At 34.1% G+C, this 115,343-nt stretch carries 116 protein-coding genes, 3 pseudogenes and 3 riboswitches; of the genes and pseudogenes, 83 read left to right on the top strand and 36 right to left on the bottom strand.

What is annotated here, in order from left to right:
• Positions 1-202 precede the first annotated feature (202 nt).
• The 4 genes from BHX94_RS06000 (at position 203) to BHX94_RS05985 (ending at position 5,022) form a co-directional block, all read left to right on the top strand.
• Complete coding sequence (locus BHX94_RS06000) at positions 203-2,203, top strand: catalase (RefSeq protein ID WP_111745311.1); 2,001 nt, start codon at positions 203-205, stop codon at positions 2,201-2,203.
• Positions 2,204-2,378: 175 nt separating this feature from the next.
• Positions 2,379-3,407 carry a LytR/AlgR family response regulator transcription factor gene (locus tag BHX94_RS05995; protein WP_242446662.1) on the top strand — a complete coding sequence of 343 codons (1,029 nt, stop codon included), beginning with the start codon at positions 2,379-2,381 and terminating at the stop codon, positions 3,405-3,407.
• A gap of 81 nt (positions 3,408-3,488) precedes the next feature.
• On the top strand, positions 3,489-4,328 hold the full coding sequence (locus BHX94_RS05990; protein ID WP_111745310.1) for an ABC transporter ATP-binding protein: 840 nt from the start codon (positions 3,489-3,491) through the stop codon (positions 4,326-4,328).
• Between the two features lies 1 nt (position 4,329).
• A complete protein-coding gene (locus BHX94_RS05985; protein ID WP_096077640.1) occupies positions 4,330-5,022 on the top strand; it encodes an ABC transporter permease subunit in 693 nt (230 codons plus the stop codon).
• A gap of 24 nt (positions 5,023-5,046) precedes the next feature.
• On the opposite strand, the gene BHX94_RS05980 is transcribed toward BHX94_RS05985, so the two are convergent.
• From BHX94_RS05980 to BHX94_RS05970, 3 genes are read right to left on the bottom strand one after another with little or no spacing between them, the layout of a single operon-like run.
• A complete protein-coding gene (locus BHX94_RS05980) occupies positions 5,047-5,799 on the bottom strand; it encodes a sulfite exporter TauE/SafE family protein (protein WP_242446661.1) in 753 nt (250 codons plus the stop codon).
• Positions 5,799-6,095 (bottom strand): rhodanese-like domain-containing protein, encoded by a 297-nt coding sequence (locus BHX94_RS05975; RefSeq protein ID WP_111745308.1) that lies wholly within the window; start codon positions 6,093-6,095, stop codon positions 5,799-5,801. Before BHX94_RS05975 ends, BHX94_RS05980 begins: the two co-directional genes overlap by 1 nt.
• A gap of 5 nt (positions 6,096-6,100) precedes the next feature.
• Complete coding sequence (locus BHX94_RS05970; RefSeq protein ID WP_096077637.1) at positions 6,101-6,361, bottom strand: metal-sensitive transcriptional regulator; 261 nt, start codon at positions 6,359-6,361, stop codon at positions 6,101-6,103.
• A gap of 152 nt (positions 6,362-6,513) precedes the next feature.
• On the opposite strand from BHX94_RS05970, the gene BHX94_RS05965 reads away from it, so the two are divergent.
• The 3 genes from BHX94_RS05965 to BHX94_RS12820 all read left to right on the top strand — a co-directional run bounded on the left by BHX94_RS05965 (position 6,514) and on the right by BHX94_RS12820 (position 10,608).
• Complete coding sequence (locus BHX94_RS05965; RefSeq protein ID WP_111745307.1) at positions 6,514-9,000, top strand: FAD-dependent oxidoreductase; 2,487 nt, start codon at positions 6,514-6,516, stop codon at positions 8,998-9,000.
• A gap of 20 nt (positions 9,001-9,020) precedes the next feature.
• Positions 9,021-10,352: an MBL fold metallo-hydrolase gene (locus BHX94_RS05960; protein WP_111745306.1), complete on the top strand. Its 1,332-nt coding sequence runs from the start codon at positions 9,021-9,023 to the stop codon at positions 10,350-10,352.
• Between the two features lie 82 nt (positions 10,353-10,434).
• Positions 10,435-10,608 carry a hypothetical protein gene (locus BHX94_RS12820; RefSeq protein WP_170120774.1) on the top strand — a complete coding sequence of 58 codons (174 nt, stop codon included), beginning with the start codon at positions 10,435-10,437 and terminating at the stop codon, positions 10,606-10,608.
• Between the two features lie 13 nt (positions 10,609-10,621).
• On the opposite strand, the gene BHX94_RS05955 is transcribed toward BHX94_RS12820, so the two are convergent.
• The gene (locus BHX94_RS05955) at positions 10,622-10,993 is read right to left on the bottom strand and encodes a YbgA family protein (RefSeq protein WP_111745305.1); all 372 of its coding nucleotides are present in this window, start codon (positions 10,991-10,993) and stop codon (positions 10,622-10,624) included.
• Positions 10,983-11,876 carry a TIGR01777 family oxidoreductase gene (locus BHX94_RS05950; RefSeq protein WP_111745304.1) on the bottom strand — a complete coding sequence of 298 codons (894 nt, stop codon included), beginning with the start codon at positions 11,874-11,876 and terminating at the stop codon, positions 10,983-10,985. Before BHX94_RS05950 ends, BHX94_RS05955 begins: the two co-directional genes overlap by 11 nt.
• Positions 11,877-12,104: 228 nt before the next feature.
• On the opposite strand from BHX94_RS05950, the gene BHX94_RS05945 reads away from it, so the two are divergent.
• From BHX94_RS05945 to BHX94_RS05935, 3 genes are all read left to right on the top strand, one after another.
• The gene (locus BHX94_RS05945) at positions 12,105-13,679 is read left to right on the top strand and encodes an alanine/glycine:cation symporter family protein (RefSeq protein WP_111745303.1); all 1,575 of its coding nucleotides are present in this window, start codon (positions 12,105-12,107) and stop codon (positions 13,677-13,679) included.
• 301 nt (positions 13,680-13,980) lie between these two features.
• Entirely contained in the window at positions 13,981-14,601 is a 621-nt protein-coding gene (locus tag BHX94_RS05940) for an ABC transporter permease subunit (RefSeq protein ID WP_146606905.1), read from the top strand.
• On the top strand, positions 14,598-15,503 hold the full coding sequence (locus tag BHX94_RS05935) for an ABC transporter permease subunit (RefSeq protein WP_111745301.1): 906 nt from the start codon (positions 14,598-14,600) through the stop codon (positions 15,501-15,503). The genes BHX94_RS05940 and BHX94_RS05935 overlap by 4 nt, the downstream gene beginning before the upstream one ends.
• Before the next feature lie 12 nt (positions 15,504-15,515).
• Here the strand turns inward: BHX94_RS05935 and BHX94_RS05930 are convergent, their stop codons facing one another.
• A complete protein-coding gene (locus tag BHX94_RS05930; protein WP_111745300.1) occupies positions 15,516-16,238 on the bottom strand; it encodes an alpha/beta hydrolase in 723 nt (240 codons plus the stop codon).
• A 73-nt stretch (positions 16,239-16,311) separates the two neighbouring features.
• On the opposite strand from BHX94_RS05930, the gene BHX94_RS05925 reads away from it, so the two are divergent.
• From BHX94_RS05925 to BHX94_RS05915, 3 genes are all read left to right on the top strand, one after another.
• Positions 16,312-16,944: an MFS transporter gene (locus BHX94_RS05925; protein WP_111745299.1), complete on the top strand. Its 633-nt coding sequence runs from the start codon at positions 16,312-16,314 to the stop codon at positions 16,942-16,944.
• Between the two features lie 104 nt (positions 16,945-17,048).
• Positions 17,049-17,360: a DUF485 domain-containing protein gene (locus tag BHX94_RS05920; protein ID WP_096077627.1), complete on the top strand. Its 312-nt coding sequence runs from the start codon at positions 17,049-17,051 to the stop codon at positions 17,358-17,360.
• Positions 17,357-18,904 carry a solute symporter family protein gene (locus BHX94_RS05915; protein ID WP_111745298.1) on the top strand — a complete coding sequence of 516 codons (1,548 nt, stop codon included), beginning with the start codon at positions 17,357-17,359 and terminating at the stop codon, positions 18,902-18,904. Before BHX94_RS05920 ends, BHX94_RS05915 begins: the two co-directional genes overlap by 4 nt.
• Before the next feature lie 72 nt (positions 18,905-18,976).
• Here the strand turns inward: BHX94_RS05915 and BHX94_RS05910 are convergent, their stop codons facing one another.
• On the bottom strand, positions 18,977-19,648 hold the full coding sequence (locus BHX94_RS05910; protein WP_111745297.1) for an ABC transporter ATP-binding protein: 672 nt from the start codon (positions 19,646-19,648) through the stop codon (positions 18,977-18,979).
• A gap of 1 nt (position 19,649) precedes the next feature.
• On the bottom strand, positions 19,650-20,675 hold the full coding sequence (locus BHX94_RS05905) for an ABC transporter permease (protein ID WP_111745296.1): 1,026 nt from the start codon (positions 20,673-20,675) through the stop codon (positions 19,650-19,652).
• Between the two features lie 81 nt (positions 20,676-20,756).
• Between BHX94_RS05905 and BHX94_RS05900 the strand changes: the two genes are divergently transcribed.
• Positions 20,757-21,428 carry a response regulator transcription factor gene (locus BHX94_RS05900; protein WP_111745295.1) on the top strand — a complete coding sequence of 224 codons (672 nt, stop codon included), beginning with the start codon at positions 20,757-20,759 and terminating at the stop codon, positions 21,426-21,428.
• A complete protein-coding gene (locus tag BHX94_RS05895; protein ID WP_111745294.1) occupies positions 21,421-22,773 on the top strand; it encodes a HAMP domain-containing sensor histidine kinase in 1,353 nt (450 codons plus the stop codon). Before BHX94_RS05900 ends, BHX94_RS05895 begins: the two co-directional genes overlap by 8 nt.
• A gap of 178 nt (positions 22,774-22,951) precedes the next feature.
• Here BHX94_RS05895 and BHX94_RS05890 read toward each other — a convergent pair whose 3' ends face one another.
• The 4 genes from BHX94_RS05890 to BHX94_RS05875 all read right to left on the bottom strand — a co-directional run bounded on the left by BHX94_RS05890 (position 22,952) and on the right by BHX94_RS05875 (position 28,921).
• Complete coding sequence (locus BHX94_RS05890) at positions 22,952-25,606, bottom strand: HAD-IC family P-type ATPase (RefSeq protein ID WP_111745359.1); 2,655 nt, start codon at positions 25,604-25,606, stop codon at positions 22,952-22,954.
• Positions 25,607-25,732: 126 nt separating this feature from the next.
• Positions 25,733-26,518, bottom strand: a complete 786-nt coding sequence (locus tag BHX94_RS05885; RefSeq protein WP_111745293.1) for a homoserine O-acetyltransferase/O-succinyltransferase family protein — start codon at positions 26,516-26,518, stop codon at positions 25,733-25,735.
• Positions 26,519-27,796 (bottom strand): O-acetylhomoserine aminocarboxypropyltransferase/cysteine synthase family protein, encoded by a 1,278-nt coding sequence (locus BHX94_RS05880; protein ID WP_111745292.1) that lies wholly within the window; start codon positions 27,794-27,796, stop codon positions 26,519-26,521. It abuts the gene before it with no gap.
• Between the two features lie 91 nt (positions 27,797-27,887).
• Positions 27,888-27,983: riboswitch (SAM riboswitch) on the bottom strand.
• 77 nt (positions 27,984-28,060) lie between these two features.
• Positions 28,061-28,921 (bottom strand): PPK2 family polyphosphate kinase, encoded by an 861-nt coding sequence (locus BHX94_RS05875; RefSeq protein WP_111745291.1) that lies wholly within the window; start codon positions 28,919-28,921, stop codon positions 28,061-28,063.
• 124 nt (positions 28,922-29,045) lie between these two features.
• On the opposite strand from BHX94_RS05875, the gene BHX94_RS05870 reads away from it, so the two are divergent.
• On the top strand, positions 29,046-29,264 hold the full coding sequence (locus BHX94_RS05870; RefSeq protein ID WP_111745290.1) for a hypothetical protein: 219 nt from the start codon (positions 29,046-29,048) through the stop codon (positions 29,262-29,264).
• The gene (locus tag BHX94_RS05865; RefSeq protein WP_170120773.1) at positions 29,222-29,530 is read left to right on the top strand and encodes a GNAT family N-acetyltransferase; all 309 of its coding nucleotides are present in this window, start codon (positions 29,222-29,224) and stop codon (positions 29,528-29,530) included. Before BHX94_RS05870 ends, BHX94_RS05865 begins: the two co-directional genes overlap by 43 nt.
• A gap of 23 nt (positions 29,531-29,553) precedes the next feature.
• Here the strand turns inward: BHX94_RS05865 and BHX94_RS05860 are convergent, their stop codons facing one another.
• Both BHX94_RS05860 and BHX94_RS05855 read right to left on the bottom strand, forming a co-directional pair.
• A complete protein-coding gene (locus BHX94_RS05860; protein ID WP_111745288.1) occupies positions 29,554-30,384 on the bottom strand; it encodes a formate/nitrite transporter family protein in 831 nt (276 codons plus the stop codon).
• Between the two features lie 125 nt (positions 30,385-30,509).
• A complete protein-coding gene (locus BHX94_RS05855; RefSeq protein WP_111745287.1) occupies positions 30,510-31,031 on the bottom strand; it encodes a GNAT family N-acetyltransferase in 522 nt (173 codons plus the stop codon).
• A 155-nt stretch (positions 31,032-31,186) separates the two neighbouring features.
• Positions 31,187-31,294, top strand: a riboswitch (TPP riboswitch).
• A gap of 70 nt (positions 31,295-31,364) precedes the next feature.
• Here BHX94_RS05855 and BHX94_RS05850 point away from each other — a divergent pair.
• The 31 genes and pseudogenes from BHX94_RS05850 to BHX94_RS05705 all read left to right on the top strand — a co-directional run bounded on the left by BHX94_RS05850 (position 31,365) and on the right by BHX94_RS05705 (position 61,460).
• A complete protein-coding gene (locus BHX94_RS05850) occupies positions 31,365-31,949 on the top strand; it encodes an ECF transporter S component (protein ID WP_111745286.1) in 585 nt (194 codons plus the stop codon).
• 3 nt (positions 31,950-31,952) lie between these two features.
• The gene (locus BHX94_RS05845; RefSeq protein ID WP_111745358.1) at positions 31,953-33,365 is read left to right on the top strand and encodes an ABC transporter ATP-binding protein; all 1,413 of its coding nucleotides are present in this window, start codon (positions 31,953-31,955) and stop codon (positions 33,363-33,365) included.
• Positions 33,349-34,140, top strand: coding sequence for an energy-coupling factor transporter transmembrane component T family protein (locus BHX94_RS05840; RefSeq protein ID WP_111745285.1), 792 nt, complete (start codon positions 33,349-33,351; stop codon positions 34,138-34,140). The genes BHX94_RS05845 and BHX94_RS05840 overlap by 17 nt, the downstream gene beginning before the upstream one ends.
• A 288-nt stretch (positions 34,141-34,428) precedes the next feature.
• Entirely contained in the window at positions 34,429-35,763 is a 1,335-nt protein-coding gene (locus tag BHX94_RS05835; protein ID WP_111745284.1) for a sodium-dependent transporter, read from the top strand.
• Positions 35,764-35,999: 236 nt separating this feature from the next.
• Positions 36,000-36,569, top strand: a complete 570-nt coding sequence (gene ahpC / locus BHX94_RS05830) for an alkyl hydroperoxide reductase subunit C (protein WP_111745283.1) — start codon at positions 36,000-36,002, stop codon at positions 36,567-36,569.
• 170 nt (positions 36,570-36,739) lie between these two features.
• Positions 36,740-38,263 (top strand): alkyl hydroperoxide reductase subunit F, encoded by a 1,524-nt coding sequence (ahpF, locus tag BHX94_RS05825; RefSeq protein ID WP_111745282.1) that lies wholly within the window; start codon positions 36,740-36,742, stop codon positions 38,261-38,263.
• Between the two features lie 97 nt (positions 38,264-38,360).
• Positions 38,361-39,137 (top strand): molybdate ABC transporter substrate-binding protein, encoded by a 777-nt coding sequence (modA, locus tag BHX94_RS05820; RefSeq protein WP_111745281.1) that lies wholly within the window; start codon positions 38,361-38,363, stop codon positions 39,135-39,137.
• 37 nt (positions 39,138-39,174) lie between these two features.
• Positions 39,175-39,453, top strand: a complete 279-nt coding sequence (locus BHX94_RS05815; RefSeq protein ID WP_170120772.1) for a YdeI/OmpD-associated family protein — start codon at positions 39,175-39,177, stop codon at positions 39,451-39,453.
• A 173-nt stretch (positions 39,454-39,626) separates the two neighbouring features.
• Entirely contained in the window at positions 39,627-40,844 is a 1,218-nt protein-coding gene (locus tag BHX94_RS05810) for a carboxylate--amine ligase (RefSeq protein ID WP_170120771.1), read from the top strand.
• A 451-nt stretch (positions 40,845-41,295) separates the two neighbouring features.
• Complete coding sequence (locus BHX94_RS05805) at positions 41,296-42,606, top strand: MFS transporter (protein ID WP_111745278.1); 1,311 nt, start codon at positions 41,296-41,298, stop codon at positions 42,604-42,606.
• A 189-nt stretch (positions 42,607-42,795) separates the two neighbouring features.
• Positions 42,796-44,277, top strand: coding sequence for a Rossmann-fold NAD(P)-binding domain-containing protein (locus BHX94_RS05800; protein WP_111745277.1), 1,482 nt, complete (start codon positions 42,796-42,798; stop codon positions 44,275-44,277).
• 80 nt (positions 44,278-44,357) lie between these two features.
• Positions 44,358-45,485, top strand: a complete 1,128-nt coding sequence (locus BHX94_RS05795; RefSeq protein WP_111745357.1) for an ABC transporter permease — start codon at positions 44,358-44,360, stop codon at positions 45,483-45,485.
• Positions 45,482-46,411, top strand: a complete 930-nt coding sequence (locus BHX94_RS05790) for an ABC transporter permease (protein WP_111745276.1) — start codon at positions 45,482-45,484, stop codon at positions 46,409-46,411. The genes BHX94_RS05795 and BHX94_RS05790 overlap by 4 nt, the downstream gene beginning before the upstream one ends.
• Positions 46,408-47,072, top strand: a pseudogene (locus BHX94_RS05785) (ABC transporter ATP-binding protein). The gene BHX94_RS05790 and the pseudogene BHX94_RS05785 overlap by 4 nt, the downstream one beginning before the upstream one ends.
• Positions 47,073-47,096: 24 nt before the next feature.
• Positions 47,097-47,468 (top strand): iron chaperone, encoded by a 372-nt coding sequence (locus BHX94_RS05780; protein ID WP_111745275.1) that lies wholly within the window; start codon positions 47,097-47,099, stop codon positions 47,466-47,468.
• A 146-nt stretch (positions 47,469-47,614) separates the two neighbouring features.
• Complete coding sequence (locus BHX94_RS05775) at positions 47,615-48,250, top strand: FMN-dependent NADH-azoreductase (RefSeq protein ID WP_111745274.1); 636 nt, start codon at positions 47,615-47,617, stop codon at positions 48,248-48,250.
• 315 nt (positions 48,251-48,565) lie between these two features.
• On the top strand, positions 48,566-50,329 hold the full coding sequence (locus BHX94_RS05770; RefSeq protein ID WP_111745273.1) for an acyltransferase family protein: 1,764 nt from the start codon (positions 48,566-48,568) through the stop codon (positions 50,327-50,329).
• Between the two features lie 78 nt (positions 50,330-50,407).
• Positions 50,408-52,159 (top strand): sensor histidine kinase, encoded by a 1,752-nt coding sequence (locus tag BHX94_RS05765; protein ID WP_111745272.1) that lies wholly within the window; start codon positions 50,408-50,410, stop codon positions 52,157-52,159.
• On the top strand, positions 52,160-52,879 hold the full coding sequence (locus tag BHX94_RS05760) for a LytTR family transcriptional regulator DNA-binding domain-containing protein (RefSeq protein ID WP_111745271.1): 720 nt from the start codon (positions 52,160-52,162) through the stop codon (positions 52,877-52,879).
• 118 nt (positions 52,880-52,997) lie between these two features.
• Positions 52,998-53,429 carry an antiholin-like murein hydrolase modulator LrgA gene (gene lrgA / locus BHX94_RS05755; RefSeq protein ID WP_111745270.1) on the top strand — a complete coding sequence of 144 codons (432 nt, stop codon included), beginning with the start codon at positions 52,998-53,000 and terminating at the stop codon, positions 53,427-53,429.
• A gap of 8 nt (positions 53,430-53,437) precedes the next feature.
• Positions 53,438-54,145: an antiholin-like protein LrgB gene (lrgB, locus tag BHX94_RS05750; protein WP_096078130.1), complete on the top strand. Its 708-nt coding sequence runs from the start codon at positions 53,438-53,440 to the stop codon at positions 54,143-54,145.
• 211 nt (positions 54,146-54,356) lie between these two features.
• Complete coding sequence (locus tag BHX94_RS05745) at positions 54,357-54,887, top strand: tyrosine-type recombinase/integrase (RefSeq protein WP_111745269.1); 531 nt, start codon at positions 54,357-54,359, stop codon at positions 54,885-54,887.
• An 18-nt stretch (positions 54,888-54,905) separates the two neighbouring features.
• Positions 54,906-55,154 (top strand): annotated as a pseudogene (locus BHX94_RS13255) (hypothetical protein); the annotation flags it as partial.
• Positions 55,155-55,184: 30 nt separating this feature from the next.
• Entirely contained in the window at positions 55,185-57,197 is a 2,013-nt protein-coding gene (gene mbhE / locus BHX94_RS05740) for a hydrogen gas-evolving membrane-bound hydrogenase subunit E (protein WP_242446660.1), read from the top strand.
• Positions 57,184-57,609 (top strand): monovalent cation/H+ antiporter subunit B, encoded by a 426-nt coding sequence (locus BHX94_RS05735; RefSeq protein ID WP_096077591.1) that lies wholly within the window; start codon positions 57,184-57,186, stop codon positions 57,607-57,609. The genes mbhE and BHX94_RS05735 overlap by 14 nt, the downstream gene beginning before the upstream one ends.
• Positions 57,606-57,932 (top strand): NADH-quinone oxidoreductase subunit K, encoded by a 327-nt coding sequence (locus BHX94_RS05730; RefSeq protein WP_111745267.1) that lies wholly within the window; start codon positions 57,606-57,608, stop codon positions 57,930-57,932. The genes BHX94_RS05735 and BHX94_RS05730 overlap by 4 nt, the downstream gene beginning before the upstream one ends.
• Positions 57,925-59,391: a proton-conducting transporter transmembrane domain-containing protein gene (locus BHX94_RS05725; protein ID WP_111745266.1), complete on the top strand. Its 1,467-nt coding sequence runs from the start codon at positions 57,925-57,927 to the stop codon at positions 59,389-59,391. The genes BHX94_RS05730 and BHX94_RS05725 overlap by 8 nt, the downstream gene beginning before the upstream one ends.
• 1 nt (position 59,392) lies before the next feature.
• The gene (locus BHX94_RS05720; protein ID WP_331463395.1) at positions 59,393-59,881 is read left to right on the top strand and encodes a Na+/H+ antiporter subunit E; all 489 of its coding nucleotides are present in this window, start codon (positions 59,393-59,395) and stop codon (positions 59,879-59,881) included.
• Positions 59,878-60,156, top strand: a complete 279-nt coding sequence (locus BHX94_RS05715) for a Na(+)/H(+) antiporter subunit F1 (RefSeq protein ID WP_096077587.1) — start codon at positions 59,878-59,880, stop codon at positions 60,154-60,156. Before BHX94_RS05720 ends, BHX94_RS05715 begins: the two co-directional genes overlap by 4 nt.
• A gap of 43 nt (positions 60,157-60,199) precedes the next feature.
• On the top strand, positions 60,200-60,535 hold the full coding sequence (gene mnhG / locus BHX94_RS05710) for a monovalent cation/H(+) antiporter subunit G (protein ID WP_232508252.1): 336 nt from the start codon (positions 60,200-60,202) through the stop codon (positions 60,533-60,535).
• Between the two features lie 13 nt (positions 60,536-60,548).
• Positions 60,549-61,460: an alpha/beta hydrolase gene (locus BHX94_RS05705; protein WP_170120770.1), complete on the top strand. Its 912-nt coding sequence runs from the start codon at positions 60,549-60,551 to the stop codon at positions 61,458-61,460.
• A 24-nt stretch (positions 61,461-61,484) separates the two neighbouring features.
• On the opposite strand, the gene BHX94_RS05700 is transcribed toward BHX94_RS05705, so the two are convergent.
• The 7 genes from BHX94_RS05700 to BHX94_RS05670 all read right to left on the bottom strand — a co-directional run bounded on the left by BHX94_RS05700 (position 61,485) and on the right by BHX94_RS05670 (position 68,787).
• Complete coding sequence (locus BHX94_RS05700) at positions 61,485-62,318, bottom strand: YitT family protein (protein ID WP_096077584.1); 834 nt, start codon at positions 62,316-62,318, stop codon at positions 61,485-61,487.
• Between the two features lie 64 nt (positions 62,319-62,382).
• Positions 62,383-65,064, bottom strand: coding sequence for a YhgE/Pip domain-containing protein (locus BHX94_RS05695; RefSeq protein WP_111745264.1), 2,682 nt, complete (start codon positions 65,062-65,064; stop codon positions 62,383-62,385).
• A 129-nt stretch (positions 65,065-65,193) separates the two neighbouring features.
• Positions 65,194-66,183, bottom strand: a complete 990-nt coding sequence (locus tag BHX94_RS05690) for a HesA/MoeB/ThiF family protein (protein ID WP_111745263.1) — start codon at positions 66,181-66,183, stop codon at positions 65,194-65,196.
• Positions 66,180-66,947: a thiazole synthase gene (locus tag BHX94_RS05685; RefSeq protein ID WP_111745262.1), complete on the bottom strand. Its 768-nt coding sequence runs from the start codon at positions 66,945-66,947 to the stop codon at positions 66,180-66,182. Before BHX94_RS05685 ends, BHX94_RS05690 begins: the two co-directional genes overlap by 4 nt.
• A 1-nt stretch (position 66,948) precedes the next feature.
• Positions 66,949-67,146, bottom strand: a complete 198-nt coding sequence (thiS, locus tag BHX94_RS05680; RefSeq protein WP_096077580.1) for a sulfur carrier protein ThiS — start codon at positions 67,144-67,146, stop codon at positions 66,949-66,951.
• Positions 67,130-68,242 (bottom strand): NAD(P)/FAD-dependent oxidoreductase, encoded by a 1,113-nt coding sequence (locus BHX94_RS05675; protein ID WP_170120769.1) that lies wholly within the window; start codon positions 68,240-68,242, stop codon positions 67,130-67,132. The genes thiS and BHX94_RS05675 overlap by 17 nt, the downstream gene beginning before the upstream one ends.
• Positions 68,215-68,787, bottom strand: coding sequence for a thiamine phosphate synthase (locus BHX94_RS05670; protein ID WP_146606903.1), 573 nt, complete (start codon positions 68,785-68,787; stop codon positions 68,215-68,217). Before BHX94_RS05670 ends, BHX94_RS05675 begins: the two co-directional genes overlap by 28 nt.
• Before the next feature lie 83 nt (positions 68,788-68,870).
• Positions 68,871-68,973, bottom strand: a riboswitch (TPP riboswitch).
• A 94-nt stretch (positions 68,974-69,067) separates the two neighbouring features.
• Here BHX94_RS05670 and BHX94_RS05665 point away from each other — a divergent pair.
• Positions 69,068-69,511: a hypothetical protein gene (locus BHX94_RS05665; RefSeq protein ID WP_111745259.1), complete on the top strand. Its 444-nt coding sequence runs from the start codon at positions 69,068-69,070 to the stop codon at positions 69,509-69,511.
• Positions 69,512-69,577: 66 nt separating this feature from the next.
• Here BHX94_RS05665 and BHX94_RS05660 read toward each other — a convergent pair whose 3' ends face one another.
• The 3 genes from BHX94_RS05660 to BHX94_RS05650 all read right to left on the bottom strand — a co-directional run bounded on the left by BHX94_RS05660 (position 69,578) and on the right by BHX94_RS05650 (position 71,788).
• Positions 69,578-70,003: a hypothetical protein gene (locus tag BHX94_RS05660; protein ID WP_111745258.1), complete on the bottom strand. Its 426-nt coding sequence runs from the start codon at positions 70,001-70,003 to the stop codon at positions 69,578-69,580.
• 78 nt (positions 70,004-70,081) lie between these two features.
• Positions 70,082-70,864 carry a TerC family protein gene (locus BHX94_RS05655; RefSeq protein WP_111745257.1) on the bottom strand — a complete coding sequence of 261 codons (783 nt, stop codon included), beginning with the start codon at positions 70,862-70,864 and terminating at the stop codon, positions 70,082-70,084.
• A gap of 315 nt (positions 70,865-71,179) precedes the next feature.
• Positions 71,180-71,788, bottom strand: coding sequence for a DedA family protein (locus tag BHX94_RS05650; RefSeq protein WP_111745256.1), 609 nt, complete (start codon positions 71,786-71,788; stop codon positions 71,180-71,182).
• Positions 71,789-71,966: 178 nt separating this feature from the next.
• Here BHX94_RS05650 and BHX94_RS05645 point away from each other — a divergent pair, with 178 nt between their 5' ends.
• Positions 71,967-72,320 (top strand): PH domain-containing protein, encoded by a 354-nt coding sequence (locus tag BHX94_RS05645; RefSeq protein ID WP_111745255.1) that lies wholly within the window; start codon positions 71,967-71,969, stop codon positions 72,318-72,320.
• Positions 72,321-72,402: 82 nt separating this feature from the next.
• Here BHX94_RS05645 and deoD read toward each other — a convergent pair whose 3' ends face one another.
• Positions 72,403-73,119: a purine-nucleoside phosphorylase gene (deoD, locus tag BHX94_RS05640; RefSeq protein ID WP_096077572.1), complete on the bottom strand. Its 717-nt coding sequence runs from the start codon at positions 73,117-73,119 to the stop codon at positions 72,403-72,405.
• 261 nt (positions 73,120-73,380) lie between these two features.
• Here deoD and BHX94_RS12680 point away from each other — a divergent pair, with 261 nt between their 5' ends.
• Together BHX94_RS12680 and BHX94_RS05635 are read left to right on the top strand one after the other, a co-directional pair.
• Positions 73,381-73,785, top strand: coding sequence for a PTS sugar transporter subunit IIC (locus BHX94_RS12680; protein WP_146606902.1), 405 nt, complete (start codon positions 73,381-73,383; stop codon positions 73,783-73,785).
• 15 nt (positions 73,786-73,800) lie between these two features.
• Positions 73,801-74,793: pseudogene (locus BHX94_RS05635) on the top strand (D-2-hydroxyacid dehydrogenase).
• Positions 74,794-74,894: 101 nt separating this feature from the next.
• Here the strand turns inward: BHX94_RS05635 and modB are convergent.
• The gene (gene modB / locus BHX94_RS05630; protein ID WP_111745254.1) at positions 74,895-75,566 is read right to left on the bottom strand and encodes a molybdate ABC transporter permease subunit; all 672 of its coding nucleotides are present in this window, start codon (positions 75,564-75,566) and stop codon (positions 74,895-74,897) included.
• Between the two features lie 289 nt (positions 75,567-75,855).
• Between modB and BHX94_RS05625 the strand changes: the two genes are divergently transcribed.
• From BHX94_RS05625 to BHX94_RS05600, 6 genes are all read left to right on the top strand, one after another.
• On the top strand, positions 75,856-76,455 hold the full coding sequence (locus tag BHX94_RS05625; RefSeq protein ID WP_157742228.1) for a C39 family peptidase: 600 nt from the start codon (positions 75,856-75,858) through the stop codon (positions 76,453-76,455).
• A 10-nt stretch (positions 76,456-76,465) separates the two neighbouring features.
• Complete coding sequence (locus tag BHX94_RS05620) at positions 76,466-77,608, top strand: acyl-CoA dehydrogenase family protein (protein WP_111745253.1); 1,143 nt, start codon at positions 76,466-76,468, stop codon at positions 77,606-77,608.
• A gap of 133 nt (positions 77,609-77,741) precedes the next feature.
• Complete coding sequence (locus BHX94_RS05615) at positions 77,742-78,671, top strand: ABC transporter substrate-binding protein (protein WP_096077568.1); 930 nt, start codon at positions 77,742-77,744, stop codon at positions 78,669-78,671.
• Between the two features lie 118 nt (positions 78,672-78,789).
• A complete protein-coding gene (locus BHX94_RS05610) occupies positions 78,790-79,341 on the top strand; it encodes a biotin transporter BioY (RefSeq protein ID WP_096077567.1) in 552 nt (183 codons plus the stop codon).
• Between the two features lie 130 nt (positions 79,342-79,471).
• Complete coding sequence (locus tag BHX94_RS05605; RefSeq protein WP_111745252.1) at positions 79,472-79,813, top strand: hypothetical protein; 342 nt, start codon at positions 79,472-79,474, stop codon at positions 79,811-79,813.
• Positions 79,788-80,075, top strand: a complete 288-nt coding sequence (locus tag BHX94_RS05600; RefSeq protein WP_111745251.1) for a hypothetical protein — start codon at positions 79,788-79,790, stop codon at positions 80,073-80,075. The genes BHX94_RS05605 and BHX94_RS05600 overlap by 26 nt, the downstream gene beginning before the upstream one ends.
• A gap of 38 nt (positions 80,076-80,113) precedes the next feature.
• Here the strand turns inward: BHX94_RS05600 and fdhD are convergent, their stop codons facing one another.
• Entirely contained in the window at positions 80,114-80,905 is a 792-nt protein-coding gene (gene fdhD, locus BHX94_RS05595; RefSeq protein WP_096077564.1) for a formate dehydrogenase accessory sulfurtransferase FdhD, read from the bottom strand.
• 189 nt (positions 80,906-81,094) lie between these two features.
• Here fdhD and BHX94_RS05590 point away from each other — a divergent pair, with 189 nt between their 5' ends.
• The 11 genes from BHX94_RS05590 to BHX94_RS05540 all read left to right on the top strand — a co-directional run bounded on the left by BHX94_RS05590 (position 81,095) and on the right by BHX94_RS05540 (position 93,097).
• Complete coding sequence (locus BHX94_RS05590; RefSeq protein ID WP_379875678.1) at positions 81,095-84,769, top strand: nitrate reductase subunit alpha; 3,675 nt, start codon at positions 81,095-81,097, stop codon at positions 84,767-84,769.
• Positions 84,759-86,309 (top strand): nitrate reductase subunit beta, encoded by a 1,551-nt coding sequence (narH, locus tag BHX94_RS05585; RefSeq protein WP_111745250.1) that lies wholly within the window; start codon positions 84,759-84,761, stop codon positions 86,307-86,309. Before BHX94_RS05590 ends, narH begins: the two co-directional genes overlap by 11 nt.
• On the top strand, positions 86,302-86,880 hold the full coding sequence (narJ, locus tag BHX94_RS05580; protein ID WP_111745249.1) for a nitrate reductase molybdenum cofactor assembly chaperone: 579 nt from the start codon (positions 86,302-86,304) through the stop codon (positions 86,878-86,880). The genes narH and narJ overlap by 8 nt, the downstream gene beginning before the upstream one ends.
• A complete protein-coding gene (gene narI, locus BHX94_RS05575; protein WP_111745248.1) occupies positions 86,873-87,547 on the top strand; it encodes a respiratory nitrate reductase subunit gamma in 675 nt (224 codons plus the stop codon). Before narJ ends, narI begins: the two co-directional genes overlap by 8 nt.
• A gap of 17 nt (positions 87,548-87,564) precedes the next feature.
• On the top strand, positions 87,565-88,032 hold the full coding sequence (locus tag BHX94_RS05570) for a GAF domain-containing protein (protein WP_111745247.1): 468 nt from the start codon (positions 87,565-87,567) through the stop codon (positions 88,030-88,032).
• Between the two features lies 1 nt (position 88,033).
• Entirely contained in the window at positions 88,034-89,062 is a 1,029-nt protein-coding gene (locus tag BHX94_RS05565; protein WP_111745246.1) for a sensor histidine kinase, read from the top strand.
• 10 nt (positions 89,063-89,072) lie between these two features.
• Complete coding sequence (nreC, locus tag BHX94_RS05560) at positions 89,073-89,723, top strand: nitrate respiration regulation response regulator NreC (RefSeq protein WP_086037889.1); 651 nt, start codon at positions 89,073-89,075, stop codon at positions 89,721-89,723.
• Positions 89,724-89,734: 11 nt separating this feature from the next.
• A complete protein-coding gene (locus tag BHX94_RS05555) occupies positions 89,735-90,241 on the top strand; it encodes a hemerythrin domain-containing protein (protein WP_111745245.1) in 507 nt (168 codons plus the stop codon).
• Positions 90,242-90,408: 167 nt separating this feature from the next.
• The gene (locus tag BHX94_RS05550) at positions 90,409-91,566 is read left to right on the top strand and encodes a nitrate/nitrite transporter (protein ID WP_111745244.1); all 1,158 of its coding nucleotides are present in this window, start codon (positions 90,409-90,411) and stop codon (positions 91,564-91,566) included.
• An 18-nt stretch (positions 91,567-91,584) separates the two neighbouring features.
• Positions 91,585-92,580: a ThiF family adenylyltransferase gene (locus BHX94_RS05545; protein WP_111745243.1), complete on the top strand. Its 996-nt coding sequence runs from the start codon at positions 91,585-91,587 to the stop codon at positions 92,578-92,580.
• Between the two features lie 10 nt (positions 92,581-92,590).
• Complete coding sequence (locus tag BHX94_RS05540; RefSeq protein ID WP_111745242.1) at positions 92,591-93,097, top strand: MogA/MoaB family molybdenum cofactor biosynthesis protein; 507 nt, start codon at positions 92,591-92,593, stop codon at positions 93,095-93,097.
• Here BHX94_RS05540 and moaC read toward each other — a convergent pair whose 3' ends face one another.
• Positions 93,098-93,574, bottom strand: a complete 477-nt coding sequence (gene moaC / locus BHX94_RS05535; protein WP_096077557.1) for a cyclic pyranopterin monophosphate synthase MoaC — start codon at positions 93,572-93,574, stop codon at positions 93,098-93,100.
• 65 nt (positions 93,575-93,639) lie between these two features.
• Between moaC and BHX94_RS05530 the strand changes: the two genes are divergently transcribed.
• The 7 genes from BHX94_RS05530 to desA all read left to right on the top strand — a co-directional run bounded on the left by BHX94_RS05530 (position 93,640) and on the right by desA (position 98,912).
• Positions 93,640-94,887, top strand: a complete 1,248-nt coding sequence (locus tag BHX94_RS05530; RefSeq protein ID WP_111745241.1) for a molybdopterin molybdotransferase MoeA — start codon at positions 93,640-93,642, stop codon at positions 94,885-94,887.
• A complete protein-coding gene (gene mobB, locus BHX94_RS05525; RefSeq protein WP_111745240.1) occupies positions 94,881-95,384 on the top strand; it encodes a molybdopterin-guanine dinucleotide biosynthesis protein B in 504 nt (167 codons plus the stop codon). The genes BHX94_RS05530 and mobB overlap by 7 nt, the downstream gene beginning before the upstream one ends.
• Positions 95,371-95,811 carry a molybdenum cofactor biosynthesis protein MoaE gene (locus BHX94_RS05520; protein ID WP_096077554.1) on the top strand — a complete coding sequence of 147 codons (441 nt, stop codon included), beginning with the start codon at positions 95,371-95,373 and terminating at the stop codon, positions 95,809-95,811. The genes mobB and BHX94_RS05520 overlap by 14 nt, the downstream gene beginning before the upstream one ends.
• Positions 95,812-95,816: 5 nt before the next feature.
• On the top strand, positions 95,817-96,050 hold the full coding sequence (locus BHX94_RS05515) for a MoaD/ThiS family protein (protein WP_096077553.1): 234 nt from the start codon (positions 95,817-95,819) through the stop codon (positions 96,048-96,050).
• Complete coding sequence (mobA, locus tag BHX94_RS05510) at positions 96,051-96,683, top strand: molybdenum cofactor guanylyltransferase (protein ID WP_111745239.1); 633 nt, start codon at positions 96,051-96,053, stop codon at positions 96,681-96,683.
• The gene (gene moaA / locus BHX94_RS05505; RefSeq protein ID WP_111745356.1) at positions 96,661-97,674 is read left to right on the top strand and encodes a GTP 3',8-cyclase MoaA; all 1,014 of its coding nucleotides are present in this window, start codon (positions 96,661-96,663) and stop codon (positions 97,672-97,674) included. The genes mobA and moaA overlap by 23 nt, the downstream gene beginning before the upstream one ends.
• 224 nt (positions 97,675-97,898) lie before the next feature.
• Positions 97,899-98,912: a Delta(5) desaturase DesA gene (desA, locus tag BHX94_RS05500; protein WP_111745238.1), complete on the top strand. Its 1,014-nt coding sequence runs from the start codon at positions 97,899-97,901 to the stop codon at positions 98,910-98,912.
• Between the two features lie 58 nt (positions 98,913-98,970).
• On the opposite strand, the gene BHX94_RS05495 is transcribed toward desA, so the two are convergent.
• The 4 genes from BHX94_RS05495 to BHX94_RS05480 all read right to left on the bottom strand — a co-directional run bounded on the left by BHX94_RS05495 (position 98,971) and on the right by BHX94_RS05480 (position 103,253).
• A complete protein-coding gene (locus BHX94_RS05495; RefSeq protein ID WP_111745237.1) occupies positions 98,971-100,005 on the bottom strand; it encodes an SDR family oxidoreductase in 1,035 nt (344 codons plus the stop codon).
• Between the two features lie 78 nt (positions 100,006-100,083).
• Positions 100,084-101,256 carry an MFS transporter gene (locus tag BHX94_RS05490; RefSeq protein WP_232508194.1) on the bottom strand — a complete coding sequence of 391 codons (1,173 nt, stop codon included), beginning with the start codon at positions 101,254-101,256 and terminating at the stop codon, positions 100,084-100,086.
• A gap of 16 nt (positions 101,257-101,272) precedes the next feature.
• Positions 101,273-101,698, bottom strand: a complete 426-nt coding sequence (locus tag BHX94_RS05485) for a MarR family winged helix-turn-helix transcriptional regulator (RefSeq protein ID WP_111745236.1) — start codon at positions 101,696-101,698, stop codon at positions 101,273-101,275.
• Between the two features lie 103 nt (positions 101,699-101,801).
• Entirely contained in the window at positions 101,802-103,253 is a 1,452-nt protein-coding gene (locus BHX94_RS05480; protein WP_111745235.1) for an NAD-dependent succinate-semialdehyde dehydrogenase, read from the bottom strand.
• A 119-nt stretch (positions 103,254-103,372) separates the two neighbouring features.
• Between BHX94_RS05480 and BHX94_RS05475 the strand changes: the two genes are divergently transcribed.
• The gene (locus BHX94_RS05475) at positions 103,373-104,569 is read left to right on the top strand and encodes a putative multidrug effflux MFS transporter TcaB (protein WP_111745234.1); all 1,197 of its coding nucleotides are present in this window, start codon (positions 103,373-103,375) and stop codon (positions 104,567-104,569) included.
• A gap of 213 nt (positions 104,570-104,782) precedes the next feature.
• The gene (locus BHX94_RS05470) at positions 104,783-105,040 is read left to right on the top strand and encodes a hypothetical protein (RefSeq protein WP_146606900.1); all 258 of its coding nucleotides are present in this window, start codon (positions 104,783-104,785) and stop codon (positions 105,038-105,040) included.
• A gap of 110 nt (positions 105,041-105,150) precedes the next feature.
• Here the strand turns inward: BHX94_RS05470 and BHX94_RS05465 are convergent, their stop codons facing one another.
• Together BHX94_RS05465 and BHX94_RS05460 are read right to left on the bottom strand one after the other, a co-directional pair.
• Positions 105,151-105,855 (bottom strand): M50 family metallopeptidase, encoded by a 705-nt coding sequence (locus BHX94_RS05465; protein WP_170120768.1) that lies wholly within the window; start codon positions 105,853-105,855, stop codon positions 105,151-105,153.
• A gap of 68 nt (positions 105,856-105,923) precedes the next feature.
• Positions 105,924-107,201, bottom strand: coding sequence for a DUF1958 domain-containing protein (locus tag BHX94_RS05460; RefSeq protein WP_111745231.1), 1,278 nt, complete (start codon positions 107,199-107,201; stop codon positions 105,924-105,926).
• 300 nt (positions 107,202-107,501) lie between these two features.
• Here BHX94_RS05460 and BHX94_RS05455 point away from each other — a divergent pair, with 300 nt between their 5' ends.
• Positions 107,502-108,707: a NupC/NupG family nucleoside CNT transporter gene (locus BHX94_RS05455; RefSeq protein WP_111745230.1), complete on the top strand. Its 1,206-nt coding sequence runs from the start codon at positions 107,502-107,504 to the stop codon at positions 108,705-108,707.
• Between the two features lie 260 nt (positions 108,708-108,967).
• On the opposite strand, the gene BHX94_RS05450 is transcribed toward BHX94_RS05455, so the two are convergent.
• Positions 108,968-109,507 carry a hypothetical protein gene (locus BHX94_RS05450; protein ID WP_111745229.1) on the bottom strand — a complete coding sequence of 180 codons (540 nt, stop codon included), beginning with the start codon at positions 109,505-109,507 and terminating at the stop codon, positions 108,968-108,970.
• Positions 109,508-109,847: 340 nt separating this feature from the next.
• On the opposite strand from BHX94_RS05450, the gene BHX94_RS05445 reads away from it, so the two are divergent.
• From BHX94_RS05445 to BHX94_RS05430, 4 genes are all read left to right on the top strand, one after another.
• Complete coding sequence (locus tag BHX94_RS05445) at positions 109,848-111,443, top strand: L-lactate permease (protein ID WP_111745228.1); 1,596 nt, start codon at positions 109,848-109,850, stop codon at positions 111,441-111,443.
• A gap of 46 nt (positions 111,444-111,489) precedes the next feature.
• The gene (locus BHX94_RS05440) at positions 111,490-112,428 is read left to right on the top strand and encodes an L-lactate dehydrogenase (protein ID WP_111745227.1); all 939 of its coding nucleotides are present in this window, start codon (positions 111,490-111,492) and stop codon (positions 112,426-112,428) included.
• Between the two features lie 136 nt (positions 112,429-112,564).
• On the top strand, positions 112,565-113,416 hold the full coding sequence (locus tag BHX94_RS05435) for a YitT family protein (RefSeq protein ID WP_111745226.1): 852 nt from the start codon (positions 112,565-112,567) through the stop codon (positions 113,414-113,416).
• 12 nt (positions 113,417-113,428) lie between these two features.
• A complete protein-coding gene (locus BHX94_RS05430; RefSeq protein ID WP_199798141.1) occupies positions 113,429-114,166 on the top strand; it encodes a glucosamine-6-phosphate deaminase in 738 nt (245 codons plus the stop codon).
• Positions 114,167-114,180: 14 nt separating this feature from the next.
• Here BHX94_RS05430 and BHX94_RS05425 read toward each other — a convergent pair whose 3' ends face one another.
• Complete coding sequence (locus BHX94_RS05425; RefSeq protein WP_111745224.1) at positions 114,181-115,218, bottom strand: NAD(P)/FAD-dependent oxidoreductase; 1,038 nt, start codon at positions 115,216-115,218, stop codon at positions 114,181-114,183.
• Positions 115,219-115,343: the final 125 nt, after the last annotated feature.

The raw sequence follows: 115,343 nt of genomic DNA, 5'->3' as shown, positions 1-115,343 counted from the left end.
ATGGACGGTTTTTTATATAAAAATATTAAAAAATTAAATAAAAAAATATAAAGAGATTTTGAAAATGAGATAGGAATTGTATTCTACAATTAAAATGCAATTTTTTATTTTTTTATTTATATATATAAAGTGTACAATGTTTCTGTTTATTTGAAATGGGAATAAGTAATTTGTATGTAAATATAATATAGGAGGCACTACAATGACTAATGAAAAAGATAAGCAGTTGGAAGCATTTCGTAGAGACCATTCTGAAGATACACCGTTAACGACAAACCAAGGTTTAAAAATGGCTGAGGATGAATTTTCTCTTAAAGCTGGAGAACGTGGACCAACCTTATTAGAAGACTTTCATTTCAGAGAAAAAATGACGCATTTTGACCACGAAAGAATTCCTGAAAGAATTGTGCATGCACGTGGTTATGGAGCACATGGAGAATTTGAATTATATGAAGATTTAAGTGAATATACAAAAGCGAAGTTTTTAACAGATACAACTAAAAAGACACCTGTATTTGTACGTTTCTCTACTGTACAAGGTTCAAAAGGATCAAATGATACAGTACGTGATGCACGTGGATTTGCGACTAAATTCTATACTGAAGAAGGTAATTATGATTTAGTAGGTAACAATATTCCTGTATTCTTTATTCAAGATGCAATTAAATTCCCGGACTTAGTACACGCAATAAAACCAGAACCACATAATGAAATTCCTCAAGGTGGTACTGCTCACGACACGTTCTGGGATTTCTTTGCACAAAACCCTGAGTCAACTCATATGACGATGTGGACCATGAGTGATCGTGGATTACCAAAGAGCTTCCGCACAATGGAAGGATTTGGAGTGCATACGTTCCGTTTAATCAACAAAGAAGGAAAGTCACACTTTGTGAAATTTCACTGGAAACCATTACTCGGCACGCATTCACTCGTTTGGGATGAAGCGCAGATCATCGCGGGTAAGAATTCAGATTATAATCGTGAAGACTTATATGAAGCTATCGATAAAGGTGATTATCCTGAGTGGGAACTAGGACTTCAAATTTTACCTGAAGAAGATGAATTTAAATTTGATTTCGATATACTAGACCCAACGAAATTATGGCCAGAAGAAGAAGTGCCAGTAAAACGCGTTGGTAAAATGACTTTAAATCGCAATGTAGATAATGTCTTTGCAGAAACAGAGCAAGTTGCATTCCATCCTGGACATCTTGTACCGGGAATTGACTTTAGTAACGATCCATTATTACAAGGGCGATTATTCTCATATACTGACACGCAATTATCACGTTTAGGTGGACCGAATTTCCATCAGTTACCGATTAACAGACCAGTATGTCCGTTTGCTAACAACCAACGTGATGGTATGCATCAAATGTTTGTGCATAAGGGACAAACTGCTTACCATAACAATGCGATCAATAATAACAATCCACATACAACACCAGTTGAAGAAGGTGGATTTGAATCATATCATGAGAAGATAGATGCGCATAAAGTACGTGCAAGAAGTGATAGTTTTAAAGAACATTATGCACAAGCAAAATTATACTATAATAGCTTAACGCAACCGGAAAAAGAACATCTAAGAGATGGATTTGCTTTTGAATTAGGTAAGTGTAAGCATGACTTTGTAAAAGAAAATGCGGTTGCCAATATTAATAAAGTAGATAAAGACTTAGCGACTCAAATTGCTGAAAAAATTGGTGTTGATGCACCTACTGCAGATGAAGAAGTTAAGTCAGATAAAAAATCTCCAGCATTAAGCATGGAAAATACAGTTAAAAAATTAGATACATTATCTGTTGCAGTATTAGTAACTGAACAATCAGATGAAGCTAAAATCAAAAAACTATTAACAACACTTGCTGACAATAAAGTTAATTATAAATTAGTGAGCGAGAAAGCATTTAAATTAGGTGAATTGAAAGTGTCTGAAACATTTGATACAGTACATTCTACGTTATTCGACGGTCTGATTGTATTGGATGTTAAAACACCGTTATTACCGCAAGTGAAAGATTTCATTGAAGCAGCTAACCGTCACTTTAAAACAATCGGTTATGATGCATCTGTTGCTAAAGCGATGGAAGAGACTGCTGTTGATGTAGCACAACCAGGAATTGTTGAATTGAGCGATGATGCAAATAAATATTTAGTTGCGCTTGTAGTACAAAGACATTGGGATAGAAAACTATAATAAATATTTGAAAATGAAAGAAAAAATAAAAATGATTAATTAAGTTACTTTTAAAGCCTGTGAATTCACAGGCTTTTTTTGATGTTTGATAATTCAATATGTACATCACGATTAATGTATAATAGATTTATAGTATCTATATATTTCCTATGACATACTACTATTGGGAGGATGTATGACTGACTTAATTAATCATTTACAAACATTAGATTTCAAGAATCATGCATCTATTGTTTCAAATATGAATCAACAAAAAGAAATTATAGCTTATTTTAATCAACGAGATGTATGGATAGAAACTTTCAATACACCTTTTCATGAACGTTTAACAGTGAAAGAACAATTAAAATTTTATATGAGATGGTTCGGTGCAACCTATAATATAGATGATATTTTACGACAGTTTATGTTACTTGAATACAGCAATGTTAAAGTAAAGAAATTAGAATATGATGAATTTGTGTTACTGAAAGTAGCTTTGGCATATGTACAGGATAATAAATTTATCATTTTTAAAGATATATTACATAATTTAAAAGTGGAGACAGTTGATACAATCCTAAATGTACTCTCACAATTTAATGCTGAACGTAAAATTCTACATATTCTTTCATATTTAGACCATGGATTATTATTATCAAATGAAATTTATCAGGTGAAAAGATCTCAATTAAAACGTTTAGAAGTATATGAAGACAGAGAAGAATCGAACGAAGCAGATGATTCAGTTGAAAAAGAACAATCTGATCAATCATTTAATAATAGCGATGTGCTAGATAGTGTGATAAATAAGCACAATCAAAAAAATATTTCCCAAGAAATAAATTCGAATTTCTCCCGTAGTAACGTATTTAGAATAACCGTCAAGTCAGAAGATAAAACGCTATTTATTAATCCTGAAGATGTCGATTATATTGAAGGAGCAGAAGGAAAAGTAAATATTCATTTCAATGGCGAATCATTTAAAGCGGATTACACTTTAAATGAACTTGAAGAAAAATTGAAAGTATATGGTTTCTATAGATGTCATCGTTCTTATATTATCAATCTGCAGAAAGTAATAGAGATGATTACTTGGTCGAAGAATTCATATTCGATTAAAATAGATGGGTTGGAAAATACATTTGTACCTTTATCACGTAACAAAGTGAAAGAAATTCAAGGATATTTTAATAGTCATACGGTACAGTTCGCGGAAAATTAAGTACATTTGACGTACATTTTATAGTGAGGAATCATAGTCTCTAATACAATTTGGGTAACAAATTGATTGGAGGCTATTTTTATGACACTTATACAAATGAATGACGTAGTAAAGATGTACTACAGTAAAAAAGCAGTAAATCATTTATCTTTAAATATTAATGAAGGTGAGATATTTGGTCTTCTTGGACCGAGTGGCTCAGGAAAGACAACGACGATTAAGATGCTAACAGGAGAAACATCTATTACAGAAGGTAGCATTCAAGTATTTAAATATAAAGATAAAGCACTTCAAACAGCAGAGTTTAGAGAACAGATTGGGATACTTTCAGATAATAGTGCGCTTTATGAAAGGTTATCAGTATTTGATAATTTAAAAATGTTTGCAGGACTTTATAAGCAGCCTGTAAATAGAATTGATGAAGTACTTTCATTTGTACAATTAGAAAATGAGAAGAAAACAGTGGTTAAAAAGTTATCGAAAGGGATGCGTCAAAGAATACTGCTTGCAAAGGCTCTAATCCATCAACCTAAACTATTATTCCTGGATGAACCAACTTCAGCCTTAGACCCAAATACGACAAGACATATTCATAAAGGTTTATTAAAATTAAAAGAAAGTGGAACAACTATATTCTTAACAACGCATGATATGGATGAAGCGGAAAGTTTATGTGATCGCATTGCGTTAATTAATAACGGAAAACTTATTGCACTGGATACACCAGATAATTTGAGATATCAACATTCAGATCAGACAATTACCGTGGAAATGAATAATTTAGAGAAGAAAAGAGTGCATAAAGAAGATGTAATGCAAATTACAGATTTACTCAATACGAAACAAGTGAAACGTATTTATACAAACGAACCGACATTAGGCGAAGTATTTATTAAAGTGACTGGAAAGGAGCTTGTTTAAGATGAAAATGAACAGAGTAATGGCAATTGCAGAGAAAGATTTCAAAGAATTTATGAGAAATATGATGTTACTAACGATGCCGATATTGCCAATTGTAATGTCTTTAATATTTAGTAAAACTCCTTTACAAGGAGAGGGGGGGAAAAGTCTGGCAATATTAATGATTGCAATTTGTTTAGGGGCAGTCTTGACTGGAACAATGATGACAATGATAGCTGAAGAAAAAGAGAAGAATACCTTAAGGGGACTTGTTAATTCCCCTGCATCGATGTTGGATATTCTTATAGGCAAAAGTTTAGTAGTGAGTTTCTTTACTATAATTACGATTTTTATAAGCCTAATAATTATAGATGTCAGTGTACTTACAAATGGAAAAATGATTATAGGATTTATTCTATTATTCTTATTTTTCCTATTTATAGGAATTGCTATAGGTTTAGCAGTTAAGAATGTATCTGAAACTAGTGTATATTATTTACCAGTACTATTTTTATTTGCAATGGCACCAACCTTCTCTAATATGGGGTTTGATAAAGATAATTTCTTTGTGAAACTCAATAGTTATAGTCCTACAGCGCAATATGACTTATTAGCTCAAAATAATGATATAAAACATATTATTATTATTGGGATTTGGACACTTATTTCGTTTATTATCACAGCATTTTTGTTCAAGAAAAACTCAATCGATTAAAAAAGAGAGCCATTCGGCTCTCTTTTATATTATATCCATAATCATCTTAATCGCTGCGATGATTATTAAAGCAGTCAGTATATATCTTAATACTGTTTGGTTTGTTTGTTTAGATACTTTCGTGCCAAGTGGAGCAAATATTAAACTGGCGATAATTAACGGTAATGCATGTTCAATATCGACACTGCCTGTTATGAATTTCGTGAAGAATGTGCCGATTGATGATACGAAAGCAACGATGATACTATTAGCAACAACAACTCTAAAGGGTACTTTAAAGAATGTAAGCAGGATCGGAACGATTAAGAATGCTCCTCCAGCACCTACAATTCCTGATAATATTCCTATTAATGCAGCTACAATAAATAATGCTATTTTATTATACTTTGCATTCGTGTCATTTGGGTTCACTTTAATAAACATAAGGATGACCGCCACAATAGCGAGAAATGTATACACGATATTGATGATACTTTCATCAAATACCGATGCGACATATGCGCCTGTAATACTTCCTGAAAGAATACCGATACTCATCGGTATTATAATAGAAGAATTAAGGTTTTCGTTTTTTCTTTGGCTAATACTACCACTTAATGTACTAAAGAATACCTGAGCGGCAGTGAGACCTGCTGCTGCCGTTGGTGTCATATCGATATTAAATACTGGTGGAATAAATAGTAGCATCGGATACATAATAATTGCACCACCAATACCAATAAGCCCTGAAAGGAATGCACCGAGTGCTCCAATAATAGCAAATAATATAAATGCCACTATAAAGCTTCCCAATCTAGCATGCCACCATCTACATTAGTCGTTTTTATTCCTAAACCACTTAAATACTGAGAAGCTTGCCCACTTCGGTTACCTGATCTGCAAATGATGTGATAGTGTTCACCTTTATTGAACTGATCAGTATTTTCTGCTAATACTGATAGGGGTATATTAACTGCTTCTTGAATATGATGCTCTTCATATTCATAAACTTCTCTCACATCGATGAGATTGATTTTTTTCTGGTCTAATAGTGATTTTAATGTTTCGACATTAATTGTTTGATAGTTTGTCATTTTAATTACCTACTTTTTATTAACAGATCAACAGCTTGTTTTACAAGTTCATCTGTATCTTCATTATTTTTAACGCTTTCTTTAACGCATTCAGTTAAATTCTCGCTAACAATCACTCCAATTAAGCGTTCAATCCCGCTACGAGATGCGCTAAGCTGCATCACGACGTCTCTGCAATCTTTTCCTTCTTCCATCATTTTAATAACACCATTTAATTGGCCTTGTATACGCTTAAGTCTGTTCATGGCACTTTTATCGTATTCCATAGTTATAACCTCTTTCTGTTTTGTAATGTCTATTACTATATACCTAATGGGGTATTTTTGTCAATTGTAAATATAGGGGGTGGGGTATTTGACATGTTGGTATATATAGTTTAATATACCCCTATAGGTATTTAACTAAGGAGGAAAAATTAATGAACAGAAAAATAGTGATCGTTGGTGGAGTGGCAGGTGGTGCTTCAGCAGCAGCACGTTTAAGAAGACTAAATGAACAGGACGATATTACTTTAATCGAAAGAGGTAGCTACGTTTCTTTTGCTAATTGTGGATTACCATATCACATTGGCGATGAAATAAAAGATAGAAGTAAATTATTGATTCAGACACCAGAACTTATGGAAAGCAGAATGAATATCAATGTTATGACAGATACAAATGTTGTAGCAATTAACAGAGAAAACAAAATAATTACGATTGAGAGGGATGGACAACCAAGTGAAATGGCATATGATGTCTTAATACTTTCAACGGGTGCAAAACCTATCCAAGTACCAATTGAAGGTGCGGATCTTGAGCATGTCTTTTCATTAAGAAATATTCCGGATATGGATAAAATTATTGCACATATTAAAGAAAATAATGTGAAGTCAGCAGCAGTCATCGGTGGAGGGTTCATTGGTTTAGAGATGGCTGAGAACTTGAAAGCAATCGATTTAGATGTTGCCTTATTTGAGTTAGGTGAACAAGTGATGCCGGGTATTGATATGGATATGGCAGTTGAGCTTCATAACCACATGATCAGTAAAGGTGTAGATTTAAGATTGAAGCAATCGATAGAGAAGATAGATGAGCACACTGTTGTATCAAGTAATGGTGATGTTGTGAATGCTGATATGATCATTATGGCCATTGGGGTAATACCGGAATCTACATTAGCAGAGGAAGCAGGATTAGATTTAGGTGTGAAGAAAGCAATTAAGACAAATGACGTATTCCAAACCTCGGATGAATCAATCTATGCCATTGGTGATGTTGCAGAAGTAACGCATGCGATTAGTGAACAAGATGCTCACATTCCACTTGCATGGATTGCTAATCGACAAGGCAGATTGCTTGCTGATCATTTAAATGGAAAAACAATCGAGAAATTCAATCCGATTGGTACAGCGATTGCTAAAGTGTTCGACCTGAATGTTGCGAGTACAGGTTTAAATGAGAAGGTTTTAAAAACTTTAGGAAAACAATATCATGTTATTCATGTGTCTGGTCAATCTAATGCAAGTTATTATCCTGGTGCAACGCCGATGACAATCAAAGTAATATTTTCTCCAGAAGGAGAGATTTACGGAGCACAGATCGTTGGACGAAAAGGTATAGATAAACGTATTGATCTAATTGCCAGTGCGATTACATTTGGCCAGAAAGTTACAGATTTACAACGTATTGAAATTGCATATGCTCCACCATTCTCGTCTGCAAAAGATCCGGTGAATATGGCTGGATATATTGCACAAAATGTATTAGAAGATAACATGAAATTGATGCAGGTGAGTGAAATTGAGGATACTGAACATCAGATTATCGATGTAAGAGAACCTATTGAATATGAAATGGGACATATTAAAGATGCTAAAAATATACCGTTAGGTGAGTTAAGAACGCGTTTATCAGAAATTGATAAGCAAATGCCGGTTGTTATTTATTGTCAGGTTGGACAACGTGGATATAATGCAGCCCGTATTTTAAAAAATGAAGGATTCGATGTTATTAATTTAGATGGTGGTTACAAATTATATAAACAGAATTACTTATCGCAACCACAAAATACATCAAACTCATCTCAAATTAAAGATGAGGCGAATATAAATAAAAATAATGAAGAAAATATAAACTTTACAGAACAAAATGAAAAGGTGAATCAAATGACATTAAGAGAAGATAGAAGATTTGTAGAAGCAAGTGGATTGCAATGTCCAGGTCCAATATTAAAAGTAAAAGAAAATTTAGATGGTATGCAGGATGGTGAACAACTAGAAATCCACGTTACAGACTTCGGTTTCTGTCAAGATATCGAATCATGGGCTAAAGTGACAGGCAATACAGTTGTGAAGAATGAGACAGAAGGAAGTAAAGTGGTTGCCGTTATTCAAAAAGGTCAGAGTCTACCAGTGAATGTGATGGACGATAGTAATGGTCACCAATTAGTTGAAACTAAGACTGGTGCTACAATGGTTGTGTTTAGCGGAGACTTAGATAAGGCTTTAGCGTCATTTATTATAGCAACTGGTGCTGCCTCTATGGGTAAAGAAGTGACGATGTTCTTTACTTTCTGGGGTCTTAATGTAATCAAACGTCCAGGAATAAAAGTAGATAAACAAGGTTTAGATAAAATGTTTAGTCAAATGATGCCGAAACATGCAGGAAAATTACCTATTTCTAAAATGAACATGGGTGGTATGGGGTCTAGAATGATTAAACATGTTATGAATAAGAAGAAAGTAGATTCGTTAGAAGTGATGATTGAAAAAGCGCAAAGTATGGGCATCAAGATGGTAGCCTGCACAATGAGTATGGATATTATGGCTGTTTCACGTGAAGAGTTAATTGAAGGTGTTGAATATGGTGGTGTAGCAACATACTTAGGTGATACTGAAAAAGCAAACTTAAACTTATTTATTTAATTGATAATGGAGGTAAAACAATGTATTTTAAATCGTTTTTTAATCAGCAATTAGCACAAATGTCTTATTTAGTAGGTTGTCAAAAGACAGGAGAAGCAATCATCATCGATCCGCTGAGAGATCTTACACCTTATATTGAAGCTGCAGAGCAAGAAGGGCTGACGATTAATAAAGTAACTGAAACGCATATTCATGCAGACTTTGCTTCCGGGTTAAGAGAAGCGAATGAAACGTTAAATGCTAAAGCATTTGTCTCTGCATTAGGTGGAGATGACTGGTCATATCAGCATATTAATGGAGATTATCAATTACTAAAAGAAGACGATATTATTAATGTCGGCAATGTAAAACTTAAAGTGATCCATACACCAGGACATACGCCTGAAAGTATTAGTTTTCTGTTGTTTGATAATGCAACAGAAGTACCGATGGGACTCTTTACTGGAGACTTTATCTTCGTAGGAGATGTCGGTCGTCCGGATTTATTAGAAGAAGCAGCTGGTATAAAAGATACTACTGAAATCGGTGCAAAAGCAATGTTTGAATCACTTAAAAAGATGGATGAATTACCAGATTATATTCAAATATGGCCGGGACATGGTGCAGGCAGTGCGTGCGGTAAATCACTTGGTTCAGTTCCGGTAACAACTTTAGGGTATGAACGTGAAAAGAGTTGGGCATTTCAAATTAAAGATGAAGCAACTTTCATTAAAACATTAACAAGTGAACAACCAGAACCACCATATTATTTCAAAGAAATGAAACATATGAATCGCGATGGTGTAGCATTAACGGATAATGCAGTAGTACCACCACTACAAAATTTATTTAACGGTGTAAAGATCATGGATTTAAGGGCGAAAGAAATTTACCTAAATAACTTAAGTGACGGCATTAATGTGCCTTATAACAGTAAATTTTTAGGGTTTGTAGGATGGTATCTGGACTACGAAACACCGATTCAGTTAATCGGTTCGTTCGAAGAAGTTCAGAACGCAGCAAATGACTTAAAATTAATAGGATTTGATAATGTGATTGGTTACATTAAAAATGCGTCTAGTGAATCAATGAATCAAATTGAACCACAAGATTTCAAATCAATCGATCATTCACAAATTAATATTTTGGATGTACGCAACAATCAGGAATGGCAAGAATCACATTTTGATAATGCAAAACATGTGCATTTTGGTAAATTAGAAAAAGAGGAAATACCATTTAAAAAAGATGAAAGAATTTATGTTCATTGTCAATCAGGTGTCAGAAGTGCGATAGCAGTGAGTGTGTTACATCAATTAGGATATAACGATATTATAAATATTAAAGGTGGATATAGTGCTGTTAAACAGTAAAATAAATTATCTTTATAATATTGACTTTAATTGTATTGTAGTTGAAAATATGAACTAATTCATACAATTAAAGAGGGATATTATGCACAAAGATTTTGTGACAGATGAAGAAATTTATGCGATGGGTGTGCCTTTTGAGTTATTATCTGCCTGGATGACAAATGGTTTAATTCAGGTTGCGTACCAGGCAAATCATGTTCGCTACTTCTGGACAAAGGATGTAAATTTATTAAAACAGCAATTTAATATAAAATAAAACAGCGGCATCTTTAAAATAAGATGCTGCTGTTTTTTAAATATTGTACATCATATTTTTCAGCAAGTTGCTTTAGTAAAATATGAAGTTCTGATTCGTTGCTATCAAAGTTTTGAATAAATGTTTGATATTGTGATTTTTCATCTTCAGTAGCAATTTTTTTAAAATATCCCCACATATGCTGATAGCTATTTAACTTCGAGCCTCGCGTTGGTGTCATGCGATATGTTTCATAAATAATCTGTTCTAATATGTGTATATCATCCAGTTGTTCACGCATCAGTTGACGAATAGAGTTATATTGATTCTGGTTATAGTACATCACTTTATACTTTTCTTTTCGCCACAGATTTTCAACTGCTTTCTTTCCTTCTTTATTCACCATACAACTGCGCCAGAGCTAACTGTACGTTAGGATATTTAAATGTATATCCAGCTTGCAATAGATGATGAGGTAATACGCTTTGTCCTTTTGTAACCATTACGGATTGCTCTCCTAGTACGATGTCCATTACTTTGTTGGGTACTTTCGTCCAGTGTGGTCGGTGTATAACACGCGCGATTACTGTTCCGAGCTGTTGTTGTGTTACAGGTTGAGGAGAAGTCATATTAAATATACCTGTTAATTGTTTGTCAAAAATATAAAGCATACTTTCTGCAAGATCCTCGATATGGATCCAGCTGTATGGCTGCTGTCCATCACCAATATTACCACCTGCAAAGAATTGATAAGGCTTTATCATCAAAGGTAATGCCCCACCTTGGTTAGAAAAAACTATCCCAAATCTGCAGATTGCTGTTTCTACCCCTAAAGATTCAATTTTTCGAGCTGTTTGTTCCCATAGATAAACAGTCTTTGATAAGAAATCAAATGGTAAGAATGTATTTGTTTCGTCATAAGTTAATGATTTAGCAGCTGGATAGTAACCTACCGCACTTGCTGATATAAAGAAAGGTTTCTTGTTGAGAGATTCAAATAACGGAATAAGCTTTTCAGTACTTTCAATACGACTTTTGATGATCGTTTCTTTATGTTCTTTCGTCCATCTCTTATTTAAAGATGCCCCAGCCAGATTAACTACTAAATCTAATTGTGGTACTGCCTTATACCAATCATCTTTTTTCCAGCTGATATAGCTGATGCCATTCGAGCTTTGTTTATCGCTTCTCGTTGTAATATAAATATGCGCATGTTTATATTTTTGCTGAATAGTGTTTATAAGAGCTGAACCTACTAGTCCTGTACCGCCTGTAATTAAAATGTTCATATGCAACCTCCATCAGTATTGGTATTTTATACTATTATATCGATTATCGCTTATTTATTCATTGGAAATGATTATTTATTAATCATTGAACCCCTAAATCGCAATGTTTTAGAATGAATATTTAATTAAATATTCAGAATAATAAATAAATACTATTGCAACATGTAATATGTGACTATATAATATAGAAGTAAGTATTTCTCGTTAATACATTAAAGGGGTGTAGTTATGGAAGGTATTGTGAGTTTTCTAAATGATATTGTGTGGAGTAAACCGTTAGTGTATGGGTTGTTAATTACAGGGATTTCATTTTCATTAATGATGAAGTTCTTTCAAGTCAGGCATTTAAAAGAGATGATCCGACTGATGTTTCAAGGGGAGAAGTCACCTACAGGAATTTCTAGTTTCCAGGCAATTGCTTTATCGCTTGCTGGACGTGTAGGGACGGGTAATATAGTCGGTGTTTCAACAGCAATTTATATCGGTGGCCCGGGAGCTGTATTCTGGATGTGGATGACTGCGTTTTTGGGTGCGAGTTCAGCATTCATCGAATCTACACTAGCTCAAATTTATAAGAGAGAGATTAACGGTGAGTATCGTGGGGGCCCCGCATATTATATTGAAGCAGGAATGAAAGGCAGATTTGCGAAAGGTTATGCAATATTATTCGCAGTACTGGCAATAGTATCAACAGCATTATTATTACCTGGTATTCAATCTAACGCCATTGCAAGTTCTATGAAGAATGCTTTTGGATTCGAAGGATGGATTATCGGTATAGCGCTTGTAGTGATTTTAGCATTGATTATTTTTGGAGGCGTTCGCTGGATTGCATCTGTAGCGACTGCAGTAGTCCCTTTTATGGCAATCTTATATATTTTATTAGCGGTTGTTATTATTGTTCTTAATATTGATAAAGTTCCTGGTTTATTTGCATTAATATTCAAGTCAGCATTCAATATGGAATCAGCGTTTGGTGGGATACTTGGTGCAATGATTGAAATCGGTGTTAAACGTGGACTTTATTCTAATGAAGCTGGTCAAGGTACAGGGCCTCATCCGGCAGCAGCAGCAGAAGTATCACACCCTGCTAAACAAGGTTTAGTTCAAGCTTTCTCGGTATATGTTGATACGTTGTTTGTATGTACTGCAACAGCATTAATTATTTTATTATCAGGTACATTCAATACAACGGACGGCTCGATGAAGGGTGATATGCCGAACTTAATTAACGATGGCGGTGTATATGCACTAAATGCTGATGGAGAGAAGGACTACTCTGGAACAGCAATGTATGTTCAAGCGGGTATTGATAAAGCATTCCATGGAAGTGGTTATCAATTTGACCCGGCATATTCGGGTATTGGTTCATATTTCGTTGCCATTGCACTGTTCTTCTTTGCATTTACTACCATATTAGCATATGCATATATAGCAGAAACCAATGTATCTTATTTGACGAAAAATGGTAGTGTATCTTTAAATAAGTTTTTAATTAACGTCACACGTTTAATTATTGTTGGTGCAACATTCTACGGTGCAATAAAAACAGCAGACGTTGCGTGGGCAATGGGGGATCTTGGTGTAGGATTAATGGCGTGGTGTAACATTATCGCAATCTGGATTCTACATAAACCAGCATTACGTGCATTGAAAGACTTTGAAAAACAAAAGAAAGAAAAAGGATCAGGTCGCTATGCAGTGTATCATCCAGACCCAAAAGAATTACCGAACGCGACATTCTGGTTAGAAGATTATCCGGAACGTTTAAGAAAAGAACACTTTGATGAAAAAGCACATTAAACATAAAGACAGCCATCGCTGTCTTTTTTGTGCTTAATATTCAGAGAGGAGTGACACGATATTGAATAAATTATTTGTAAATGGAATTAAAATAATATTAGTATTGCTTAATTTTTTTCTATTGAGTTCCTTTATTTTACTTTTTAATCAGAATTTTAAATTTGATTTATCTCATTTTTTTGATGCTTTTCCACAGTTTCTTGAACAATTGATACATATTGATAAAGTTACATTTAAGACACCCGGCAGTTACATAGAAAATCCATTTTTATCCTTTATTATTAGACCATGGCGAAATTCGATGCTTATTTTATTTTTGAGTATAATGCTCGGAAGTATCTTAAGTATATTTTGTGTTGTCATTGCCAAAAGGTTTAAGGTGATTGATTACATAATGAAACATATCGTAAAAATTTTGGGTTATTTACCGGATATTTTTTATATTCCTTGTGTCATTGTCTTTATTATCTTTTTCTATCAGCAAACAGGTATATTGATAATGGAAGTAGCAAGTTATGGGGAACAAGAAGCTATTGTTTTTCCTTCGATCATGCTATCTGTAATTCCTTTTGTACAGCTTTATAAAATTTTGGATCAGGTAATTACCGAGGAACTTGACAAAGATTATGTGATACTCGCACGCGCAAAAGGACTTAATGATTTTGAAATCCTGTTAAGACATGTGCTGTCTAATGTATGGATAACATTTTACATCAATTTTAAGCAAGTTGTCTGGATGACACTCTCCAGTCTATTAATTATGGAAGTGATATTAGGTTATTTTGGAGCAACACAATTTTTATATTACTATCATGCTCCAATTATGTTAATGACGATATTAGTACTGATGTTTGTTCCGATATATCTCGTTTTATTTGTCATTCAGAAACTCGTTGAATTTAGAACTGGGGTGAAGTTATGAGGAAATTATTAAAGATTTGGCTGGCATTAATTATCCTCATCTTACCTTTTATTACAAGTGTCCTTTACTTTGATATTTTTCAGAACAAAGTAAAAGTATATAAATTTAACGTGATGACAAGTGAAATAAAAAATCCAGTGCCACCAGGCGTTGTGAATTGGTTCGGTACAGACCGTTTTGGTGCTTCAATATTTATGGAAAGCTGGCACGGTTATCGCATCACGTTTATCTTTGTCATTGGGATAGTACTTATTTCTTTTATCATTGCCGTTATTCTTGGAAGTTATCTCGCTTTTCGTAAAGGAACGGTAGATATTGTTACAGATGGATTTTTAAATGCTTATTACTTTATACCACAGGCAATCGTTACATATATGTTGTTATTTCCAGTGCTGACAGCTGTAAAAGGTAAGTTCAGCTACGATATGACGTTTAGAATAGGTTACATGTTAATCGTGATTGCGCTAGTGATGGTACCAACGACGATGGTGGTCGTTAGAGATCAGGTAAGGCAAGTATTAAATACAGAATATATGGATGCGGCAACAGTAATCGGTGCCAGCAAGACACAAAAATTAATCCGTCATGTCTATCCTAATATAAAGAATAGATTATTGATTATCTTTGTACGTATGTTATATCAAGTATTAATGGTACTTAGCCATATTTCATTTTTCCGTATTTTCTTTGGGGGAACGAAGACATGTGATGGTTTTGAAGCATGTTTAGGTAACGATTTTACACTCATTATGCCGGAGCTTACGACGTTATTAGGGTTCCATATGACAGAATTATATTCTTCGTGGTGGACATTTATGGTGCCTTGTACATTTGTGGTATTAATATTAATTGCAATACAAATGTTGACCGATGCACTTGAAACAGAATATAAATCTATGTAAAAAAGCGGGATATTAGTTATCCTGCTTTAAAAAATGCAATATATCTGTATAAATTCTTTCTTTATCTTTACTTACTGTCATTAAATGACCAGCATTGCGATAATGATTAATAAATTTTTTGGACTGAATACTATCATAAATGAATTGAGCACTATCATGATAGCTCATATCATCTCGATCACCATAAAGTATGATAGTTGGACTATTAATTTTACTTAAGTTGTTGATTATATTTTCAATATAATCAACAAACTTACTGGCACCTGTGTAATTATCGATAAGCTGATAATTTGATTCTGGGAATGGTTCAGAAGAGATGACCTTATGCATTCTCGGTGCAAATTGTTTTAAACGGTATTTAATTCCTTCTGTATCTTTTTTCATTGGTACACTCATCACGATAAGTTGATTAACATCGTATTTTTCTGCGAGCTTAAGTGAAAATAAACCACCTAAAGAGACACCGACTAATGAAATCGTGTTATATTGATCTTTTAATTTTAAATAGCTTTCTTCAACAGTTTTCCACCAGTCATCGATATCGTATTTCACAAAATCCTGGATAGGCAATCCGTGCCCTGGATACGACGGAATGAGGACTGTGTAACCTTGTTCATGAAGATAGTGACCCAGTTGTTTAACATCTCTAACTGTTCCTGTAAATGTATGGAGAAGAAGTATTGCGTGTTCATTTCCTTCTAAATATATTGGATCTGGATTTTTTACTTTTATCATTGGAGTACCTCCGTTGTAATCAGTATAATAAATGTAATATTCATTATACTATGAGTTGTTAAGGGAAGGAAAAATGACGTTTAAAGAAGTGATGGCAGAACTTGAATCTCTAGGTAAAGAAGCCACGTCATTTTTTAATCAGTGGGCCGCTTTGAAAGATCATCGAATACTATTTACACATATGCAGTCATTCTTATTTTTTGTGGGTCAAAGTAATTTGTATATGTATTTAACGCCTTACTTTAATCAATTAGGTTTACAAGCATCGATGGTGAGTTTTCTATATTTACTGTACGGTATAAGTGGTATAGCTGGAAGTGGTTTAGGAAGTATATTTTTAGAGAAACTAGGGGTTAAAAAGACATTAACGATGCTAATGACAGTTTATTTCTTTGTGCTGCTTGTTTTTATTGTGACACAGTATAATGTATGGACATTAAGTATCAATGTCATGTTGTTAGGCCTAACTGGATGGTCGATGAATGTACCGACACAAATGCGCTTAATTCAAATTTCAGATATAAATGCAGGATTCAATCAAACATTTAGTACGTCATCTACCCAATTTGGAATGGCATTAGGAGCAGCAATTGGCGGTCTTATTATTGCCTGGCAATTACCATATAATGCATTAATGATTGTAGGGGGTATATTTATTGTTTTGGCACTATTATCAATTAAATATTCGTATAAAGCCGTTGATTAATATATCAACGGTTATTTTATTTTAAAAATTGACAATATTCTGACAAATCAATAAAATGAAACTTGGGAGGAATTTTTCATACTACATAAAGAGGAGATGATTTCATGAATCAACAGGATTATAACAAAATTGCAGCATCGAAAGATTTCAATGATCTAGTTGCGACGAGAAAAAAGTTTATTTTTCCTATTACTTTGTTCTTTATCGTTGCTACATTGCTCTTTCCGATTCTGACAGGTTATACGACAATTTTGAATAATATTGCTTTCTGGAATATTTCATGGGCATGGATTTATGCATTATTATTATTTGTGATGGTCTGGACATTAGTCACAATTTATATGAGTAAAGCGAAGCAGTTCGATGCCGCAAGTGAGCGAATCATTAATGAGTACAAAAGGGGGTCTCGCTCATGAATATGACAGTCATTATCATGTTTTTATTTTTTGTAAGTTTAACGCTACTTATTACATATTTTGCTTCAAAAAGAACGAATTCTGCCGAAGATTTTTATACTGCTGGTGGAGGTTTAACGGGTTGGCAAAATGGTTTAGCGATTGCAGGAGATTATTTATCGGCAGCATCATTTCTAGGTATTGCTGGAGCTATCGCACTTTGGGGATTCGATGGCTTCTTCTATAGTATTGGATATTTAACAGCGTATTTAATTGTATTATACATCGTTGCTGAACCATTAAGAAATTTAGGGAAATATACTTTAGCAGATATGATCGCAGCACGTTTTGAATTAAAGAAAGTGCGTGCAATGGCTGCAGTTTCATCAATCACGATTGTAATATTCTATATGTTAGCACAACTTGTTGGAGCAGGTGCATTAATTCAACTGTTATTTAATATTCCATATACTTGGGCTGTTATTATAGTCGGTATTATGATGACGGTTTATGTATTGTTTGGTGGGATGACGGCAACAAGTTGGGTTCAGATGGTCAAAGCAATTCTTCTAATGGTTGGAACGCTCATCATTTCTTTTCTAGTATTAAAACACTTTAACTTCAGCATTGCTGAAATGTTTGGTCAGATGAAAAATATTAAATCAGCTGACTTTAAAGGAGAATATATTAATCCAGGTTCGCAAGGTAAATCACCCCTTGATAATATTTCACTGATTATTGCCCTGTTATTTGGAACGGCAGGTTTACCCCATATTTTAATGCGTTTCTTTACGGTAAGTGACGCTAAAACAGCAAGAAGTTCTGTAATGTGGGCTACCTGGATTATCGGTATATTTTATATCTTAACCATATTCTTAGGTTTTGGTGCTGCTAGTCTTTTATCTCGAGAAGAAATTTTAAAAGCGAATCCTGCTGGAAATATGGCTGCACCGTTACTGGCAGATAAACTTGGCGGAGATTTACTCATGTCATTTGTATGCGCAGTAGCATTTGCAACGATTTTAGCGGTTGTTGCAGGTCTTGTGTTATCGGGTGCTTCTGCATTTGCACATGATATTTATGGTGAGATTATTAAGAAGGGTAACATTAGTGAGAAAGAACAAATGAGTGCAGCAAAGATTGCCTCATTAGCAGTTGCTATTCTTTCAATTATATTAGCGCTATTTGCACAAAATATGAACGTTGCTTTCTTAGTATCTTTGGCATTCTGTGTAGCAGCGAGTGCAAACTTACCGGTAATCGTTTATACGATATTCTGGAAGAGATTTAATACGCAAGGTGCTATAGCAGGAATCGTTGTAGGGCTTTTGACATCTATTATATTAGTGATTTTAAGTCCGAATGTTATGAATCCGGCAGGAACAGGTTTTATTAATATGGACCCTATTTTCCCGCTTGCAAATCCAGCGATTATTTCTGTACCAGCAGGGTTCATCGCTGCATTTCTAGGTACATTTTTAGGTAAGGCAGATACAGAAGAGAAATTTAAGGAAGTTCAAGTTAAGTCAGTGACTGGTATCGCAACTTCAGAAGTTACACATTAAAGAAAAATAAGAAATTCTCCCATAAAAATAAACCAAAGACGTTAATATGTCTTTGGTTTATTTTGTGTATACTTATCTTTCTTTTACCATCTTTCCACCTTCTAAACGATAAAGATGATCAGCATATTTAAAAATACGATCATCGTGAGTGATGATGATACAAGCACTTTGTTGTGCTTTTACACGTTCACGAATCGCTTCAATGACTTGTGTTGCACGCTCAAAATCAAGACTTGCTGTAGGTTCGTCAGCAAGAATTAATGAAGGTTCATTCATAAAGGCACGTGCAATGGCAACACGTTGTTTTTCTCCACCTGATAAATTTTTTGGATATTGTTTTGTACGATGTCCAAGTCCGAAAGTATTGAGTAATTCATCAGCACGTTTACTCGCTTTTTTCTTCTCCATTTTATTTTCAAGCGCTACATGCATAAGTTGTTCTTTCACTTTTAAGAATGGTACAAGATGTGAGGCTTGAAAGATAAAGCCTATTTCACTTAAACGAAGTTGTGTAAGCTCATGCTGTTTCAATGTAGTTATTGATCGATTATCAATTAGTACATCACCACTTGTTGGTTTAAGTAACGCACCAATAATCGTGAGTAGTGTACTTTTCCCGGAACCAGATGGCCCATATAGACAAACGACTTCACCTGGTGCGACTTCAAAATTTATATCTTTTAATACTGTAACTTCAGTATCACCCTGTTTAAATGATTTTGAAAGATGTTTCACGTGAATCATATTATTCTCCTCCTATTGCTTCTATTGGATCAATCTTAAGCACCTTGACGATAGATAACATTACACCAATAAACGATACAAATAAGAACAGTCCAGCTAGAATCATAATAAGATTATTATTTAGATAAAATGGCATGCCTGGCGGCATAAAGTTATTGATAGCGGTAATAATAATGATAGCTAATGACACACTAAAAATTACTATAATAAATACTTCCTGAATCAGTTTAAATATAAGTTTTTTATGACTTGTTCCAATCGCTTTTAAAATGCCGTATTCAGTTGTCTTCTGAATCGTAATGATATAGAAGAATACCGTGATGACGATAGCTGAGATTAAAAATAAGAAAAATACCATTAAGTTTAAAGGCATTTGCTCAGCTTCATAACTTGGGATAGCTTTCATCGCATCTTCAGGTGTTATGATTTTAGAATGTTTTAAGTTTTGTTTTAAATCTTTAATTGAAACATTGTCTAATACATGCTGATTAATGATTGCTGTGTTGATTGCTTCATGAGGTACAACTTTGTTATAAGTTGCTTGATTAACAAGACCAACAGGCATGTGCGAATACATTTGAAATTTTTCAAAGTCTGAAATACGTAAATTTTCTTCGCTATCTACAATATTTAGTTTATCTTTTAAGTCATATGATTTGTTAAGATGAACATCTAAAGCGACATCGCCATCTTTTGGCAATGCATGTAATTTAGAAATGGTAGTCAGTAAAAACTTATCGTTGTTTTGAATTTTAATCGGTTGCATCTGAACTAAAGGAATATTAAAATCTTTTAAAACTTTTACATCTTCTTTATCAAGTGGTGCGTTGAGCAAATTGTTATCTGCATCTTCTGATACGACAAAATACTTACCATCCATATGTTCTATAAATGAAATATTATCTTTTCCTAAACCTTGTGCTAAACTTGAAACAAATAATACCAGGAATGCTAATAGAAATATGATTGCAGCAATCAATACATATTTCATTTTGTAATACTTAATTTCTTTAAGTGCTAAATTCATAATGATCACCCTTCTCGTTTTGTTGATAGTGTTATCATAAACAATCAATATGAACAGAATATGAACAAAGGAGTATATTGGATGAAAAATAAAATTTTAATTGTAGATGATGAACAAAGTATAAGAAATCAAGTAGTGGAAGGATTTATAAAACATCATTATGAAGTATTTAGTGCGGAAAGTGGAGAGGTTGCTCTTAAAGTACTGGAAAATGAGAAGATAGATTTGTGTGTAGTTGATATTATGATGCCGGGGATGAACGGGTTTGAATTGTGTGAAACCATAAAAGAAAGTTATCAACTACCGGTTATTATGCTTACAGCACGTGATGCATTGGGTGATAAACGCATCGCTTTTGAAACGGGTAGCGATGACTATGTTACAAAGCCTTTTGAGTTTGACGAATTACTTTTTAGAGCGAATGCAATCTTAAAACGTTATAACTTAGATATCACATCGATAAAAATAGGTAATGTGGAACTTGATCAGGATACATATGAACTTCATATTCATCAGGACACACTTTATTTGCCGCGAAAAGAATTTGAACTTCTGTATTATTTAGTTAAACACCAACCTAATATCGCTACTCGAGAGCAATTAATTGAAGCAATTTGGGGACTGGATTTTGAGGGAGATGAACGTACCGTGGATGTTCATATTAAACGCATACGGAAGCGATTAGAAAATTATGATACGCAAATGGAAATCGTAACAGTACGTGGTTTAGGGTATAAGGTGCATCATGTTTAAACATTTATCAACAAGGTTTATTGTTACAACGCTCCATGTCATGCTCATTAGTGCAGTAATTGCTTTTGTTATTGCTAATATGTATTATCACGTCACATTGAAAGAACAAAATGATGCAAGGGTAACGCAAGTACTATTATCTCAAAAAAAATATATTGAAAAACACCCTCAAATAAAACCACAAGAATTCTTTACCCAACTTGGAAATTTGAATTTTCAAGTACTGGCGATTAATAACAACGATTCAAAACAGAATTATGGCACAAAGTTCAGGATAGATAACCTTAGATTAGATGAAATTAAAATGGAACGAGACGGCGTTTATCACGGTATTAAAAATCGACCATTCAATCTATTCATCACTGGATTTTTTGATAATGAATCAAGCAATACAGTAGGAACGAAAATGCGCATCAATCATCAGCAATATACAGTATTTATAAGACCCGATGTTGGCGAAAGTATGAATGAATTCCGCTCATTTTTAGCAGTATTGCTTGTATTAACTATTCTTATATCGATGTTACTTGTCTTTATTTCATCAAAATATATTGTGCACCCGGTAATCGAACTAAAAAAAGCCGCGCAACGCATTGGTGAACAAAGTGGTTACCAAACAACGGTTGATCGTAAAGATGAATTAGGTGTTCTTGCTGAAGAAATGAATGAGATGAGTAAGAAGATTAAGCAACATGAAGAAATCAATCAGCGATTTGTGGCAAATGTAAGTCATGAAATACAATCTCCGATTACTAACTTAATCGGGCAAATAAATAAATTCAAAGATACAGAAGATTTGAGTTTACTTAATCAGATTGAACATCAATCATTACGTTTAAGTGGTCTGACGAAGCAGTTATTACTTTTAGCCTCAATTGAGCAGAATAAAATATCATTAACGAAACAAAACTTTAATTTTAAAATGCTTATTCAGGAAGTTATTCGAGATAATATGTATACAATTAATCAGAAAGATATATTTTTGAGTACCACGTTAGAAGATGTATATGTCCTGGGAAATAGAGATCTATGCTATCAAATGATTACTAATTTATTATCGAATGCGATTAAATATAGTCCGAATGACAGTGAAATTCATATTGAACTGAAAGAAGAACAGGATAATAAACTATTCATTATTGAAGATCATGGCTATGGGATGACTGATGAGACGAGAAAAATGATTTTTGAGCGTTTCTATAAGTCGAATGTGAACGAAGATAATATCACATCAAATGGATTAGGAATGGCAATCGTAAAAGTGATTTTAGATGTACATGACTTTACTATCGATATCGATAGTGAGATAGATAAAGGAACAACGATAATAATTGAATTACTTTAATAAATAAGCGGGTGCGACATGAGTCTTAGCCCTCTTCTGTTTAACAGCTTAAACGGCGGAACAGAAGTTGCCCCTACGACAAAAACCGAACAAAAAACTATAAATCAAAGAACGATTTATTAGTTTTGTTCGGTTTTTGCTTGTGGCAGAACACTTCTGTCCCAGCCTCTCATCATAGTTATGCTTCATATTTAAATATGTTTCTTGTGACCCATTTCTCGATTTCAATCAGGATAAAAACAGCAGTTCCGATACCTATGGGAATCATCCATTGTGAAAATGTCAGTGGGGCAGTTTTTAATATCGTATTAAAGAATGGCACATACGTAATGAGTAATTGTAGTGTGATGAGTAAACCAGTTACGATAAATGCGACTTTGTTCTTAAAGAAATCTTGATTGATTGCAAATTGATTTAAGTGTCGGCAATTAAATAGATGGAAGATTAATGCAAATACTAGTGATTGCAATGTGATTGTATTCAGTACAGTTTTATGTAAATTTAGATGGCTCAAGTACATATTTGCAAGAAGTATTCCACCAGCTACAATGACTGATACGAGTAGTATTCTAAATAAGAAATAATTACTTAGTAGCGGTGTAGATTTATGCCTTGGCTTTCTGTTCATTGCACCAGGTTCTAGTGGTTCAAATGCAAGCGCAAAAGATATGGTAATCGCTGTTACCATGTTCACCCAAAGTACTTGGACAGGAGTAAGTGGTATGGAAATACCAAATAGAATCGCTGTTAAAATGAGTAATCCTTGAGAACCGTTTGTCGGTAAAATGAATAGTATTGTTTTCTTCAGATTATCATAGACACGACGTCCTTCACGTACTGCATCTACAATTGTTTCAAAATTATCATCAACCAGTATCATACGCGCAGCATCTTTAGACACTTCAGTTCCTTTAATGCCCATTGCAACACCGATATCGGCGCGTTTTAATGCTGGTGCGTCGTTAACACCATCACCGGTCATCGATGTTATTTCGTCATGTTTTTGCAATGCTTTTACGAGTTGTAATTTATTCTCCGGACTTGTTCTTGCAAACACATCGTATTCAATCGCTGATTGGTATAGTGTTTCTTCATCCATATTATCTAGTTCGCGACCTTCGATAGCCTTTGTACCATCACCGATTCCGAGTTGTTTCCCAATCGCCATTGCAGTTTCTTTATGGTCACCTGTAATCATTTTTACTGCAATTCCAGCTTTTTGACATTCATTTACCGCTTTTATTGAAGATTCACGTGGTGGATCTATAATCCCTACTAACCCAAGTAAAGTGATGCCACTTTGTAAATCGTCATGTGAAAGTGTAGTTGTATCATTAGGCACATCTTTATATCCTGCAGCAATTAATCGTTTACCTTCTTTAGCGATTACACTTAATTTATCTTCCCATACTTGTCTATCATCAGCATTGGTAAATACACGATCGAATATTCTGTCAGGTGCTCCTTTAATATAAATACGTTTCTTGCCCTGATCTTCGACGAGATATGCCATATATTTATATAGTGAATCAAAAGGGATTTTACCGATTGCCTGTAAGTTTGGAATTTCTAAATCAGTTTTTTGGGCGAGTGTCATTAAGCAGCCTTCAGTAGGCTCACCGGTAATTTGAAAATGACCATTTTCATCTTGTGAGAGACGTGCTTCATTGACTGTTTTGACGCATGTTAGGAACTGGTATAATTCTTGTTCTGTTTCGGGTGTTTCAGTTAGCTCGGGTATAATTTCTCCGATTGGCTCATAACCTGTGCCCGTAACTTTATAACGATTATGCATTAAATCAATTGAAGTCACAGTCATTTCGTTTTTTGTAAGCGTACCAGTTTTATCGGTACAAATAACTGAAACTGAACCTAAAGTTTCCACTGAAGGCAAGTTCTTTACGATTGCATTATTCTTTGCCATCGACTGTACGCCAAGTGCTAAAATAATTGAAATAACAGCAGGTAATCCTTCAGGTATAGCACCAACTGCAAGCGCGATAACAGATAAGATTAGTTCGTCTGCTGGATAATTGTGATAAAACAAACCAAATAAATAAATTGCGATAGAAATTACAACAATACCAATACTCACTGATTTACCGAATTGACCCGTTTGTTGCATCAATGGGGTCGTCATCTGTTCTGTGTCAGTCATTGCCTGATTAATTTTACCAAGTTCAGTGTCTTTTCCGATTGCAACAACTACACCTATCCCAGAACCTGAAGTAATAGATGAGCTTGAATAAGCCATATTTTTTCTATCACCGAGTGCAGCATCTTCTGAGATTTTACATGTATTTTTTTGGACTGGGACAGATTCGCCGGTTAAAGCAGACTCTTCAATCTTTAGATTATTCGCTTCGATTAAACGTAAGTCTGCAGGTATCTTCTCACCGGATGATAAAATAACGATATCTCCGATTGTCAATTGTTCGCCGGGAATAGTTTGACTACGGCCATCACGAATTACTACAGCCTCACTCGTCATCATTTTACGAATGCTTTCTAAAGCTTTTTCAGCACGAGATTCCTGTACATAACCAATGATTGCATTAATAACTGCAACAAGAATGATAACCGACATATCGAGAAAGTGTCCTAAAAATCCTGTAATAGCTGCAGCAATTAGTAATACATATATTAAAATATCGTTAAAGTGGCCGAAAAACTTAATGATTTTAGGTTTTTCTCGCTTTGCTGGAAGTGCATTAAGACCATAAGTTAACCGGTTTGCTTCAACTTGTTCATGGGACAAACCGCTTTTTATAGAGGTGTGAAATGCAAGGATCGTGTCATCGATCGTGAGTTGATACCATTTTTCATTTTTCATAATGAACATTCCTTTGCGCATAGTATTACTCTTATCGTAACGCAAATAATTAAGTAATTCTAACGAAAGGAATGTATTTAATAGGAATTAACACAATGATTAAATTTTTGTGAATTTTTAATATTATTACTTGCTTTTATCAGTAACCATAGTTACAAAGGCATTGAAAAATGAATCAGCAAAAGGCTTCCAACGTCGCATTACCAAATTACTAGAATTATCATGAGCATAGTAATTTTCAGGTAATGAAATTGTTAGCCCTTTTTTGCAATCACGAATATATTCCGTATGAAGCGTATTAGGTGCATACTCTAAATGACCATTTATATAAATGTCTTTATTATCTTTTGAAATTAATAAATCTGCACCAAATTCAGGATGAGTGCTGATTATGGTTAAGTCAGTCTTATCTTTAATATCCTGTATCCCAAAATTAGTATAACGAGATTGGGGTATATAATAGCTTTGAAAATTTTTTGTTAAAGGATGATCTGCTAGAACATCATAAGAATAAACGCCAAACAATTTATCATTACCTTTAAAAGTGAATTTCTCAATATTGTAATAGTGATGTAGTGCAAATTGTGTTGCCCAGCAAATAAATAAACGCGTTTGTTGTTGTGCTTTAGACCAATCTATGATGCTTTTAAGTTCATCATAATAATACACAGATGCAAAAGGGAGATGCTCTACAGGTGCTCCTGTTACGATTAACGCATCATAATCGTGTTGTTTAGCTTGGTCGAAATTTATATAATGTTGCATAGCATAATTTCTCTTTTCAGTATTTGCTCGATGTGTCTTTAAATATAAAAAATCAATCATAGCTGTTTTAAAATGATGTTTAAATTGCAGTTCCGTCTCGAATTTATTTGGCATTAAATTAATGATAAGGATACGAGGAATATTCAATTAAATCACACTTAATCCTTGTTCCAGGTCTGCGATGATATCATCAATATGTTCAATACCAATAGAAATTCGAATCGTTTCTGGACTTACACCTGCTGCGAGCTGTTCAGCTTCTGTAAGTTGTGCATGTGTAGTAGAAGCGGGATGAATGATAAGTGATTTTGCATCTCCAACATTTGCAAGTAAAGAGAAGAGCTCAAGTGATTCGATAAACTTCTTACCAGCTTCACGTCCACCCTTAACTCCGAACGTAAAGATAGAACCTGCACCTTTAGGTAAATATTTTTCTTGTAATGTTTTGTGTGGACTCTCTGGTGTATCTGCATATTTAATCCACGCGACTTTATCGTGATTTGAAAGAAACGCGATTACTTTTTTTGTATTTTCCACGTGACGCTCTACACGAAGCGAAAGTGTTTCTAATCCTTGAGTTAATAGAAATGAATTGAACGGTGAAATTGCTGCACCAGTATCTCTGAGTAGTGTTGTACGTATTTTAAAAGCATAGGCTGCTTCACCAAAAGCTTCGGTAAAAACGAGATTATGATAGCTAGGATCAGGTTCTGATAAGTTTTTAAACATACCGTTATTCCAGTCAAAATTGCCACTGTCAATAATGACCCCACCAATTGAAGTACCATGTCCTCCTATAAATTTAGTTGCGGAATGTACGACAATATCTGCGCCAAACTCAATTGGACGACACAGATAAGGAGAAGCAAAAGTATTATCGACGATTAAAGGAATACCATGATTATGTGCAATGTTTGCAAGTGCTTCAATATCTTCAACATTTCCTTCGGGATTACCGATAGTTTCTACAAAAATAGCTTTCGTATTTTCTTTTAATGCTTCTTTTACATGTTCTAAATTTGTCGTATCCACGAGTGTTGCTTCAATACCGAATTTCTTGAATGTGTGTTCAAATAAAGTGTGTGTTCCGCCATATAAGCTTGTAGTTGCTACAATGTGGTCACCGCTGTTCGCAATAGTTTGTATTGCATAAGTAATGGCAGCCATTCCTGAAGCCACTGCGACACCGGCTACGCCACCTTCAAGTTCAGCAACACGTGTCTCGAAAGCAGCTGTTGTAGGATTTGTAAGTCTTGAATATATGTTACCTAATTCCTTTAAACCGAAGAGATTTGCAGCATGTTCCGTATCATTGAATGTAAATGATGTTGTTTGATAAATAGGGAGTGCACGTGCGTTCGTTTCCTTGTCGATGACTTGTCCTGCGTGAACTTGCAAAGTTTCAAATCTGTACTGTTTTGTCATTATAAATTCCTCCTGGCATTAAATTGTATTCCACACTAAATTTAATAAGAGGAGCAAAAAAATGAGCCTACCTCAAAGAAGTAGACTCATAAGCTCATCTTTCAGGTTACACCTGCTGGAATTAGCACCTAATTGAATAGGTTGCTGGGCTTCATAGGGCCAGTCCCTCCACCACTCTGGATAAGTAATATTTAGTTGTAAGAATTAAACATAATTCTAAAACGATTATTCTGAATTGTCAAATATTTATTTTAAAATTATTTGCTAGTTATTTTTTAATTTATTGATATATTCCTCTAGTTTCTCTTGATCTTCTTGTGAAATTTCAGGAAACTCAGGTTTCAATCGCTCAATAGTATCTATCATAACTTCTGTAACGATACGTCTTGTATGCCATTCATCATCTGCAGGTAAAATGAACCACGGACTATGTTCAGTAGATGTAGCTTCTAACATTTCAGAGAATATTTTTTGGTAGTCATCCCAATACTCACGCTCTTTTACGTCATTGAATGAAAATTCCCAGTTCTTATCTTTATTAGTCATTCGCTCAAGTAAACGATCACGTTGCTCATCTTTTGACATGTTGAAGAAGAATTTAATCACTTCAAATCCATTTTCAGTTAAATAACGTTCATAATCATTGATTTGACGATATCGTGTTTTCCAAATTGATTCATCTACTTCATTATTTGGTGTTTCGTGTGTCGCAACAGAATCATGTATTCTTGGCGCAAGTACATCTTCATAGTATGAACGATTAAAAATTCCAATTTGCCCACGCTCAGGTAACCCTTCATGATAACGCCATAAATAGTCGTGTTTAAGCTCTGTGTCATTCGGCTTACCGAAAGAAGTAGTCTTTAATCCTTGTGCACTTAGGTTAGAGAAGATATAACTGATAACTTCATCTTTTCCGGCAGCATCTAGCGCCTGCAATACAACGATGATACCATTTTTTTCAGCAGCATGTAATTTTAGATGGAGTTTTTCAAGTTTTTCTGTTAAAACAGGTACGATATCCGCTTTTATCTTATCATTATTTTGTTTTTCATTTTCTGTTGATTTATAATTATTAAAATCAAATTTAGTATTAGGTATTACTTTATATTGGTTAATGTCCATAGAAACCCTCCATATACTTTTTGAATGTATTCCCTAGCAGCTATAGAAGTAAACAGTATTTATATCTATTTGTTATAATTTAATAATAATCCTTATGAAATAAGATGACTTTAGAGAGGAATTTATGAAACTTATTCGATCTACCCATTACCACGAAGATTTACTTGAACAATTTGAGTTAACTGAAGAACAACTAAAGTTTGTGAAAAGTCCTGAAATAAATATCAATGTGGCAAAAGAAGATACTAATCGCACACCAATTTTTGGACTAAATGAAGAGGGAATACCTGTTGTATTTTTGTGTTACATGAACATAGCGAATTTGAAAGCAAATTTGAAGTAGATAACAGTATATATTTAAGATCTTTTTCGACTGACAACAGACATTTAAGACAAGGTTATGCAAAACAAGCATTATTTGCTTTACCGGAATTTATTATGAGTAATTTTCCGCATATTAAATATATAACGTTACTTGTGGATGTCCCTAATATCGTTGCACATGACATGTATTTAAAACTTGGATTTGTACAAGGTAATCAGGTAGAGGGGGAAAGATACCCAGCTTACTGCAAGGTGAAAAAATGTGAAAAAATGCGTGAAGTGTAAACTTCACGCAAATAAAAAGTTATTTAGTTTCTGATGACATCGTCTCTTCTGCCGTTTAAGTATGCATAAACTAATCCTATAAATAAACCACCACCGATGTAGTTACCGATATATGCATAAAATAAGTTTTTCAGAACGTCAATCCAAGATAATGCATCGATATTGTAGAACATCATTCCGGCAAACAATCCTGCATTGTAAACAACGTGTTCGTAAGCCATAAATACAAAGATAACTACTCCGATACCGATGAAGAATACTTTAGCTAATACTTCCTTACATTGTAAAGAAATATAAATACCGATATTGATAAAGAAGTTAGCGAATATCCCTTTAATTAAAATTGCATGCCAACTTGATTCAATTGTTTTTGCATCTACTGTTTTAGTTAATGCTGCTACCATTTCAGGTGTCATAACTTTAGTGCCTGTCATCATTCCAAATAAGATAAATCCACCAATAATATTTCCCAGGAAACATAACGTAAATATTTTTATGATTTTACCCATTGTGATTGTTTTGAAATAATAACCCGCTGTAAAGAACATAAAGTTACTTGTTAATAATTCAGAATTAGTAAGTACGATCATTACGAGTGCGATACTGAATGCAATTGCACCTACTAAATTGATAAGACCTGCATTTTCAGTTGCAGCAAATTGTGTCTTTGCTGCAAGTTGAAGCACTGCCATAATAGCTAGTAAAAAACCTGACATAATCGCTTTTAACATATAGCGCCCAGGTGTCTTATCTGCCATTACCTCTTTCATTGCTACTTGGTTTAATACATTTTCAATGTTTCCTTTCGAAGCATAAGTATCTTCGATAGTTTTAGCTGGAATTTCAATAGCCATTTTAGTGCCTCCTCATGTGTTTTTATCACAGTAAATTTAAAAAAATATATAAAAATATGAATACACAACTATATTATATCCGTTATATAAAAAAGTGTATAGATTCATTTGTGAAAGAAATAACATTATCTAAGTATAAGCTCCATGATAAAATCTGTTTGTGCTTCATCACCCATTTGAAAGACATGAGAATCTATATGTTTAAATCCCATTCTATTGTAAAATGCAAGGGCATTTTGATTATGCTCCCACACGCCTAACCAAACTTTTTTTAAATGATAATACTTAGCACGTTCAATTGCTTTGTTGTAAAGATGTTTACCGATGCCTTGTTTTTGGTAGCGATTATCAACATAGATGCGTTCAATTTCAAGTGTATCTTCTCCCATAGCTTCAGTTTGTGCATCATTTATATTGATTTTTAAATAACCTGCAACGTCATTATCTGAGTAAGCGAAATAGAATTCTGAATTGGGATTGTTCAATTGGGCTTTCATCTTTTCTTCGGTGAAAGAAGTTTCGAGGTAATGATCGATGATGTAGTCTTTATTATCAGGTCTAAAAGTATCATCAAATGTTTTTTTACTGATGAAAATTAAGGGTTGCAAATCTTGTTCGGATAAGCGGTTAATTGTAATTTTTGGCATTGAAAACACTCGCCTTCTTTTTGTCTATTTACACTTATTATGAACTGAAATACGATGATAAGCAATTTGTAATTTATGTATGGTGAATTGTCAAAAAAAAAATTTCGAGTTGACAAAATTTAGTTTCGCGAGTACTGTAAAAATAACAAATTAAATAAGCGCACTAGGGGTGTTTTATAAAAAAACTGAGATAAGGCTGTAGCCTTAGACCCTTTGAACCTGATCTAGATGATACTAGCGTAGGGAAGTGTATAGTCACAGTATTAGTGTGGCTATTTTTCCTTACGCAGTCTTCTCTATAGAAGGGTGCGTATTTTTTATGGAGGAATGAAAATGAACAGAAATAATCAGGGTTTGAAGTTGTCAGATATATTGGTGACAGTATTAGTATCAGTATTATTTGCGGTGGTATACAATTTTGTCTGGTTACCTTATGAGGCAATGAAACCATTAGGGCTACATTTTGAACAGTTGATATATGGTGTTTGGTTTATGGCTGCAGTTGTGGCGTATTTAATTGTTCCGAAAGCAGGAATTGCATTACTGGCAGAGTTTGCAGCGGGTGCAGGAGAGACAATTGTAATGGGGAAATTCGACATTCCGACGTTTGTATTTGCATTTTTACAAGGGTTGGCTTGTGAGTTTGTATTCATGTTATTTAAATATCAATCACGCAGCATGATGGTGTGTATATTAGCGGGTGTTGCTGCTGCAATTATAAGTCTGCCGATTGAATATTTCTATGGATATATGTCTGAAGTAGCGGGATGGAACGTACTGCTTTATATAATTATGCGTTTGATTAGTGGAGCACTGGTAACCGGGGTATTATCGTATTTAATTGTAAAAGCATTAGATCAGACAGGTGTAACGAAGCTGTTTAGAACGTCAACTCAATCAGATTACGATAGTTTATAGATGATGTTATCTGTTAGAAATTTAAGATTGAAATATCCCGGGGAAAAAGAAAAGATATTTGACAGTATCGATATTACGATAGCAGATAAAGAAAAAGTATTATTGCTAGGACCTTCAGGTTCTGGGAAGAGCACATTACTGAACGTACTAAGTGGTATCGTCCCTGAGTTGATAGATTTACCGATGAAATATGATGTATTAGAACGTGATATGAATGCTAGTGTTATATTTCAGGATCCAGATAGTCAATTTTGTATGCCTAAAGTATATGAAGAACTAGCTTTTATTCTGGAAAATCAAAATGTTGATAAATCACAAATGAATCACTTGATTAATGATGTTTTGATTAAAGTTGGTCTGGATGTTGGACCTTCACAACAAATCAATCAACTCAGTGGTGGTATGAAACAGAAACTAGCAATTGCAGGGTCATTGTTGCAGAATGCTGATACGTGGTTTCTAGATGAACCTACAGCGATGCTCGATAGCGATGCGACAAAGCATTTATGGGAATTGATGATTGATTTATGGCAGGATAAGACAGTACTTATCGTAGAACATAAGGTTGAGCATATATGGCAATATGTTGATCGGATTTTATTGATGGATGCGAATGGTAAATTGGTTACGCAAGGTACCCCACAATTTATTCTTAATAACCATGAAGACTTATTAAACAAGTATGGTGTATGGCATCCAAATGCGTATCAATTTGCACCGAAATCGTTGCATTATGATTATCCATCTCACAAGTTTGAGCTCAAGCTTGAAGATGTTACTGTAAAGCGAAAAGAAAAAAAGTTATATCAAATTGATGGACTTGTCGTGAATAGTCATGAATGGATTGCGATTACCGGAAAGAATGGAACAGGAAAAACAACATTATTAGAATCTTTGATGCAACTTATTCCTTATGATGGTTTAATACAATATAATGGAAAACCATTGCGTAAGGTGAAAGATGCAGCACGTAACATGTATCTTGTTTACCAAAATCCTGAGCTGCAATTTATCCAGGGTAGTGTATATGATGAAATATTCTTTAATTTTCAATTTTTAGATAAAACTCAGGCAGGAGAAAAAACAACGCATTTATTAAAGCAATTAAATCTGTACCATCTAAAAGATCGTCATCCTTTTGAACTTTCTATGGGACAAAAGAGAAGATTGAGTGTTGCGACGGCATTAAGTACAAAAGCTGATATTGTGTTACTAGATGAACCGACATTTGGTCTCGATAGTCATAATACGTTCGAACTTATTGAGTTATTTAAAGCACGTGTGCAATCCGGTCAGACGATTATTATGGTGACGCATGATGACGAAATCATAAAGCGATACCCTTCTACCGTGTTACGCATTCAGGGTGGCATACTTTCTGAAGTGAGGAGGGGTGATAATGTACGAACAGTTTAAGATTTATCATACATTTATGGATCATGTGAATGTGATTACTAAGTTGATATTAGGAGTCTTACTATTTGTGCTTGTCATATTTATTCATAATTTTGACTGGATGCTCTATCTAGCTATTATTATGTTTATCTTTATGATTGGATTTAGTGGTGTGCGTTTGAAACTTATTATAGCTTTTGTAAGTGTGATGATGTTATTTAGTTTCACTTCATCATTATTTATGATTTTCTATGGTGACGGAAGTACTACGCTTTTTAAATGGGGCATTGTGCATATTACAGAAGAAAGTTTATATAGAGGAATACATTTATCGCTTAGAACGATTACAGTCAGTTTCTTTGGTTTAAGTATTGCCTTTACAAGTGAAATTGTAAAAGTATTCTATAGTTTAATGCAGCATTTGAAGGTAAAGCCTAAATACGCCTATGCATTTATGGCAGCCATCCGTATGGTGCCGATGATGTTTGAGTCTTTCTTCCAATTACGCAATGCATTGAAAATGCGTTATCATGTTATAAATTCGAGCCAATATAGAGGGTTGAATCGAATAAAGCATTTGATTATACCACTATTAAGTCAAAATATTAGACGTGCACATCGTTTGTCTGTCGCAATGGAGAAAAAAGGATTCCATAATGGAACTAGAACGTACTATTATCATGTTCCATTTAGCTATCGGGATATTTTATTGATAGTTGTCTTTTTAATAATGGTTGTAACTGCTTATTTATTGGCGATGTATTTTCCTATAACGCATATAACGGATGTACGTTAAATAGATTTGTTTGACGCATAATCAATATACTGATAGAATAATCAGTAATCTTAAACAAGCGAGGTAATTAGAATGAAGACTTTTGTACAGAACAGTACAAAATTAAATATGTGGTGGCAGCTGTCATAACTTATATTTATGCCCGTCATAGATATAAGTATCTATGACGGCTTCATTCGCGTTACTTGAGGCCGGTTGCGTATGCATAAGGTCTCTTTTTTTGAGGTCGATGCATATGCATTGGCCTCTTTTTTTGTTTAAAAAATTATATGAAATGAGGGATTACACATGGAAAAAAGATCTGTTTGGGGATCGAAGATTGGATTTATTTTAGCAAGTGCAGGTTCGGCAATAGGACTTGGTGCGATGTGGAAATTCCCGTATGTCATGGCTGATAATGGTGGTGCAGCGTTTTTAGTACTGTTTATGATATTTACATTATTTATAGGTATGCCTTTATTGTTAGCAGAATTCGTAATAGGTAAACACGGAAAGACATATAGCACAGAAGTGTTCAGAAAAATTACAGGTAATAAATATTATAATTTAATAGGTCATCTAGGTAATGTCGGTGTTTTCTTCTTACTTAGTTTTTACAGTGTGATTGGTGGATGGATTTTACTTTATATGATGAGGACTGTTTATGTAATAGTTACAAATCAACACACGAAGAATTACGAGGGATTATTTGGTCAACTGATTAGTAACCCGATATATGCAATACTTGGCGCTGCATTATTTATTTTTCTCACTGCGATAATTGTTTCCCGTGGCATTCAGGATGGGATTGAAAAAGCTTCAAAAATAATGATGCCTATGTTGTTTATTGCATTTATTGTAATTATCATTCGTTCTTTAACGCTTCCAAATGCAATGGATGGCGTTGTATATTTTCTGAAACCTGATTTTAATTCACTGAATGCTGAAGGAGTACTTTTTGCTTTAGGTCAATCATTCTTTTCGCTTTCAGTAGGATTTGGTGGCATGTTAACATATGCATCCTATTTAGATAAGAAGACAGACATTGTTCAATCTGCCTTTTCTGTTGTCGGTTTAAATATACTGGTTACGATACTTGCAGGACTTGCAATATTTCCTGCAACTGCTTCATTAGGCATCGATAATGCACAAGGTCCTGGTTTATTGTTTATCGTTTTACCGTATGTATTCGATCAGTTACCGTTTGGAAGTATCTTTTATCTTATATTTTTATCGCTATTCTTTTTTGCAACTATTACATCGTCTATTTCATTAATTGAAATTAATGTTTCGAACGCAATTAAGCACGAACAAAAGAAACGAAAAAAATATGTATATTTCATCGCATTACTATTATTTATTTTATGTGTACCTTCTGCATTATCGAACGGTACTTTAAGTCAAATGAAATTTTTAGCAGGAACATTCTTTGATAATATGGATTACTTAGTTTCGAACATTATGTTACCGATTGGAGCATTATGTTATGCGTTATTTGCGGGTTACAAACTAGATACTGCAATTGCTAAGCATGAATTAATGGATGGTAAATATCGAGGTTTATTTAAAATTTGGGCTTTCTTGTTGCGCTATATTATTCCGCTTGTTATCCTGGCTGTATTTGTTACTTTGATTATCAAGTAAATGAGAATGAGGCACTGTAATTGATATTGTAAAAAGTAATTTTTCACAAATGAATTTTAGTAATTATTTTTATTTTAGAAAAAATAAAAATACGACAAATAATTTTCATAATTTTAAAGATTGAGTTGGTTGACTTAATACGTTCGTCATGTAATAATAAGTTTTGTAGAGATTAGAATAATTCTAATCTAGAGATTGTTTGAAATTACTTAATAAATTCTCAGGAGGAATTACACATGTCATTAATTAACAAAGAAATCTTACCATTCACAGCTAATGCTTATGATCCAAAATCAGATGCATTTGTTGAAGTATCAAATGAATCAATGAAAGGTAGCTGGAATATCCTATGCTTCTACCCAGCAGATTTCACTTTCGTTTGTCCAACTGAATTAGAAGATTTACAAGATCAATATGAAACGTTACAAGGTTTAGGAGTTAACGTATATTCTGTATCATGTGATACTCACTTTACACATAAAGCATGGCACGATCATTCAGAAGCAATCAGCAAAATTCAATATACAATGATTGGTGATCCATCACACGTTATTGCTAACAACTTTGATGTATTAGATGAAGAAGCAGGCCTTGCACAACGTGCGACATTCTTAATCGACCCAGATGGTGTTGTTCAAACAATGGAAATCAACAATGATGGAATCGGTCGTGATGCTTCAGTATTAGTAGACAAAGTTAAAGCTGCTCAATATGTAGCTAGCCATGACGGCGAAGTTTGTCCTGCAAAATGGAAAGAAAGCGGAGAAACTTTAACACCTGGTTTAGACTTAGTTGGTAAAATCTAATAAGATTTTGGCGGATACTTATCAGTCCGAATTATATATTTAATAAATTGTAATTTATAAAGTAATTAGTTAACAATTAAATATTAAAATGCTGCCACAACGTAAGTTTTTGCGTTGTGGTATCTATTGCAATAAAATATAGAAATTTATCCTTTAGAGGAGGAATTATAATGTTAAACGATACATTAAAGCAACAATTAGCTCAATATTTAGAGTTAATGGAAGGCGACGTTGTAATTACAGCGAGTGCTGGAGATGACAAAACAAGCCAAGATATGATGGACTTACTCACTCAAATAAAAGAGATGTCTTCACGTATCACTTTGAAAGAAGCACCTTTGAAACGCACACCAAGTTTCACACTAGCACGTCCTGAAGAAGAAGCACGTATTACATTTGCTGGTGTGCCACTTGGACATGAGTTCACTTCTCTTGTCTTAGCTTTATTACAAGTAAGTGGCCGTGCACCTAAAGCAGATCAATCTGTAATTGATCAAATTAAAAAGTTAGAAGGACCATTTAACTTTGAAACATTCATCAGCTTAACTTGTACGAAATGTCCAGATGTTGTACAAGCTTTAAATATGATGGCGGTATTAAATCCAAATATTACACATACGATGATTGATGGTGCAGCATTTAGAGAAGAATCTAAAGATATTATGGCTGTTCCTACAATGTTCTTAGACGGTGAAGAATTTGGTAGTGGTAAAGCTACTATTGAAGAGATTATCGGTAAACTTGGTGGTGGAACAGATGCTTCCGAATTTGATGCGAAAGAAACATTTGATGTATTAGTAATCGGTGGAGGACCTGCAAGTGGTAGTGCAGCAATATATGCAGCACGTAAAGGTTTACGTACAGGTATCGTTGCAGAACGTATCGGTGGTCAAGTAAATGATACTGCTGGTATTGAGAACTTTATTACAGTAAAAGAAACAACAGGTCCAGAATTTTCTCAAAACTTAAAAGAACATATTAATAGTTATGACATTGATGTTATGAATGCTGTTCGTGTTGAAAAGTTAGAAAAAATTGATGATTTAGTACATGTTACTTTAGAGAACGGTGGTAAATTAACATCTAAAACATTAATCATCGGAACAGGTGCAAAATGGCGTAACATGAATGTACCAGGAGAAGCTGAATATCAAACAAAAGGTGTAGCATATTGTCCGCACTGTGATGGTCCTTTATTTGAAGGTAAAAACGTTGCAGTTGTAGGCGGCGGTAACTCTGGTGTTGAAGCAGCAATAGATTTAGCAGGTATTGTTAAACATGTAACGTTATTAGAATTTGGTGAGGAATTACGCGCAGATAAAGTATTACAAGATCGTTTAGCGTCATTAAATAATGCTGAAATAATTAAATCAGCTGCAACAAAAGAATTAACTGGGGATACGACGTTAAAAGCATTGACATATGTTGATCGCAATACAAATGAAGAACATACACTTGATCTTGAAGGTGTATTTGTTCAAATTGGTTTAGTGCCGAGCACTGAATTTGTTGGAGACTTAGTTGCTAGAAATAACCGTGGTGAAATCATCGTTGATAAAAATGGTGCTACAAATGTACCAGGTATTTTTGCTGCAGGTGACTGTACAGATCAAACTTATAAACAAATCATTATTTCTATGGGATCTGGTGCAACAGCAGCATTAAGTGCTTTTGATTATTTAATCAGGAATTAATTAAATACTGATTTAAGTTAAAAGGCATATTACGTTTTTACGTAGTATGTCTTTTTTTATATGGTAAAATATACATAATAATACTAGGAGGCTAATAATGAAAAAACCATTGTTAATATTTCTTACGTGTATATTATTGAGTGGCTGTGGAAATCAAGGAAAAGAAAGCATAAAAAGTGATGAAAAAATAATCATCACTGTATCAGCTGCAGCAAGTTTAAAAAATACATTAAATGATATCGAAAAATTATATGAAGCTGAACATAAGCATATTGATATTAAATTTAATTATGGTGCGTCCGGTGCATTAGCGCAACAAATTATGTCAGGTGCTCCAGTTGATATATTCTTTTCGGCTGCACAGGATAAAGTAGATGATTTAGTAAAAAATAAAGCGGTGGATAAAGAAGATACAAAGTCTTTACTTAAAAATCATCTTGTACTTATTTCAGAAGATAAATTAACATCTCTTGATAATTTACAAGAAGAAAAAATAAAAAAAATTGCTCTTGGCAATCCGGAATTAGTACCTGCAGGCGAATATGGTAAACAAGCCTTAGAAAACAAAAAACTATATCAAAAAGTCAAATCAAAATTAGTATTAACGAAGGACGTACGTCAAGTGTTGACCTATGTAGAAACCGGTAATACTGAAGCAGGTATCATATACACATCAGACCTCAAATCAACAAATAAAATAAAGTATACACTCAAAATTCAAGATGATTTACATGAACCGATTACATATCCAATTGCTAAAATTAAAGACACTAAATATAAAAAGGAAACTGAGGAACTTTATCAGTATTTACAGAATGATCAAAGTAAAAAAGTGTATCAAAAATATGGTTTTGATATTAATGGAAAGGGATAATGCTGCTTCTTTTTTAAAAATAAAGAACAATAATATAATGAAAATTCGTTTTTATATTAAAGAAGCAATTCGAATTGAGAAATCAGGCGTAAAACCTCCTAAAAAAGAACATGGACCGCTAGAAATCCCTTTAGAATTAGAAGAAGCATTTAAAGAGAACGAACGTTTAAGAGAAGCGTTTTATAAATTAACACCTGGTCGTCAACGTGCGTACGCCATTGAAATTAGTAAAGCAAAACGCAGTGAGACGAAAAGGAATCGTATAGAAAAATATACTGAGAAAATTTATCAGGGAAAAGGTTTATTAGAACGATAATAAATCAGAATATCATGTGCTTTAAAAATTTAATGTTATAATATGTTAAAGAAAATATTTGTATATTAACATTCCTTGGTGAATGTATACTTGCATTAATTACCATACAAAAATATAATGAACTAAGCAGCTTGGAAAGTCTAGATTAAACTACTATATAAAGGATAATGAACATGGCTAAATTTAACTTTATCCCAATAATTTTGGGTGCAAACATACATGCGTATGCTGCAGCAGCAAGTTTTCATAAAGATTATAAGAAAAAGTCAGTTGTCGTGGCAGCTGACTATTTATCATTCACAAAATTTTCTAGTCTTATTAGCGATTACTATATCGATAAAATGATTTATGATGACAAAGTTTTCATAGAAACATTTGAGCGCATTGCAAAGAAATATCGTAAGAAAAATCGTAAACTATTGCTTGTCGCAACGACAGATGAATATGTTAAGGTGCTAATTAAACATGAAGCAAAATTGAGAGAAGATTTTACATTTAATTTTCCGACACAAGATTTATTTAACCAATTATATTATAAGAAACATTTCTATGAGACGGTTGCTTCATACGGTATTGATATTCCTACGACATACCACTTTAATTTAGCTACCATCGAAACATTTAAGGAACCTATCCGATTCCCGGCAATTATTAAAGTTGATGATGGCACAACGTACTTTAATTTAAAGTTTAAAGGGAAACAGAAAATTTATGTCCTTGATGATTACGCTGGAATTAATGAGACGATTGAACTACTTCATAATAATGGATATCGTGAGGATATTATTATTCAGGAATTTATTGAAGGAAGCGATCAGGACTTGTGGGACATCGTTTATTACGGTGATTCAAATGGAAAAGCGCAAGTGATTACACTAGCACAAGTATTGTTACAAGAACCCGCGATGACAGCTATCGGCAATTATACAGCACTCATTTCAAGATATGATAAAGATTTGATGGATAAAGTGATCAAGATGATGGAAAGTATGCATTATACCGGATTTGCTAACTTTGATTTAAAATATGATCATCGAGATGGAAAATACAAGTTTTTCGAGGTTAATTTACGTGCCGGCCGTTCAAGTTCTTACGTCAAAGAAACAGGCTATTCAATTGCGAGATGTTATGTAGAAGATTTAATTTTAAATCAATCTCATCCGGTGAAATATTTGGACACAACTCATTTATTTACTGTAGTACCTAAAGATATTATATTAAAATACGTAAAACAAAAATCATTACGTAAAGAAATCAAACAACTCATTTACAAACATCAATATTATAATCCACTATTTTATGCAAAAGATCGTTCAGTAAAACGTAAAGCTTATCTTTTGATGAGAAATGCTAAGTATTATCTTAAGTATAAAAATAGTGAGTGGTATTAAGAACAGAAATAATCACTTTATAGTGGTTATTTTTTTTGTCGTTTATTTTTTTATCTTATTATCTGTTTATATTATACCTATATCTTAATACCTTTATATGAACTCAAGTGATTGTTATGGACATTATAAAGATATATTCCATGTTAATTGGTTTTACAGTAATATCGTAGCTGGAATAAAGCAGTTAAACTTTCAGAAGAATTTAGAAACTTTGAAAACTGTGCTAAATATTTTGAACGAGGTAGTAATACACCCCTGATTGATTTAAAACCATTGGAGAGATATCATCAAATTCATTATGCATTAATGGACTTACAGGATTTTAAAGTTAAGTGAAGGGATTAATATATAGCTTCAGCTCTTTTCTTTACAGTAATTAAACAGAAAATTTATAGCTTTTGTGTCAAACAATCGCTAAACTATGAGTAATACTAATCATAAGGAGCAAATGATGAAGAAAGATATTAAATTGTTATTATCATTACCTATTTTTAGCTGGGCACTCTATGATTTCAGTAATACAATTTTTAGTGCAAATATCGTGACATTGTTTTTCCCTCAATTTGTAACAGAGCAATTTGGTGTTGATCCAGTAACTGAGCAGGTATCATCCACCTGGATAGCTTATTCAGCGAGTGTTGCAGCATTGCTCCTCATTGTTTTAAGTCCCATATATGGCGTGTATATCGATAGAACACAAAAGAAAAAGAAATGGGTTATCATTTTTACTTTAGCTGTGTTCATCTGTACATTCCTGATGGGCTATATCTATGAAGCAGATATTAAACAGCAGATGTTCGGCATACCGGTTTCATTCCTGATTATCATCATTTTATTTACGATTGCGAAATTTATGTATAACTCGAGTCTCATATTTTATGATGCAATGATGAGTAGTTTAGCACCGAAAGAAGACCATTCCGTGTTATCCGGATTTGGTGTTGCGTTAGGTTATATGGGGACATTATTTGGTGTGCTCACGATAATGACTTTAATAGGTACTGAAGATGCAGGAAAGACGTTTATTCCAACCGCTATTTTATTTTTAGTATTTAGCATACCGATTTTTATCTTTGGTAAAGATGGAAATAAAAAGACGATGAAACAACATGTGTCTCAATCAAGCTTAACATCAGGATATAAAGAAGTATTGGAGACTTTTAAGTTAGCTAAGAATGAACCTGCGATTTACGTATTTTTAATCGTTTATTTCTTTTTAAATGATGCTTTGGCGACTGCGATAAGTATGATGCAACCCTATGCCACTACTGTAGTCGGGTTTACATCAAGTGAATTTATCAAAATCTTTATGATAGCAACTATTTTTAGTGTACTTGGTGCATTTGTATTTGGTTACATCGCTAAAAAAATCGGTTCTTTAAAGACATTGCATTATGTCGCACTTGTGCTAATGATTGCGCTTATTATTGCCAGCATTCCTTTACCTAAATCGGCGTTTTATATTTGTGCAATTCTATTCGGAATTGCGATGGGATCAATCTGGGTTATTTCAAGAACGCTCATTATTGAATTATCTCCTGAAGCACATGAAGGACAATTCTTTGGCTTGTTCTCTATGAGCGGTAAATTATCAGCAGTATTTGGACCTTTCGTTTATGGGACAATAACGTTGCTTTTAAAAGATTATGGGCCATTAGCAAGTCGTATTGCAATTTTATCTTTATTTGTAATGGCACTTGGTGCGTATCTATTACATTTCAAAGTAATTCGTTTAAGTCATAATAAAAATCAAAGCATATAAAATAATATTTAATCTTTCGCTGTAACTTGTTAATTAAAAATAATTTTTACATTATTTCATTACTAAGTAAACTAATTTTCATAAATAATATTATTTATGGTTAATTTTGAGAAAAGTATTTCGTAACGATTTTTATTTTGATATGATGAAGTTGAGTGAGATATTAAATACAAAAGTGGAGGATATGATATGAAAAAGTCAAAAGGGTTGCTCCTAGGAATCATAGCGGCACTTGTATTATTAATCGGTGGTGGGGGCGCAGCGGCTTATTATTTTTTAACGAACACACCGAAAAATGCGTATTTTTTAAGTGAAAAAGAATCGATGGAGTCTCTACAAGATTATTTCAATAATCGATTTGAAAATGAAACAAAATTCCAGGAAAAAATGCAGGATGATAATTATGCAGTAAATATGAAGTTAGGTGCAGATATTCCGGAAACATTTATTTCTCAAATGGGAATTTCAAAATCAGTGATTGATTCATCAAATATCGTATTTGATGTTGCACATAACAGTAAAGATAAATTATCAAATTTAAGCATTATACCTACGATTGCAGATAATAAATTAGGTGAGTTTGCGTGGCAGGCAGATCGCAAAAATCAATATTTTTCTGCACCGGTATTAAATGATGTATTAAGCATTCCGAATGATAAAATTAAAGATACATTTGAAAAATTAACTGGAGATCCAACTTCAGTAGAAGGTATGACCAATGATTCATTAAACTTGAATAACCTTTTAGGCGGCGCACAACTTTCTCAAGAAGATATGAATAAAATTATCGAACGTTACAGCAAAACATTCGCTGATAATGTTGAAGATGATCAGTTTAAAAAAGATAAAGAAAAAGTAAAAATCTTTGATGAAGAGAAAAATTTAAAGAAATTAACAATGACATTACAACCAAAAGATACAAAGAAAATCATCGTTGCAATGTTAGAACAAGCGAAAGATGATAAAGAATTAAAAGATTTATTTACAAAACAAGCACAAGGTGTAGACTACGATAAAGCGTTAGAAAAAGCACTAAAAGAAGTGAAGGATCAAAAAGAATCTGAGTTCCCAAAAGTTATCTCAACAATCTTTGTTGATGGTAAACAAATTATGAAACGTAATGTTGTAATGACAAGTAAAGAAGAAGAAGTTAAATTAGATGCATTAACTAAAGTCGATGATAATTTAAAAATAGAAGTAAAAGGTTCTGCTAAAGATGCCCCGGATGCATTTGTGTTAACAGGGGATTCAACTAAAAAAGATGAAAATTATAAAGATGATTATAAAATTGTCATTAATCAAGATGGTACAAGAGAAATATCATTTGTAAATAATTCTAAAACAGATGGCGATAAACGTACTGACAAAGGAACGATTGATTTATCTCAATTAGCTGGACAGGATTTAAAATTAAATTATACAAATGATTTAGTAACAGATATCGGCAATAATGAACAAAAGCAAAAAGCTGAGTTATCGGTAAATGTTCAAAATGAACCAGTTAAGTTGATGATTGATGCTGTAACAAAATTAAAGCAAGATATAAAAGTGAAGTCTGATGGTGCTAAAGATTTAAGCACAATGTCTGATAGCGATCTTCAAAAAATACAAGATGATATTAGTGAGAACTTTAATAAAATTTTTGAAGACGTTTCTAAAGATTTAAATTAAAAAAACTTAAGTATAAATATTAAAAATTAGGAGTGATAAATGTGAAACTACAACTGTTCAGCATTTATCACTCTTTTTTTATGAAAAAGTGGTACTTACTGGTCTATATATTAGTATTGCTATTTGTATTGTTTGCGACACTTATAGGATTATCTGTGATGAAAAGTCAGGAAGATGATAAGTTTTCGATTGGATTAGTAGATGAAGATCAATCTAGAGAAACGAAATTGATACTAGATGCAATTGGCGATGGAAAGAGTATGGGTAATGATATTGAATTGAAACAGTTTGATGCAGTTACGGCTAATTATGAATTAAAGCAACATCATCTAGATGGTTATTTTGTGTTCGATCAAGGAATGACTGATGCATTTTATAAGCAAGGTGCATTACCTATCTCTGTGTACACGTATGATAAAACATCGCTTGAGAGTATTATCATCTATCAATTAACGAATTCTGTATATAGTCGGTTAATGCTGTCTATTGGTGGGGCTGGAGCGTATAAAGCCTTATATCCTGAATCAAATGATGATGCAATGCTAATGATGATGACAGATATGCTATTTACGGGTTTGAATCGAAACGGAGCATTTGATGAACAAGCGATTAAACTTTACGATAACTATCAGTATTATACTGTTTCAGTTTATTTTATCAGTATTTATGTATTATTTTTATCACTGTTTAATATTTTGAAGATGAATCAGGCACATGCATTGAAGGAACGTTTATCACTGTTTCATTTTTCGTTTGAAAAACTAACATTGACGCGCGGTTTAATAAGTGTATGGTATACATTTATATTTTCTATTATAGTGTTATATCTTTTATTGAAATATTTAGATGTATCTTTTGAAAGTTATAACCTAATGCCACTTTTAATTATTTTATTATTATATCTCATAATGATTTTTGTGGTGATGATGCTTATTGAACTCGTTAATAATGAAACGATTCAATTGATTCTTAAAGTAATGATAACAGGTCTTATCATTCTACTTTCCGGAGCAACGATACCTTCGATTTACTTTAAAGATGTATTGGGTGGTATCTTGTATCATCAGCCTTTTAGTCATATCTTTAATAAAGTGCTGGAATTAATATTAAATAACTATTTTATTAAGACACCTGGTTTGTTCTACGTTATTTGTTTTGTATTACTGATTCTATTGATGATACAGCTGATATGGAGGTATAGACGATGAAATCTATCTTATACCTCGTGGTGCAAAAACAATGGAAATCATACGTATTATTATCATTGCTGATTGCTGGTATGTTACTCACTTGTTTTATAATGCAACAAAAAATGAATGCAGTGTTTAGAATGCCGATAGCTGTGCAGGATTTAGATCATTCTCAATCATCAGAATCGTTGATTGCAATGCTTAAAAATAATCATGATATGACAGTTAAAATAATTGGTGATGAAGAAAGTTTTATAGAAGATCGTGTAAAAGCTAAAGAAGCCGTGATAAGTTTATCAATTCCTGAAGGTTTCAATGAGCAAGTAAAGCAACGATCTTTACGAGATACGATTCAGCTTTATTATCGTGACGACTTTATTGGAGCTATTGCCCAGGAAATAGTAAGTAAAACATTATTTGAAGCTCAGATTCCTTATATTGTGAAATATCATATTGATAAAGAGAGGCAAGTAAATATTGAAGAAGTTAAGAAGATGTATTATCAGAAAACACCAGAAAGTCGTATGAAACAAATTGCCGTTTCAAAATCACAAGACAGGTCAATTTCTCTAAGTACAATATTCGCGCTTATTTTATTTGTATCATCTGTACAAGTGATATTACACCATCGTCTAAAACAGAATGCCGCACTTGAACGCATGTATATGTTTAATAAGACAAAGTTGTTCTTACATATCATATATATCACAATTCACACAGTGATTATTATGTTATCGATTATAATTGCAGCAGCGATTATGAATCAAATGATGAGTGTCATGTTTTATTGTGTATGCTTGTTATTCACACTTATTTTTGAATGCGTAATAAGTTTATTGCTCTTTAAAATCAATACTACGAGTCACCGTCTATTTATGACCATCACTTTCACATTGGTGCTCGTAACCATCTATATGTTGCAGGCGATAGGAGGGAACATATGATAGAAGTTAAAAACTTAACTAAGCGTTATGGAAAAAAAGAAATTTTTAATCAGTTGAATACAACTTTTGAAGAGCGGGCTGTTACAATCCTGTTAGGTGAGAATGGTGCTGGAAAATCTACCTTGTTACGCATGATTGCTAAGCTAGAAACTCAAGATACAGGAGAAATTATTTATTTCGGTAAGGACTTGAGTCATAAAACTTTAAAGAACCATTTAGGCTATATTCCTCAGGACATCGCTTTATTTGAACATTTATCGGTACATGATAATATAAAGTTTTTTAAAGGGCTGTATACTTCTTCTATCGATGATAATCTACTAAATATTTATAAAGATGCTTTAAATCTTCGCGAAGATAAGGCGAAGTTCAGTCACTTTCCGGGGGAACGAAGCGTAAAGTTAATATGTTGATCGGCTTACTTGGAAACCCGGATATAATTATTTTGGATGAACCTACTGTTGGTATTGATTTGAAATCGAGATATGACATTCATCGACTTATTAATCAGCTGAAACAAAGTAAACTTATCATTTTAACAACGCATCACTTAGATGAAGTTGAAGCGATTGGAGATCATATAAAATTAATTGGCAAAGATCCATTTTACAAACAAGTTCTGACTGATAAAGGCTGGACATTTGAAGACATGCTACAATAAAAAATAATGATAATGGAGGCATTTATGCATAAATTTGAACCATTCTATAATAAATTAACAAACATTAATCATCTTGGTAAGATTCAGGATTTATTTGAATGGATTGAGACAAATTTTCCGGAATTAGAACGTGAGTATAAATGGAATACACCGATGTATTCAGACCACGGTACTTTTATACTGGGTGTCAGTACAGCGAAAGCACATATTTCAATAGCACCGGAAAATCAAACGATGGCGTACTTTAAAGATAAGATAGCAGAAGCTGGATACGCTCAAACTGCTGGCCTATTTAAAGTGGAGTGGGACCAGAAAATTGATTATGAATTATTGAAAGAAATGATTGAATACAATATAGAAGATAAAAAGGAAGTTACAACTTTCTGGAGAAAATAATAAATTTGAAACCGGGGAATATTACCCCGGATTTTTTTATAGCTTAAAAATTAACATTTTAGTTGACTATTTTGCAAATTATAATATAATAAATATACCAGGTATAAAAATTAAACTAAAAAAACACAAAAGAAGAGTTATTACACATGACTAAAGTATTATATATTACAGGACATCCTAATGATGAAACAGTTTCTTTCTCGATGGCTACCGGGAAAGCATTTATTGAAAATTATAAAGCGGCTCATCCAGATCACGAAGTTAAACACATCGATTTATATGAGACGTTTATCCCATTAATTGATAAAGAAGTATTCGCTGGTTGGGGTAAATTACAATCAGGAGAAGCTTTCGAAACATTAACTGAAACTGAGCAACAAAAAGTAACACGCTTAAACGAATTAAGTGATGAGTTTGCTGCTGCAGATAAATATGTATTCGTCACTCCGATGTGGAATTTATCATTCCCTGCAATCGTTAAAGCTTATATTGATGCAGTTGCCGTAGCAGGAAAAGCATTCAAATATACTGCTGAAGGTCCAGTTGGTTTACTTACAGATAAGAAAGCAGTTATCGTTCAAGCACGTGGTGGGTACTATTCAGAAGGTCCAGCAGCAAACTTCGAAATGGGTAACCGTTACTTACAAACAATTTTAGGATTCTTCGGTATTCCAAGTGTTGAAGAGATTATCATTGAAGGTCATAACGCACAACCAGAACAAGCAGAATCAATCAAAGCTGCAGCAATTGAAAAAGCTGAAAGTTTAGCAAAAACTTTCTAATATAGATTAAATTTTAATAATAATGATTAAATTACAGCCACCGATTCCTTTGAATCGGTGGTTTTAATTTATTCATTATTATTATTTACTATCAGTTATAATGATATGAAATTCTAAATCGTAATTAATATCGTAAATAAAATAGATTGAAATTTTTATATTTTAATGTAAACATGCTACAGTGAAAGTTGAAAACATGACAAATTTAAACATATTACAACATAATTTGGGTTGTAAATTTATAGAAATAATTGTATTATTAATAAAGTATTTCATTTATGTTACGTTTATGTTAAAAAGGTGGTCCGTTTTACAATGAATAAACAATACTTTCCTGGTTTAGACGGCATGCGTGCAATTGCAGTAATTGCGATTATAATATTTCATCTTAATCCGAAATGGTTGCCAGGAGGATTTTTAGGTGTAGATACTTTTTTCATTATCTCTGGATATTTAATTACCACATTGCTTATTAAAGAATACGAAGCTGATCAATCCATCAACTTAGTTCATTTCTGGTATAAACGTATTAAACGTCTATTGCCTCCAGTTCTATTTATGATGTTTATCGTCATACAGTATATTATCTTCTTTGATCGAGCATTGTTATTTCAAGTGAAAAAAGATATGTATGCTGCGTTATTATATGTTTCAAATTGGTGGTATATTTTTGATGGTCTGGATTATTTTCAGAGCCTTGAACCTCGCCCGTTGAAACATTTGTGGTCTCTTGCTATCGAAGAACAATTTTATCTATTTTTCCCCTTTGTTTTATTGATGTTATTTAAAATATTTAAGAAAAAACCTAATATATTTGTTGTGTTTTTGATTGTGTCATTGATTTCGATGGCAATAATGTGGATGCTCTACGATCCGTCAAAGAGCATTTCCCGTATTTATTTTGGTACAGATACACGCCTTCAGACATTATTGTTAGGTGCAATGCTGGCACTGATATGGCCTGCATATAAATTGAAGAAAAATCCACCTAAAGTAATCGTTTGGGTTATCGAAATTATAGGATTAGTTGGCGCAATCTTTTTAGTGCGATCATTTTTTCAGTTTACCGAGCATAGTGCATCAGTATTTCAGGGAGGCTTATACATACTAGGAATATTCACTTTGTTATTTATAATGTCTAGTGTTCATCCTGATACATTGATGTCGAAATTTTTAAGCTTACCAGTGCTAACGTGGATTGGTCGATATTCATATAGTTTATATTTATGGCACTATCCTATCATTGTTTTGATGCAATCTCATTTTATACAGGGACAAATTCCATGGTATGTTCATGTTATTTCTATCATTCTTACAGTAATTATGGCAGTATTGAGTTATCAATTGATTGAACAACCATTTAGAAAAAAAGGATTAAAGACTTTTATAGATGTGAAATCATTTAAAGCATTTATAACAATACTATTAAGTCTATATTTACTAGTTTCAACACCTTATTTAATTAAAACGGTGAAAGCAGAGTCACCAAATAATGAAAAGATTGTCATAACTCAAACAAAATCAATCGCACCAGCTATAAAACGCATATCACCTTTACAAATAGATAATGTGTCAGAACCATCTACTGAAATCACGCAAGTTTATCCATACGCCCCTCTTTTAATAGGAGATTCGGTGCTCGTAGATATTGATTATCAGATTAGAAAAGTATTTCCTAATGCTACAATTGATGGAGAAGTTGGACGAAATATTTATAAAGCTATTCCTGTGGCAGATAAATATACAGATTTTAATAGAAGAGATGCCATTGTTGTGCTTTATTTAGGTACGAATGGAGATTTTGAAGACATTCAGATGAATACAATACTGAAGAAATTTAATAAAGCACAAGTATTTTTAGTGACTGCCCGTGTCCCGAAAGATTATGAAGCACATGTCAATGAAGAGATGTATCGTTTTTCACAAAAATATAAAAATGTACACATTATAGATTGGTATAAAGTTTCACAAGGCCATTCGGAATACTTTGCCCCAGATGGGATTCATCTTGAGTACCCAGGTATAAAAGCGATGGTTAAAGTGGTTACAGATGAAATTATTAAGGTTGTCGAAAAATAGATATATGAAAAGGATAGGGGGAACCTATCCTTTTTGTTTTGATTATGGTTATAATGTTGATGAATAAGGAGGGCGCTCATGTTAGGACTATTTATTTTATTACTTGAACGTGTTGGGTTAATTATACTTGTAGCTTATATATTAATGAACATACCACATTTTAAAAAGGTGATGAGCGAACGCGAAAAATTATCGTCACAAATACAGTTAATTATCATTTTTGGTTTATTTGCTGTTGTCTCTAACTTTACAGGTGTTGAGATACGAGATAATCATGTTGTATCCAGCCAAATATTCAGAACGATTTCAGATGATGCCGCGATTGCTAATACACGCGTATTAACGATTAGTGTTGCAGGGCTTGTAGGTGGTCCAATCGTAGGTCTTACTGTTGGTATTGTATCTGGAATTTCCAGGTATTTAATAGGAGGCATAGATGCATATACATACGTTTATTCTTCGATTATTATCGGTTTTGTCTCTGGATATTTTGGGCATAGAGCGAGAAAGCACAATCAATATCCTACAATTATTCAGGGAATGATTATTGGAATTGTTATGGAACTCATTCAAATGATCTGTATTATCAGTTTTGCTTCAAATTTTGATAATGCTTTGAATTTAGTATCAATTATTATTTTACCGATGACACTCATTAACAGTTTGGGTACCGCAATATTTTTATCTATTATTATTTCAACGTTACAACAGGAACAGCATATGAAAGCTGTACAGACGCATGAAGTTTTAAATTTAGCCAATCAGACATTACCTTATTTCAGATTAGGATTAAATGAATCGAGTGCAACTGAAGCGGCTCAAATTATTAAAGATCTGATGAAAGTGTCTGCCGTTTCAATAACAAATAAAACGGATATATTAGCGCATGTCGGAGCAGCAAGCGATCATCACGTTCCGAAAAAGAAAATTATTACAGACCTTTCAAAAGAGGTCATACGCTCAGGTGAGATAAAAGAAGCACATACAACAGAAGAAATTGGTTGTACGCATCCAGGTTGTCCGTTAGAAGGTGCCATTGTTATTCCCTTATATGTTAATGAAGAAGTAGTTGGTACTTTAAAGCTATATTTTACAGATAGTAAAAAGCTCACATACGTTGAACGCCGTTTAGCGGAAGGTTTAGCGGATATCTTCTCTAGTCAGATTGAACTTGGTGAAATTGAAATGCAAAGTAAGTTGTTAAAAGATGCTGAAATTAAATCTTTACAGGCACAAGTTAATCCACACTTCTTCTTTAATGCGATGAATACAATTTCAGCCCTTATACGCGTAGACAGTGAAAAAGCACGTGAATTATTATTGAATTTGAGTAATTTCTTCAGATCTAATTTACAAGGTGCAAGACAAAATACCATTACGATAGAAAAAGAAATTCAACAAGTAGAAGCTTATCTATCGCTTGAGCAAGCAAGATTTCCAAATCGCTTCAATATTCATTTTGAGATAGCAGAAGATTGTGTCAATGCACAAGTACCGCCATTTATCATTCAGATTCTAGTAGAGAATGCGATCAAGCATGCTTTCCATAATCGTAAAACTGGTAATAATATTGATGTCGTTGTTAGAAAAGATATCGATGAAATTGAAATCTCTGTAACAGATAATGGAAACGGCATTCTAAAAGAGAAGCGTGATAAAATAGGAATTATTGAAGTAAATTCTACATCTGGTACCGGCAGTGCATTAGAAAATTTAAATAAACGATTAGTGGGACTATATAATAGTGATGCGAAATTGAAATTTATCACTGGAGAGCATGGAACGAAATTTTATACGCATATCCCTTATGAAAGAGAGGAGTTATTATAAGTGAAAATATTAGTCGTCGATGATGAACCGTTAGCGCGCAATGAATTGATGTATCTCATTAATAAGATAGATGACAGTCACGATATAGAAGAAGCGGATTCGGTTGAAGAAACGTTAACAGCCTTACTTGCAGATACTTATGACTTATTATTTCTAGATATAAATCTCATCAATGAAAGTGGACTTGATTTAGCACAGAAGATTAATAGAATGAAAACTCCGCCATTGATCGTATTTGCAACTGCCCATGATACATTTGCAGTGAAAGCCTTTGAATTAAATGCACTAGATTATGTATTAAAGCCTTTTGAAATGAAAAGAATAGAAGCAGCGCTTGAAAAAGCACAAAGTAGAGTGCAAAAAGGGCATACAGAAGAAACGAAACAGTCCACGGCGACTATTTCTATTCAGATAGACGATAAAATATATGTAATTAATACGCATGATATTATTGCATTATATGTTGAAGAAGGTAAATTACATATCATCACATTAACAAATGAATATATAATTAATGAACCGCTCAGTGCTTTTGAGAAAAAAATGCCAGAAGATATATTTATGCGTATACATCGTTCAAGTATTATTAATAAAAACCACATAAAATCAGCAGAGCTATGGTTCAATAACACGTATCAGGTGAAACTGACAAAAGATGTGAAGCTACAAGTATCCAGATCATATATTAAGCAGTTTAAACATGAGATAGGGCTAAAATAATTTTAGCCCTATCTTTTTGCATTTCAACTATCAATTTTTGCATTTCGCCATGAAAACGTTTTATTCAGCATTTTTCGTTGTATGATGAACTCAAGATAAATATCGGGAGGTCATAACAATGACAAACAATAAAACGTATAACTTTTTTCATCAAGCCATCGTGATATCAGTAATATTACTTATCTCTAAGATTATCGAATCATTTATACCGATACCGATGCCTGCATCAGTAATTGGACTCGTATTATTATTTATTTGTTTAAGCACAGGAATTGTTAAATTAGGACAAGTAGAACGTGTAGGTACAGCATTAACGGATAACATCGGATTATTATTCGTTCCTGCAGGTATATCGGTTGTGAAATCACTTGGTCTTATCAGTGAACACCCATTTTTAATTATCGGATTAATCTTCATTTCAACATTATTATTATTATTATGTACAGGATTCTTCTCACAAATGATTGTTATGACAACTGAACGTAAAGAGAAATCGTCTGTAAAAAATGAAACAGAAGTAAAAAATTATCGTAAAGCTGAGGTGCGTTAATCATGACAATGTTAGATCACTTAGGAGTTAACACAGTATACTTTGGGATATTACTTACAATCGTACCATTTGTTATCGGACAAATCTTATTTAAAAAATCAAACGGATTCTTCTTATTCGCACCATTGTTTGTAGGCATGGTTTTTGGTATTGCATTTCTCGCGATTACCGGTATTGATTTTGATACGTACAACAAAGGTGGGAGCATTATTAGCTTCTTTTTAGAACCAGCTACAATTTGTTTTGCCATTCCGTTATACAAAAAACGTGATGTATTACAAAAATATTGGTTACACATTATTGGAGGCATTGCATTAGGGACAACAGGTGCTATCTTTGGTATATATGGAGTAGCGAAGTTATTCGGATTTGGTAAAGAAATTATTGCTTCTATGTTACCTCAGGCAGCAACAACTGCAATCGCCTTACCAGTTTCAGATGGTATCGGTGGTATTCCGGAATTAACATCACTCGCTGTAATCTTAAATGCTGTTATCATCTATGCGTTAGGTAATAAGATGCTTCGTTTCTTCAGAATCAGTAATCCAATTGCAAGAGGACTTGCTTTAGGAACGAGTGGTCATGCATTAGGCGTATCTGCAGCTACAGAATTAGGAGAAACAGAAACTTCAATGGCAAGTATCGCTCTAGTAATTGTAGGTGTAATTGTTGTCGTAATCATCCCCGTGCTTACACCTATATTACTCGGTGCTTAATATAGTTAAAAGTAATTGACGAAATGAAACAGAGCTAGAATTGACGAATTAGCGTATAAGAAACCAGGCGAACTATAAAAGTACATTACTTTTATAGTTCGCCTGGTTTTATTATGGAATGTATTTATGAAAAATTTTAAATTTTATAAGCAACACTTTTGAATGTTACAAAAATATTTGATATGATGTTTATGTAACATAGGAGGAGGGTATGATAAAATCACAACCTATTAAATCAGTCGATGACATTCAATCGATTAAGTCATATTTTTTAAAAGAGCGAACAAGGGATTATTTATTATTTTTACTTGGTATAAATGTTCCATTGAAGCTTCAGGACATTCTATCTTTAAAAGTTGAAGATTTAATGAAATACAACAGCAATTATATATTTAAAATTCAAGGCTATACGATTTATTTAAATCCAGAAGATAGTACAATATTAGACACTTACATAAAAGAAAAGTCATCTGGTGACTATATCTTCGAATCGATTAAAACAAAATCCCCGATGACAAGACAGCAATTTCATCGAATTCTCACTGCAGCAGCAGATGCAATTGGGTGTGAATATTCAATTGGTCCTCAAGCTTTGAAGAAAACTTTTGCTTACCATGCTTACCTTCAAGGCGTACATATTTATGATTTAATGCATTTACTGGGACATCAGACAAAGGCGGAAACGTATCGTTTTATTGATGTCTTGCCACCTGATAATAAACGTATAGAAATAAAAATCTGAAATTAAAGGATGTGAACGATGTTATTTAATATATTGATTTTAGGTCTTGTCACAATTTTTTGTATTCAACTGTTTCAAAAATTCATTCCAAAAACTATGATCGGTATCATTTCAATATTGTTCCCGATTATCTCTCTTATTATCATTTTATTGACACCACGACAAACCACAAATTCAATTCCCTGGATACCCGAAGCGGGAATATATTTCTCGTTAAAGCTTGATGCTTTATCTCTATTTTTCTTTTTTATTATTTCATCAATTAGTATTTTAGTGATTTTTTATAGTTTATTTTATATGAAGAAATATGAAAGACACGGTTACTTTTATTCAAGTTTAACGTTATTCATTATCGCGATGTACGGTATCGTACTAGCTAATAATACAATTATTCTTTATTTATTCTGGGAGCTAACAAGTGTAGCCTCTTTTCTGTTAATTGCTTTTCATTACAATAAAGCACCATCATATCAAGGTGCCCTGAAATCATTTGTAATTACGATTCTTGGCGGAAGTATTATGTTGATTGGTTTATTACTATTAAACAATATTGCCGGTACCGCACAAATTGATCAAATATTATCCGGTAATTTCAGCAAAGATACTACATTTATTATTAGTATAGTCCTCATTATGATAGGAGCATTTAGTAAATCAGCTCAGTTTCCTTTTCATATATGGTTGCCGGATGCAATGGAGGCACCTACCCCTGTAAGTGCATTACTGCACTCAGCTACGATGGTTAAGGCTGGAATCTATTTATTGATTAAATTATTACCCCTATACATAGACAATGAATTTCTCGCTTACGTATTACTTATTGTAGGTATTATTACGATGGTAATGGGCAGCGTTGTAGCAATTTCTAAGCATGATATGAAAGCATTGCTTGCTTATTCTACAATTAGTCAGTTAGGCATGATGGTTATATTAATCGGTATCATCGCTTTTCCACAGAGTGACTTCCATATTAGAGATTATGCTTATAATGGATTACTTTTGCTTATTTTGAGTCACGCATGTTATAAAGCAACCCTTTTTATGGGAACAGGTATTGTAGATTTAGCTACAGGTACAAGGAATATGAATACGCTCGTTGGTTTAAGACATAATCTTCCCGTAACTTTCATTACTATGCTTATTTCAGCTCTAGCAATGGCCGGATTACCGTTTTTAAGTGGTTTTATTTCTAAAGAGATGTTGATTACTGCATTGTATGAAATGAGAAATGAACATGTAATACTATACATTATTTTAATATTATCAGTCATTGGCAGTATCGGAACATTTATATACTGTTTTGTGTTAATCATTCGACCATTTATGGGAGAACGTACTGTTGAGACTAAAGTGTTATCTCCATTAATTGATATAAGTGGTATCTTACTTATGATCGTTACGCTTATTCTATTCTTTATTCCAAATCAAGTTCAGGAGCTGTTTATCAGTCCGATTGTTTCAGAGCAAGTCAATTTAAATTTAAAGCATGTTTCAGCGTGGCATGGATTTACACCGCCCCTAATGCTGACTTTATTGATATTTTTAAGTGGCTTTGCAGTACTTAAAACTGGTTTATATCAGCATCTATATGCAGCATTTGATCATTTATCACTTAACAAGGCATATCACTTTATTGGAAGGACGAAAGAATATATTGCTTCTCAATCATTATCGATACTGATGACTGGGACATTAAATGTTTATGCAATATATCTTTATATATTTATTGCTGCATTAATATTACCTAACTTAATTGCTAATATTGATTTCGGCTGGTCAATTAAGTACGAAATAACTGCTTTTACTGTCATAGTTGGTGTCATGATGATTATTAGTGCATTAGGGCTTCTGTTCGTTAAAAGTAGGATGACAGCAGTAGTAATGATTGGTTTAGTGGGTTATGGCATTAGTATTTTGTTTATGCAGCTGAAGGCACCTGACCTTGCTTTAACGCAACTTGTTATAGAAACGATTACGACAGTTTTATTTTTAGCTTGTTTTTACCATTTACCTAACCTGGAGAAAGAAGCGCCGAATATACTGTATAAACTATTGAGACATGGCATATCATTTGCAATTGCTGCAATTGTATTCTTAGTGATGGTTCAAAGTAATCAGACAGAAACATTCGCAACGATTTCTACTTACTATAACAATAGTTATAAACTTGCTGGTGCAAAAAACGTAGTCAATGCGATATTGGGAGACTTCAGAGCTTTCGATACGATGCTGGAAGGTATCGTTATTATGATTGCTGGTTTTGGGATTTATACGATATTGAAGAAAGGAGCTACTCATGAAGGAAAATGATTTATTATTAGAAAGTATTTCAAAAATTGTAATTATTATTATTTTAACTTTTGGATTTTATATTTTCTTTAATGGTCATAATGCACCAGGTGGTGGATTTATTGGTGGACTAGTTTTTAGTTCAGCATTCATCCTGATGTTTCTGACATTTGATGCTAAGAGAATACGTAAGTTATTACCTTTTGAATTTCATAAATTAATTTCTATTGGAATTATCATTTCATTAACAGTTATGGTTGTACCTATATTGTTTGGACATGCATTTTTAAATCATGAAGATATATATATTCACGTACCTGTGCTGAACGAATTGCATTTGTCGAGCGTTACATTATTTGAGTTTGGCATTCTTCTTACAGTTGTGGGCGTCGTGATGACTATTCTTCTATCGATTAGTGGTGATGTAAAATGACGATACTAACAATCATTACTGCAATACTAGTATATGTAGGCGTAAATTTAGTTTTGTCTAAAAATTTAATTCGCGTTGTACTTGGTACGAGTGTTTTAAGTCATGCAGCAAATTTATATTTAATTTCAATGTCTTATCCGGGAAATGACTTACCTTTTATTGATGACCATACTCCTGATGTTGATGCTTTACCACAAGCACTCATATTAACTGCCATTGTAATAAGTTTTGCTACAACCGCACTGCTATTAGTTTTAGTATATAGAAACTATCAAATGAATAAAGATAATCAAGTTGATAGTTTAGGAGGTACAGATGAGTAATTTATTGATTGTACCTGTATTAATTCCTATATTATTAGGTGTATTTACGTATTTAAAGGATAAAAGAATATATACGATTGCTATTGCTATTTTATTTATAAGTTTGATTACTACTATTGTCTTAGCTTATTCTTCTATAGAAAAACCTATTATTTTAAGTTTAGGTGGTTATAGTGCACCATACGGAATCCAACTTTACGGGGATCTGATGAGTTTGTTGTTCGTTATTGTGAGCATCGTTGTAGTGATTGTTGTGCTATATTTCCAATATATTAACCAACTCAAAGACTTAACAGTACCTTTTATTTTATTTATTCTGGCTGGTGTAAACGGGTCTTTCTTAACTGCCGACATCTTTAATCTATTTGTAATGTTTGAAGTTATGTTACTGTCATCGTTTATATTAATTGTTGTCGGTAAGAAAAAATATCAGTTTAAGGCGAGTATTACGTACGTTGTATTAAATTTGATTGGTTCATGGGTATTTCTGATTGGTATTGGAATTTTGTATCGTGTATATGGTACATTAAATTTCGCTCATTTAGGAATGCGAATGGAGGAAGCTGGGTTTATTCCTGAACATGCCGTCATCGTTTTATTATTTGTCGTAGTATTTAGTTTAAAATCAGCATTATTTGTATTTATTTGGCTACCAAGATCTTATAGTGTGTTGTCTTACGAAATTGGTGCAGTATTTGCGGCGTTATTAACTAAAGTAGGCGTCTATGCGATGATAAGAACAACAACAGTAATCTTCGTACCTTATCAGTCCATGTTATCACCTATTATTTTATATATGGCTACTGCTACAGTCATTATCGGTATGTTAGGTGTTATCAAATACAAAGAAATTAAATTGATGTTTTGTTACCAGATTATATTATCTATAGGAATCATCTATTATGGCATTTCTACATTTAGTCAAAAAGGTATAGATGGTGCAGTGATGTATACGTTAAATGATATGTTGGTGAAATCTTGTTTATTTCTTTTAGCAGGTCTCATCGTAAAAAGATTTGGACTTATCAATATGAAATATAAACAAGGATTATTTTATCATGCTAAAGTTACCGCCATGATTGTGCTATTTTTTGTATTTGCGATAGGAGGAATGCCTTTTACAGGAGGGTTTCCCGGAAAATTATTGATACTGCAAGCTGGTATGGATGCGCATCCACTAGGTTATGCAATAGTAATGGTTATTGGTACTTTCGTAGGAATGTTTGCGATGATACGTATGTTTATCACTTTGTTCTTTGGAGAAGAGAATCGATCTTGTGTTCAGCTGAACGATGCACAAAGACATGAATTAAATAAACCATATGGTAAGAAGTTGACTGTAATTGGCGTGGTATTAGTCATCACTTGTATGATTTCTATTTTTGCTACACCGTTACAACAACATTTATCAGCAATTCATTACGAACGCTATATAGAAAATGTCATGATGGGAGGATAAGATTATCGCACAGGTTGTATTAAATTTATTTATCGCTATGATTTGGGTGCTTATGGTGGATGAAGATCGCATCTATTTATCAACGTTTATAAAAGGATATTTAATCGGTATTATTATTCTCTACATCATACATCGTTTTTTCGGACATCAGTTCTATTTATGGAAGGTAATGATTTTATTAAAGCTTGTTTTGATCTTCAACTATGAACTTATGAGCTCAAGTCTTTCAACGATGTATCACATCTTATTTATTCCGCACAAGATTGCTCCGGGGGTTGTCACATATAATACATCGATGAAGAAGAATTGGGAAATTACAAGTTTAATGATGCTGATTATATTAACCCCAGGTTCAGTAGTGCTTCGTTTATCACATGATAATAAGAAATTATTTATCCATACATTACATGCGACACCATCAGAAAATATGAAATTATTAAAATCTATTAAACGTTATGAACGCGTTATTAAGGAGGTAGGAGAAACATGAGTATGATACTGATTCAAGCTGCACTAGTGATATATGGTATTGCTATAATGATAGTGTTATATCGTGTTATTGCTGGACCTTCCTTACCGGATAGAGTAGTAGCTTTCGATAGTATTGGTGCGATGGTAATGTCGAGTGTAAGTATTATGTGTTTAATCATGGATACGACGCTATTTTTAGAAGCGATTTTAATTATTGGTGTATTGTCGTTTATCAGTACAATCGCAACATCAAGATTTATCGAGCGAGGTGTTATCTTTGAACGTAAACGATAGTATCAATCTCATTCTTTCGGTTGTTATTTTTGTAGGTAGTATTATGGCACTTATTAGCGCAATAGGCATATTGATATTTAAAGATGTTTATACACGAAGTCATGCAGCGACAAAAAGCTCCACACTTGCTGTATTACTTACGTTAATCGGTGTTTTCGTTTATTTTATCGTCAATGATGGTTATGTGAGTTTTCGGTTGTTGCTCGGTATATTTTTCTTATATTTAACAAGTCCTGTCGCTGGACATCTCATTACACGTGCTGCGTATAATAGTGGTGTAGAGATGAAAGTTGAAGGTTCAAAAGGTAAGCATTTAAATGATTTGCTGCCTACTCAAAAGAAAACTTCTAAGGACAAGGCGTTATCAAAAGATAAATAATGGAGTGACAAGAGTGACGATTCAATCAATGTTATTTAACACATTTATTAAGACGATGGATCAGTATAAAGATATATTTAATGAGAAGCCTGATGGAGTCCGTGCTATAAAAGATATTACATATACCAATCGTAAAAAGAATGCAACGCTGAATATTTATTATCCATATTATCGCAAGGAACGCTATCCTATCATTGTTAATATTCATGGTGGAGGATATGTATATTCTACAAAAGAAACATATGAAGCATATTGCATGACGCTCGCATCACATGGTTTTGCTGTAGTAAGCTATGATTACGACTTAGCGCCAAAGCTGAAGTATCCTACACCGATTGTCCAGCTTAATGAATGTATGCACTGGTTACATAAAAACCATGGACAATACAGTTTAAATATTAACCAGTTATTTATGATAGGCGATTCGGCAGGTGCTCAAATTATGGCGCAATATGTGACGATACTTAATAATCCTAGATACCATCAATTTTTTCAGATAGAGCTACCAATTATTAATGTATTGGGTATTGCTATTAACTGCGGTTTCTTTAATGCAATCGATATAGCGATTGCAAAGAAAAAATCCTTTACACGCTTTATGGTTAGAGGTTTAATGCAGGATTATGTTGGTAAAGATTTTCACAAGAAACAAAATGAAATTAACTGTGAACCATTTATTGATAAAAATTTTCCTCCTACTTTTGTTGCAAGTAGTGTAAATGACTTGCTTGTGGGTAAGGCACCAGAAATACTTCTTTATCTGAGAAGAAGTGGTATTAAAACGATATATAGAGAGTATGGTAGAGGTGACTTTTTTGCGCAACACAACTTTCAAATGGATATTAGAAGATCGAATGCAAAGCAATGTACTATAGATGAAATAAATTTTTTTAAAAATATTATAGATGAACAAAGCACACTGTAAATGAATACAGTGTGCTTTGTTTTTTTATTGATTACGTGCAAAATTTCCATGAACTTCGGTTGTTTCATAAACATTGATAAAACAATTTTCATCGTGAGTTTTAGCAATCTTGATGACATTAGGTAATTCATAACGTGTAAGCACCATTGTAATCATGTGTTTCTGATCGTTAGAATACCCCCCATAAACATCTGTCACAGTGATACCACGATAAATCTCATCAATTAAACCTTGTCTAACCGCTTCATAGTTAGAAGTGATAATATTAACGGTTAATTTAATATTGGATGTAAAGATTGTATCAACAGTCTTGCCGGTAATATATATTGAAAGTAAAGTCATCAGCGCCAGGTTCCAGTCAAATAAGAAACCTGAACAAATAATAATAATACCATTTAGAATCGTCATGATAAGACCGATAGATACATTGCTATTTTGACTGATAATCATCGCTACGATGTCCATGCCACCTGTAGTACCTGAATATTTTAGGATGATACCAACACCGATACCGACGATTACACCCCCAAAAATTACATTTACAAAAAGTTCATTTGCGATGCTTTCTGTCGGAATGACAGTTAGAAAAAACGAAACAACAATTACACTCAGTATTGTATTGTACATTACAGATTTATTTAATTTCATAAATCCAAGTATCAATAAAGGCAGGTTTAATAGAAGATTTAATAGGCCTGCATCAACATGCAATAATTTATTTAATAGTAAAGCAAGTCCTCCGATACCACTGCTCAATACATCATTAGGTAATAAGAAGACATTAAATGCAAATGCAATAAGAAACGACCCTACTATTGTAATGAATGTCTTGAATAATAAGTTATCCTGATAATTCAATTGAAAAACTCCTTTAATCATGTAAAGCCATTATATCAACAATATTTTAAAAATAATAGGGTGCTTATTCTACTAAGTTACTCGCCTGACTTCGAGCATAGAATCCTTTCTTAATCGGTTCAAATCTAGGTTTCATGGCTAAACCGAACGCAAAAATAATGGCTGTGATCAAATATAAAAATCCAAGTTTTGACCATGTCAGTTCAGGGATGATACCACCTACAGCTTCTCTCAGTAAGTCTACAGCGTAAGTAAATGGCAGGAACGGATGTATACGCTGGAAGAACAATGGTGTAACTTGTATTGGGAATGTGCCACCCCCACCGGCAATTTGCAATACCATAATAATGATGGCAACTGCTTTACCGATATTGCCAAGTAAACTTACAAGCGTATAGACGATAACTGTGAATGCCAGTCCAACAAGAATTGCAAATATTACATTTAATACAGGATGCTTTGCATAAGCATCTAAAATAAACAAGTTACCAAGTACGACGATTATTGCCTGAGCGATACTGATTAGAAGAAATAAAATCATTCGGCCAAGATATATTTCACGTAAACTAAACTTGTCTTTAATCGCCGGATCTCTTAATTCAGTAGTAAGTAAGTTACCACATAGCAACGCTCCGACCCAAAGTGCTAATGCTGTATAGAACGGTGCACTAGCAGAACCATAATTAGGTATTGGAAATACTTGAGTTTCATCAAGTTGAATAGGTTTAGCAAAATAATCAGATTGGTTCTTCATATCATTTTTCAGCAATTTAACAAGTTTATTTAAAGTATCTTTATGATCGAAACTTCTTAGTTTTTTGGCAGATTTTTTAATGTCTTTTTCGATAGCCGGTAGTTCATCACGCGCGAATTGAGCAAGGTCATGAATACCATTTTGTGCACCCGGGAGATTATTCTTTAATAATTTTGATGTACTATCATATTTATTTAATACACCAGGTAAGTCTTTTTCAGCAAAGTTACTCAAGCGTTCCAAGTCATTTAATACACTAGGTAAATCAGATTGTACAAAATTGCTTGCCTGACCAATCTTTGATTTGAACAACGGATAGTTTGTCTGAGCTGTATGATTAATTTGTTTGAAGCGTTGTTCGAGTGATGGAAGTTGTTGGTTAATTTGGTTCAGTGTTGTATTCGCTTCATTAGTAACACGGGATGCTTCAATTAATATGCCATCGACTTTATTGGCAAATGCTTGCGCAGTGTTTAATTTTTGCGCAATAGAATCTAAGTCACCACTAAGGCTTGATAGTCCTTTTTCAAAAATATCTGGCATTGTTGTATTAGAGAAAGTGTTCAACGCTTTAAGTGAGTTTTGTGCTGATTTAATAGCTTCCTGATTAATATTAACAGATTGATTTGACCTAGATTGTGATATAGCACTTGAAATTGTTTTATTAAGAGCATCAAGTGACTGGTTGACGTTATTCAATTCCTTTGAAATTGCAGTTGTATCAAATCCTAAATCATTCACATCATTCATAATACGAATCATCTCATTGTTGAAACGGATAGTCTGATTAATGTTATCCTGATATACTTTTAAATTCTTTGTTAGCGTCTCAGATGCCCCTGGCTTTTGCTGAGCAAGTTCATTTAACTGATTCAACATATCTATTGTTGTAGTGGCTTGATCTGCGATTAAGCGATTGATTGCATTGAGCCCTTCTTGTAGTGCTGTGTAGGCAGGTTTGATATCAACTGTGCTTAATTTCTGTTGTCCTTTTTTATCTACTTCCTGGGCAGTATTAATCTTGTTATGAACTTCAGGCATAGCATTTTGGGATTGATTTAAAACATGTTGTGCTTTAGTAGTAGCTTCGATGCCCTGTTGCACAGAATTATTGATTTCTGGAAACTTTTGTTCAATCGTATTTGCCCTTTGTAATGCATTCTCAATACGCGGTAAGTTATTATTAAGATTAACAATCATCTGACCTAATGCATTTATATCTGATGTATGTTGATTTGCTTCAATGATTTTGTCAGCACCGCCATTAAGTTTGTCGCGATATTGATTTAAGCTGTAGAATTCATCAGCATATTTTGTGATGTCACCTTGATGTTCATCGATTTTAATTACAGCCTTTCTAAATCGTTCGATATCCGGAAGTGCACGTTCAGCATCAAATACTGCATTCTCAATCTTGTGGTAAAGAGGAATCTGATCTTCAATTTTAATGCCTGCTCGATTACTTTCCTGTAAAAGTGCTTTTGTGGCAGCATCTACAAATTTTTCGTTTAATGATTCAGTGATGGCAGTAGCGCCTGCATTTGTCATCTTAGGCGCAATAGCATTAATTTTTTGATTTACTTTATAATCGATATGGGCGCGTTTTGGTTCTTTGTGAAAAATACTCGTCATATCTTTAGAAAAGTTTTTTGGAATATGAATAATTGCGTAGTATTCCCCCATACGCAGTTTGTGATTAGCATCTTTCAAATTATTTTTAAATTTCCAGTCAAACTTATCATTGTTATGAAGTGATTTGACAAGTTGATTACCAACATTGACTTTTTTTCCTTTAACTTCCGCTCCAGTATCATGATTGATAACAGCGACTTGTAAATACTTTGTGTTGGAATAAGGATCCCATGAGGACTTCAAATTAAACCATGCATAAAATGATGGTAATATTGATAATCCAATGAGTAAGATGATAAAGCTCGGAGTGCGTTTAATATTTTTTAGGTCATGTAAGAATAGTTGATATGCGTTTTTCATGTAATCCCTTCTTTATACTAATATAATAATTATGCACATTTTTATAACATCATTTTAAAAAAACGGTATATATCAATATAACAAATAGGGTGGAAAGATACAATAAAAAGACATATATTATATGTCTTTTTATTTTTGTGCATACTTTATCAAATCTTCAATAACAGCTATAGCTTCTTTACTAGAATATACATCAAATATAATAATACGGCCATTATTAAGGAGATGTATCTTATGATCCATGAAAGAAAGTAATTTGAAATGTTCATTTTGATGAATAATATGTTTGTTTATGTTATTAAATAAAGAAGAAGGTATGTGAGTTTGATATTTCCCTCGACACATCTTAGTGACATGGGTAAATGACTGTTTAAGTGAAGGATAATCTTTAATGGTACATGTAGGGCATGCAGGATTGTGTATGGCATCAATATTTCTACTTTTAAATATCATTTTTTCACAATCTATTGTTGTAAGTTTTCCTGAAAAATGACCATGACTGATATAATGCATTACTTCTGAAACTTGAATACTTGCAACGAGGTGAGCAGTTTGTGGCATAATGCCTGAAATAGCACAATCTTGTCCGGTATTGGGTTCATTAGGCAGAATACATCTCAAGCATGGTTGATTTTCTATACCATAAACAGTTCCATGTACATTTAGACACGCACCATATATCCATGGGATATTATGTTTATGGCACGCATCATTAATGATATAACGCGTTGAAAAATTATCAGTACCGTCAACGGTGAGAAGTGGTTTATATTTTTCAATAATGGATTCGATATTCTTTACTGTCACTTCTTCAGATAGCGTAGTCACTTTTACATTACTATTTATACGGTTGATGTGCGACGCTAAAGCATCAACTTTTAAAGTATAAGCAGCACTATCTGCTTCATCAAAAAGACTTTGACGATGTAGATTACTAAGTGATACAACATCCATATCGCAAATTACTAGATGTCCAGCACCACTTCTAGCAAGCATTTCACTTACTGTACTTCCTAATGCGCCGCCTCCAATAATAAGAAATGTGCTGCTGCTTAATTTATCTTGTGCTGCTTGTCCGAAACCAGGTGATTTGATTTGTCGATCAAATCGTTCGCTCATAGAAACTCAAGACCTTCCATAGGACTTGATGCTTGGGCAGTATATTTCTTAGGAATGCGTCCTGCTTCAAATCCGAGTTGACCAGCCTGTACGGCATATTTCATTGCTTCAGCCATCTTAATCGGGTCTTTTGCATTTGAGACAGCTGTATTGAGTAACACTGCATCTGCACCGAGTTCCATCGCAAAGCTTGCGTCTTTAGGTGAACCAATACCTGCATCAACGATGACTGGGACGTTAACTGCATCGATAATATATTTTAGATTTAATGGATCATTGATACCAAGGCCTGTCCCAATCGGCGCACCAAGTGGCATAATAGCATGACAACCTAATGCCTCTAATTTTTTTGCAAGGACGACATCACAAGGGATGTATGGGCATACGATATATCCTTTTTCTAAAAGAATCTCACATGCTTTATATGTTTCGATACTATCTGGTAGAAGCGTTGTATCATCACCGATAATTTCAACTTTAATCATGTCACACATACCTGCACTACGTGCAATTTCTGCTATCTTTACCGCTTCTTCAGCTGTTTTTGCGCCTGCTGTGTTTGGAAAGGTGATATATTTATCTAAATCTACAGATTCTAGTGGGTTAGGGAGTGATTTATCATATAAACTCATACGTCGTACTGCAAAAGTTAACGCATTTGTTTCGCTGATTTCAACTGCTTTCTTTTGTGTCTCTCCATCTTTAAACTTGCCTGTTCCTAATATTAAACGAGAAGATAATTCCAAGGGTCCTATTTTTAACATATTAGCCGCCTCCAACGAATTCTAGTAATTCTAATTTTTGTTCGGGTTTCAAAGTGATAGATTGCCATTTAGATTGTTCGATGGGAACATCATCCACAAGCGCTACAATCCTCTTTTTATCACTTGTAAAAGTTGCGAGTAAGTCAGATAAATTTGTTTTGTCTGTTTCAAAAGGCTCATCGTTAATGTATATTTTCATAAATTTCTCCTATCTTAAAATCTTTTTGAAATTGTTGATACAGTTCTCCATCTTGTTCAAAGATCATTTGACGCATAAATTCTCCTGTAATACGTGATAATAAGATACCATTGCGGTAGTGTCCCGTTGCTAGAAATAATCCTTCATCTAACTGATCGAGGACAGGTCGATGCAACGTGGTATCTGGTCTGAATCCACAATCAATGCTGACGATGGTACTGTCGCGTAATTTCGGGATTAGTTTAAACGTTTCTTCAAGTAACCATTTTACACCTTCTGCACTTGGTTGTTGCTTTGTATCAAGTGAAGTTGTTGCACCAATCAGATAATGATTGTCTGATTTAGGGACAATATAATGTCCGTTTGTCTGGAATAGTGTTTCTTTTAAATAAAGATCGGGATGATATAACGTCAGGACTTCTCCTTTCACGCCTTGCATCGGGAAATCTATATCAAGCATGTTAAGTAAATCTTCACTTTTACATCCAGCTGCAATAACGACTTTGTCTGAGATGATGGTTTTATCGCTTATTGATAAGTGATATTTATCATCTACGTAATTAATGGATTTGACGTGATCTGAAATATGAGGAATATCTTGATTTGCGTACTTTATAACAGTTAAATATTTACCAGCATTGACTTGACCATCTGTAGGAATCCACATTGCCTGCTCAAACGCATTATTAATTGAACCGTTCGCATAAGAAGATAACGCTTTTGAAGCTATCCACTCAAATTGTTCATGCTTTGAATTTAGAAAATCGTATTGAGTCTTTAGATTCTCTTCATCTCCAGGTGAAGCGATTTTAAGCAATCCGTGTTGTTGTAGGTCAATAGATAATCCAGTCAAGTTTTCCAGTTGCTGAATGTGATCAGGCATCATTTGCTGACCAAGCACAGATAGTCTGTATAAAGGACTATCTTCTGTAAATTCATTTTGTGCCCCGAGCATACCTCCAGCAGCGTGTGTTGCTTTATAACCATGTGCATCATCTATGATTGCAATATTATCTGTATGGCTTTTAAGTGCGTACACAATATTTTCTCCGATAATTCCTCCACCTATTACAACGATGTCGTACGTAGTAACCACTCCTTTTTTACTGCAAGAAAATCTTGCTTGTTTATAAATAACCTGATACCGGCAAAGCCTGAAAAATTAGTGTTTAACTGTCTTATTGTGTCGATGCTGATGCCGCCTAATGCAACTACAGGGATATCAATATGAGTGACTGCATCAATTTGAGCTGCTGCTCTGGGTGGTAAATCAGGTTTGGACGGTGTAGGGAAGACATGACCAAATAAAACAAATGATAGATCGAGCGATTCAGCGTGTTTGGCTGATGCCAAAGAATGAACGCTTTGACTGACTTGTATTTCCGGATGATTATTTCTAAAGGTATCTATTTCAGAATTACTTTCTTTAAAGTGAATTCTCGTTAAATGACATGCAAATAAAATATTTGGATTGTTATGCACGATAATTTTATCTTTAGGAATTCTTGTTATCAGCTGGTTTATGAAATGAATAATATCTTTCTCTGCTGCATCAAACCTTAAAATAACGCCATCTATTTCATCATGAACCTGGATGATTTGATTGAGAACGGTGATTGAAGGTTTTGGGGATGTAATCATGATAAACACACTTTTCACCTCGAAAAAAACACCCACTAACTAAAAAAAGCTAGTGGGTGTTGGAATTAGTATAAATAAATCACTAAAATTCAATCACGCTTCCCTACGTTGGTTCTAACCAAGTCAGGTTCAAAGAGTCGGAAATAATTTCCTCTCAGCCCGTTGTGGGCACCCCTAGCAAATATTTAATTCTGTATTAAGCCTACCACTAGTTAGAGTGAATTTCAATCAACTCAAATTCATGATAAAATAAATTAACAATAAAATGGGGTGTAAAAGGATGAATGAAGAAGAAAAGTTATCTTTATTAATTGATGAACGTACAGAACTCATACAACATGAGACGGTGTATGACAAAGTAGAGATTGAACAAAATCATACGGATTCTGTAGAAGTGCTGCTTGAACCAGCAATACAACAGGAACGTATGTCTTCTGAAGAAATTTTAAGAGAAATTGCAGAAGAAGAACTCGAAGAAGAGTACGCGCAAGCAGTTGAAGAAGTAAAATTATTTAAATATATTGTCCATACGATTAAATTTCATGAAGGAGATGCAATTACACTCTATCAACTGCGCAATATATGTGCACATAGTGAAGCTAAATTATCACCAGATGATTTAGATGAATTAATAAATGATTATATTGAAGCGGGCTACATCAGAATTGAAGATGACAAAATATATATCACATTCTTAGGTGAGCATGTAAATACATTGTTATAAGCGTTTATTATATAAAACAAGCAAGAGTGGAACAATTTAGTTCCGCTCTTGCTTGTTTGTCAGAGATTAATCTTTTAGTAAAAACGCTTCTTCGTCACGTGAATGAATTTCATTAACGATAATCAAACTTCTAAAATAATCGATAATTTGAGTGGAGAAACCTTCGTTTTCCATCTGTGTTTTAATCTTAGCGACGACTTGGCGCATAATATCATGATCACGTGTGAGTTGTTGAACTTTATCATGTAGTTCAGGGTTATTATTTTCCGCTTCTGTATAGAAACCATCTGCTTCTTCCTCAGCATCCGCGTGACTTATGACGCGTGAATCCCAGAAATCGACAAGCGCGATCACTTCCTGAATCACTTCTTCTTCCGTACCGTTTTGGTATGTTCTGATCAATTCATCTGTCATATTCACAGCAAGGCCTAACCCTGTATCGTGAATTTGTTTATGTGCATGTAGTTGTCTTAATGATGGTCCGACTGACATACAATCATCTCCGTTCAGTATATTTACCACTATTGTATTATAGAAAATATAATAAAAAGACTAGGGAATTCCCTAGTCTTAGTTTATTGATTTTTTATTTCCGCGTTTACTCGTTATAAATCCAATTGCTAAAATACTTAATAATACTGCCCAGAAGATGAGTTGCCACATCGGTGAATGTGGGAATTCATGCGGTAAAACATGTATTGAATCATGTGCAAGTACAAGAACAACAAGTTTCACACCAATCCATCCGACGATTGCGAATGCTGCAGCTTCCAGACCAGGATACTTTTCGAGTAGCTTGATGAAGTAAGTAGCAGCAAATCGCATCAAGACTACGCCTAACATTCCTCCGATAAACATTACAGTAAACTGTCCGGCATTAAGGCCCATAAAGTCAGGTCCGACGTGTGGTAAAGTAATTGCTATTGCAATTGCAGCAAGCATTGAGTCGATTGCGAAGGCGATATCTGCAAATTCGATTTTTAGAACTGTCATCCAGAAACTGCTACCTTTAGCCGCTTCTTCTTCAGCGATATTTGGTACATTAGGATCATCAACATGATTTTTCTTCTTAAAGTACGCATATAAACTTTTTGCTGACATGAAGAGTAAGTAAGCTGCTCCTGCTGCTTGTATCCACCAATACTTTGCAAGTACTGTTATAAAGAATAACGCGATTAATCTAAATGCAAATGCACCTACTAAACCGTAAAATAGTGCTTTCTTTCTTTGTTCTTCCGGCAAATGTTTTGCCATTACAGCCATGACGATGGCATTATCTGCTGCAAGTAACCCTTCTAATAAAACTAATACGATTATTACCCATGCATATGACATTAAAATACTTGGATCCACTATAATTCCTCCTTAATTTTAATGAATATAAAAAGACCCATGCCAAATATATTGGCAAAGGTCTCACTGAACAGTAATTGTTCCATAACGCCGGAAGTTCCAAAACTTCGTAATGACGACGTTACGCTTAGGGTCTCCCCTTGAGCTACTCCCCTTCGACATAAGTCTTAGGATATTCATTTGTTGATTTATTCAAATTATGAATAAATATCATTGAAATCATCTTAACACAAAAATGTGTATATAGCTATAATTTTATTTTATATGAATAAAAATGGATGATGAGGATGATATAAATATTAAGTTTGTCAGCATTTAATTTTTCTTTCTGCGATAGAGCCAGATAATTCCTCCGATAATGATAACAGCCATTAAAATATAAAGTACATTAGAATAAAGATTGAAATAGTGGAGTACAACTTCCCAATTCTGACCTAACACCATACCAAGATAAATTAAGACTGCATTCCAGATGAGTGTCCCGACTGTCGTATATAAAATGAATGGAATGATAGACATTTGACTCAAACCAGCCGGGATGGAAATTAAACTGCGAATCAATGGAACAAATCGACATAGAAATACTGCGGTATAGCCATATTTGTGAAACCATTTATTAGCACTGTGTAAATCATGAATATCAAGTCGCAATATAAAGCCGTATTTATCTACGATTTTTTCAATTCTTCTAAGACCGAGTATATGTCCGGCGTAATAAAGAATAATAGCCCCGATTACTGCTCCAAGCGTTGAAGCAATAAGCATTCCTATGAACGTGAGTTTTGGCGACTGGTCAACCATAAACCCGCCAAATGTTAGAATTACTTCTGATGGGATTGGAGGAAAAACATTTTCAAGTAATATTAAAAAAAATACACCAAAGTATCCGAATTGTTCCATAACTTTCATAATCCATTCCTGCATATCGTCACTCCAATAGTTTTAGTAAATACTATTTTACCGTATATGCCTTGATATATTCAAAACAAATGAAAGAATAAGAATTTTGCTTATGAGATTAAATAAAATATCACATTACGATTATTATAGGATTTAAAGGGTATAGTTAAAAGAATACTAAGGACTTTTAAGGAGTGACATAATGAATAAGTTTAGACAAATTACAGCATCTGAATTATTCCCAACTGAACAATTAGGGCCAGAGATTTATGGGACTGTGCATTTTCAAGTCGGGGAGACATCTGAATTTAGTGGGGCGTATATTACTACAAATGAAAGATTATTTATGAATGTCGATATGGGTGAGAAAGTTTATGAGCGTGTTGTAGGATATAATGAAATGAATGATGCATCTTTGACAGACGATGGCGTGTTGTTAGATTTCCATATGGGTGGCATCCCGATGACGAATATTACAAAAGGTGATGCAGAGGAGTTTGTAGATTTTGTAAACCATCAAATTGAAAAAGTAAAAGAAAGACAAAATAAGGTTTAAAAAGATAGTTTAAAAGACTTGATACTTAAGTATCAAGGTGCTTTTAGTATAAATTAAGATGTATTTAAGAATATTTTAAAGATTATTCAACGATTTCTAAAGCAATTTCCATCATTTTTGTGAATGAAGTTTGACGTTCTTCAGGTGTAGTTTCTTCATGTGTTAATAAGTGATCACTTACTGTAAATATTCCTAATGCCTTCACATCTCCGCCAGCGTACGCTGCATTCATATAAAGACCAGCAGATTCCATTTCAACAGCTAAAATACCCATTGAACGCCATTTATCAGTAGCTTCTTTGTTAGCATTGTAGAAAATATCTGATGATAATACGTTACCAACGTGGTTTGGAACGCCTTTTTCATCAGCTAATTGTTTCGCACGCGCTAATAAACTGTAATCAGCGATTGGCGCAAAGTGTCCTGGTAAACCATATTGTGCTACATAATTTGAATCAGTTGATGCACCTTGAGCAATGATTACATCGTATACATTAATACCTTCCTGCATTGCGCCACATGAACCTACGCGAATTAAGTTTTTAACACCGAAAGTATGAATTAATTCATATGAATAGATACCGATTGATGGGATACCCATTCCTGTTCCCATAACTGAAATCTTTTTCCCTTTATACGTTCCTGTATAACCAAACATGTTACGTACTTCATTAAATTGAACGACATCTTCTAAATACGTTTCAGCGATAAACTTTGCACGTAATGGATCTCCTGGTAAAAGAATAGTTTCTGCGATTGGATTGTTTTCCGGTTTAATATGTGGTGTTGATTTAGACATAATGTAAGTCTCCTTTATATATAGTATTAATTTCAGTCTACAGAGTAATACAATTTATTTCAAGTCGCAGCGTGATAATATCAGCGATAAATTAATTATGGTATAAAAACTAATTTTTTACTATAGATTTTATAAATAGAACGATAATAAAAAATGTTTGTAAATTTATTCACAAGATGATGTATTAATGACGTAGGAGATATTAAAAATATTGATTATGAAAAAATAAATTTAAAATGAAAGAATGGGGAGGTCATTATCATGACAGAAGTTCAGCAAAAACTCACACTTAGATCGTTTTTATTTAAAGTTTTAAATGGTATTACATTAGCAATATTAATGGGTGCGATGAAAATGATGATGCCAAACTTAATTAAATATCCAATCATCATTTTACCGATTGCAGTTACAGCTGCAATGAGTGGATTGGCTGGTGCCATTTTCAATATTCAGGGCACTCCGGCCTCAGCAGGATTTGGTTACTCTGGATTAGTTGGTCCGATTAATGCATTGAAGTTTATGGATGGAAATATAGGATTAAATTTAGGTATACTTGCATTAGCTTATATTGTAATTCCTGTTATTACAGGATTAATCATGAATACTTTATGTCTTAAATTTAAAATATATAGTCCTGAAGTGTTCAAATTCCAATCTGGAGAATAAGGAGTGGACTGATGCATGAAAATATTAATGTTTGGTACTAGAGAAGACGAAAAAGAAGCAGCCTTAGCGTGAGCGCAAAAAGAAAATGTTGAAGTAACTTTTAATGAAGGTCCATTAACAATGGAAACGGTAGATTTATTAGATGGATACGATGCTGTAACAACGAGTCAGACAGCGCAATTTGATGATACATTGTATGAAATAGTGGCAAATAAAGGTATTAAACAAATTGCACAACGTTCAGCAGGTTACGATATGTTTGATTTAGATTTAGCTTCACAACATGGATTAATCATTTCGAATGTACCAAGTTATTCACCAAATGCAATTGCTGAATATGCAGTAACCGCAGCGATGAATATTATCAGAAATACTGAAAAGATTCAGCGTAAAGTAAGAGCGCATGACTTTACATGGAATAAAACGATTATTAGTAAAGAAATGCGTTCAATGACAGTTGCAATTATCGGTACCGGCCGAATTGGTAGTATTACAGGACGAATTCTTAACGGATTCGGCGCGAAAGTGATTGGTTATGATTTGTATCCAAATGAAGATGCTAAAGCATTTTTAACGTACACAGATACTTTGGAAGAAGCGGTGCGTCAGGCTGATTTAATTTCTATTCATATGCCGCTTACAAAAGATAATACGTATATGTTCAACGCAGATTTATTCGCTAAAATGAAAGACGGAGTCTATTTCGTTAATACTGCACGTGGTGGTATTGTCGATACTAAAGCGTTACTTGATGCATTAAATTCAGGCAAAGTAGCAGCTGCTGCATTAGATACGTATGAAAATGAAGCACCATACTTCCCAAAAGATTTCAGAGATAAAGAAATTGAAGATAAAGTATTGTTAGAATTAATCGCACGTGAAGATGTACAAGTATCTCAACATATTGCATTCTATACTGAAACAGCAGTTATGAATTTAGTTGAAGGTGGTTTAAATTCAGCGAAAGAAGCTGTAGAAACCGGTAGCTGTGAAAATAGAGTTAATTAATATAATTAAAAAATGAAAGAGACAAAATTTTGTCTCTTTCATTTTTTTGAAATATTATGATTTATATATTAAAGTACTGTCAATATTTCTTAAGAGAAAAATTATCTTCTAAGTAACTGTGTGGTCATCATCAACAGGAAAGAAAGTAGGATCATAATTGCAACCCATCCCCACGCGAGTAGCATATCATTATTATCTATAGCAACATAGATTGCTGTTGGCATTGTTTCGGTGATGCCTGGAATATTACCTGCAAATATAAGTGTGGCACCAAATTCACCGATCGCTCGTGCAAAGGATAATAAAATGCCTGTGAGTAAGGCCGGTTTAGCAAGTGGTAATATAATATTTGAATAGATTTGTCTTTTTCTTGCCCCGTCTACAACTGCAGCATTGATGATTGCTTGAGGTACTTGTTCGATACCTATTTTAAGGGACTGATACATGAGTGGTAGGGCGACAAGTGTTGATGCAAGAATAGCAGCATAGATTGTGAATATTATTGGTTGATTGAAGAGTTGTTCAATTAACTTTCCAATGATGCTTTTCTTCCCGAATAGCATTAGTAGTATAAACCCGACGACTGTAGGGGGTAAAACCATAGGCAGCATGATAAGGGATTCTAAAATAGATTTACCGGGAAATGATCTAGTGCCTATAAAATGATGGAGCGTTATACCGATGATAAGACTAAGGAATGTTGCAACTGTAGCGACTTTTAATGAAATGAGAATCGGCGATAAAAATGTATCGCTAGTAATAAGTTGTTGCATTGCTAACCTCCTTATCTTTTATTCTGATTAAAGATTTAAGCTTATTATAGCACTATATATGTTTCATGATAATAACGCGATGGAGGGCAATGAAATGAAAAAGAATTAAAATTACTACATGATTCTGCTTTATTTATTAAAGGAATTATTGCAAAAGTACAAAAATTGAAATAGTCATTAATACATTATTAGAGAGACGAAAGTCTCTCTTTTTGTGTGGACAATATATTTGATTATTCATGGAATTTGCTATTTAATTACAGGTAAGAAGAGACAGGCGGCGATGATATTGAATAGATTAATACTAAACATTAAACCAAAGACACAATGGTTTCCGCATTTTTATCTTTTAGGGTGTGAAGCAGTAGCAGTGTCGATGGGATTAAGATACAAAGGTGTTAAATTATCTGTAAGAAAGATATTAGCTGAAATTCCGAAACATAAAACAAACCCTTTTAAAGGCTATGTCGGACCGAAACGCATCATCAAAACGGACCGGCATCAAACTGTATTTCCGAACGTGATGGTTGATTATTTAAAACCTTATTATACGGCGCAAGATAGTACTGGAAAATCAATGGCAGAATTAGAACAAGCAATTTTGAATAATCACTCTGTCGTATTATATGCAACACATTTTAAAGTTGAGCCCATTTTGAGAGAATTTAAAGTTGAAGGACGAAAACTTGAATTTGTATCGAACATACATATTACGTTACTTGTAGGTATGGATGATAAATTCTATTATATGATAGATCCACTATGGGCAAAATTTGGATTGATTAAACTTCCTGCACTTTTTCCGATGAAGCAACAATTAATAAAAGTGAAAAGAAAGACATTAGAGAAAAGATACGAGAATGCAGGACGAATGAGTATTATTATTTGAGGTGAGAGAAGTGGAAGAAGCATTGTTTTTAGAGACAGATTTAGAAAGAAAATGGCGTGATTTATTTCGTCAGAATAGAGAATGGATTGAGAAGAGTGCACGAGATGCAGATTTTAATGCTGAGCTCAATCATAAATTGATAGACTGGCTCATAGCACACGATTATCACAAGTTAACGCTTCCGGCAGAACATGGCGGTATGGGAGCTGATATAAAAGCATTGATTTATATACAGGGACAACTCGCTCAACTCGATGAATCGACAGCATTATCAATTGGATGGCATCTTGGTATTGTAGGTGAAGTGTTTGAAGGTGATTTATGGTCTGAAGCAATGATGAATGAATTTATTGATGCGATTCATAATGGTGCCATAATGAATCGCATTGTGTCAGAAAGTGAGATGGGCAGCCCGACAAGAGGTGGTAAACCAAGTACGAATGCGCAACTCATCGATGATAAATACGTGATTAACGGTACGAAAACATTCGCCTCTATGAGTGAGCGACTTACACACTTTATTGTAGGTGCCTTTGATCCTGAACTTAAAGCGATGTGCTTTTATTATGTACCGAGTCATTTAGAAGGTATTGAAATTGTGGATACATGGGATATGGTAGGCATGCGTGCGACAGCGAGTCACGATATTATCTTTAATAATGTTACGATACCAAAAAAATATTTACTGGAAGTAAATCGTGAACGTCGACCAAATGCATGGTTATTGCATATCCCTGCCATTTATCTCGGTATGGCAGAGCGGGCTGTAGATGAAGCGGTAAACTTCAGCAAACACTATCAACCCAATTCTATCGATACGCCTATTTCTGAGATTCCACATATTCAAGATAAAATAGCGAAAATGGAAATATTAAATATGCAATCACGTCACTTTATCTATCATGCATGTGATATGCATAGGGCAGGTAAGACGAACGATTTAGGGGAAACATTTGGTCTCGCAAAATACACGGTTGTCAATAATGGCTTACAAGTAATCGATTTAAGTATGCGCATTTTTGGTGCGAAAAGCTTAGAGCAATCGCGTGTGATGGAACGCTTATACCGTTCAATGCGTGCAGGTCTTCATAATCCACCGATGGATGATGCTGTAGAAAGAATGATAGTAAATAAAATATTGCGTGAAGCATAGACTTGGACATCCAAGTCTATGCTTTTTGTGTAAAATTGATATATTTTAATTTAAAAATAACATTTGATTAATTTCTGAAACCATTTATAATTAAATGGTATTGATAATCAATCTCAATTAGGAGGACGGAAAGATGAAAAAGATAGTAGCGTTATTAATCGCATGCATAATGATTCTTGCGGCATGTGGTGGTACGAGTGATAAAAAAGAAACAAAAGATACTTCAGGGAAAGCAGAAATGGTAGATTTTAAGTTAGATAATGGTAAGACAATCAAGATTCCGAAAGAACCGAAACGAATCGTAGTGATGGGCGCAAGTTATGTCGGAAATTTATTAGATTTAGGCGTTAAACCAGTAGGTGCTGATCAATATGCATTCCAATCAGATATTTTAAAACCTAAATTAAAAGGTGTAGAAAAATTAAACCCTGGTGAAATCGAAAAAATTATTAAATTGAAACCAGACTTAATCTTAACGTTCGATACAGATAAAGATAATTCAAAATATGCTAAAATCGCACCAACAATTCCTTTTACATATACTAAGCATGGCTATCTAGATGTGCATGAATTATTAGGTAAAATTGTCGGTAAAGAAAAAGAAGCAAAAGTTTTTGTGGATCAATGGAAAAAAGAAACGAAAAAAGATGGTGAAGAGATTAAGAAACATTTAGGAGACGATAAAACGTATTCTATCTTCCAGTTCTTCCAAAAAGAAATTTACGTTTATGGAGATAACTGGGGGCGTGGATCAGAAATTATCTATCAGGCTTTTGATTTAAACATGCAGGATAAAATTACGAAAGATGTTAAACCTACAGGCTGGAAAAAAGTTTCTGCTGAAAGTTTAGGCGATTACGCAGGAGATATCGTCCTTATATCTAGTGATACAGGCAAAATTTCAAATACAGTAACTGAGTCTAAAGTATGGAAAAATATGAATGCTGTTAAAAATAATAAAGTAGTACAATATGATGCTGAAGATTTCTGGTTTAATGATCCTATTTCTTTAGAGCACCAAAGAAAAGTATTAAAAGAAGCATTATTAAAATTAGAAAAATAAATTACTTCAAGCTGAGACTAATGTCTCAGCTTTTTTTAAATACGATTGTAAACTTAATATTTATTTAGGTTAACACTATTGCTATAATAAGATTATTCTGTCAGAAAAGAGGAAGATTATGAAAACAAAAGATTTGGTCATTGTCGGCATGTTTACTGCATTAATTGCTGTGTTAGGTTTATTACCGCCAATAAATATTCCAGGTATCCCGGTACCATTCACATTTCAGAATTTAGGTTTTATTTTAGCGGGTTGTTTACTGGGTAGTCGATTAGGAGGGTTATCTGTTCTTATCTTTACAATCTTAGTAGCTATTGGACTACCAGTATTGTCAGGTGGACGTGGTGGTTTTGCTTTATTTTTTGGTCCGACTGGAGGTTATATTCTTTCATTCACACTCATTGCGTTTTTAATCGGATTAATTGTTGAACGTATGAAGTCTCCAAAAGTGTGGCAAGTGTTTCTGATTAATGCATTAATTGGTGCATTTTTATGTAATTTAATTGGTGGTACGTTTATGGCATTTAATTTAAAGCAGGATTTATTCACTGCGCTTAAATCAGTGATGGTATTTATTCCTGGTGATTGTATAAAAGCACTGATTGCAGCAATACTTGCTGTAAAATTACGTAATAACCCATCTATTCAAAAAAGTTTACGCATAAATTAATATGCGTAAACTTTTTTTCTTGTATAGAAAAGGAAATATTACATTATACATGTTAATATGATGATAATCATATACATATTTACGTTTTTCCTATGATTTAAGAAATATATATAAGAGAGTGGGAAATAAATTGGAAACGATAGCAACGCGCTTTTCTCGTAAAGATGTGGAATTAATGAATGGAAAAGATTTTAGAGTACCTGATGTGTTATTGATAAAGCCATGGTATGTTTCAAGATTCCATCAGGAAAGAAAAAGTTGTCAGCATATTAAACAATTGATTACACAAAACCAACTAGAAGTAGAAAAAATGTATGAGGTAAAAATTAAGCTGATAGATCAAAGAACGATTAAACACGTGAATCAATATACATATGAATTAAATTATTATTATGACGATGTACTGAAAGCAACGGTAATATCAACTTACATTGAAGAGGTGTCTCATGCAGTTTCAAATCACATTGGATGAATTAAAACAATACCGAGATGCAGTTGCTGAAGATTCTGATGTTACATTAATAGAAAAGAAAGTACCTGGCAATTTAGTGATGCATAAAGTAATAACATTACTCAATGTTCCAGAAGTGATTTCTAACCAGGCAACGTTCAAAAATGAGGTGTTCGTAGACGAACGACTATTCCTCGATCTATTTCAGGCAAACGACATGATTGAATATAAAGTGACATATGGTAGACAGCTAAAGTTAGCTGGTACCATTCAATTAAAATAAAGTAGAGGATTTAACCATTAGGTCCTCTACTTTTTCATTTAGTCAGTTATTATTCTTTCGGGATGACTGTAAACATTAAATGTATCATTTCGTACAAAACCTACAGCAGTAATATTTAAGTCTTCTGCAAGTCCTATTGCTAAATCGGTTGGTGCAGATTTACTTAATATTATACCGACCCCAATTTTAGAAGCTTTTATTAAAATTTCTGAAGATATTCTGCCAGAAAAGATGAGTATTTTATCTTTAATTGAGATGTTATTTAATATACAGTGTCCGTACAGTTTGTCGAGTGCATTATGGCGACCGATATCATTGCGGTGTAAGTAGAAATCTTGTCCATCACTGAGTGCAGCATTGTGCAGACCGCCAGTCACTTTAAAATCTGTACTTTGACTTTGCATCGTATGCATCAAATGAAAAATTTCATCAGGTTTGATTGAACGTGTTGTCGTAGCAACTTTTGACGTTTTCATATCATTGACAAAATAAAATTGGCGACTTTTACCACAGCAAGAACTAATCATGCGTTTTGTAAACTGACCTTGTGTTGTATCCACTTCATTCGCTAATTCGATATGACATAATCCTTTAGAATCATCAAGATGAAAATTTTTTATGTCACTATGTTTTCTGATAACACCTTCAGATGCTAGGAAACCCATCGTAAGTTCTCTTAAATATTTCGGTGTACATACAATTGTAGCGAATTCTTCTTTATTCACATATAACGTCAATGGAAATTCATTCGCAATTGTATCCTCAACGTTTATAAATTTACCATCTATATATTTCATCATTTTTTTATGTTGATATACTTCATGACTCATTCAATCAACTCCTATATATATTATATTACAGTAGATTTAAAAATTATATGTTGTAATTGACTTGCTTCTACAATTGTTTGTTTTAGGGATTACCCTACATGCTTAGGGAAATCCCCAATAGTAATCGTTTGTGAAACGTTTCATAATCTATGGTAAGAGGGCAAAACTGCAATTAAAGGAGTGTTATGAATGGCAATTGGTACGGGATTACGTTTTTTTAAACCTACAGAAAGATTTAATGGCAATTGGTCAGTTTTAGAAGAGAAGAGTCGTGAATGGGAGAAAATGTATAGACAACGCTGGAGCCACGATAAGGTAGTACGTACGACACACGGGGTAAACTGTACAGGATCATGTTCATGGAAAGTGTTTGTGAAAAACGGCATTATCACATGGGAAAATCAACAAATTGATTATCCTTCATGTGGTCCTGATATGCCTGAATTTGAACCACGTGGTTGTCCGCGTGGCGCATCATTCTCATGGTACGAATATTCACCATTACGTATTAAGTTTCCATATGTACGTGGTGTATTATGGCGCCTTTGGCAACAAGCTTTAGAAGAACACGGAGACCCTGTTCGTGCTTGGCAATCAATCGTTGAAGATCCGGAAAAAGCACGTAGCTATAAGCAGGCACGTGGTATGGGCGGACATGTCCGTGTCAATTGGAGAGAAGTGACGCAACTGATCGCATCTCAACTTATTTACACAATCAAGAAATATGGTCCAGACCGTATCGCAGGTTTTACGCCGATTCCAGCAATGAGTATGATTAGTTACGCAGGTGGGGCACGTTTCATCTCATTACTTGGTGGAGAAATGTTATCATTCTACGATTGGTATGCCGATTTACCACCAGCATCACCACAAATTTGGGGTGAACAAACAGATGTACCTGAATCAAGTGACTGGTACAATGCAGGATATATTATTATGTGGGGTTCTAACGTACCATTAACACGTACGCCAGATGCTCACTTTATGACTGAAGTTCGATACAAAGGGACAAAAGTGGTCTCTGTAGCACCAGACTATGCTGAAAACGTAAAATTCGCAGATAACTGGTTAGCACCAAATCCAGGTACAGATGCTGCCCTTGCACAAGCAATGACGCACGTTATTTTAGATGAGTTCTATGAACAAAGACAAGAACCGATGTTTATTAACTACGCAAAACAATACACAGATATGCCTTTCTTAATTATGTTAGATGAACATGAAAATACTTTAAAAGCTGGTCGTTTCTTACGTTCAAGTGATTTAGGTGACACGAGTGAACATAGCGAATGGAAACCTGTAGTGTTCGATGACATTTCTAAACAAATCGTTGTACCAAACGGAACAATGGGACAACGTTGGGAAAAAGATGTGAAATGGAATATTAAATTAGAAACAGCAGATGGTACAAAAATTGATCCATCAATGACGATTAAAGATGATGAACATGAAGTTGTTGAAATTGTTTTCCCGTTCTTTGATAATGCAGGCAATGGAACATTCAAACGTCCGATTGCAGCAAAGAAAGTAACGTTAGCAAATGGAGAAACGAAATATGTTGCAACGATTTACGATTTAATGTTATCTCAATACGGTGTTAATCGATTCAATACGGATTTAGAAGCGAAAGGTTATGAAGATGAAACTTCAATCTACACACCAGCATGGCAATTAAAAGTAGCAGGCGTTAAACCTTCAGTTGTGGTCCAAATTGCACGTGAATTTGCACAAAACGCAATTGATACTGGTGGCCGCTCAATGATTATCATGGGTGCAGGTATAAACCACTGGTTTAACTCAGATACGATTTACCGTTCAGTATTAAACTTAGTAACACTTTGTGCAACGCAAGGTGTAAACGGTGGAGGTTGGGCACATTACGTTGGTCAGGAAAAATGTCGTCCAATTGAAGGCTGGTCAACAATCGCATTCGCAAAAGATTGGTCAGCACCACCACGTCTACAAAACGCGACAAGCTGGTTCTACTTTGCGACAGACCAATGGAAATATGAAGAAGCGGGTGTAGATACTTTAACATCTCCATTAGCTGAAAACGTAAAATTTACGCATCCTGCTGATTATAATGTATTAGCTGCCCGTTTAGGCTGGTTACCATCATATCCACAGTTCGATAAGAACAGTCTATTATTCGGTGAGGATGCACGTGACGCTGGTAACTTCACAAATGAAGAAGTGTTAAAACGCGCTGTAGAATCTGTAAAATCACGTGAAACAAAATTTGCAGTAGAAGATCCTGATGCGAAACAAAACCACCCGAAAACTTTATTCGTATGGCGTTCAAACTTAATTTCAAGTTCAGCTAAAGGGCAAGAGTACTTTATGAAGCATCTTTTAGGTACGAAACACGGTTTGCTTGCTGAACCAAATGAACGTGAGAAACCAGAAGAAATCACATGGAGAGAAGATACTGAAGGCAAATTAGATTTACTTGTAGCACTTGATTTCCGTATGACAACAACACCTTTATATGCAGATGTTGTATTACCGGCAGCCACATGGTACGAAAAACATGACTTATCTTCAACAGATATGCATCCATTCGTACATCCGTTCAATCCAGCTGTTGACCCACTCTGGGAATCTAGAAGTGACTGGGATATTTACAAATCTATCGCGAAGACATTCTCTGAAATGTCACAACGTCATTTACCAGGCACATTTAAAGATGTTGTAACAGCACCACTTGCACATGATTCGCAACAAGAAATTTCAACACCAATGGGTATTGTCAAAGATTGGACAAAAGGTGAAGTAGAACCGATTCCAGGTAAGACGATGCCAGGATTTGCAGTCGTAGATAGAACATATACAGATGTATATGATAAATACGTGTCTGTTGGACCATTACTTGAAAATGGTAAAGTCGGCGCACACGGTGTTGCTTTTAGCGTTAAAGAACAATACGATGAGTTACGTTCAATGGTAGGTACTTACGAAGATGATACAGTGAAGAATGGTAAGCCGAGAATTGATACAGCAAAACGAGTGGCAGACGTTATCTTAAATGTATCATCTGCAACGAACGGTCAAGTATCACAAAAATCATATGCTGATTTAGAAGAACAGACAGGTATGACATTAAAAGATATTTCAGCAGAACGTGCAGCAGAAAAAATCACATTTGCAAATATTACTGCACAACCACGTGAAGTAATTCCAACAGCTGTGTTCCCGGGCTCTAATAAATTAGGTCGCCGTTATTCACCATTCACAACAAATATTGAACGATTAGTACCTTTTAGAACGTTAACTGGACGTCAAAGTTACTACATCGATCATGAAGTATTCCAGCAGCTTGGTGAAGCTTTACCAGTGTATAAACCGACATTACCGCCTATGGTATTTGGTACGAAGGATAAACAGATTAAAGGTGGCGTAGATAGTTTAGTGTTACGTTACTTAACGCCACACGGTAAATGGAATATTCATTCAACATACCAGGATAACCTTCACATGTTAACGTTATTCCGTGGTGGTCCAACAGTTTGGATCAACAATGAAGATGCAGCAAGTCACGAAATTTATGATAATGACTGGTTAGAAGTATATAACCGAAATGGTTTAGTAACGGCACGTGCAGTTGTTTCTCATCGTATGCCACGTGGCACGATGTTTATGTATCATGCACAAGATAAACATATTCAAACACCAGGCTCAGAAATTACAGATACGCGTGGTGGCTCACATAATGCACCAACACGTATTCACTTAAAACCAACGCAACTTGTTGGTGGATATGCGCAAATTAGTTATGGATTCAACTACTACGGACCAATCGGAAACCAACGTGACGTTTACGTTGCTGTTCGTAAGATGAAGGAGGTTGATTGGCTTGAAGATTAAAGCTCAAGTTGCAATGGTGATGAATTTAGATAAATGTATCGGTTGCCATACATGTAGTGTTACATGTAAGACGACCTGGACAAATCGTCCAGGTGCTGAATATATGTGGTTTAACAACGTAGAGACGAAGCCAGGTATCGGTTATCCAAAGCGTTGGGAAGATCAGGAACAATATAAAGGTGGATGGCAATTAAGTCGTAAAGGAAAGTTAGAGCTGAAATCAGGTTCTAAACTTTCTAAGATTGCCTTAGGTAAGATCTTCTATAATCCTGATATGCCGGAAATGAAAGATTACTATGAACCATGGACGTATAACTATGCAGATTTAACGAATGCAAAAGAGAAAAAGCATTCTCCGGTTGCACGTGCAGAATCATTAATAACAGGCAAGAAAATGGACTTAGAATGGGGACCAAACTGGGAAGATGATTTAGCAGGTGCTCATATTACTGGCCCAACTGATCCGAACATTGAAAAAATTGAAGAGGAAATCAAATTTAATTTTGAACAAACGTTTATGATGTATTTACCACGTTTATGTGAACACTGTTTAAACCCAAGTTGTGTGGCAAGTTGTCCGAGTGGCGCAATGTATAAACGTGATGAAGATGGTATCGTCCTTGTAGACCAGGATGCATGTCGCGGATGGCGTTACTGTATGACCGGTTGTCCTTATAAAAAGGTTTACTTCAACTGGAAAACAAATAAAGCTGAAAAATGTACATTCTGTTTCCCGCGTGTTGAAGCTGGTCTTCCGACAGTATGTTCTGAAACATGTACTGGCCGTATGCGTTATTTAGGGGTATTACTGTATGATGCAGATAAAGTATTAGAAGCTGCATCAGTAAAAGATGAAAAAGATTTATATCAATCTCAACTTGATTTATTCTTAGATCCGTTTGATCCAGAAGTAATTGCGCAAGCTGAGCGTGATGGTATTAGTCAGGAATGGATTGAAGCAGCACAAAATTCACCAGTATATAAATTAGCAATTGAATATAAATTAGCATTCCCATTACATCCTGAGTATCGTACATTACCAATGGTTTGGTATTGTCCGCCACTTAGTCCGATTATGAACTACTTTGAAGGGAAGGATTCAATTAAGAATCCGGATATGATTTTCCCGGCAATTGAAGAAATGCGCTTACCAATTCAATATTTAGCGAATATGCTGACAGCAGGAGATGCTGAAACAGTGAAGCGCGCATTACAAAAAATGGCGATGATGCGTAGTTATATGAGAGCTATTTCAAGCGGTAAAGATTTCGATGAATCAAGACTTGATCGTGTTGGTTTAACAGCACAACAAGTAAAAGCAATGTATCGCTTACTTGCGATTGCTAAACATGAAGATCGTTTCGTCGTTCCGACATCACATAAAGAAGGTTATGTAAATACGTATAGCGCTCAAGGTGGCGAAGGTTATACAAGTGACAACTTCGGAGCAGATTGTGATGGTTGTGGACCAGTACCATCTGGTAAATCAGGAAAAGAAGTGTATGAAGATAACTTCTACGGAGGCATTTGGCGTGATTGATTTAAATAAATTATACGAGTATAAAAAGTCATTCGGATTTTTTAGCCACCAGCTCGTTTATCCTGAAAAATTAAACTTCCATCCTAAAGCTTTTGAAGGTGTGTTTGACAACAATCATCCAGCTTATGAAGCAGTAAATCAATATTGGAAAGATATGCATGAAATTAGTCTGTCAGAAATACAGGAAGTCTATACTTCTACATTTGATTTCGAGAAAAAAACGACGTTATATATGACATTTGTGAAGTTCGAAGATAAAAAAGAACGCGGACAAATGCTTGCACGATTAAAAGTATTATATGAAATGTTCGGTTTAGAAATGCCGTCATCTGAGTTATCGGATTTCTTACCTTTAATGTGTGAATTTATTTATGCAGCTGAATGGCGTGGGGATGATCGCGCTGAAGAAAGTATGCAGCTAGTACTTATGGTCATTGAAGACGGTACTTATAATTTGCTCGGTGCATTAGAGAAGATTCAAAGTCCATACTACAATTTAATCCTTGCTATTCGTGAAACTTGTAAAGCGTGTCTATCAGTAGACGATGAAGAGGTGACATCACATGCTTAATCAATTACTATGGGTAATCTTTCCATACGCATGTATTGCTATATTTATTATCGGTCATATTTTCCGTTTTAAGTATGATCAGTTCTCATGGACTGCGAAGTCAAGTGAGTTTGTAGAAAAGAAACAACTGATGTGGGGAAGTATTTTATTTCATTTAGGTATTATTCCAGTTATAATGGGCCACATTGTCGGGCTTGGAATTCCTGCAAACTGGTTAAGAGCAATAGGTATAAATGATCATATCTATCATATCGGAGCGGTATACATTGGAAGTATATTTGGTATTGTAACGCTTATCGGTATGTTATTATTAACAGCAAGACGTATCACGAATCAAAATGTAAGGCATTTAAGTTCTGCATCAGATATATTAGTAAACTTATTGTTATTGTTGATTGTATTCTTAGGTTGTTATTCAACAATCGTAACGAATGCTACAACACCAGATTTTGATTATCGTGCGACCATTTCAGAATGGTTTAGAGGGTTGTTAATTCTTAGACCTCAAGCAGAATTTATGCTAAATGTACCACTAGCATTTAAACTGCATGTCATCTCTGGATTTTTAATTACAGCGCTATGGCCATTTACACGACTCGTTCATGTGTGGAGTGTGCCGGTAAACTATGTAGGTCGTAGTCATATTATTTATCGTAAACATAGATAACGGTTAGGAGAGGTAGCATGGAAGCGATACACTATAATTATCAAGATGAAGTAGATCAATTAAAAGATAAATTAAATGTAGATTTTGTTGGCCTTGCAATGCCCTCTGATCTAATCTTACAGACTGATATACATTGGACGTTTGTATCGGGAGCTACAAACGAAAGATATAAAAAAATAGAACTTCAAAAAGGAAAGGGTATCGCCGGATTTGTTCTCAAATCCGGCCGTTCCTGGATAGAATTAGATATTTCAACATGCAGTATTGCAACGCATATCTTTGACTTTCCGATAGTGAGATTCGAGAAGTTAACTAATTTTATGGCTATACCTCTTTGGAAATATAATAAAGTGGCAGCAGTTCTACTTGTCGGCAATAGAGAACAACGTCCATTCAATCTAGAAGTTTATGAAACAATTAATGGTGAGTTAGATAAAGGATTCGGTGCATTTTATCGTAAGGATGTGATTAATAGTGTCACTTAGTATGAATCAATTTAATCAGAATGTATTAGAAGAACTGATCAAATATTATTACAATGATACGGAAGAATTAATCATTTTCATCAATGCGGATAACTCAATTATTACGATGAATGATGCTGCAAAACGCGTGTTAAATTACGAAAAGAACTTAGATGCGTTACTTGAAAGTTTTTGTTCGACTTGTATGGGTTATACGAGTGAACATGCACTGATGTCCTGTATGAATTGTTTTATGAAAGAAGATAAAAATAATCAATCATTTCAACTCTTTTTAAAGAATGAAATTGGAGAACCAGTGGCTTATTCAGCATCTTTTGTAATACTTCAGAATGCACTAAACGTGAAGGTACTTACATTACAAAATGTATCGCCTCAACTTAGAACGCAGGAAATACTACATCAAAAAACAATCACGAAAAAAATTATTAATGCACAAGAGAATGAAAGAAAAAGAATTTCTCGTGAATTACATGATAGTGTAGTTCAGGAATTACTGAATGTTGTGGTTGATTTAAGATTGTTAAAATATAAAAACGATGAGGAGCAGGATAAACATATACAGCTGATTGAAGGTTCGATGTCCAGATTGATGAATGATATTCGGAATTTATCGCTTGAATTGCGTCCTTCCTCACTTGATGATCTCGGTCTGGTTGCAGCATTCCGTTCACATTTTAAACAATTAGAAAAGAACTATGGTTTAGATGTCCAGTTCGATACAAACATTCAGTCGGAGCGTTTCTCAAATGAAATTGAAACAGCAGTTTACCGTATTACGCAGGAAGCGATACTTAATGCATTAAAATATGCAAATGTTGATGAGGTCCATGTGTTAGTTCAAAAAGAACAAGATGAACTGATTGTAGAAATTAGTGACAATGGAGATGGATTTGAGATGGGACAGTCACCTAAAGGCACAGGGCTCGGTTTATTTGGAATACAGGAACGTGCAGAAATTGTAAACGGGTCTGTAAAAATTAACAGTGAGAAAGGTAAGGGGACTTTTGTGACACTCACCATTCCACTTTAGGGGGAGTAACATGAAAATAGTAATTGCTGATGATCATGCAGTGGTCAGAACTGGTTTTTCCATGATTCTTAACTATCAGGAAGACATGGAAGTTGTAGCAACTGCTGCAGATGGATTAGAAGCATTTCAAGTAGTAGCAACACATAAACCGGATGTATTGATTATGGATTTAAGTATGCCGCCAGGGGAATCTGGGTTAATTGCAACCGGTAAAATTAAAGATGCTTTTCCGGAAACTAATATATTAATCCTTACGATGTATGATGATGATGAGTATTTATTTCATGTATTAAAGAATGGCGCCAATGGCTATATATTAAAAAATGCGCCAGATGAAGAACTGATTCAGGCAGTAAAGACAGTTTATGCTGGAGATACTTATATTGATCCGAAGATGGCAACCTCACTTGTTCATGAGCTCATCCATCATGATAGTGAATACTCAGCTAAAAATGATCACTTAAAAATACTATCTAAAAGAGAGTTAGAGATTTTACCACTGATCGCTAAAGGCTATGGTAATAAAGAGATTGCAGAGATGCTTTTTGTATCTGTAAAGACAGTCGAAGCACATAAGGCGAGAATAATGGATAAGTTGAATTTAAAATCAAAGCCTGAGCTTGTAGAATATGCTTTAAAGAAAAAATTATTAGATTTTTAGGACGTGGAGATATGCAACAATTCCAGACAAAGATGAAAGCATTACGCATATTAGAAAATGAGCATATGCTCATCAGAAGTTTAATGCATGAATGGTTTAGTGAAATGCAAATTGTTAAAACATGTGCACCGCTCGCACGTTTTGAACATGTAAACAACATACGTAAACTGATGACAGCGTTTATTCCCATATTGATTAAGCATCAGGAAAAGGAATCCCGCTTCTTCTTTCCTATCCTAGGTTCTTACATCGGAACAGATCAAGGTCCGATTATTACGATAGAAGCAGAACACGATGAGATGATGCAGTACTTTGATCATTTCTTAGAGGTGACAAAGGTGATGAATTACGAAGTGGATGACATCCCTTTAATCATGCAGGATTTAAATGAAGGCTATGAAATCTGTATGGTTCATATGTATAAAGAAGAAAATGTACTGTTTCCGATGGCAGAAAAAGTATTCAAGATTAAGGATGAAGATTTGCTGCTGGAAGTAGTGAATACAAAAATATTATAAGTATAGAACGCAGGATAATTATTATTCTGCGTTTTTAATTTTATACTGTACAACATATAGGGAAACTTTCCTCATCATAGGGGAAATCCCCAATTATATAAGCACATAAAAAGGCTTAAAATAAGTTTGTATAAATAATCACAAACTTATAAAAAAGGGTGAAACGTATGAACAAAGCATCAGGTAAAGTGCAGTTAACGCTTCAAACGTTCAGTTTATTAGCTGGATTTATGGCTTGGACAATTATTGCACCGTTATTACCATTTATGTCTCAGGACTTCTCAATTCCTGAAAGTCAGAAAGCAATCATTTTAGCAATTCCAGTTATTTTAGGTTCTGTATTACGTATTCCATTAGGATATTATGCAAACTTAATCGGTGCACGAAAGGTATTTTTAGGAGCATTTATATTCCTGCTCATTCCTGTATTTTTACTTAGTATGGCGCAATCGACTACAATGTTGATGATTGCTGGTCTTTTTCTAGGGGTTGGGGGCGCAATCTTCTCTGTAGGTGTTACAAGTGTGCCAAAATATTTCCCTAAAGAAAAGCATGGTCTTGCTAACGGTATTTACGGTATGGGTAACATCGGTACGGCAGTATCAGCATTTGCTGCACCACCTTTAGCGAACGCGATTGGCTGGAGTAACACAGTAAAATCATATTTAATCGTTATGGCTTTATTTGCTTTACTGAACTTCTTATTCGGTGATAAAGATGAACCGAAAGTTAAACAACCATTGATGGATCAGATTAAAGGTGTATTGCCAGAGTATAAATTATACTTATTAAGTTTCTGGTACTTTATCACTTTCGGCTCTTTCGTAGCATTCGGGTTATTCTTACCGAACTTTTTAGTTAATAATTTTGGTTTAGATAAAGTTGATGCTGGTATTCGAACAGGTACGTTTATCGCAATAGCAACGTTGCTACGCCCTGTAGGAGGTGTGCTTGGTGATAAGCTACGTGCAATGGATGTATTAAAAGTTGTATTTGTCGGATTAATCATTGGGGCAGCGATGCTTTCTATTAATCATCAAATCTTCTTCTTCACTGCAGGATGTTTAATCATCTCTGCTTGTGCTGGTCTAGGTAATGGTCTGATTTTTAAATTAGCTCCAACTTACTACTCTAAACAAGCAGGTATTGTGAACGGTATCGTATCGATGATGGGTGGCTTAGGTGGTTTCTTTCCGCCGCTAGTCATTGCTTTTTGTGCAGCGAGTTTCGGTACAAATAAACCGGCTTTCGCTTTCCTTACAGTGTTTGGTATAATTGCCTTAATAACAATGTTCTGGATGGATAAAAAAGAAGGTAGAAAGTAACTGAATTGAGGGGTAGTAATGACAAGATACGATAGACAAATAAAGTTTTACGGGATTGGTGAAAGTGGTCAATCATTCATTGAAAATGCTACAGTTGGTATTGTTGGGTGCGGCGCATTAGGCACACACTTAGCAGAATCTATTGCTAGAAGTGGCGTAAAAAAAATTGTTATCGTCGATCGTGACTATGTCGAAGTTTCAAATTTGCAACGTCAATCACTTTTTAAAGAATCAGATGCTGAACTGAGCACGCCTAAAGTTGTGGCATGTGAACGAGAACTAAAGAGTATACGCAGTGATTTAGAACTTGAAACTTATATAGCACATTGTGATGCGTCGCTTCTTGAAGCGGCGTTTTTGCAATGTGATTGTATATTAGATGCGACAGATAACTTTGAAACACGATTAGTTATCAATGATTTTAGTTATAAATATAATATACCGTGGATTTATGGTGCATGTGTTGAATCAACATATGTCGCTTGTCCGTTTATTCCAGGTGTAACACCATGCTTTAACTGTGTAATGGGCATACTTCCTGTAATGAATAGAACATGTGACACTGTAGGAATTATAGAGCCTGCAGTTAATCTTGCGACAAGCTATCAAATGATGTATTGTATGAAAATTTTAAGTAAAACATCATTTGATGCAAAACTCATATTCGGTGATGTATGGCAGATGGATCACACAGCTTTGAAATTTTCTAAAATGTTTGATGAAAGCTGTATAACATGTGGTAAAAATAAGACCTTTCCTAATCTATTGTTTAAGCAAACAGAGACGATGCTTTGCGGGCGAGATACAGTGCAATTTATGACGTTAAACTTCAATGAAGAGGAACTTATTCGTCATTTAAAAGAACAAAATATTGTGTTTAATGTAAATCCTTATTTTATAAGGTTTAAGTTTATGGATCGACCTATGATATGGTTTAAGGGTGGCAGATTGTTAATTCATAAAGTGAAGACAGTCAATGAAGCCAAAAAAATCTATAATCAATTATTTGGATAGGAGGATATCAATGTATAACGAACATGAAAATATCGAGCGTAAACAGTTAAAAGTAGGTGTAATTACAGTAAGTGATACACGTGTCTATGAGACGGATAAAGGGGGAAAGGCAGTAATTAAACATCTAGCTGATATAAATATTTCTGTCGATAAAGCACACTATTCAATCGTAAAAGATGATCAGGCTGAAATTCGAAAGGTGATTCAACATCTTTTACACGAGAAGGTAGATGCGATTATTACAACAGGCGGGACGGGAGTTGCGAAGCGCGATGTGACGATTGAAGTAGTGAAATCAGTCATCGATAAGGAAATGGAAGGGTTCGGAGAAATTTTTAGATTTTTAAGTTATACAGAAGATGTAGGACCGCGTGCGATTCTTTCACGTGCGATTTGTGGCACGAAAGATAACACGGTCATCTTCTCAATTCCTGGTTCAGTTGGTGCGGTAAATTTAGCGATGAAAAAGCTCATTACACAACAGATTCATCATATTGTGCATGAGCTTACAAAATAATTAACGGTTAAAATCGCCATTTTTTCCACCGGATTTTGACTCTAAATATGTTGGACCGATAATCATGCTTTTATCAACAGCTTTAGTCATATCATAGATTGTCAACGCTGTGGCGCTTGCTCCAGTTAATGCTTCCATTTCTACACCAGTCTGACCGGTTGTTTTAACGGTGCAAGTAATCAGTATTTCGTAACCATCTGTTGTATCCCATTCAAATGCAATATCGATGCCGCTCAAATTAAGCGGATGACACATTGGAATAATTTGTGCGGTGTTTTTGGCGGCCATAATGCCTGCAACTTGTGCAACACCAAGCACATCGCCTTTTTTATTAGTATGGTTGATGATCTGTTCGTAAATGATTTCATTTACTTTGATTGAACTTTTAGCGACAGCAGTGCGCGTAGAAATTTGTTTGTCTGAAACATCTACCATCTTAGCTCTACCTTGTTCATTAAAGTGAGTCAATTCGCTCATCGAATTACTTCCTTTCTTATATAATTATATTTATAATACTACAATTTTAGAGCGGGAGGATATATATGTTAGAGAAAAGGACACCAATACCTGTTAGTGAAGCGATTGAGAAATGTATCAAATATGCCAAGCAAAAAGAAGTTATAGAAATTAATTATCTTGAAAGTTTAAATTATGTTTTAGCAGAGGATATCATCGCTACTTATGATATCCCGATGTTTAATAAGTCTCCATATGACGGTTTCGCTATTCGTAGTGAAGCAAGTGCTGGAGCGAGCGGAGACAACCGCATCGCTTTTAAAGTAGTTGACCATATTGGGGCTGGTAGTGTAAGTGAGAAGGCACTTAAAGAAAATGAAGCAGTGCGCATTATGACAGGTGCTGAAATTCCTGCAGGTGCTGATGCAGTTGTAATGCTTGAACAAACTGTAGTTACAGATGATGGGTTTACACTAAGAAAGCCATTTACAAGTGGTGAGAACATTTCATTCCAGGGTGAAGAATGCAAAAAAGGTGATACAATCCTCGAGCGAGGTACGTTCATCAATGCTGGAGTGATTGCGGTACTTGCAACCTTTTCTTATGCAACAGTGAAAGTATATAAAAAGCCATCAGTTGCAATCATCGCAACAGGAAGTGAGCTTGTTGATATCGATGAAGCGTTATCACCTGGAAAAATAAGAAACTCAAACGGCCCGATGATTATGGGACTATGTAAAGATATGAATATCGACGTCCTGAATTATCATGTCAAAGCGGATGATTACGAAACGCTTTTTAAAGCGGTGCATGATGCATATCAAAAGCATGATATCGTTATTACTACTGGTGGCGTAAGTGTCGGCGACTTTGATTATATGCCGCAAATTTATAAGGACTTAGCAGCTGAAGTATTATTCAATAAAATTGCGATGCGCCCAGGTAGTGTAACGACAGTTTCTGTAAAAGAAAATAAATTTTTATTTGGATTATCGGGCAATCCAAGCGCGTGCTATACAGGATTTGAATTATATACACGTCCAGTGTTACGAACGATGATGGGTGAAAGAGATGTCTATCCAACATTTGTAAAAGCTGTATTATCCGAAGATTTTACGAAAGCTAACCCTTTCACGCGTTTTATTCGTGCGGATCTAGACTATAGAACGATGACTGTAAAACCTAGCGGATTTAATAAAAGTAATGCTGTAATAGCGATTGCTACGAGCAATAGTATGATTGTGCTGCCAGGTGGTACGAGAGGATTTGTGACAGGGGATACAGTTGATGTATTGGTAAATAGATTGTCGCCTTCAGACGGTGTCCCATGGTAAAAATATTACAAGTAGTAGGATATAAAAAAAGTGGCAAGACAACAATTATGAATACAATGATTCGTTTATTAAAGGCTAAAGGATTATCAGTTGCTGTTATTAAACATCACGGGGACAAAAATGGTGACGAAATTGATATACCTAAATCACGTGATCACATTACTTATATGGAAAGTGGTGCTGATGAGAGCATTGTACAAGGTTATCAGTATATACACAAGCTGATCAAACAAGAAGATAAAGATGCACTGAATAATTTAGACGATATTATTCAGCACGAGGTAACCTCTCATCCGGATGTAATTCTTATAGAAGGTTATAAGCAGGCAAATTATGATAAAATAGTATTATTTAAATCGACTGAAGATGAGTATGATTTAAAAAGATTAAACAATATAAATTTAATGGTTGATACTTCAAAAGATCAACGGGAATGCACTACAATGATTAAGACATTTATAAACAAATGGGTGGATGATACACGTGAAACAATTTGAAGTTGTAACGATGCCAATCGATGTTGAGCATTATAGGAAGATGACTGTAACACCGCATCAAGGTGCAGTTTGTGTATTTACAGGTATTGTCCGTGAATGGACACAAGGGATTAAAACAGAGTATTTAGAGTATGAAGCATATATTCCGATGGCTGAGAAAAAGCTCGCACAAATCGGTAAAGAAATTAATGAGAAATGGCCAGGAACAATTGTAAGTATTGCGCATCGCATCGGAAATTTACAAGTATCAGAAATTGCCGTTGTAATCTGTGTGTCTAGTCCGCATCGTAAAGATAGTTATGCTGCGAATGAATACGCAATCGAACGTATAAAAGAAGTCGTCCCGATCTGGAAAAAAGAAATTTGGGAAGACGGAGAAGAATGGATTGGTGGCCAACGCGGATACCATCCAAATTACAAAGGGTGATATAAATGAAAATATTATATTTTGCACATATTAAAGCTAAAGTGAATCGCTCTCAGGATGAGTTTACATTCACTGAGCCTATTTCAGTAAATGACTTGAAAGCACACTTAGGAAAGACATACCCAAACATTCAAGGTGAAAGCTATCAAATAGCTGTGAATGAGGAATTTGTCAAGGATGACGAAATGATTCAAAATAACGATATTGTTGCACTCATTCCCCCGGTAAGTGGTGGTTAGATGATAGGTGTAATACTTGCGGGGGGTAAATCTTCTCGTTTTGGAAGTCATAAATCGCTATATCCACTCGATGAGAAACCATTTTATGTACATGTTTATCAAGCAATGATTGAAAGTGGTATAGAGCGAATTGTACTAAGTTCAAATAAGATGTTATCGCAATATTTTATAGATGATATAAAGATGCGTAAGCTTGAAATTGAAGTAATTGTTGATGAAGTATCTTATAAAGAATGTGGACCATTATCAGGCATTTATGCTGTAATGCATGCAATTCCAAATGAAGACTATTGTGTAATTTCTGTTGACACACCTTTTGTTACTTCAGTCGCGATTCGTTACCTGATTGAGATGGCAGGAATACACCATAGATCAAATGTCATCTTATATCAAGATAATGAGCAAATACACAGAACGATTGCTGTATATCGCTATGCGTTATTACCAAGCGTAAAAGAATCGCTTGATGCAGGACGACTTGCATTAAAAGAATTGACGCAGCAAAATGCGAAATTAATTCATATCAATCGTATTAACAGTACACCATTTTGGTATGAAAATATCAATACAAAAGAAGATTTAAAACGTGTCCTAAAATTAAGGAGTGGATATTATGGGGCAAATAACAGATAAATTAGGACGTCCGATCCGCGACCTTAGAATTTCAGTAACGGACCGTTGTAATTTTAGATGCACATATTGTATGCCGAAAGAAATATTCGGAGATGATTATGTCTTCTTACCGAAAGATGAGTTGCTTTCATTTGGAGAACTTGTGAGGTTGGCAAAAATTTATGCTAAGTTAGGTGTAAAAAAGATTCGAATCACAGGTGGTGAACCTTTACTACGACGTGATTTGCCGACGCTTATTGCTGAACTTAATAATATTGAAGGCATTGAAGATATTGGTTTGACTACAAATGGCCTACTATTAAAGAAACATGGGCAGGCATTATATGATGCTGGATTACGTCGTATTAATGTATCGCTTGACGCGTTGGATGAATCATTTGAAGCAATCAATGGGCGTGGTATTAAGGCTAACCAAATTTTAGAACAAATTGATTATGCAGTATCTATCGGTCTGAAAGTGAAGATGAATATGGTTATCCAAAAAGGTTTAAATGATGATCAGATGATACCGATGGTGCAATATTTTAAAGATAAGAAAATTACGTTACGTTTCATTGAATTTATGGATGTGGGTAATGATAATGGCTGGAATTTTGATAAAGTTATCTCTAAAAAAGAAATGATTGAAGCCATTTCCAAAGCATTTGACATTCAACCCGAAGCCCCGAAGTATTTCGGTGAAGTGGCAAAGTATTATACGCATGATAATGGTGCAAAACTTGGATTTATCACGAGTGTTTCTGAGTCGTTTTGCTCAAGTTGTACGCGTGCACGTTTAAGTTCTGACGGTAAGATATTCGGTTGTCTTTTTGCGACAGATGGTTATGATATCAAATCATTTATGAGAAGCGGTGTAAGCGATGAAGCACTTGAAGCAAAGCTTACCAAACTTTGGAACAATCGTAGTGATCGTTATTCAGATGAACGCACTGAAGAAACTGTGAAAAATAGAAAAAGGAAAAAAATCAATATGAATTATATCGGCGGATAATTTTATTGTTATATAAATATAATAATAAAATAATATGTAAACTGATTGTATCGTGTTCATATAATGATAAATAATAGTAAAATAGCATTTGGTCTGTTTTTAAGACTAGGTGCTATTTTTTGTGTTTTATTATTTGGATTAAACGTTTATAATAGTTGAATAAAGACTTTTTGTAACTGATTAGGGAATACTGGCTTCATTATTATTTTATTTAGAGGTGACCTATGGAAAGGGATAAAAAGTTAATGTTAAGAAAAGCAGTAAAGCCGTATGAGAAATCTGAATTTCAGTTGAGTATCATACAAATTTTTAATACGCTCGTACCTTATTTACTATGTATCATTTTAGGCATGTTTGCGTATCAGGTTTCACCATTGATTTCAATTGCACTTGGTGTAGTTGGGGCGTTCTTTTTAGTACGTAGTTTCATTATTTTTCATGATTGTTGCCATGGTTCGTTTTTTAAGAACAAAAAGTGGAATGATCGTTTAGGAAATTTTACAGGATTTTTAACGTTATTTCCATATCAGCAATGGCGCAGAGAACATAATATTCACCACGCTACGAGTGGGAATTTAGATAAAAAAGGTGTCGGTGATATTTGGATGATGACAATTGAAGAATACGAAGCTGCTGATAAGAAGACACAACTTGCTTATCGCATATATCGAAATCCGTTTGTAATGTTTGTAATTGGTCCGATTTATTTATTGCTTATTTCAAATCGATTTAATCGTAAAGATGCAAGGCAAAAAGAAAAGATCAACACATGGTTGCATAATATAGCAATCATTGTAGTATATGGAGCGATTATTTATTTCTTCGGTTTGGGAATGTTTGCTGCAGTATTTATTCCAGTAATGTTTGTCGGAGGAATGCTTGGGATTTGGATGTTCTATATTCAGCATACCTTTGAAGAGTCTTATTTTGAAGAAAATTCAGAATGGGATTATGTAAAAGCTGCTGTTGAAGGTAGTTCATATTATAAGCTACCGAAATTGTTACAGTGGTTAACAGGAAATATTGGTTTCCATCACGTGCATCACTTAAGTCCGAGAATTCCAAACTATTACTTAGAGAAAGCACATGAAGAAACGCCGCCTTTACAGCATGCAACAACGATTACTTTAAAGAGAAGCTTAGAATCAATACGATATAAGTTATATGATGAGAAAAAGAAAGTGTTTATCACTTTCAAAGAGTATTATCAAAACTATGCAAATAAAAAAGTGATATAATGTAACTAACATGTTAATAAAAATGAAAAAAGGATTTGGACATTTGTCCGAATCCTTTTTATGATTTAAAGAATACTTCTATGATATGGTCGAGTTGTGCTGTCGTAAGGGTCAGTGTATGTTCTCCTGTTTTATCAAGCATTGCTTTTGTATTTGTTTCATCAAAAGTAATTGATTTTTTAAAATAAGGTTCGAATACTTCGATATAACCATTCAGGATAGCTTCCTGGTCGTTCATCGTATGTTGTTCACTCGTAGGTGCAACAGTCAACTGATTGAAGTTTAAATACTTTTTGATGATTTCTAGTATTGCTAAGTTTTCGGGTGGTTCGTTGTTTGTGATATGATAAATTTTCTTATCTTCGGCGTTTGGTATTGCGCGTGTCAAAACACGTACAACGTAATCCACTGGAACTAAGTTAGATGTACAGTTATTATCTGCAAATAATCTATATGTATGCTTATCGCTTTCTGGATTACGATCCATCTTGCGTTTAAAGACTTTCAATGCTTTCATAAAGCCGTACATTGTAAACTTAGAGTCCGCTTCACCTGTAACTGAATCTCCGATGATAATTGCAGGTCTTAAAATAGACGTCTTCATTTTTGAAGCAGCAACTAAATGTTCAGCTTTCACTTTACTTTCTTCATATGGATTATTTGTTTCAGCGTTGATATCATGTAATACTTCTTTTGCATCTTCAAGCATACCCACAGTATAAGCTGTGGATACATATAGGAAATGTTTCGTATTGATTTTTTCAGCAAATGCTAATGCATGCTGAGTACCTTCATAATTAATCTTAAATAAATCTTCTCTTAAATCTTCATCAAATTTTACGAGTGCCGCTAGATGATAGAAATAATCCATAGCTGGAAGAAGCGAAATCGTATCGTTATCTACACCAAAATCTTCTGCAGTAATATCACCTTTAATAAAATGTAATCTGTCTTTATTGTCTTCTGTAATAAGTTTATTTTTACGATGTTCATCGCGGTACAGAACATAAAGTTCATAGTCTTTATTGTAAAGCAAATTATCGATTAGTTGAGCGCCGACAAATCCGGTTGCGCCCGTTAAAAATATTTTCATATTAGTTCACATCCAAAAATTTTATAGTATAAATTATTGTCCTATAATTCATAACTATAGTAAAGACATACGAAAAAATTAAGAATATAAATGTGCTTTTCTACCATGTAATATGTAATATGCAATGCCGCCTATAATCACAAAGATGCTCATATAGCCGTATAAGCCATGTAAACCGATTATAGGGATAAATATACCAAGAATGTATGGACCAAACCCAAGTGCAAAGTCTAAAAAGATAAAATAAGTACTTGTAGCAAGACCCATCTTTTCGTGATCAGTAACTTTTACTGCGATTGCTTGAGCGATGGACTGGAAGTTACCATAACCAAAGCCTAGGAATGCAGCACTTAAAATTAACATCCAGGATGAATGTGTGAAGCTTAGTGTTAATAATCCTAAGAAATAAGATACTAATGCTGGATACATTACGATATTTGTCCCTCTATTATCCATTAACTTACCTGTAATAGGTCTTGAAACCAATACAACGCCTGCATAAGTTAAAAAGAAAAAACTGCCTGCAGTAATTAAGTTATTCTCTTTGGCGAAGAAAGAAATAAAACTGAGTACACTCGAATACGCTGTACAACAAATGAGAACGACGATAGAAATCGGAATGGCATTTATATCGATGTAATCTTTAATACTGAATCCACTTGGAGCATTTGAATGTAATCGTTTCACTTCTTGATTTACGGTGACCTGTGGCAATAATAGTAAGCCTATCATCGCAAGAACTAAACAAAAGATGAATAATTGTCTGAACGTAATGATTTGTAATAAAGATAATCCTAAAAATGGTCCGATAGCAGTAGCCATAACAGTACTCATACTAAAATAACTGATACCTTCACCACGACGTTTCATCGGTGTAATAAATGCAGCAATTGTCCCTGTAGCTGTAGAAGCGATACCATTCCCAATTCCATTTAAGAATCTGACAAGTAGCAATAAAGTAAGGTTGAAAGAAGTGAAGTAAAGTGCAGTAGTAATTGTAAAGATGATAACGCCGATAATAAGTACTTTCTTCTGGCCATAAACATCGATATTTTTACCTGCCCAAAACCTTCCGAATAAACTTCCGACAATAAAGATACCAGATACGAGACCTGCTGTACTTGTTGAAACATGATACTCATCTACAGCATAACCGCCGATTGTTACAAGTAATAAAAACATCGATAACATTAATATAAAATTGATTAAAGAGACCATGATAAATGGTTTAGTCCATAATTTTTCTTCCAAATATAACAAATCCTTTCTAATCTTCAGTAATTTTAATTGTTGAGAGTGCATCGTTAATAGTTTGTAAAGTTTCAACATCGATATCCTTTAAATAAGTGGTCTGAACAGATGTAATCATTATCATGACTTCTTCATAGACGGTATATCCTTTGTCGGTAGGGGTGAGGAGCCTTAATCTTTTATCTTGTCCGACTGAACTTTTAATAAATTCATTATTAATAAGAGACTGAATTATTTTTGTTGCGGTAGGTTTTTCGATATTACGTATCCTGGCGATTTCTACTAATGTCGTTGATTGCTTGTGCACGATTATCTTGAGTACAAGCCATTGTGCGGAGGAGAGACCGTATTGATTTAATGATTTGTTCATATAATCAACATATGCTTTTCTTATGGCAAGAATATGATCGAATAAGTGTATCTGTTGAAGTTCTCTGGACATCTTATATACTCCTTTATATAGTTAGGCTAACTAACTATATAAGTATATGAAAATAAATTAAATATGTAAATAAAAAAATGATGGCAAAATGCCATCATTTTAATTAAAGAAATTTTGTATTAATAAATTTAGCTGTAACGTATTCTTTAATACCAAGGTGAGAATTTTCTCTTCCGAACCCTGAATGCTTTACGCCGCCAAATGGTGTTTCTGGATTTGAAATAGCGACTTCGTTTATACCAACCATACCATATTCAAGTGAAGTAGCTATCGTTTGTATTGTTTTGCTATCTTTAGCATATGCATAACTTGCTAACCCAAATTCACTGTCATTAGCCATTTCGATGACTTCGTCTAAAGTATCAAAGGTAATGATCGGAATCACTGGACCGAATGTTTCTTCATAGAAAATATCCATCGTTCTATTAACATTATCTAAAATTGTTGGCTGGAAGAAGAAACCATTATCATATTCATCACCTGTTAAGCGATGGCCACCTGTAACAAGCGTTGCACCTTTATCAGTTGCATTAATAATCTGCTTCTTAATTTTATCGATAGCATCTTCTCGAATAAGTGGTCCGACATTCGTATCTTCGTTAAGACCATTTCCAACTTTAAGTGCTTCAACTTTTTCAGTAAGTTGTTTTAATACCTCATCTTTAATAGATTTATGAACAAAAATTCTATTTGGTGCAATACAAACTTGTCCGTTGTTACGGAATTTGGCAGCCATTAATCCTTCTACCGCTGCATCGATATCTGCATCTTCGTTGATGATAAATGGTGCATGGCCACCCAGTTCAAGCGACATTTTTTTTAATGTATCAGCTGATTGTGCATAGAGCGCTTTACCAATAGGTGTAGAACCTGTGAATGTTATCTTCTTCACTAATTTTGATGAAGTCATAGCTTCACCTATTTCTTTTGAGCTACCCATAACGATATTGGCAACACCTTTAGGTAATTTTGCTTGTTCAAATAATTCAAAGATGGCTAAAGCTGAAAGTGGTGTGTCACTTGATGGTTTAAGCACAACAGTATTTCCTGCTGCAAGTGCAGGTGCAATCTTACGGGTAATCATTCCGGATGGGAAGTTCCAAGGTGTAATCGCACCAACGACACCTACTGGTTCATAGGCGATTTCATACTTATGGTCATTTGGTGCAGGTATTGTTTCACCATACAAACGACGTGCTTCCTCAGCATTCCATCTAAAACTCTCAGCGCCAGCAATCACTTCTAGCTTCGATTCTTTTATTGATTTCCCTTGCTCGATTGTCATAATTTCTGCAAGGCGGTCAGCATGTTCTTCTAGTAAATCAGCAATGTTGTGTAAGTATTGAGTACGATCTTTTAATTCAAGATTTTTCCATGGTTGAAAAGCATCATAGGCTGCCTGAATTGCATCTTCTACCTGTGTCTCATCAGCTTGTGCAATTTTAGCGATAACTTCTCCTGTTGCAGGATTAATTAAATCTTTATAATCAGCGGTCTTTATCCATTCGCCATTGATAAATAGATCTTTATGAACATTATTAATTGATTCTGTCATGTATATCCCTCTTTCTAAATTTTCTTGTAGTTACATTTTCCCTCTTATATTGAAGTTAAACAAGTGATATGCATTATGGATTGATGTATACTAATAATTATTTCATTACGGAGGGTGCTATGAAACAAGGAGTAATAAAAGAACAAAATAAATTCATATTAGTAATTGTATTGGGGTTGTTAGCAGCATTCGGTCCACTTTCACTAGATATGTATCTTCCCGCGTTACCAAGCGTAGCAGATGAACTGCATACGACAGCATCGAATGCACAATTAAGTCTTACTGCATGTATGATTGGCCTTGCCGTCGGACAAATTTTTGTGGGACCACTCAGTGATATTATCGGAAGGAAGAAACCACTGGCAGTTGTTTTGTTAGTTTACGCGTTATCATCATTATTGGCAGCTACAAGTACTAGTATTGGTATGCTCGTATTATTCCGATTTATTCAAGGATTTTCTGGTGGGGCAGGAGCTGTTTTGTCCCGTGCTATATCAAGTGATCTATATAAAGGAAAAGATTTAACGAAATTTATGGCAGTCTTAATGCTTGTAAATGGTTTAGCACCAATTCTAGCACCCGTTATCGGAGGAATAATTTTAAGCGTGTCAACATGGCAAACGGTGTTTATCATACTATCGATATATGGTGCGTTGATGTTTTTTCTTTCTTTTACACTAAATGAAAGTTTGCCGAAATCAGCGCGTAATGAAGGGGCATTGAAATCAATCGTAAATGATTTCAAAAAACTACTCACCAATAAACAGTTTGTAACGGTATTAATGTTACAAGCTTTGACTTATGGTATTTTGTTTAGTTATATCTCTGGATCACCTTTTATAACTCAGAAAATATATCATATGAATGCACAACAGTTTAGTTATCTATTTGCTTTCAATGGTGTTGGTTTGATTATATTTAGTCAGATTACAGCGAAGTTAGTAGATAAAATGAGTGAAGTAAACATACTGAAGTTAGGTCAGACGATTCAACTCGTTGGAATGATAGCGACAAGCATCGTACTCATATTACATTTACCGATGTGGTGTCTATGGATAAGTTTCTTCTTACTGATTACACCGGTCAGTATGATTGGAACAACAGGATTTTCCATTGCGATGCAGGTTCAGAAACAAGGAGCAGGAAGCGCATCTTCAATTTTAGGATTGATGCAGTTTCTGGTAGGTGGATTATTATCACCACTCGTTGGGCTTATGGGAGAAACATCTGTCGTACCGTTTATAGTGATTATCGTGATATGCAGTTTACTGGCACAATTTATACGCATTAAGTTTTTAAAGGACATCACTTTGTAGTGATGTCTTTTTTTATGTAAAATTTATATATTTGTAATAATAATTTTACAACGATTTGTTATATGGAAGATATCACATAATGGAGGACAATCATGATTCAGCTACCACGCATTGTTATACTTGCAGATATATAGACCAATTAGTTTGTATGACCGAAGGCCGAATTTTAACTTTAAAGATGTTAAGCGCGGACTGCAATGTACGGAATGTGGTTTGGAAATTAACGTTATTTGTGATAAGACGAAAGCGATTGTGTGTAAAGGGTGTTTGAAGCGTATGAAGAAGGTGGAATTGATTAGAGATAACTTGATAGAATTAGAAGTATTGTTGAATCGCCCGATAACAACAAAGGATGCTCATCGCTGGGTAGGAAGGGAGTTGAGGCATACGACTAAAAGAGTGCTTGAGAAATATTTTAATAAAGTTGATGATAGATACTATTACTTTGAAAAATATTATAATAAACTATGATTTAAGTTGGCCGATTCAGCTAGAGAACCGCTCCAAGTAGGGTAAAATGGGCCGATTCAGTGAGAGAACCGCCCCAACCAACTAACGAAAAAATCCTATCCAAAGCCACATCATCCCAATACTATGACTTTCACAACGTACCAGCAGCTTCCGAGTTGCACTATCATAAACAAGAAATAATAAACCAAAACTGGCAATCTTGTTAAACGGCTTAACATTGCACCATCCCAAGAAGTATTCCCCTGGAAATAGATGATAGTCATCGTATAGCTTGATAGAATCGTGTCAGCCAATAGAACGCCTAGCACGATATAAATGAACCAATCTCCAACCATCCACATTGAAACAACATCCGGATACCGATAATACAAATAAAATCCACCGATAATCAATATTATCACGACAAATGGAAATATTTTTCGAGATGTTTTTACAAAATAATAGAGAAACACAAGTCCTAGTAATATCCAAAAACCGATTTGCCACGCTCTCGATAAACAAAATACTCCAAGTATTAAAAATAGTGGTGGAAACAAATAACCTGTGATAAAAGTAGCAAATCGATTCCATCCAGATGTCGTATGTGAAATAGCATAACCGTTACGTCCGGTAGCAAGTCGTTCAGACCTTCTTGTCACGATAACAATGTCGCTTACTTTTCCCCCAGTTAACTGACATATCAATGCATGTCCGAATTCGTGCAATAATGTTGGTAAATAACTCAACCACAACATCAATACATTCGGTCGATTATAGTAATATAATGATAATATTAAATAAATGCTAGCAAATGCTAACAATAAAAAAGTATTCAAATGCTTCACCTCATAAAGATAGTAGCATAAAAAAAGATGCGACTCCTCAATCTGGAGACGCATCTTTTTTAGTTCTTCTTAATTTTCGGCCAATAATAGTAAATCAATATCCCAAGTCCCAATAAAAATGAAGAAATTAAGGCAGTCATTATTGATAAATAATGATCATTCCAAAACTTCTTCAATTTATATTGCTGGTAATCTTCGTATTTTACACTTGCAGGTTTATAATCTTTGGATACAAATTGACGTTCATAATCATAATGAACGCTACCATCTTTTAAAATTAATTTTCCGGGTTGATCTTTTTTCACGATGTCATATAAATCTTTATGAACAAAGTATTCTTTACCGTTAAGTTTATGTATGCCTTTTGTTAAAACCTTTTTATATTCATATTTATTAAATGCATCCTGCATCACAGCGTTAGCCATTTTATTTCTATTGTATTCCGCATCAGGATCCAGCCAATGTTGTACACCTAGAACGACTGCGATAACACGCATGTTTTGCTGTTTAGCGGTAACTGTTACATTGAAACCGGCTGTATCACTAGAACCAGTCTTTAATCCGTCTGCTCCTTTAAAAGGGTATTGTCCCCCTTCTAAAGAATGGTTATAAGTTTTAAATGACTCTTCATCTTCAGTACCAGGTTTAACAGTAACGAACGCTTTTTTAGTAAACTTTAAAATTTCTGGATGTTCGCTTACTAAATGCTGACTTAAAATCGCATAATCGCGTGCAGACGTTAAATTATCTCCATCTGCTTGATAACGCTTTGGTTTATATTGAAGAAGCATATTATTTGGTGCACCGACAGGATTTAAGAAACGAGTATTTTTCATCCCAAGTACTTTTGCTGTTTTATTCATACGATCCACGAAATCAGAATCGTCTTTTTCTACTAAATTCACTAACATATAAGTTGCCGCATTACTTGATGGCGTTACTGCAAGCTGAATAAGATCGGAGACCTTATAAGTGGCACCTTTTCTAAAGACGTTATTACTTAACATCGGTAAACGGGCAATCGTCCAATATTTATCGTTAACTGTTACTTTTGTACTAAAAGTAATTTTTCTTTTTTCCATTTCTTCCATCAACAAATATAAAGACATCAATTTAGACATAGAAGCGGGTGGTGCTTTGGTATCAATATTATCACCATACAGAATCTGCCCATTTTTTTCAGCAATAACAATCGTACCTTTAGGATTATACTTAGGAGCTATATTCATCCCTTCCTGTGTTGCAATTTCAGACGGTGTCGCTGCTGAAATCGATCCTGTAAATGAAAAGAAAAGAATAAAGCTTACAATAAAGCTTTTTAAATTATAATTTTTCATGATATAAAACTCCTATGTTCTGTTTTCAATGATTACATTTTATCATAATACCCTAATAGAAAAAGACATACATTATCTTTTAAAAATAATTTTTCGACAATCGAGTGTAATATGACAAAATAAAAAATAAATACAGATGATATTATTGATAAAACGTTTTCAAAACTTTTAATATTCGAGATTTGAAAAAATAATGACAACAGTATGAAAAAATGTTCGTAAATAAATGAAAATAATTGTATTGTTTACGAGTTAATCATGCTATAATCTTAAAGATAAAAAAAATAAAAGGTGGAAATCATGAATACTTATTTATTGCTTAATGTTTTAGGTATCTTTGTCTTTATTTTAGTCGCATTTGTTTTCTCGCGTGATAAGAAAAATATCGACTGGAAATCAGTCGTTATTATGTTAGTTGTTAACTTATTCTTAGCATGGTTTTTTACACAATTCCCTTGGGGACGTAATGGTGTAAAAGCTGTAGCAGATGCATTTAGCTGGATGTTACAAGCAGCATATGTAGGTATCGGAATGCCGTTCGGTAGCTGGACAGCACCTGGTCCTGGAAAAATGGATATGGCAGTTTCTGCATTATTACCAATTTTATTCGTAGTACCTTTATTTGATATTTTAATGTATATCGGCGTATTACCATTTATTATTAAATGGTTCGGTTGGTTAATCGGTAAAGTAACAGGCCAGCCTAAATTTGAATCATTCTATTCAGTAGAGATGATGGTTCTAGGTAATACTGAAGCTTTGGCTGTTTCAAAAGAGCAAGTGAGTCATATGAATGCAGCACGTGTACTTACAGTTGCATTGATGTCAATGAGCTGTATTTCAGGTTCAATCGTTGGTGCTTATGTAACAATGGTACCTGGTGAATTAGTTTTAACTGCAATTCCATTAAATATTATTAACGCAATTATTATTGCAACTATTTTAAACCCAGTTAAATTAACACCAGAAGAAGATTACGTTGTTGAAATCAAACATGAGAATCGTCAACCATTCTTCTCGTTCTTAGGTGATTCTGTATTAGGTGCAGGTAAATTAATTTTAATCATCATCGCTTTCTTAATTGCATTCGTATCATTAGCACACTTTATTGATATGTTATTAGGTTTAATTAATAAAGACCTGAAATTAGATTTAATCTTAGGTTGGGTTATGGCGCCATTTGCTTTATTACTTGGATTACCATGGGATCAAGCAATTACAGTGGGTGCTCATATGGCGAAAAAAATCATTACTAACGAATTCGTTGTAATGATTGATATTCAAAAATCACTTCCGAAAATGGACAACCACATGAAAGCGGTACTTGTTACATTCTTAATCTCATTTGCCAACTTCTCGACAGTTGGTATGATTATTGGGGCATTAAAAGGTATCGTCGATGTGAAAACTTCTGACTTTATCGCTAAATATGTACCGATGATGTTACTAGCAGGTATTTTAGTATCATTATTATCTGCTGCGTTTGTAGGGTTATTTAGCTGGTAGAATTAATATTAAATTCATATAGAATTAATAAAGATTTATTATAATGTAGGTGTATAATAAAGCGAGATAAGGGAGACGGTTCTTGTGAAAAGACTGTTAAGAGATCTTAGAAGACGCTTGAAACGTGCATTCAAATCGAATAAGAAGTCGCTGGCAAATTAACTGATTAGTATATTTAATCAGGCTATAGTAAAGAACCGAATGAACTATCAATCGTAAGAGCATTGATAATTCATTCGGTTTTTGTTTTGCAGTTGCTTTTATTTTGTAGTCATAAATCCAGAGAGTTTGTAGCCATTTTTAGTTTTTACAAAATCGAATTTATTTTTAATATTGTAATGTGCTTTATAAGTATATGTTAAACCGTTCTTAATATGTTTCGTATTTGAAGGTGCACCATATATCTTTTTTATTTTAGCTGTAGAAATGGCATAGTCATCAAAATTAAAGTAGATACCCTTGAGTTTTGAATTATTATAGAGCTTATTATTTTTTAAACTAAAGATAAACGTCGCATTACGTGATTGGTATACGCCATTATGTACTTTTTTATAAGTAATTTGGTTATTCTTCATCACGCGCTTGAATATTCCGTATTCAGTATTGATGTTTACACCATCGTACGTGAAACCATTCTTATTAATTGCATTCTTAAAAGTTGTCTTTAAAACTGTGCTATCATCCATATCACCTTTGTGCCAGTAATAATAACCAGCAGCATCAGCATTGTTCGGAGTAATAAGTGTCATCGAAAGAGCGCCAACAAGTAATGTTGAACCAATTGTTGTTATTTTTTTCATCGTTTCATCCCCTATAATATTGATATGATTTGTTATCATTTGCAATATATTTAGTTACAGTTTACCCTTTAATTAAGTAAAATAATCATTTTATTGGGGATTTTAGCTGAAATTCGTTAGCTTAAAGGCTACTACGCTAAGTATTTGGTTAAATTGACATGTTTTAAAACATATATTCATAATATGTGAAAATAATCACAAAAAATGCTTGCATAACATTTCATAACGTTGTAGTATGGAACTGTATTAAGGGTATTCGATTTAAGATAGTAACAGTTTTCTTTGTTTTCGTGAAAAGTAAATATCCTAAAAAAACAAATTTTAGAAAGAAGGAAAAGAGATGTTCGTAGAATCGTTCGATCCATTCAACAATTTAGCGTTATCAGCAATTGTTGCCGCAGTACCTATTATAATGTTTTTATTATGTTTAACAGTTTTAAAAATGAAAGGTATCAACGCAGCAATACTTACGCTTGTTGTAACTGCGTTAATTGCATTATTCGTATTTAAAATTCCTGGTGCTGTAGCAGCAGGTGGTGTAACAGAAGGAATTGTACAAGGTTTATTCCCGATTGGTTACATCATCGTTATGGCAGTTTGGTTATACAAAGTTGCTGTAGAAAGTGGGAAATTCGAGGTCATTCAAGATTCGATTTCTGGTATTTCAGCTGACCAGCGTATTCAATTATTATTAATTGCATACTGTTTTAACGCGTTCTTAGAAGGAGCAGCAGGATTTGGTGTACCAATCGCAATTTGTGCAGTTTTACTAGTTCAATTAGGTTTTGAACCATTGAAAGCTGCGATGTTCTGTCTGATAGCTAACGGTGCATCAGGTGCCTTTGGAGCAATTGGTATACCAGTTGGTATCATCAACACATTAGGTTTAAAGGGTGGCGTAACAGCAATGGATGTTTCACAAACGTCTGTATTCACGTTACCTATTATTAATATAGTTATCCCATTCTTATTAGTGTTTATTCTGGATGGTTTTAAAGGTATTAAAGAAACATTACCAGCAATTTTAGTTTCAGGTTTAGTTTACACAGGTATGGGAATTGTTATTACTTTATTCATGGGGCCAGAACTTGCTGCGTTATTACCAGCTTTAATTGCGATGGCAGCATTAGCTTTATTCTGTAGCAAATGGCAACCGAAAAATATCTTCCGCTTAACAGATGATGAGGTAAAAGTAACGAAACATCCAGCGAAAGAGATTATTACTGCATGGAGCCCGTTCTATTTCTTAACAGGTTTAGTATTACTATGGAGCTTACCAGCATTCAAAGCATTATTCGCTGAAGGTGGGCCATTAGCAAAAACAATTCTTACATTTACAATGCCTGGTACGTTTAATGAAACACTTGGAAAAGGTGTAATGATTAAACTAGACTTTATCGGCGCTACTGGTACTGCTATTTTAATCGCAGTATTACTAACAATTGCGTTCTCACCGAAAATTAATATCGGTAAATCAATTGAATTACTTGGTCGTACAATTAAAGAGTTATGGATTCCAATCGTAACGATTTCAGCAATCTTAGCTATTGCTAAATTAACAACATATGGTGGGTTAACTGTAGCAATGGGTCAAGCAATTGCGAAAACAGGCTCAATCTTCCCATTACTTTCTCCAATTTTAGGTTGGATCGGCGTATTTATGACAGGGTCTGTTGTAAATAACAACGTATTATTTGCTTCAATACAAGCGACTGCAGCAAGTACTATCGGTACAAATCCTGCATTACTTGTAGCAGCAAACACAGCTGGTGGTGTTATGGCTAAATTAATTTCACCACAATCAATTGCAATTGCATCTGCAGCAGTTGGAGCAGTTGGGGAAGAATCAAAATTATTAAATATGACGCTTAAGTATAGTATCGCTTTACTCGTATTTGTATGTTTATGGACTTATGTATTAAGTATTATGCTTTAATTCATAGCATTAATAAATTCAAAATAAACTTAAAGGAGTATTTGAAATGGCTAAATTTAAAGGTAATAAAGTTGTATTAGTGGGTAACGGTGCAGTTGGATCAAGCTATGCATTCGCAATGTTAAACCAAGGTGTTTGTGATGAATTCGTCATTATTGATTTAAACGAAGCGAAAGCTATCGGAGATGCAATGGATTTAAATCACGGTGTTGTGTATGCGCCAAATCCAATGAATATTAAATATGGTACTTACGCAGATTGTTCAGACGCAGATTTAATCGTAATTTGTGCTGGTGCAGCTCAAAAGCCTGGAGAAACACGTTTAGATCTTGTTGAGAAAAACATGAAAATCTTTAAATCAATTGTAGATGACATTATGAAATCTGGGTTTGATGGTATTTTCTTAATTGCAACGAACCCTGTAGATGTATTAACGTATGCAGTTCAAAAATTCTCAGGATTACCAGAAGGACGTGTAATTGGTTCAGGTACAATTTTAGATACAGCACGTTTCCGTTACTTGTTAAGTCAGGAAATTGGTGTAGCTGCTGAGAGTGTAGAAGCAAATATTATCGGTGAACATGGTGACTCTGAACTTGCAGTATGGAGTAGTGCAAATGTTGCAGGCATTAAAGTTGTTGACTTCTTAGATAATAACGAAGAGAAGATGAATGAAATTTACGTGAATACACGTGATGCAGCTTACGAAATCATTAAAGCAAAAGGCGCTACATACTACGGTGTAGCAATGGGCTTAACGCGTATTTCTAAAGCGATATTAGGTAATGAAAACTCTGTATTAACAGTTTCAGCAAAATTAAACGGTGAGTATGGCCATGATGATGTGTATATTGGTGTACCGACGTTAATCAATCGTAACGGTATAAGTAAAGTATTTGAAACACCATTATCAGCTGAAGAACAAGAAAAATTTGATAAATCAGTTGCAACTTTAAAAGCCATTCAAGAACCTTTCTTTAAATAATAACGTTTAAAATAATATATTTCGGGGCATCTGTAAACAGGTGTCCTTTTTTATGCTGTACTGTTGAAAGAGTGTGTAAAGTTCGATACACTTACAACCGACTTCAATTATTATTTAATTATTAAAGGAGGAAAAGATGAACTATTTTAGAAATTTAAAAATTACCTGGAAATCAGTCTTTTTTGTATTGTTAGGCTCTTTAATATTTTCTCTTGCAGTGAACGTTTTCATTATTCCTGCCAATTTAGGTGAAGGCGGTGTAACGGGGATGTCACTTATCTTTCTATATAGTTTCGGTTGGTCTCCTGCGATTACAACGTTATTAATGAACCTAGTATTACTGGCTGTAGGATATAAATTTTTATCGAAACGTTCTATGGCATTAACGATTATTTCTATCGTTGCACTTTCAGTATTTTTAAAAATAACTGAACCGTTACAACTTCATTTAAAAGAAGTTTTAGTGAGCACGATTTTCGGTGGATTTTTAGTAGGCATTGGTATCGGAATGATTGTGCTGGTAGGAGGTACTACAGCTGGTACAACAATACTTGCGCGTATTGCTCATAAATATCTAGATGTAAGTACATCTTATGCATTGTTATTCTTTGATTTAATTGTTGTGGCGATTTCATTAACTGTTATCCCAGTAGAAAAAGCACTATTAACAGTTTTAAGTTTATATTTAGGTACAAAATCAATGGATATGATTATTGAAGGATTAAATCCTAAAAAAGCAATTACAATCATTTCACAAAATCCAGATCCGATTGCTAAAATGTTAGATGAAGATATTGGTCGTGGCATTACAATACTAAATGGTCGCGGGTATTATAGTAAAAGAGAGACAGAAGTTCTGTATTGTGTTATTAATAAATTACAGCTTACAAAGACAAAACGTATGATTAAAAAGATTGATGAAAAAGCATTTGTTGTCGTCCATGATGTCCGTGATGTTTTAGGCAATGGTTTTATCAATGAAGATTAAGGAGATATAATAATGGAATTTATTAATTTAGGGAATGCATCACTTGCCGCTCAGTATGTTGCGATAGAATTATTTAGAGAAATCAAGCGTAATCCACATACTAAACTAGGATTAGCAACAGGTGGAACGATGGAACCTGTATATGCTGCATTAGTTAAGCTGATAAAGTCAAACCCAGTTAATTTATCTCATCTTAAAACATTTAATCTAGATGAATATTTTGAATTAGATAAGCAAAGTCCGCAAAGTTACCTTTATTACATGAAACATCATTTATTTAACCATATTGATATAAAGCCGGAACAATATTATTTCCCGGACAATGATAGAGAGAATCTGGCTGAGAATAATAAGGCTTATGATGAATTGATTATGAAAGAACATCCTGTTAATCTTCAGTTGCTTGGCATTGGGACGAATGGTCATATAGGTTTTAATGAACCGGGTACATCGTTTACGTCTAATACGAGAATGGTCGACCTTTCAGAAGAAACGATTCGTGCGAATGCAAGATTTTTCGATACAATTGACCAGGTGCCTACGCAAGCAGTGACGATGGGGATAACTACGATTATGCAATCGGATAGAATTATTCTTTTAGCGACCGGAGAAAAGAAACAACCTATTATTCAACAGTTATACGGTATGACACAGCCGGATGAAGATATACCAGCGAGCGTATTACTTAATCATCCAAATGCATTAATTATTACAGATGATGAAGCTTCACCATATAAAAAAAAGGACTAATTTTAGTCCTTTTTTTATGATTCAAATAATTTTTTCTTTATCTTTTCATTTTCTTCTTCGAATATTGGATTGTGACTTGAAACGATGCCGTATGATGGTGCACCTGGGTCAAGATACATTTTAATCTGATTAATAGAAGTCGCTGCGTCATGGAAACAACCGATTATTAAGTTGACTTTCGCATCGTGTTTCAATATGTCACCGATAGCATAAATACCTGGCGTGTTCGTAGAAGTATTTGCATTGCCTTTAATATAAAAATCATCAACACGTTCAAATTGAACTGAACTGTCATTTAATAGCTCGCAGTCCATATGGAAACCATGATTGATAATGACATCGTCGACATCTAAAATTTGAATGGTGTCATCAGTATTATGAATAATTTCAACTTGTTTAATTTCGTCCGCTTCTGCAATCAGAGAATGAATTGTTTGGTTAGTCATCTTGATTACTCCTAATTCATCCAGTTGACGCACTGTCTCTTCGTGACCTTTAAAATCTTCTTTACGGCATATAATATGCACACTTTTTGCAATAGGAGCAATATCATGTGCCCAGTCAACTGCGGCATTTCCACCACCAGAAATAAGTACGCGCTTATCTTTAAAGCGTTTTAAAGAAGGGACTACATAATGTAGGTTATTAACTTCATATCGATCGGCACCTTCAATATCCAGTTTAATCGGCTTGATGATACCTGAACCCACTGCCACGATAACAGTTTTAGAGTGATAAGATTTATCGTTTGTCTCTACGATAAAGTGAAAGTCATTTTCTTTTTTTATATCTGTAACGACGGTGTTCAGAATAATCTCCGGATTAAATGTAGTGCCTTGTTTAATCAAGTTCTGCATAATCTCTGCTGCAGGTTGAGGAGGAATCCCACCAGCATCCCAAACAATTTTCTCTGGGAAAAGGTTAAGTTTTCCGCCTAAAGTATTGTTCTGATCAATGATGCGTACTTTCAAACCTCGTAATCCTGCATAAAAAGCAGCATAAAGACCAGCAGGCCCACCACCGATAATCGTTATATCTAATAATTTTTTCATAAAGTATGTCTCCCTAATTATCTTGCGTTGTAAGTTATTATACTATAAAATATAACAGTATTGATAATGATTATCAATTATATGAGAGTGATAATGGTTTGAAAATTGGAATATTTCATTTTGGA

It is taken from the genome of Macrococcoides bohemicum, assembly GCF_003259675.1.
Lineage (GTDB): Bacteria > Bacillota > Bacilli > Staphylococcales > Staphylococcaceae > Macrococcoides > Macrococcoides bohemicum.
Note: the sequence above shows the minus strand (reverse complement) of the source record. Positions and strands in the feature narration are given on the sequence as shown.

Bases quoted from the DNA above. Each gene is read 5' to 3' on its own strand.
- BHX94_RS05790 (WP_111745276.1), top strand. From the start codon at position 45,482: ATGAAATCTATCTTATACCTCGTGGTGCAAAAACAATGGAAATCATAC.
- BHX94_RS05610 (WP_096077567.1), top strand. From the start codon at position 78,790: ATGAAAACAAAAGATTTGGTCATTGTCGGCATGTTTACTGCATTAATT.
- BHX94_RS05945 (WP_111745303.1), top strand. From the start codon at position 12,105: ATGGAAGGTATTGTGAGTTTTCTAAATGATATTGTGTGGAGTAAACCG.
- BHX94_RS05840 (WP_111745285.1), top strand. From the start codon at position 33,349: ATGTACGAACAGTTTAAGATTTATCATACATTTATGGATCATGTGAAT.
- thiS (WP_096077580.1), bottom strand. From the start codon at position 67,146: ATGAAAATATACATTAACGATGAGCCTTTTGAAACAGACAAAACAAAT.
- BHX94_RS05795 (WP_111745357.1), top strand. From the start codon at position 44,358: ATGAAAAAGTGGTACTTACTGGTCTATATATTAGTATTGCTATTTGTA.
- BHX94_RS05960 (WP_111745306.1), top strand. From the start codon at position 9,021: ATGTATTTTAAATCGTTTTTTAATCAGCAATTAGCACAAATGTCTTAT.
- BHX94_RS05670 (WP_146606903.1), bottom strand. From the start codon at position 68,787: ATGATTACATCCCCAAAACCTTCAATCACCGTTCTCAATCAAATCATC.
- BHX94_RS05805 (WP_111745278.1), top strand. From the start codon at position 41,296: ATGAAGAAAGATATTAAATTGTTATTATCATTACCTATTTTTAGCTGG.
- BHX94_RS05730 (WP_111745267.1), top strand. From the start codon at position 57,606: ATGACGATACTAACAATCATTACTGCAATACTAGTATATGTAGGCGTA.
- BHX94_RS05850 (WP_111745286.1), top strand. From the start codon at position 31,365: ATGAACAGAAATAATCAGGGTTTGAAGTTGTCAGATATATTGGTGACA.
- BHX94_RS05745 (WP_111745269.1), top strand. From the start codon at position 54,357: ATGATAAAATCACAACCTATTAAATCAGTCGATGACATTCAATCGATT.
- BHX94_RS05775 (WP_111745274.1), top strand. From the start codon at position 47,615: ATGACTAAAGTATTATATATTACAGGACATCCTAATGATGAAACAGTT.
- BHX94_RS05900 (WP_111745295.1), top strand. From the start codon at position 20,757: ATGAAAAATAAAATTTTAATTGTAGATGATGAACAAAGTATAAGAAAT.
- BHX94_RS05845 (WP_111745358.1), top strand. From the start codon at position 31,953: ATGTTATCTGTTAGAAATTTAAGATTGAAATATCCCGGGGAAAAAGAA.
- modB (WP_111745254.1), bottom strand. From the start codon at position 75,566: ATGCAACAACTTATTACTAGCGATACATTTTTATCGCCGATTCTCATT.
- desA (WP_111745238.1), top strand. From the start codon at position 97,899: ATGGAAAGGGATAAAAAGTTAATGTTAAGAAAAGCAGTAAAGCCGTAT.
- BHX94_RS05725 (WP_111745266.1), top strand. From the start codon at position 57,925: ATGAGTAATTTATTGATTGTACCTGTATTAATTCCTATATTATTAGGT.
- BHX94_RS05430 (WP_199798141.1), top strand. From the start codon at position 113,429: ATGGAATTTATTAATTTAGGGAATGCATCACTTGCCGCTCAGTATGTT.
- BHX94_RS05645 (WP_111745255.1), top strand. From the start codon at position 71,967: ATGAATAAGTTTAGACAAATTACAGCATCTGAATTATTCCCAACTGAA.
- mobB (WP_111745240.1), top strand. From the start codon at position 94,881: ATGGTAAAAATATTACAAGTAGTAGGATATAAAAAAAGTGGCAAGACA.
- BHX94_RS05570 (WP_111745247.1), top strand. From the start codon at position 87,565: ATGGAAGCGATACACTATAATTATCAAGATGAAGTAGATCAATTAAAA.
- modA (WP_111745281.1), top strand. From the start codon at position 38,361: ATGAAAAAACCATTGTTAATATTTCTTACGTGTATATTATTGAGTGGC.
- BHX94_RS05615 (WP_096077568.1), top strand. From the start codon at position 77,742: ATGAAAAAGATAGTAGCGTTATTAATCGCATGCATAATGATTCTTGCG.
- BHX94_RS05955 (WP_111745305.1), bottom strand. From the start codon at position 10,993: ATGGTGAATAAAGAAGGAAAGAAAGCAGTTGAAAATCTGTGGCGAAAA.
- BHX94_RS06000 (WP_111745311.1), top strand. From the start codon at position 203: ATGACTAATGAAAAAGATAAGCAGTTGGAAGCATTTCGTAGAGACCAT.
- BHX94_RS05495 (WP_111745237.1), bottom strand. From the start codon at position 100,005: ATGAAAATATTTTTAACGGGCGCAACCGGATTTGTCGGCGCTCAACTA.
- BHX94_RS05910 (WP_111745297.1), bottom strand. From the start codon at position 19,648: ATGATTCACGTGAAACATCTTTCAAAATCATTTAAACAGGGTGATACT.
- narI (WP_111745248.1), top strand. From the start codon at position 86,873: ATGCTTAATCAATTACTATGGGTAATCTTTCCATACGCATGTATTGCT.
- BHX94_RS05810 (WP_170120771.1), top strand. From the start codon at position 39,627: ATGGCTAAATTTAACTTTATCCCAATAATTTTGGGTGCAAACATACAT.
- ahpC (WP_111745283.1), top strand. From the start codon at position 36,000: ATGTCATTAATTAACAAAGAAATCTTACCATTCACAGCTAATGCTTAT.
- BHX94_RS05590 (WP_379875678.1), top strand. From the start codon at position 81,095: ATGGCAATTGGTACGGGATTACGTTTTTTTAAACCTACAGAAAGATTT.
- BHX94_RS05975 (WP_111745308.1), bottom strand. From the start codon at position 6,095: ATGACAAACTATCAAACAATTAATGTCGAAACATTAAAATCACTATTA.
- fdhD (WP_096077564.1), bottom strand. From the start codon at position 80,905: ATGAGTCATGAAGTATATCAACATAAAAAAATGATGAAATATATAGAT.
- BHX94_RS05780 (WP_111745275.1), top strand. From the start codon at position 47,097: ATGCATAAATTTGAACCATTCTATAATAAATTAACAAACATTAATCAT.
- BHX94_RS05855 (WP_111745287.1), bottom strand. From the start codon at position 31,031: ATGCCAAAAATTACAATTAACCGCTTATCCGAACAAGATTTGCAACCC.
- BHX94_RS05880 (WP_111745292.1), bottom strand. From the start codon at position 27,796: ATGACAAAACAGTACAGATTTGAAACTTTGCAAGTTCACGCAGGACAA.
- moaC (WP_096077557.1), bottom strand. From the start codon at position 93,574: ATGAGCGAATTGACTCACTTTAATGAACAAGGTAGAGCTAAGATGGTA.
- BHX94_RS05485 (WP_111745236.1), bottom strand. From the start codon at position 101,698: ATGTCCAGAGAACTTCAACAGATACACTTATTCGATCATATTCTTGCC.
- BHX94_RS05925 (WP_111745299.1), top strand. From the start codon at position 16,312: ATGACGTTTAAAGAAGTGATGGCAGAACTTGAATCTCTAGGTAAAGAA.
- BHX94_RS05965 (WP_111745307.1), top strand. From the start codon at position 6,514: ATGAACAGAAAAATAGTGATCGTTGGTGGAGTGGCAGGTGGTGCTTCA.
- BHX94_RS05545 (WP_111745243.1), top strand. From the start codon at position 91,585: ATGACAAGATACGATAGACAAATAAAGTTTTACGGGATTGGTGAAAGT.
- BHX94_RS05460 (WP_111745231.1), bottom strand. From the start codon at position 107,201: ATGAAAAATTATAATTTAAAAAGCTTTATTGTAAGCTTTATTCTTTTC.
- BHX94_RS05480 (WP_111745235.1), bottom strand. From the start codon at position 103,253: ATGACAGAATCAATTAATAATGTTCATAAAGATCTATTTATCAATGGC.
- BHX94_RS05450 (WP_111745229.1), bottom strand. From the start codon at position 109,507: ATGAAAAAAATAACAACAATTGGTTCAACATTACTTGTTGGCGCTCTT.
- BHX94_RS05555 (WP_111745245.1), top strand. From the start codon at position 89,735: ATGCAACAATTCCAGACAAAGATGAAAGCATTACGCATATTAGAAAAT.
- BHX94_RS05425 (WP_111745224.1), bottom strand. From the start codon at position 115,218: ATGAAAAAATTATTAGATATAACGATTATCGGTGGTGGGCCTGCTGGT.
- BHX94_RS05695 (WP_111745264.1), bottom strand. From the start codon at position 65,064: ATGAAAAACGCATATCAACTATTCTTACATGACCTAAAAAATATTAAA.
- BHX94_RS05770 (WP_111745273.1), top strand. From the start codon at position 48,566: ATGAATAAACAATACTTTCCTGGTTTAGACGGCATGCGTGCAATTGCA.
- BHX94_RS05530 (WP_111745241.1), top strand. From the start codon at position 93,640: ATGTTAGAGAAAAGGACACCAATACCTGTTAGTGAAGCGATTGAGAAA.
- BHX94_RS05990 (WP_111745310.1), top strand. From the start codon at position 3,489: ATGACACTTATACAAATGAATGACGTAGTAAAGATGTACTACAGTAAA.
- BHX94_RS05970 (WP_096077637.1), bottom strand. From the start codon at position 6,361: ATGGAATACGATAAAAGTGCCATGAACAGACTTAAGCGTATACAAGGC.
- BHX94_RS12680 (WP_146606902.1), top strand. From the start codon at position 73,381: ATGACAGAAGTTCAGCAAAAACTCACACTTAGATCGTTTTTATTTAAA.
- nreC (WP_086037889.1), top strand. From the start codon at position 89,073: ATGAAAATAGTAATTGCTGATGATCATGCAGTGGTCAGAACTGGTTTT.
- BHX94_RS05915 (WP_111745298.1), top strand. From the start codon at position 17,357: ATGAATATGACAGTCATTATCATGTTTTTATTTTTTGTAAGTTTAACG.
- BHX94_RS05600 (WP_111745251.1), top strand. From the start codon at position 79,788: ATGCAGTTTCAAATCACATTGGATGAATTAAAACAATACCGAGATGCA.
- BHX94_RS05690 (WP_111745263.1), bottom strand. From the start codon at position 66,183: ATGAGCGAACGATTTGATCGACAAATCAAATCACCTGGTTTCGGACAA.
- lrgB (WP_096078130.1), top strand. From the start codon at position 53,438: ATGTTAGATCACTTAGGAGTTAACACAGTATACTTTGGGATATTACTT.
- BHX94_RS05985 (WP_096077640.1), top strand. From the start codon at position 4,330: ATGAAAATGAACAGAGTAATGGCAATTGCAGAGAAAGATTTCAAAGAA.
- mnhG (WP_232508252.1), top strand. From the start codon at position 60,200: ATGGCACTTATTAGCGCAATAGGCATATTGATATTTAAAGATGTTTAT.
- BHX94_RS05455 (WP_111745230.1), top strand. From the start codon at position 107,502: ATGAATACTTATTTATTGCTTAATGTTTTAGGTATCTTTGTCTTTATT.
- BHX94_RS05565 (WP_111745246.1), top strand. From the start codon at position 88,034: ATGAATCAATTTAATCAGAATGTATTAGAAGAACTGATCAAATATTAT.
- BHX94_RS05515 (WP_096077553.1), top strand. From the start codon at position 95,817: ATGAAAATATTATATTTTGCACATATTAAAGCTAAAGTGAATCGCTCT.
- BHX94_RS05890 (WP_111745359.1), bottom strand. From the start codon at position 25,606: ATGAAAAATGAAAAATGGTATCAACTCACGATCGATGACACGATCCTT.
- BHX94_RS05665 (WP_111745259.1), top strand. From the start codon at position 69,068: ATGAATGAAGAAGAAAAGTTATCTTTATTAATTGATGAACGTACAGAA.
- ahpF (WP_111745282.1), top strand. From the start codon at position 36,740: ATGTTAAACGATACATTAAAGCAACAATTAGCTCAATATTTAGAGTTA.
- BHX94_RS05550 (WP_111745244.1), top strand. From the start codon at position 90,409: ATGAACAAAGCATCAGGTAAAGTGCAGTTAACGCTTCAAACGTTCAGT.
- BHX94_RS05735 (WP_096077591.1), top strand. From the start codon at position 57,184: ATGAAGGAAAATGATTTATTATTAGAAAGTATTTCAAAAATTGTAATT.
- BHX94_RS05435 (WP_111745226.1), top strand. From the start codon at position 112,565: ATGAACTATTTTAGAAATTTAAAAATTACCTGGAAATCAGTCTTTTTT.
- BHX94_RS05445 (WP_111745228.1), top strand. From the start codon at position 109,848: ATGTTCGTAGAATCGTTCGATCCATTCAACAATTTAGCGTTATCAGCA.
- BHX94_RS05685 (WP_111745262.1), bottom strand. From the start codon at position 66,947: ATGTTAAAAATAGGACCCTTGGAATTATCTTCTCGTTTAATATTAGGA.
- BHX94_RS05995 (WP_242446662.1), top strand. From the start codon at position 2,379: ATGACTGACTTAATTAATCATTTACAAACATTAGATTTCAAGAATCAT.
- BHX94_RS05800 (WP_111745277.1), top strand. From the start codon at position 42,796: ATGAAAAAGTCAAAAGGGTTGCTCCTAGGAATCATAGCGGCACTTGTA.
- lrgA (WP_111745270.1), top strand. From the start codon at position 52,998: ATGACAAACAATAAAACGTATAACTTTTTTCATCAAGCCATCGTGATA.
- BHX94_RS05875 (WP_111745291.1), bottom strand. From the start codon at position 28,921: ATGGACATTAACCAATATAAAGTAATACCTAATACTAAATTTGATTTT.
- BHX94_RS05475 (WP_111745234.1), top strand. From the start codon at position 103,373: ATGAAACAAGGAGTAATAAAAGAACAAAATAAATTCATATTAGTAATT.
- BHX94_RS05765 (WP_111745272.1), top strand. From the start codon at position 50,408: ATGTTAGGACTATTTATTTTATTACTTGAACGTGTTGGGTTAATTATA.
- BHX94_RS05440 (WP_111745227.1), top strand. From the start codon at position 111,490: ATGGCTAAATTTAAAGGTAATAAAGTTGTATTAGTGGGTAACGGTGCA.
- BHX94_RS05860 (WP_111745288.1), bottom strand. From the start codon at position 30,384: ATGGCTATTGAAATTCCAGCTAAAACTATCGAAGATACTTATGCTTCG.
- BHX94_RS05650 (WP_111745256.1), bottom strand. From the start codon at position 71,788: ATGCAGGAATGGATTATGAAAGTTATGGAACAATTCGGATACTTTGGT.
- BHX94_RS05895 (WP_111745294.1), top strand. From the start codon at position 21,421: ATGTTTAAACATTTATCAACAAGGTTTATTGTTACAACGCTCCATGTC.
- BHX94_RS05815 (WP_170120772.1), top strand. From the start codon at position 39,175: ATGAAAATTCGTTTTTATATTAAAGAAGCAATTCGAATTGAGAAATCA.
- BHX94_RS05920 (WP_096077627.1), top strand. From the start codon at position 17,049: ATGAATCAACAGGATTATAACAAAATTGCAGCATCGAAAGATTTCAAT.
- BHX94_RS05950 (WP_111745304.1), bottom strand. From the start codon at position 11,876: ATGAACATTTTAATTACAGGCGGTACAGGACTAGTAGGTTCAGCTCTT.
- BHX94_RS05715 (WP_096077587.1), top strand. From the start codon at position 59,878: ATGAGTATGATACTGATTCAAGCTGCACTAGTGATATATGGTATTGCT.
- BHX94_RS12820 (WP_170120774.1), top strand. From the start codon at position 10,435: ATGCACAAAGATTTTGTGACAGATGAAGAAATTTATGCGATGGGTGTG.
- BHX94_RS05940 (WP_146606905.1), top strand. From the start codon at position 13,981: ATGCTTATTTTATTTTTGAGTATAATGCTCGGAAGTATCTTAAGTATA.
- BHX94_RS05870 (WP_111745290.1), top strand. From the start codon at position 29,046: ATGAAACTTATTCGATCTACCCATTACCACGAAGATTTACTTGAACAA.
- BHX94_RS05930 (WP_111745300.1), bottom strand. From the start codon at position 16,238: ATGATAAAAGTAAAAAATCCAGATCCAATATATTTAGAAGGAAATGAA.
- mobA (WP_111745239.1), top strand. From the start codon at position 96,051: ATGATAGGTGTAATACTTGCGGGGGGTAAATCTTCTCGTTTTGGAAGT.
- mbhE (WP_242446660.1), top strand. From the start codon at position 55,185: ATGAAGAAATATGAAAGACACGGTTACTTTTATTCAAGTTTAACGTTA.
- BHX94_RS05835 (WP_111745284.1), top strand. From the start codon at position 34,429: ATGGAAAAAAGATCTGTTTGGGGATCGAAGATTGGATTTATTTTAGCA.
- BHX94_RS05540 (WP_111745242.1), top strand. From the start codon at position 92,591: ATGTATAACGAACATGAAAATATCGAGCGTAAACAGTTAAAAGTAGGT.
- BHX94_RS05660 (WP_111745258.1), bottom strand. From the start codon at position 70,003: ATGTCAGTCGGACCATCATTAAGACAACTACATGCACATAAACAAATT.
- deoD (WP_096077572.1), bottom strand. From the start codon at position 73,119: ATGTCTAAATCAACACCACATATTAAACCGGAAAACAATCCAATCGCA.
- BHX94_RS05905 (WP_111745296.1), bottom strand. From the start codon at position 20,675: ATGAATTTAGCACTTAAAGAAATTAAGTATTACAAAATGAAATATGTA.
- BHX94_RS05935 (WP_111745301.1), top strand. From the start codon at position 14,598: ATGAGGAAATTATTAAAGATTTGGCTGGCATTAATTATCCTCATCTTA.